At 51.5% G+C, this 115,343-nt stretch carries 97 protein-coding genes and 2 tRNA genes (1 of these 99 running past the window's edge); 42 read left to right on the forward strand and 57 right to left on the reverse strand.

What is annotated here, in order from left to right; genetic code table 11:
* The 4 genes in view from citF to DXU84_RS05395 are tightly spaced (each overlapping or abutting the next) and all read left to right on the forward strand, a layout consistent with a single transcriptional unit that may run on beyond the window.
* On the forward strand, positions 1-1,102 hold the 3' portion of the coding sequence (gene citF / locus DXU84_RS05380; RefSeq protein ID WP_037035955.1) for a citrate lyase subunit alpha. The gene continues 425 nt to the left of window position 1, outside the view; the window shows 1,102 of its 1,527 coding nt (coding positions 426-1,527); its start codon lies beyond the left edge, outside the window; it ends in the stop codon at positions 1,100-1,102.
* Entirely contained in the window at positions 1,102-1,641 is a 540-nt protein-coding gene (gene citX / locus DXU84_RS05385; RefSeq protein WP_013574921.1) for a citrate lyase holo-[acyl-carrier protein] synthase, read from the forward strand. The genes citF and citX overlap by 1 nt, the downstream gene beginning before the upstream one ends.
* Positions 1,619-2,458, forward strand: a complete 840-nt coding sequence (citG, locus tag DXU84_RS05390; protein WP_153375051.1) for a triphosphoribosyl-dephospho-CoA synthase CitG — start codon at positions 1,619-1,621, stop codon at positions 2,456-2,458. The genes citX and citG overlap by 23 nt, the downstream gene beginning before the upstream one ends.
* The gene (locus DXU84_RS05395; protein ID WP_013574919.1) at positions 2,455-3,003 is read left to right on the forward strand and encodes an alpha/beta hydrolase; all 549 of its coding nucleotides are present in this window, start codon (positions 2,455-2,457) and stop codon (positions 3,001-3,003) included. Before citG ends, DXU84_RS05395 begins: the two co-directional genes overlap by 4 nt.
* 27 nt (positions 3,004-3,030) lie before the next feature.
* Here DXU84_RS05395 and DXU84_RS05400 read toward each other — a convergent pair whose 3' ends face one another.
* Complete coding sequence (locus tag DXU84_RS05400) at positions 3,031-3,507, reverse strand: DUF805 domain-containing protein (RefSeq protein WP_013574918.1); 477 nt, start codon at positions 3,505-3,507, stop codon at positions 3,031-3,033.
* 86 nt (positions 3,508-3,593) lie between these two features.
* Positions 3,594-4,664, reverse strand: coding sequence for a LacI family DNA-binding transcriptional regulator (locus tag DXU84_RS05405; RefSeq protein ID WP_013574917.1), 1,071 nt, complete (start codon positions 4,662-4,664; stop codon positions 3,594-3,596).
* A gap of 277 nt (positions 4,665-4,941) precedes the next feature.
* Here DXU84_RS05405 and DXU84_RS05410 point away from each other — a divergent pair, with 277 nt between their 5' ends.
* Entirely contained in the window at positions 4,942-6,198 is a 1,257-nt protein-coding gene (locus DXU84_RS05410; RefSeq protein WP_013574916.1) for a maltoporin, read from the forward strand.
* Between the two features lie 319 nt (positions 6,199-6,517).
* Here DXU84_RS05410 and DXU84_RS05415 read toward each other — a convergent pair whose 3' ends face one another.
* The 6 genes from DXU84_RS05415 to DXU84_RS05440 all read right to left on the reverse strand — a co-directional run bounded on the left by DXU84_RS05415 (position 6,518) and on the right by DXU84_RS05440 (position 13,746).
* Entirely contained in the window at positions 6,518-6,835 is a 318-nt protein-coding gene (locus DXU84_RS05415) for a glucose PTS transporter subunit EIIB (protein WP_013574915.1), read from the reverse strand.
* Positions 6,836-6,915: 80 nt separating this feature from the next.
* Positions 6,916-8,985: a beta-galactosidase gene (locus DXU84_RS05420; protein ID WP_015689636.1), complete on the reverse strand. Its 2,070-nt coding sequence runs from the start codon at positions 8,983-8,985 to the stop codon at positions 6,916-6,918.
* A gap of 65 nt (positions 8,986-9,050) precedes the next feature.
* On the reverse strand, positions 9,051-10,262 hold the full coding sequence (locus DXU84_RS05425; RefSeq protein WP_013574913.1) for an arabinogalactan endo-beta-1,4-galactanase: 1,212 nt from the start codon (positions 10,260-10,262) through the stop codon (positions 9,051-9,053).
* A gap of 4 nt (positions 10,263-10,266) precedes the next feature.
* Positions 10,267-11,118, reverse strand: a complete 852-nt coding sequence (locus DXU84_RS05430) for a sugar ABC transporter permease (protein WP_013574912.1) — start codon at positions 11,116-11,118, stop codon at positions 10,267-10,269.
* A 13-nt stretch (positions 11,119-11,131) separates the two neighbouring features.
* Entirely contained in the window at positions 11,132-12,433 is a 1,302-nt protein-coding gene (locus DXU84_RS05435; protein ID WP_015689635.1) for a carbohydrate ABC transporter permease, read from the reverse strand.
* Positions 12,434-12,519: 86 nt separating this feature from the next.
* On the reverse strand, positions 12,520-13,746 hold the full coding sequence (locus DXU84_RS05440) for an extracellular solute-binding protein (protein WP_153375053.1): 1,227 nt from the start codon (positions 13,744-13,746) through the stop codon (positions 12,520-12,522).
* A gap of 276 nt (positions 13,747-14,022) precedes the next feature.
* On the opposite strand from DXU84_RS05440, the gene DXU84_RS05445 reads away from it, so the two are divergent.
* On the forward strand, positions 14,023-15,126 hold the full coding sequence (locus DXU84_RS05445) for an ABC transporter ATP-binding protein (RefSeq protein WP_037035967.1): 1,104 nt from the start codon (positions 14,023-14,025) through the stop codon (positions 15,124-15,126).
* A gap of 200 nt (positions 15,127-15,326) precedes the next feature.
* Positions 15,327-16,286, forward strand: coding sequence for a D-2-hydroxyacid dehydrogenase family protein (locus tag DXU84_RS05450; RefSeq protein WP_013574908.1), 960 nt, complete (start codon positions 15,327-15,329; stop codon positions 16,284-16,286).
* A 63-nt stretch (positions 16,287-16,349) separates the two neighbouring features.
* Here DXU84_RS05450 and DXU84_RS05455 read toward each other — a convergent pair whose 3' ends face one another.
* Together DXU84_RS05455 and DXU84_RS05460 are read right to left on the reverse strand one after the other, a co-directional pair.
* A complete protein-coding gene (locus DXU84_RS05455) occupies positions 16,350-16,682 on the reverse strand; it encodes a DUF496 family protein (protein ID WP_013574907.1) in 333 nt (110 codons plus the stop codon).
* Positions 16,683-16,849: 167 nt separating this feature from the next.
* Positions 16,850-17,947 carry an FUSC family protein gene (locus DXU84_RS05460; protein ID WP_013574906.1) on the reverse strand — a complete coding sequence of 366 codons (1,098 nt, stop codon included), beginning with the start codon at positions 17,945-17,947 and terminating at the stop codon, positions 16,850-16,852.
* A gap of 236 nt (positions 17,948-18,183) precedes the next feature.
* Here DXU84_RS05460 and sbcB point away from each other — a divergent pair, with 236 nt between their 5' ends.
* The gene (gene sbcB / locus DXU84_RS05465; RefSeq protein WP_015689632.1) at positions 18,184-19,611 is read left to right on the forward strand and encodes an exodeoxyribonuclease I; all 1,428 of its coding nucleotides are present in this window, start codon (positions 18,184-18,186) and stop codon (positions 19,609-19,611) included.
* Positions 19,589-19,969 (forward strand): hypothetical protein, encoded by a 381-nt coding sequence (locus DXU84_RS05470; RefSeq protein WP_153375055.1) that lies wholly within the window; start codon positions 19,589-19,591, stop codon positions 19,967-19,969. The genes sbcB and DXU84_RS05470 overlap by 23 nt, the downstream gene beginning before the upstream one ends.
* 325 nt (positions 19,970-20,294) lie before the next feature.
* Here the strand turns inward: DXU84_RS05470 and DXU84_RS05475 are convergent, their stop codons facing one another.
* A complete protein-coding gene (locus DXU84_RS05475) occupies positions 20,295-21,671 on the reverse strand; it encodes an APC family permease (protein WP_013574904.1) in 1,377 nt (458 codons plus the stop codon).
* A 461-nt stretch (positions 21,672-22,132) separates the two neighbouring features.
* Positions 22,133-23,557, reverse strand: a complete 1,425-nt coding sequence (locus DXU84_RS05480; RefSeq protein ID WP_049804358.1) for a glutamine synthetase family protein — start codon at positions 23,555-23,557, stop codon at positions 22,133-22,135.
* A gap of 373 nt (positions 23,558-23,930) precedes the next feature.
* Here DXU84_RS05480 and puuD point away from each other — a divergent pair, with 373 nt between their 5' ends.
* From puuD to DXU84_RS05495, 3 genes are read left to right on the forward strand one after another with little or no spacing between them, the layout of a single operon-like run.
* Positions 23,931-24,734 (forward strand): gamma-glutamyl-gamma-aminobutyrate hydrolase, encoded by an 804-nt coding sequence (gene puuD / locus DXU84_RS05485; protein ID WP_013574901.1) that lies wholly within the window; start codon positions 23,931-23,933, stop codon positions 24,732-24,734.
* A 4-nt stretch (positions 24,735-24,738) separates the two neighbouring features.
* Entirely contained in the window at positions 24,739-25,296 is a 558-nt protein-coding gene (gene puuR, locus DXU84_RS05490; protein WP_013574900.1) for an HTH-type transcriptional regulator PuuR, read from the forward strand.
* 50 nt (positions 25,297-25,346) lie between these two features.
* Positions 25,347-26,660, forward strand: a complete 1,314-nt coding sequence (locus tag DXU84_RS05495) for an FAD-binding oxidoreductase (RefSeq protein WP_051931096.1) — start codon at positions 25,347-25,349, stop codon at positions 26,658-26,660.
* A 50-nt stretch (positions 26,661-26,710) separates the two neighbouring features.
* On the opposite strand, the gene DXU84_RS05500 is transcribed toward DXU84_RS05495, so the two are convergent.
* Entirely contained in the window at positions 26,711-26,905 is a 195-nt protein-coding gene (locus tag DXU84_RS05500; RefSeq protein WP_037036572.1) for a hypothetical protein, read from the reverse strand.
* A 194-nt stretch (positions 26,906-27,099) separates the two neighbouring features.
* Here DXU84_RS05500 and DXU84_RS05505 point away from each other — a divergent pair, with 194 nt between their 5' ends.
* Positions 27,100-28,827 carry a potassium/proton antiporter gene (locus tag DXU84_RS05505; RefSeq protein ID WP_013574897.1) on the forward strand — a complete coding sequence of 576 codons (1,728 nt, stop codon included), beginning with the start codon at positions 27,100-27,102 and terminating at the stop codon, positions 28,825-28,827.
* A gap of 41 nt (positions 28,828-28,868) precedes the next feature.
* Here DXU84_RS05505 and osmE read toward each other — a convergent pair whose 3' ends face one another.
* On the reverse strand, positions 28,869-29,201 hold the full coding sequence (gene osmE, locus DXU84_RS05510; protein WP_013574896.1) for an osmotically-inducible lipoprotein OsmE: 333 nt from the start codon (positions 29,199-29,201) through the stop codon (positions 28,869-28,871).
* A 241-nt stretch (positions 29,202-29,442) separates the two neighbouring features.
* Between osmE and DXU84_RS05515 the strand changes: the two genes are divergently transcribed.
* Positions 29,443-30,042, forward strand: coding sequence for a hypothetical protein (locus DXU84_RS05515; RefSeq protein ID WP_013574895.1), 600 nt, complete (start codon positions 29,443-29,445; stop codon positions 30,040-30,042).
* Positions 30,043-30,049: 7 nt separating this feature from the next.
* Here the strand turns inward: DXU84_RS05515 and DXU84_RS05520 are convergent, their stop codons facing one another.
* From DXU84_RS05520 to DXU84_RS05540, 5 genes are all read right to left on the reverse strand, one after another.
* Positions 30,050-31,675: a methyl-accepting chemotaxis protein gene (locus DXU84_RS05520; RefSeq protein WP_112151751.1), complete on the reverse strand. Its 1,626-nt coding sequence runs from the start codon at positions 31,673-31,675 to the stop codon at positions 30,050-30,052.
* A gap of 97 nt (positions 31,676-31,772) precedes the next feature.
* A complete protein-coding gene (locus DXU84_RS05525; protein WP_013574893.1) occupies positions 31,773-32,843 on the reverse strand; it encodes an ABC transporter ATP-binding protein in 1,071 nt (356 codons plus the stop codon).
* Positions 32,836-34,605, reverse strand: a complete 1,770-nt coding sequence (locus tag DXU84_RS05530; protein WP_013574892.1) for an iron ABC transporter permease — start codon at positions 34,603-34,605, stop codon at positions 32,836-32,838. Before DXU84_RS05530 ends, DXU84_RS05525 begins: the two co-directional genes overlap by 8 nt.
* A gap of 87 nt (positions 34,606-34,692) precedes the next feature.
* On the reverse strand, positions 34,693-35,781 hold the full coding sequence (locus DXU84_RS05535) for an ABC transporter substrate-binding protein (RefSeq protein WP_013574891.1): 1,089 nt from the start codon (positions 35,779-35,781) through the stop codon (positions 34,693-34,695).
* Positions 35,782-35,979: 198 nt separating this feature from the next.
* Positions 35,980-36,870 (reverse strand): SDR family oxidoreductase, encoded by an 891-nt coding sequence (locus DXU84_RS05540; protein WP_013574890.1) that lies wholly within the window; start codon positions 36,868-36,870, stop codon positions 35,980-35,982.
* A gap of 137 nt (positions 36,871-37,007) precedes the next feature.
* Between DXU84_RS05540 and DXU84_RS05545 the strand changes: the two genes are divergently transcribed.
* Entirely contained in the window at positions 37,008-37,925 is a 918-nt protein-coding gene (locus tag DXU84_RS05545) for an AraC family transcriptional regulator (protein WP_013574889.1), read from the forward strand.
* Positions 37,926-38,005: 80 nt separating this feature from the next.
* On the opposite strand, the gene DXU84_RS05550 is transcribed toward DXU84_RS05545, so the two are convergent.
* Positions 38,006-38,093, reverse strand: a tRNA-Ser gene (locus DXU84_RS05550).
* Between the two features lie 195 nt (positions 38,094-38,288).
* Positions 38,289-38,376: transfer RNA gene (locus DXU84_RS05555), tRNA-Ser, on the reverse strand.
* 389 nt (positions 38,377-38,765) lie between these two features.
* On the opposite strand from DXU84_RS05555, the gene yccA reads away from it, so the two are divergent.
* Together yccA and tusE are read left to right on the forward strand one after the other, a co-directional pair.
* Complete coding sequence (gene yccA / locus DXU84_RS05560; RefSeq protein WP_015689627.1) at positions 38,766-39,431, forward strand: FtsH protease modulator YccA; 666 nt, start codon at positions 38,766-38,768, stop codon at positions 39,429-39,431.
* 107 nt (positions 39,432-39,538) lie between these two features.
* Entirely contained in the window at positions 39,539-39,868 is a 330-nt protein-coding gene (gene tusE, locus DXU84_RS05565) for a sulfurtransferase TusE (protein WP_013574887.1), read from the forward strand.
* 6 nt (positions 39,869-39,874) lie between these two features.
* Here the strand turns inward: tusE and yccX are convergent, their stop codons facing one another.
* Entirely contained in the window at positions 39,875-40,153 is a 279-nt protein-coding gene (yccX, locus tag DXU84_RS05570; RefSeq protein ID WP_121019475.1) for an acylphosphatase, read from the reverse strand.
* 98 nt (positions 40,154-40,251) lie between these two features.
* Here yccX and rlmI point away from each other — a divergent pair, with 98 nt between their 5' ends.
* On the forward strand, positions 40,252-41,445 hold the full coding sequence (gene rlmI, locus DXU84_RS05575; protein ID WP_015689626.1) for a 23S rRNA (cytosine(1962)-C(5))-methyltransferase RlmI: 1,194 nt from the start codon (positions 40,252-40,254) through the stop codon (positions 41,443-41,445).
* 127 nt (positions 41,446-41,572) lie between these two features.
* Positions 41,573-41,890 (forward strand): heat shock protein HspQ, encoded by a 318-nt coding sequence (gene hspQ / locus DXU84_RS05580; protein ID WP_013574884.1) that lies wholly within the window; start codon positions 41,573-41,575, stop codon positions 41,888-41,890.
* A gap of 81 nt (positions 41,891-41,971) precedes the next feature.
* On the opposite strand, the gene DXU84_RS05585 is transcribed toward hspQ, so the two are convergent.
* Positions 41,972-42,385, reverse strand: coding sequence for a CoA-binding protein (locus DXU84_RS05585; protein ID WP_013574883.1), 414 nt, complete (start codon positions 42,383-42,385; stop codon positions 41,972-41,974).
* 188 nt (positions 42,386-42,573) lie between these two features.
* On the opposite strand from DXU84_RS05585, the gene DXU84_RS05590 reads away from it, so the two are divergent.
* Positions 42,574-43,233: a DUF2057 family protein gene (locus tag DXU84_RS05590; protein ID WP_153375057.1), complete on the forward strand. Its 660-nt coding sequence runs from the start codon at positions 42,574-42,576 to the stop codon at positions 43,231-43,233.
* A gap of 119 nt (positions 43,234-43,352) precedes the next feature.
* Positions 43,353-43,814 (forward strand): methylglyoxal synthase, encoded by a 462-nt coding sequence (gene mgsA, locus DXU84_RS05595; protein WP_013574881.1) that lies wholly within the window; start codon positions 43,353-43,355, stop codon positions 43,812-43,814.
* Between the two features lie 66 nt (positions 43,815-43,880).
* Here the strand turns inward: mgsA and helD are convergent, their stop codons facing one another.
* Complete coding sequence (gene helD / locus DXU84_RS05600) at positions 43,881-45,935, reverse strand: DNA helicase IV (protein WP_121019476.1); 2,055 nt, start codon at positions 45,933-45,935, stop codon at positions 43,881-43,883.
* 176 nt (positions 45,936-46,111) lie between these two features.
* Here helD and DXU84_RS05605 point away from each other — a divergent pair, with 176 nt between their 5' ends.
* Complete coding sequence (locus DXU84_RS05605; RefSeq protein ID WP_013574879.1) at positions 46,112-46,573, forward strand: YccF domain-containing protein; 462 nt, start codon at positions 46,112-46,114, stop codon at positions 46,571-46,573.
* A gap of 42 nt (positions 46,574-46,615) precedes the next feature.
* Positions 46,616-48,757: a YccS family putative transporter gene (gene yccS / locus DXU84_RS05610; RefSeq protein WP_013574878.1), complete on the forward strand. Its 2,142-nt coding sequence runs from the start codon at positions 46,616-46,618 to the stop codon at positions 48,755-48,757.
* Positions 48,758-48,778: 21 nt separating this feature from the next.
* Here the strand turns inward: yccS and DXU84_RS05615 are convergent, their stop codons facing one another.
* Positions 48,779-49,411, reverse strand: a complete 633-nt coding sequence (locus DXU84_RS05615) for a TfoX/Sxy family DNA transformation protein (RefSeq protein WP_013574877.1) — start codon at positions 49,409-49,411, stop codon at positions 48,779-48,781.
* 216 nt (positions 49,412-49,627) lie between these two features.
* Between DXU84_RS05615 and sulA the strand changes: the two genes are divergently transcribed.
* Positions 49,628-50,134 carry an SOS-induced cell division inhibitor SulA gene (gene sulA, locus DXU84_RS05620; RefSeq protein WP_013574876.1) on the forward strand — a complete coding sequence of 169 codons (507 nt, stop codon included), beginning with the start codon at positions 49,628-49,630 and terminating at the stop codon, positions 50,132-50,134.
* A gap of 357 nt (positions 50,135-50,491) precedes the next feature.
* Positions 50,492-51,568, forward strand: a complete 1,077-nt coding sequence (ompA, locus tag DXU84_RS05625; RefSeq protein ID WP_013574875.1) for a porin OmpA — start codon at positions 50,492-50,494, stop codon at positions 51,566-51,568.
* A 103-nt stretch (positions 51,569-51,671) separates the two neighbouring features.
* Here ompA and matP read toward each other — a convergent pair whose 3' ends face one another.
* Positions 51,672-52,133: a macrodomain Ter protein MatP gene (gene matP / locus DXU84_RS05630; protein ID WP_037035996.1), complete on the reverse strand. Its 462-nt coding sequence runs from the start codon at positions 52,131-52,133 to the stop codon at positions 51,672-51,674.
* A gap of 210 nt (positions 52,134-52,343) precedes the next feature.
* Between matP and DXU84_RS05635 the strand changes: the two genes are divergently transcribed.
* On the forward strand, positions 52,344-54,110 hold the full coding sequence (locus DXU84_RS05635; protein WP_013574873.1) for a Lon protease family protein: 1,767 nt from the start codon (positions 52,344-52,346) through the stop codon (positions 54,108-54,110).
* Positions 54,111-54,178: 68 nt separating this feature from the next.
* Positions 54,179-54,697 (forward strand): bifunctional 3-hydroxydecanoyl-ACP dehydratase/trans-2-decenoyl-ACP isomerase, encoded by a 519-nt coding sequence (gene fabA / locus DXU84_RS05640; protein ID WP_013574872.1) that lies wholly within the window; start codon positions 54,179-54,181, stop codon positions 54,695-54,697.
* Positions 54,698-54,847: 150 nt separating this feature from the next.
* Here the strand turns inward: fabA and rmf are convergent, their stop codons facing one another.
* The 6 genes from rmf to rlmKL all read right to left on the reverse strand — a co-directional run bounded on the left by rmf (position 54,848) and on the right by rlmKL (position 62,879).
* Positions 54,848-55,015, reverse strand: a complete 168-nt coding sequence (gene rmf / locus DXU84_RS05645) for a ribosome modulation factor (protein ID WP_013574871.1) — start codon at positions 55,013-55,015, stop codon at positions 54,848-54,850.
* A 275-nt stretch (positions 55,016-55,290) separates the two neighbouring features.
* Positions 55,291-55,857: a membrane integrity-associated transporter subunit PqiC gene (gene pqiC, locus DXU84_RS05650; RefSeq protein ID WP_013574870.1), complete on the reverse strand. Its 567-nt coding sequence runs from the start codon at positions 55,855-55,857 to the stop codon at positions 55,291-55,293.
* A complete protein-coding gene (pqiB, locus tag DXU84_RS05655; protein WP_112197638.1) occupies positions 55,857-57,509 on the reverse strand; it encodes an intermembrane transport protein PqiB in 1,653 nt (550 codons plus the stop codon). The genes pqiC and pqiB overlap by 1 nt, the downstream gene beginning before the upstream one ends.
* Complete coding sequence (gene pqiA, locus DXU84_RS05660) at positions 57,496-58,770, reverse strand: membrane integrity-associated transporter subunit PqiA (protein WP_369794817.1); 1,275 nt, start codon at positions 58,768-58,770, stop codon at positions 57,496-57,498. The genes pqiB and pqiA overlap by 14 nt, the downstream gene beginning before the upstream one ends.
* 78 nt (positions 58,771-58,848) lie before the next feature.
* Positions 58,849-60,753, reverse strand: a complete 1,905-nt coding sequence (locus DXU84_RS05665; protein ID WP_013574867.1) for an ABC transporter ATP-binding protein — start codon at positions 60,751-60,753, stop codon at positions 58,849-58,851.
* Between the two features lie 5 nt (positions 60,754-60,758).
* A complete protein-coding gene (rlmKL, locus tag DXU84_RS05670; RefSeq protein ID WP_013574866.1) occupies positions 60,759-62,879 on the reverse strand; it encodes a bifunctional 23S rRNA (guanine(2069)-N(7))-methyltransferase RlmK/23S rRNA (guanine(2445)-N(2))-methyltransferase RlmL in 2,121 nt (706 codons plus the stop codon).
* Positions 62,880-62,989: 110 nt separating this feature from the next.
* Here rlmKL and DXU84_RS05675 point away from each other — a divergent pair, with 110 nt between their 5' ends.
* Positions 62,990-64,093, forward strand: coding sequence for a YcbX family protein (locus tag DXU84_RS05675; RefSeq protein ID WP_013574865.1), 1,104 nt, complete (start codon positions 62,990-62,992; stop codon positions 64,091-64,093).
* 30 nt (positions 64,094-64,123) lie between these two features.
* Here DXU84_RS05675 and DXU84_RS05680 read toward each other — a convergent pair whose 3' ends face one another.
* Positions 64,124-64,672 carry a cell division protein ZapC gene (locus tag DXU84_RS05680; RefSeq protein WP_013574864.1) on the reverse strand — a complete coding sequence of 183 codons (549 nt, stop codon included), beginning with the start codon at positions 64,670-64,672 and terminating at the stop codon, positions 64,124-64,126.
* Between the two features lie 184 nt (positions 64,673-64,856).
* Positions 64,857-65,867 (reverse strand): quinone-dependent dihydroorotate dehydrogenase, encoded by a 1,011-nt coding sequence (gene pyrD, locus DXU84_RS05685; protein WP_013574863.1) that lies wholly within the window; start codon positions 65,865-65,867, stop codon positions 64,857-64,859.
* A gap of 315 nt (positions 65,868-66,182) precedes the next feature.
* On the opposite strand from pyrD, the gene ssuE reads away from it, so the two are divergent.
* Genes ssuE through ssuB form a run of 5 tightly spaced genes read left to right on the forward strand, consistent with a single transcriptional unit; the run spans position 66,183 to position 70,553 of the window.
* On the forward strand, positions 66,183-66,764 hold the full coding sequence (gene ssuE / locus DXU84_RS05690; protein ID WP_013574862.1) for an NADPH-dependent FMN reductase: 582 nt from the start codon (positions 66,183-66,185) through the stop codon (positions 66,762-66,764).
* A gap of 18 nt (positions 66,765-66,782) precedes the next feature.
* Positions 66,783-67,757, forward strand: coding sequence for a sulfonate ABC transporter substrate-binding protein (locus DXU84_RS05695; RefSeq protein WP_112151109.1), 975 nt, complete (start codon positions 66,783-66,785; stop codon positions 67,755-67,757).
* A 59-nt stretch (positions 67,758-67,816) separates the two neighbouring features.
* On the forward strand, positions 67,817-68,971 hold the full coding sequence (gene ssuD / locus DXU84_RS05700; protein ID WP_037036006.1) for an FMNH2-dependent alkanesulfonate monooxygenase: 1,155 nt from the start codon (positions 67,817-67,819) through the stop codon (positions 68,969-68,971).
* A gap of 11 nt (positions 68,972-68,982) precedes the next feature.
* Positions 68,983-69,774, forward strand: a complete 792-nt coding sequence (ssuC, locus tag DXU84_RS05705; RefSeq protein WP_013574859.1) for an aliphatic sulfonate ABC transporter permease SsuC — start codon at positions 68,983-68,985, stop codon at positions 69,772-69,774.
* Entirely contained in the window at positions 69,771-70,553 is a 783-nt protein-coding gene (ssuB, locus tag DXU84_RS05710; RefSeq protein WP_013574858.1) for an aliphatic sulfonates ABC transporter ATP-binding protein, read from the forward strand. Before ssuC ends, ssuB begins: the two co-directional genes overlap by 4 nt.
* A 75-nt stretch (positions 70,554-70,628) precedes the next feature.
* Here the strand turns inward: ssuB and pepN are convergent, their stop codons facing one another.
* The gene (gene pepN, locus DXU84_RS05715) at positions 70,629-73,244 is read right to left on the reverse strand and encodes an aminopeptidase N (protein WP_153375061.1); all 2,616 of its coding nucleotides are present in this window, start codon (positions 73,242-73,244) and stop codon (positions 70,629-70,631) included.
* 694 nt (positions 73,245-73,938) lie between these two features.
* Here pepN and pncB point away from each other — a divergent pair.
* The 4 genes from pncB to DXU84_RS05735 all read left to right on the forward strand — a co-directional run bounded on the left by pncB (position 73,939) and on the right by DXU84_RS05735 (position 79,648).
* On the forward strand, positions 73,939-75,144 hold the full coding sequence (pncB, locus tag DXU84_RS05720; RefSeq protein ID WP_013574856.1) for a nicotinate phosphoribosyltransferase: 1,206 nt from the start codon (positions 73,939-73,941) through the stop codon (positions 75,142-75,144).
* A 259-nt stretch (positions 75,145-75,403) separates the two neighbouring features.
* Positions 75,404-76,804 carry an asparagine--tRNA ligase gene (gene asnS, locus DXU84_RS05725; protein ID WP_013574855.1) on the forward strand — a complete coding sequence of 467 codons (1,401 nt, stop codon included), beginning with the start codon at positions 75,404-75,406 and terminating at the stop codon, positions 76,802-76,804.
* Positions 76,805-77,103: 299 nt separating this feature from the next.
* Positions 77,104-78,216, forward strand: a complete 1,113-nt coding sequence (gene ompC, locus DXU84_RS05730) for a porin OmpC (protein WP_013574854.1) — start codon at positions 77,104-77,106, stop codon at positions 78,214-78,216.
* Positions 78,217-78,457: 241 nt separating this feature from the next.
* Positions 78,458-79,648, forward strand: a complete 1,191-nt coding sequence (locus DXU84_RS05735) for an amino acid aminotransferase (RefSeq protein WP_013574853.1) — start codon at positions 78,458-78,460, stop codon at positions 79,646-79,648.
* Positions 79,649-79,733: 85 nt separating this feature from the next.
* On the opposite strand, the gene DXU84_RS05740 is transcribed toward DXU84_RS05735, so the two are convergent.
* From DXU84_RS05740 to cmoM, 7 genes are all read right to left on the reverse strand, one after another.
* Positions 79,734-80,381 carry an MBL fold metallo-hydrolase gene (locus DXU84_RS05740; protein ID WP_013574852.1) on the reverse strand — a complete coding sequence of 216 codons (648 nt, stop codon included), beginning with the start codon at positions 80,379-80,381 and terminating at the stop codon, positions 79,734-79,736.
* A gap of 51 nt (positions 80,382-80,432) precedes the next feature.
* Positions 80,433-80,984 (reverse strand): YcbK family protein, encoded by a 552-nt coding sequence (locus DXU84_RS05745; RefSeq protein ID WP_013574851.1) that lies wholly within the window; start codon positions 80,982-80,984, stop codon positions 80,433-80,435.
* Positions 80,985-81,163: 179 nt separating this feature from the next.
* Complete coding sequence (gene ldtD / locus DXU84_RS05750) at positions 81,164-83,014, reverse strand: L,D-transpeptidase (RefSeq protein WP_013574850.1); 1,851 nt, start codon at positions 83,012-83,014, stop codon at positions 81,164-81,166.
* Between the two features lie 361 nt (positions 83,015-83,375).
* Positions 83,376-87,824, reverse strand: coding sequence for a chromosome partition protein MukB (mukB, locus tag DXU84_RS05755; protein ID WP_153375063.1), 4,449 nt, complete (start codon positions 87,822-87,824; stop codon positions 83,376-83,378).
* Positions 87,821-88,552 (reverse strand): chromosome partition protein MukE, encoded by a 732-nt coding sequence (mukE, locus tag DXU84_RS05760; RefSeq protein ID WP_013574848.1) that lies wholly within the window; start codon positions 88,550-88,552, stop codon positions 87,821-87,823. Before mukE ends, mukB begins: the two co-directional genes overlap by 4 nt.
* Entirely contained in the window at positions 88,533-89,855 is a 1,323-nt protein-coding gene (mukF, locus tag DXU84_RS05765; protein ID WP_013574847.1) for a chromosome partition protein MukF, read from the reverse strand. Before mukF ends, mukE begins: the two co-directional genes overlap by 20 nt.
* Positions 89,852-90,637 carry a tRNA uridine 5-oxyacetic acid(34) methyltransferase CmoM gene (cmoM, locus tag DXU84_RS05770; RefSeq protein WP_153375065.1) on the reverse strand — a complete coding sequence of 262 codons (786 nt, stop codon included), beginning with the start codon at positions 90,635-90,637 and terminating at the stop codon, positions 89,852-89,854. Before cmoM ends, mukF begins: the two co-directional genes overlap by 4 nt.
* A 155-nt stretch (positions 90,638-90,792) precedes the next feature.
* On the opposite strand from cmoM, the gene elyC reads away from it, so the two are divergent.
* Positions 90,793-91,572: an envelope biogenesis factor ElyC gene (gene elyC, locus DXU84_RS05775; RefSeq protein ID WP_013574845.1), complete on the forward strand. Its 780-nt coding sequence runs from the start codon at positions 90,793-90,795 to the stop codon at positions 91,570-91,572.
* 1 nt (position 91,573) lies between these two features.
* On the opposite strand, the gene DXU84_RS05780 is transcribed toward elyC, so the two are convergent.
* The 14 genes from DXU84_RS05780 to serC all read right to left on the reverse strand — a co-directional run bounded on the left by DXU84_RS05780 (position 91,574) and on the right by serC (position 107,167).
* Positions 91,574-92,467, reverse strand: a complete 894-nt coding sequence (locus tag DXU84_RS05780; RefSeq protein WP_121019482.1) for a YcbJ family phosphotransferase — start codon at positions 92,465-92,467, stop codon at positions 91,574-91,576.
* 195 nt (positions 92,468-92,662) lie between these two features.
* Complete coding sequence (gene kdsB / locus DXU84_RS05785) at positions 92,663-93,421, reverse strand: 3-deoxy-manno-octulosonate cytidylyltransferase (protein ID WP_013574843.1); 759 nt, start codon at positions 93,419-93,421, stop codon at positions 92,663-92,665.
* Entirely contained in the window at positions 93,418-93,600 is a 183-nt protein-coding gene (locus DXU84_RS05790) for a Trm112 family protein (RefSeq protein WP_013574842.1), read from the reverse strand. The genes kdsB and DXU84_RS05790 overlap by 4 nt, the downstream gene beginning before the upstream one ends.
* A gap of 381 nt (positions 93,601-93,981) precedes the next feature.
* The gene (locus DXU84_RS05795) at positions 93,982-95,205 is read right to left on the reverse strand and encodes a winged helix-turn-helix domain-containing protein (RefSeq protein ID WP_153375067.1); all 1,224 of its coding nucleotides are present in this window, start codon (positions 95,203-95,205) and stop codon (positions 93,982-93,984) included.
* A 95-nt stretch (positions 95,206-95,300) separates the two neighbouring features.
* Positions 95,301-95,513, reverse strand: a complete 213-nt coding sequence (locus DXU84_RS05800; protein WP_013574840.1) for a cold-shock protein — start codon at positions 95,511-95,513, stop codon at positions 95,301-95,303.
* Between the two features lie 261 nt (positions 95,514-95,774).
* Positions 95,775-95,984 (reverse strand): cold shock domain-containing protein, encoded by a 210-nt coding sequence (locus tag DXU84_RS05805; protein ID WP_013574839.1) that lies wholly within the window; start codon positions 95,982-95,984, stop codon positions 95,775-95,777.
* Positions 95,985-96,332: 348 nt separating this feature from the next.
* Positions 96,333-97,322: a tetraacyldisaccharide 4'-kinase gene (gene lpxK, locus DXU84_RS05810; protein WP_153375069.1), complete on the reverse strand. Its 990-nt coding sequence runs from the start codon at positions 97,320-97,322 to the stop codon at positions 96,333-96,335.
* Entirely contained in the window at positions 97,319-99,067 is a 1,749-nt protein-coding gene (gene msbA / locus DXU84_RS05815; RefSeq protein WP_013574837.1) for a lipid A ABC transporter ATP-binding protein/permease MsbA, read from the reverse strand. Before msbA ends, lpxK begins: the two co-directional genes overlap by 4 nt.
* A gap of 38 nt (positions 99,068-99,105) precedes the next feature.
* Positions 99,106-101,385 (reverse strand): ComEC family protein, encoded by a 2,280-nt coding sequence (locus DXU84_RS05820; protein ID WP_228388951.1) that lies wholly within the window; start codon positions 101,383-101,385, stop codon positions 99,106-99,108.
* A gap of 238 nt (positions 101,386-101,623) precedes the next feature.
* A complete protein-coding gene (ihfB, locus tag DXU84_RS05825) occupies positions 101,624-101,908 on the reverse strand; it encodes an integration host factor subunit beta (RefSeq protein ID WP_013574835.1) in 285 nt (94 codons plus the stop codon).
* A gap of 60 nt (positions 101,909-101,968) precedes the next feature.
* Positions 101,969-103,642, reverse strand: a complete 1,674-nt coding sequence (rpsA, locus tag DXU84_RS05830) for a 30S ribosomal protein S1 (RefSeq protein WP_015689619.1) — start codon at positions 103,640-103,642, stop codon at positions 101,969-101,971.
* A gap of 156 nt (positions 103,643-103,798) precedes the next feature.
* Positions 103,799-104,497, reverse strand: coding sequence for a (d)CMP kinase (cmk, locus tag DXU84_RS05835; RefSeq protein ID WP_153375073.1), 699 nt, complete (start codon positions 104,495-104,497; stop codon positions 103,799-103,801).
* Positions 104,498-104,693: 196 nt separating this feature from the next.
* Positions 104,694-105,977 carry a 3-phosphoshikimate 1-carboxyvinyltransferase gene (gene aroA / locus DXU84_RS05840; protein WP_217244307.1) on the reverse strand — a complete coding sequence of 428 codons (1,284 nt, stop codon included), beginning with the start codon at positions 105,975-105,977 and terminating at the stop codon, positions 104,694-104,696.
* Between the two features lie 104 nt (positions 105,978-106,081).
* Positions 106,082-107,167: a 3-phosphoserine/phosphohydroxythreonine transaminase gene (gene serC, locus DXU84_RS05845; protein WP_153375077.1), complete on the reverse strand. Its 1,086-nt coding sequence runs from the start codon at positions 107,165-107,167 to the stop codon at positions 106,082-106,084.
* 325 nt (positions 107,168-107,492) lie between these two features.
* On the opposite strand from serC, the gene ycaO reads away from it, so the two are divergent.
* From ycaO to pflA, 4 genes are all read left to right on the forward strand, one after another.
* Positions 107,493-109,256, forward strand: coding sequence for a 30S ribosomal protein S12 methylthiotransferase accessory factor YcaO (gene ycaO, locus DXU84_RS05850; RefSeq protein ID WP_131638771.1), 1,764 nt, complete (start codon positions 107,493-107,495; stop codon positions 109,254-109,256).
* Positions 109,257-109,754: 498 nt separating this feature from the next.
* On the forward strand, positions 109,755-110,612 hold the full coding sequence (gene focA, locus DXU84_RS05855) for a formate transporter FocA (RefSeq protein ID WP_013574829.1): 858 nt from the start codon (positions 109,755-109,757) through the stop codon (positions 110,610-110,612).
* A 75-nt stretch (positions 110,613-110,687) separates the two neighbouring features.
* On the forward strand, positions 110,688-112,970 hold the full coding sequence (gene pflB / locus DXU84_RS05860; RefSeq protein WP_013574828.1) for a formate C-acetyltransferase: 2,283 nt from the start codon (positions 110,688-110,690) through the stop codon (positions 112,968-112,970).
* 271 nt (positions 112,971-113,241) lie between these two features.
* Entirely contained in the window at positions 113,242-113,982 is a 741-nt protein-coding gene (pflA, locus tag DXU84_RS05865; RefSeq protein WP_015689580.1) for a pyruvate formate lyase 1-activating protein, read from the forward strand.
* Between the two features lie 105 nt (positions 113,983-114,087).
* On the opposite strand, the gene DXU84_RS05870 is transcribed toward pflA, so the two are convergent.
* A complete protein-coding gene (locus tag DXU84_RS05870; protein ID WP_013574786.1) occupies positions 114,088-115,233 on the reverse strand; it encodes an MFS transporter in 1,146 nt (381 codons plus the stop codon).
* Positions 115,234-115,343: the final 110 nt, after the last annotated feature.

Genomic DNA, 115,343 nt, shown 5'->3' on the forward strand with positions numbered 1-115,343 from the left:
CGGCGGGCGGGTTAAATTGTTGCAGGACGGCGAGCTGAAGATTGATGTCGCGTTTCTCGGCGTGCCATGCAGCGATGAATTCGGCAATGCCAACGGCACGCACGGTAAATCCTGCTGCGGTTCGCTGGGCTACGCGATGGTGGATGCACAGTTCGCCAGAACCGTGGTGCTGCTGACCGAAGAACTGGTGCCCTTCCCTAATATGCCCGCCAGCCTGGTACAGGATCAGGTGGATTACATCGTTAAAGTCGATCAGGTCGGCGATCCGGCAAAAATCAGCGTCGGCGCAGCGCGGGTGACCAGTAATCCGCGCGAACTGATGATCGCCCGCACGGCGGCTGAAGTCATCGAATACTCCGGCTATTTCAAGCCGGGCTTTTCAATGCAAACCGGTTCCGGCGCAGCGGCTACGGCCTGCACCCGTTTCATGGAAGAGAAAATGGAACGCAACCAGATCACCGCCCGTTTTGCCCTCGGGGGCATCACCGGCAGTCTGGTGGATTTACATGAAAAAGGCCTGATTGAAACGTTGCTGGATACGCAATGTTTCGACGGTCAGGCTGCGGCGTCACTTAGCCGTAACCCGCAGCATATCGAGATTTCTACCAACGTTTATGCCAATCCGGGAGCCAAAGCCGCGAGCTGCGATCAACTGGATATTGTCATTCTGAGTGCGCTGGAAATTGACACCGGCTTTAACGTTAACGTGATCACGGGTTCCGACGGCGTTATGCGTGGCGCGTCCGGCGGTCATTGCGATGTCGCCAGTGCGGCCAATCTGACCATTGTCGTCGCGCCTTTACTGCGCAGCCGAATTCCGACAGTCGTACGTCGCGTCACCACCCGCGTCACACCGGGGGAAAGCATCGATGTGCTGGTGACTGACCACGGCATCGCCGTCAATCCGGCACGTCCTGAAATCCGTCAGCGGCTGGAAGAGGCTGGCATGAAAATCATGGACATCGAAGCGTTGTATCAGCGGGCGATTTCCCTGACCGGCGAACCGAAACCAATTGAATTCACTGACCGTGTGGTGGGCGTTATCCGCTATCGCGACGGCAGCGTGATCGACGTGGTTCATCAGGTAAAAGAGGACGCATAATGACCATCATGACGCCTGCGGATGCAGGCGTCAGCCTGGAGGATTTGCTGGCAGCAAAGGAACTGCGTGCCAAACGGCAAACCGACTGGCTGACTCAATTCTCACAACCGCTGATTTCACTCACGCTGGTGACGCCGGGGCCGGTGAAAGACTCCGTGGCCTGGCGTCAGGTGATGCGCGAGGCGTTGCAACGTGCCGAAGTTATGCTGCTGCAACACGGCTGGCCGGTGCTGAAACATCAGGTTTTCTGGCTGCCGACCGGCGCCGAAGCATTCTGGTGCGTGGCACATCCTGCGCCGGAAGTGAAAGCGGCCACGGTTGAACTGGAACAATCGCATGCCCTCGGGCGTTTATGGGATTTCGATGTGATCTGCCCGCAGGCGGGTGTTGTTGGCCGCCGTTCGCTGGACAATGCCAGCCGCCGCTGCCTGATTTGCGACGGTCCTGCGCATGCCTGCGCCCGTTCACGTCAGCACCCGCTCGTGGACGTTATCGCTAAAGTGGAGGCACTGATTGATGGCTGGCACCGCACGCGCTGAACACCCCGCCTGCACGGACATCGCTACGCTGGCGGCAGAGGCACTGCGCCGTGAAGTGTGGCTGACGCCCAAACCGGGACTGGTCGACAGCGCCAATAACGGCTCGCACCGCGACATGGATTTACCTCTGTTTCTGCGCAGCATTGACGCCATCACGCCCTGGCTGCATCAGTTTTTCGCCCTTGGTCAGCAGGATTTCCTGCAACCGGCGCAGGCGATGCTGGCGCGCATCCGCCCGACCGGAATAGCCTGCGAACAGGCGATGTTCGGTGCCACACAAGGCGTTAATACGCATAAAGGCGGCATCTTTTCACTGGGATTATTGTGCACCGCCGCAGGCAGGCTGACCGGCCAGAGCCAGCCACTGACCCGCCACCGCTTATGCGCTGAAGTGGCTGCCATGACGCAAGGGCTGGTTGAACGTGAATTGCAAAGCTGCCGCCAGCCGGTGACTGCCGGTGAACGGCTGTTTATGGCGCACGGCATGACCGGTGCCCGTGGCGAAGTGCAGAGCGGGTTCCTCACTTTACGCCGTCACGTTTTTCCGTACTGGTATCAGGAAAGCCATTCCGGGCGCCGCAGTCTTAATGCTTTGCTGCGCCTGATGGCCTATAACCCCGATACCAATCTGGTAGCACGCGGCGGGCTGGACGGATTACATTTCGTGCAGGACTACGCCCGCCGGTTGCTGATAACGGGCTGGAAGACAGAGGATTTGCAGCAGATGGACCGCGCCCTGATCGCCCGCAATCTCAGCCCTGGCGGCAGTGCTGATTTGCTGGCGATTGCCACCGTGCTGATGGTTTTCCCGCAATGAATTCGTCCCCTGAATTCACCCGCATGCTGGTGCCCGGATTACGTGACAGCGAGGCCGGACACTGGCAAAGCCGCTGGCATGAGCAGCATCCGCACTGGCTGCGTATAAAACAGCGCAACTGGGCGCAGGTTGATCTCGAGGGCTGGATCACCGCCATCGATCGCGAGCAAAAACAGGCGACATCCCCGCTGCTGCTGATCGGCCACAGTTTTGGCGCGCTTGCCAGTCTGGTGTGGGCGAACCGTCATCCGCAACGCGTGGCGGGTGTCATGCTGGTCGCCCCCGCCGAGCCTGTGCGGTTCGGACTGGGTGATGACATTCTCCCTGCACCGCTGGCCGTGCCGGGGCTGCTGGTCGCCAGCCATACCGATCCGCTGCTGACCTTTACCCGCGCGGAATTTTGGGCACAGGCGTGGCGCTGCGAGCTGGCAGATATCGGCGAAGCCGGACATATCAATGTGGAATCAGGATTCGGCGACTGGTCGTGGGGGCTGGCAAAACTGGAGGTGTTTGCCGCGCAACTGGCGGCAAACTTGTCGGATTAAATGCGCAATAATGCTTTCAGCGTGACGTTACTCAACAATGCGGGTTTGTGTGGTCGGCGCAGGCTGTGATTTCTGGCAGCACAGGAAAACCATCACCAGCAGCGGGATCCAGCCCAGCACGATGCCCAGCGTGATTTTCATCCAGACATAGGTTTCCGGTGAAGCGTATTGCATCAGGATCGTATTCAGCAGGCGCGAGACAATACCAGCCAGATAAACGCCACCAAACCACCAGCCGGAACGGTTGATGTCGTGCATACGCCGGACACCGACCGCCAGCAACGGTAATGCCGTCGCCAGCGCAAACAGGGTGTAAGCGACACCCGCGTAGAAAATGCTGTAAGGATTACCCGCCAGCGCGAACAGGAATGACACGCCCATCGTCAGCAAAATAATAATCAGCAAATTACCCAGCGCAAAGGTCCAGAACGCCTTGCGGCTCGCCCGACCACGGAAATCCACATACTTTTTCCAGCCCTGCACATAACACTGCCATAGCGTCATTTCATCACGTCCTTTTGCCTGTTCATCTGATGTTTCAATGGAAATTTCATTCTGCTTTTCAATAAGCCGGGAATTAAAGCGTTTTCTTACTGGCCCCGCAACTGCCGCGCCAGAAGATCGAGCTGATCGGCTATCTGATTGAGATCTTTATCCTGCTGCCCGGGCGCACGGGTCGAATTACGCACCACCAGTTTCGCAGGCAGAATTTTGGATGACATCACCTCCGCACTTTCGGCCAGTAAATGTTCAACCGCCTCTTTGCTCTGCAAATCGAGATCCAGTGACACGGTGGTCAGTGACGGATGGAAGAATGCGCTGTCGTACGTGTCATCGTAGCCAATGATCGACGCCTGCTGCGGAATGGCCACATTGTGCTGATGCAGCGCACTGATGACGCCCAGCGCCATCTGGTCATTGCCCACCAGCATGGCGGTGAATTGCGGAGTTTCACGCAAAATCTGCAACGCGCAGTAATAACCGCTTTTCGCACTCCAGTCGCCGTGGATGACGGTCACCGGCTGAATGCCCTTCTCTGCCAGCGTTTCCTGCCAGCTTTTCAGACGCAAACGGGAAGACACAGAATCTTCCGGCCCCGCCAGCAAGGCAAATTCCCGATGCCCTAAATCATGCAGATATTCCACGCTGGCACGCGACCCGTCAGCCGGATTAAAGCAGACGTTAAACACCGGACTGGTCGGGTCGACATCGAGAAACAGACACAGAATGTCGCGGTTGTTTTCATAAATCCGCTCAGCCTCGGCACTTTCCAGCGGGATGTTAATGATCATGCGGTCAACGCGTTGTGATTTCAGCTCGTTAATGGAGTCCTGAATGCTCTGATTGACGTCCTCATCAATCATTGAAATCAACACCTGATACCCGGCCTGATGGGCATATTTTTTCACTGACGCCGCAATTTGCGACGGCGCGTGTAAGGCCAGTGATGTGGTGACCAGTCCGATGGTAAAACTCTGCTTTCCAACCAGTTGCTGCGCCAGCCGGTTCGGAACATAGCGCAGAACTTCAATGGCCTGTTCGACCTTCAGACGCGTGGCATCTGAAACATTGGCCGATTTGTTTAACACCCGCGAAACCGTCTGGTACGAAACACCGGCATAGCGGGCAACATCTTCTAATGTCGAACTTTTTGATTTCATTCTTTCCCCACACAGCAGCCCGTGATTTTGCTCAATCTTATGATAATCGAGCCAACGTACGGGATCTCATTTAAAAGTTCAATCCGGGCGTTCGTTGCTGCATAAGTTATACGTTAACATTGCATATAATCGTGATTTACATCACTCCTGATTTATCATTAATTCATAAGTTGTAGACATATCTCACATTTCACAATATGTAAAATTGATCATTATTGTTTCTGGGTATCTTATAGATTTCGTAAATGTGAACGTCATACAATCATAAGGAAAAAAAATGAAACACAACTTACGCACTCTGGCTGTGGCGGTTTCCCTCGCCATCACAGCGGGCCCTGCTGTGGCAAATGATATTGATTTCCATGGATATCTGCGTTCGGGGCTGGGGGTTTCTGGCGGTGGCGGTCTGGAACAGTTCCAGAAAAACAAAGTCGGGCGTCTGGGTAACGAAGATGACACCTACGGCGAAGTCGAACTGGGCAGCGAAGTTTACAAGAAAGACGACGTGAGTTTTTACGTCGACTCGATGGTCAGTATGGTGTCTGACGGCTCCAATGATGATGAAAACACCCTGAATGATGATGCACAGTTCGGCCTGCGTCAGCTGAATCTGCAAATCAAAGGACTGGTGCCGTGGGATAAAGATGCGGTGATCTGGGGCGGTAAACGTTATTACCAGCGCCACGACTTACACATCATCGATACCAAATACTGGAACATTTCCGGTGCCGGTGCCGGTATTGAGAACCTGAAAATGGGTGAAGGTGCGCTTTCTCTGGCGTGGATCCGTGGCGATGCCAATGACGTGGATTACCGCGTGGATGGCAATAACGATGTGAACATTAACTACATCGACGTGCGTTATGCCGGGATCAAACCGTGGAGCGGTGCCTGGATGGAAATCGGTGCCGACTACGCCATGCCAAACCTGTCGCATGACCAGAAAGAGTACGGCGGCCTGTACGATGCGGATAACGGCGTGATGCTGACCGGTGAAATCAGTCAGGATATGTGGGGCGGCTATAACAAACTGGTGTTGCAGTACGCGGATAAGGGCCTGGCGCAGAACATGATTTCGCAGGGCGGTGGCTGGTACGATATGTGGAACTACACCAATGACGCTACCGGTTATCGTGGCATCATCACCGGTCTGATTCCGATCACCAGTAAGTTCAGCCTCAACCATGTGCTGACCTACGGCCATGCAGAAAACATCACGGATTACACCGACACGACTGAGCTGGTTTCTCTGGTAGGCCGCGCGCAATACCAGTGGACAGAGTATGTGCGTACCATCGGTGAAGTCGGTACCTTCTATCAGAAAGATGATTACAAGAACGGCTCGAACTACAAGCAAGGCGGTCAGAAATATACACTGGCGATGGGTCTGGCAGCCGGTCCGGAGTTTATGTCACGCCCTGAATTGCGTGTGTTCGCGTCTTATCTGAATGATTCTGAGCATGGCGATACGTTTGACGACCATACCAAAGCGGATACGTGGAACTTTGGGGTACAGGTAGAAGCCTGGTGGTAAATTTCCTTCATTCTTGAAGCTGTTGCTGCGTTGGCTACGTTTACTCACCCGAATCACTGACTTCAGTCAGCTCATCGGGATTCGTTCACTTGCCGCCTGGCTACAACTCCAATAATTTTGGAAATGTGAAGTCATATTGTACAAAAAGAAATATCCTCATTGTTATAAAGCGACAGATAAAAACTTAATTTCTCTTGTAGGGGATCGTTACGTTTTTTCTCCGCACAGCAGCATCATTATTATTTATAAAAAGCAGAAACAATAAAGGCAGCCTTGTGTCGGGCTGCCTTTATTTTTGGGATTATTTCAGCAACAGCGTTTAATTACTTTTCAGTCCAAACTTCTCAGTCATTAATTTCTTCAGGCTGTCGGATTGCTTACCGAATATCGCATGTACTTCCTGACCGATGATCACCACGCCAATCGCACCGGTCTGCTGGATAGCACCGGAGTTCACGCGCTTAAGTTCTTTTACCGTCACGCGCAGGCGGGTAATACAGGCATCGACATTCACAATATTATCGCGCCCGCCGAGTGCATCAATTAATAACGCCACGTCAGTCGATGGCGGCACTTCATTGTCAGGCGTTTTATTTTTCGCAGAGAATACATGCATAAAGTCTTTAATATTTACCATGATGAACACTCTCTTTCAGGAATGAAAAAAAACGTGCAACCGGGAAATCCTGATTGCACGTCGCTGTTAAAAATAATGGGTTAAGAAATAACAGATAAACGCCGCGACAGGATCTGACAACCGAATGCCGGAAGCGTCAGTGTGCGCGGTAATATACCGCCGTGAACCATGTCGCGGTAATCATCCGGCAATGTCACCGTCTGGCTGTCGGCGGCATAGTTTTGCAGGAAGATAAATTCACTTTCACCGTCGGTGCGTCGTGCGGCAGTGACACCTTCAGGCAGATCGGTGGCTATCGCCCGTGGCAGCTTCATTTCTTTCGCCAGCGCGGTATAAAAATCGGCGTGGAATTGCTGATCGTTTCGGGAAGCCAGATAATACGCCTGCCCTTTGCCAAACAGATTCACGGTCACGGCGGGCGTGCCGGCGTAGAAATCGTCACCGTACGTCGCCAGTGCGGCCGCACCTTCCAGGTGGATCACTTCACACAATTCGCTGGCACGATACGGGCCGTTTAACCCCAGCGCATTGCCTTCAGTGCCGCTGACGCTGTTGTGCTGATCGTCGGTCAGGCTGTCGATTTCTTCCGCCCAGATACCCAGTACCGGACGCAACGGTCCAGGGAATCCGTTGAGGAAACACAAATCGCTTTCGTTAACGATACCGCTCCAGTAAGTCGCGACGAACCGCCCGCCGGCCTGCACGAACGCGGTGATCCGCTCGCCGACGCCTGCCCTCACCATATACAGCATCGGCGCAATCACCAGGTCGTAACCGGTTAAATCGCAATCGGCATTGATCACATCGACCGCAATGCCCTGCGACCACAGTGCGCGGTAATGTCCGGCAACCGTGTTTTCATATTCCAGTCCCTGATTGCGCGGTCCGAGGGAATCGTCCATCGCCCAGCGGCTTTCCCAGTCGAAGATAATTGCCACTCTGGCTTCTACGCGGCTGCCCGCCACCGGAGCCAGCGCCGATAGAATCCCGCCCAGTTCGGCCACTTCGCGCCCGACACGGGTATCGATATGCCCGACGTGATCGACGACCGCGCCGTGGAATTTTTCTGACGAACCGCGGCTTTTACGCCACTGGAAATACTGCACAGAATCCGAACCATGAGCGACCGCCTGCAAAGAAGACAGAATATGCATGCCCGGCTTTTTCAGTTTGCTGACCGGCTGCCAGTTGGTGAAACTCGGTGTCGATTCCATCAGCACAAACGGCTGGCCCTGTTTCAGCGTACGCATTAAATCGTGATACATCGCAGTGTACGCCGCCAGACCGATATCATCTTTGCGGGTATGCCACATCGGATAGCTGTCCCACGAGATGAAATCCAGCACGCTGGCGAGTTTCCAGTAATCGTAATCGTAGAAATATTCCATGAAATTGGTGGTCGCCGGTAACGCCGGATTCTCCGCTTTGAGCGGGCGGATTTCCTCGCTGCAAAAACGGGTGACCTGATCGGTGTTAAAACGACGCCAGTCGAGATTCAGGCCGTGAATGCCGCTTTCGCCCTGCGGCGACGGCGATTCGATCTGCGCCCAGTCGGTATAGGTGTGGCTCCAGAAAGTGCTCCACCAGGCTTGATTCAGCGCATCGAGCGTGACGTAACGGGCTTTCAGCCAGTCGCGGAAACGGGTCTGGCAGTAATGGCAATGGCACTCGCCACCGTATTCGTTGGAAATATGCCAGCCAATCACCGCCGGATGATGGGCGTAACGCTTCGCCAGCGCACTGTTCATCAGTTGCACTTTTTCGGCATACACCGGCGAACTCATACAGTGATTGTGACGCCCGCCGTGCAGTGCTTTTACGCGGTCACGCCCGACGCGCAGGACTTCAGGATACTTTTGCGACATCCACGCCGGACGTGCGCCGCTTGGTGTGGCAAGAAATACCGAGATGCCATTTTCATGCAATTTGTCCAGCACCTGATCCAGCCAGCCAAAGGTAAAATGACCTTCTTCAGGCTCCAGCGCTGACCAGCTAAAAATCCCGACTGACATGACATTACAGCGCGCCTCTTTCATCATTTCGACATCGCGAATCAGCACATCGGGGCTTTCCAGCCACTGTTCCGGGTTGTAATCCGCACCATGTAATAGCCCGGAAATCTTACTGCTCAGAAGAGGAAATTTCGTCATGCTTGGGTCCTTAGGAACTTTAAGAAATATCAACTCCCCGGCCAATCAAGCCGGGGAAAAAGGGATTAATTGAAGACTTTGATGGAAGGAAGAACCTGACCGTCACAGCTGAACAACGCCTGATTTTCGCGGGCATTGCCCTCTTTCCAGTGGTCGTTGATGTAGGTCATCCCGGCCGGTGTCGCCCAGCCTGCGCCGTCAACGGCGATCCAGGTCGGTTCCCAGTAGAACAGACCCTTGCCGCGATGATCCGGCACCGCGACCAGGCTTTTGATCATGTCGCTGAGGAAATCAGCCTGCCCCTGCACCGTGCCCGGATAGCCGCCGTCTTTGGCTTCTTTTTCGGTAAAGCTGTTTTCAGCCGCATCACAGTTTTTGGTGGTATAGCCGTAAGCCACTTCCACCACGATCACGTCTTTGTTGTAGCGCTTGCTGATGTCGTCCATGTTGGTCTGCAACGCGGAAACCGGACCGTTCCAGTAGGTATAAAATGACAGGCCAATCACGTCGTAAGGCACCTTGCGCTGATTAATTTCATCGAACCACCAGCGGAAGGTGTCGTTCTTAGTGCCTTCGGCCAGATGCAGCATGATTTTGATATCAGAAGGATTTTTTTCATCAGCACGCACACCGGCAATCGCCGCATTCAGCAGCCCGGCCAGACGGTCAAACTCCCCGCCGCCTGCGCCCCAGCTTTTGCCTTCAGGCCATAAAATGCCGCCGTTCATTTCGTTGCCGACCTGCACCATATCCGGCACGGTGCCTTGTGCACGGAATCTGGCGATCACCTCGCGGCTGTAATCATGAATGGCAGTTTTCAGTTGCGGATAATCCATTTTCTCCCAGCTTTTTGGCTTGAACTGTTTACCCGGATCAGTCCAGAAATCGCTGTAATGGAAATCGAGCAGGATTTTAAAACCCTGCGCTTTGGCGCGCTTCGCCAGCTCCAGCGTGGTGGCCAGATCGTTATTACCGCCACCGTACGGATGCCCCTGCGCATCTTTCGGATCCACCCACAAGCGCAGACGCACGTAGTTGAAACCGTTTTGTCTGAGGATCACCATCGCGTCGGTCTGCTTGTGGTTTTGATCAAAGAACTTGCCGCCGTGTTTTTCGACGTCAATCAGCGTCGAGATATCCGCACCTTTGATGAAATCCGCCGGGACGTTGGCGACTTTTTTAATCACCACCTCCTGCGCCACCCCGGAAAATGACACCGCCAGCAGCACGCAGGCCATTGCGCTTTTGTTGAAAATCTTCTTAGAAAAGAAAGTCATCGGATTATCCTTTTGTACTGCCAGCCGTCAGGCCGGAAACGAAGTATTTTTGTAAAGCCAGATAGAAAATGGCGACAGGCACGGCGATCAGTACCGCGCCAGCGGCGTACATGGTGTAGTTGGCACCCATTTTTTGCGCGACCAGGTTGTACAGGCCAATCGGTAGGGTGTACTTATCTGGCGTGCGTAAAATGGTGCTGGAAAGAATGAAATCACCCAGCGGTCCGGTGAAGGAAAACAGCGCGATCACGGCCAGAATCGGCTTGGACAAAGGCATGATGATTTCGATGAAAATGCGGAAATTGCCCGCGCCGTCCATCCGCGCTGATTCATCCAGATCTTTCGGAATGGCGTCGAGATAGCCTTTCATCAGATAGGTGTTCATCGGGATCATGCCGCCGACGTAAATCAGCACCAGTGCCAGATGACTGTTGATAAGCCCGAGTAACTGCGCCAGCACAAAGATGGCGATCAGCGCGGAAAACTGGGGGATCATCTGCAATAACAGAAACAACATCAGCCCGTCTTTGCGGCCTTTAAAGCGAAAACGCGAGAAAGAATAGGCGGTGAAACTGACACAAATCAGGGTCAGGATCATGGTCAGGAAACTGATTTTCATCGAGTTCCAGTACCAGCCGACATAATTCACTTCGCCGTTAAACAGGTCTTTGTAATGCTGGAACGAGACGTTCTCCGGAATAATCGACGTGCTGAGCAGGCTGTTACCGGCATTCAGTGATGCGCCGACGGTCCAGATCAGCGGATAAATAATGATCACCGCCACAATCAGCAACAGGAAATAACTCAGCCCGAGGCGGATAAACCGGTTTCTTTTAATACTGCTGTTCTTACTCATGCCCTTCCCCCGGTTACGCCATATCATCTTGTTTAAATGAATTGGTTGAGCGGAATTGCCACAGAGCAATACCGACCACAAATATCGACAGCAAAATCGTAATGGTCGCGGCAATGGCATATTGTGAAGATGACATGGTGAGTTTATATATCCACGACACCAGAATATCCGTTCCGCCTGCATTCGAACCGGCCACTGCCGGGCCGCCGTTATTAAACAGATAGATAATATTGAAGTTATTAAAGTTGAAGGTGTATTGCGTGATAATAATCGGCGCAATGGAATATAAGACCAGCGGCAATGTAATGGTTTTAAGTTTCTTCCAGGTACTGGCACCATCCATTGTCGCGGCTTCATATAAATCGTTCGGAATGGCCTGCAATACGCCGGTAGTCATGGCAAACACAAACGGGAAGCCCAGCCAGGTCTGCATCAGGATCAGCGCCGTTTTGGTCCAGAACGGATCGGTCAGCCAGGCTTTAGGCTCAATGCCTAAGGCAGCCAGAATGCCGTTATTGATGACACCGAATGAGTCATTGAACATGCCCGCAAACACCAGAATGGTGACAAAACCCGGCACCGCCCACGGCAAAATAAGCACGGTGCGGATCAGCGCCTTGAAGCGCAAATCTTTCTGGTTCACCAGAATTGCCAGCATCACGCCAACCGTACATTGCAGCGTGGTCGCCAGCACGGTCCAGACCACCGTCCATTGCAATACATCCAGCAAGGTCGAACGCCAGATATTGAGCGTGAAGATATTAATAAAGTTTTTGAACCCCACCCAGTCGACTAATTTAGCCGGCGGCGTGTGGTATAAATTATAATTGGTAAAAGCAATGGAGAAGCCGAATATAATCGGGAAGACCACCACAAACACCAGCAAAATAAAGCCCGGCGTAATCATCAGATAAGGGAAACCTTCACGCAGCAGCAAATGATATTGCTTGCGCACGCTGGGTAATTCCATCCCCTGGTCGCGGCGTTTACCATTTGCCCACGCATCGCGCAGACTCCAGTAATAAAAGGCCACGCCGAACGCGCCAATCAGCAGGCTGATAATGCCTTTGGCGAGCAGAAATATCGAATTATCACGCGGCACTTCTTCGCCCAGTGTATATAAACCCCATAATCCCTGACGCAGGAAATCATAGAAGACGCCGGCGAAACAAATAAGAATGATAAAAAACAGTATTCCCTTGGCCCATTGCCGGTTATAAAACTGCCCAAAACCGGGGATCAGCGCCACAGCCAGCGCCACCGGTGCATGGTGGCTGGCAGAGAGTGGCGCCTGGTTTTCCTCATGAAGACGCATAGACACAAAGATGTTCCTTTCACTGGTGAGGGAGTGAAATCACTCCCTCCGGTCAGACATACGTGGGTTTCAGCAGGCGTTGCCGGTTATTCGTTGCTGGCTTTCGCCGCTTCGATTTGCATCTGGATATTTTTCACCGCGTCGTTCAGCGCGGCATCAACCGGCTGTTTGCCAGTCACACCCAACTGGATGCCGTTGTTCGCAGGCCCCCAGACTTCCTGCATTTCCGGTACACCCGGCATCGCCGTGGCGCGGGTGGATTGTTCGGCCACCGCGTTGGCTTTCTCATCATTTTTGATCATCGGATCATTAACCAGCGCCGTCAGTGCCGGGATTTCCTTGGTCACTTCGTAGCGCAATTTGGCGTACTTCGGCTGGTTGATGAAGGTGATGAATTTTTCCGCCAGCGGTTTTTGCTTGCTGTAGGTTGAAACCGCATAACCTTTTACGCCAAGGAAAGAACTCATCGGTTTGCCGTTTGGCAACAGCGGCAGCGCTTTCACGCCATAGTTAATGCCAGCAGCTTCATACGGCTGGAAGGCCCAGGGACCGGTGATCACCGCAGCCGCTTTCTTTTCAGTAAACAGCGAGTCGATGGCGTTCAGGCCGTTATCGCCGACAATCCCTGCCGGGAATAACCCGTCGGCATAGAATTTCTTCAGGTAAGTAATGGCTTCAATGCTGCCCGGTTTATTCAGGCCGATATCTTCGACGTTGATTTCGCCTTTAGCATCCTTACCGAATATATAGCCGCCCATCGAAGCCATCGCGCCGTAGGCGTAATACACTTCGTCAAACTTGGCTAACAGACCATATTTACCTTTCGCCCTTTCGGCTTTGGAGAAGGTGTAATACTCGTCGAGCGTTGCCGGTGCCTGTGGCAGTAAATCTTTGTTGTAAATCAGCACCAGCGTTTCCACCGCTTTCGGCACCCCATAGGTCTGGCCTTTAAGCTGGAAGGCGTTCAATGCTGGCGGCGTAAAGCTCGCAAGAAACGCTTTGTCGAGATTCAGTGGCGCCAGTAAACCCTGTACCACTGCCGTGCCCAGCTGATCATTGGGGATCACGACGACGTCGGGGCCGATACCTGCCGGACCATCCAGACGTAATTTCTCCGTTTGTTGTGCATAAGGCGTTTCCTGCACCACGACTTTGACGTTGTTCTCTTTTTCAAAATCTTTCACCGCGTCGGAAATACCGGAAGATTTCTTAATATCTTCCCAGACAAGTAACTGTCCCTCTGCTGCCCGGACGGCCTGGCTGCTGAGACTTAATGACATCAGTACCAGGGCAGTAAGGTGGGTAATTTTCATTGTCGCTCCTGAATGTGAAGGTATAACATTTTTGTAGGGTACGTAACGACAGTCAGTCAACACTTTATACAAAAAACCCTTTAAAATCTGATTTAGTAATGATGAATGTCGCCTTAAAAACTATGTTATACGTTAAACTTACACACCATAAATCACTACAAAAAGATGCGCATTGTGTGATCTTCTCTCCAAAATTCAAACCCGCCTGTGCAAACGCTTACACAAGGTGGTTATAGTCCGAAACATCAGCGGTATGAATTCTTCATGAGGTCAAACATGTCCAGCATCAGACTTAAAAATGTGGTCAAGCGTTTCGATAAAACAGTGACGTTGCATGGCATCAATATTGATATTGAAGACGGCGAGTTCACCGTTTTCGTCGGGCCGTCCGGGTGCGGGAAATCCACCCTTCTGCGCATGATTGCCGGGCTGGAAGATATTACGGAAGGAGACGTTTACATTGGCGAGCAACGGGTGAATGACGTCGACCCTTCACGCCGTGGCGTGGCGATGGTGTTTCAGTCTTACGCGCTGTATCCGCACATGACCATTGCGGAAAACATGGGGTACGGGCTAAAAGTCAACGGCGTACCGAAAGAGGAAATTCGTCATCAGGTGGAGATGGTTGCCAAAACCTTGCAGCTTTCTCATTTGCTGGACAGAAAACCGAAACAGCTTTCCGGCGGTCAGCGCCAGCGCACCGCGATTGGTCGTGCGATTGTGCGAAATCCGCAAGTGTTTATGTTTGATGAACCGCTGTCTAACCTGGATGCCGAGCTGCGGGTGGATATGCGTTTACACATTTCCAAGCTGCATCAGGAACTGAAAACCACCATGGTGTACGTGACGCACGATCAGACCGAAGCCATGACGCTGGCCGATAAAATCGTGGTGATGAATTACGGCAAAGTCGAGCAGACAGGCGCGCCGATGGATCTGTACTACAACCCGGTGAATCAGTTTGTGGCCGGATTTATCGGCTCGCCGAAGATGAATTTTCTGCCTGCAGAGGTGCTGAGCTGGCAGCCGGAGCGGCTCGAAGTGCGCCTGACGCCGGAGAAGACGCTGACGCTGGCGCTGAACACCAGCGAACTGGCAGCAGGCGATAAAGTGACGCTCGGCATCCGACCTGAACATCTGCTGTCGCAGGAAACTGAAAACGTGCTGGAATTTAACTGCGAAGTGGTTGAACGGCTGGGCAACAGCACCTATCTGTTTGGTCAGTGTTATGGCACCGACGGTTTCAAAATGCTGCTGCCGGGCGATATGGCGTTCAATCCTTATCAGAGCCTGACCACCTGGTTCGATGCTAAACGTTGCATGGTATTCAGCGAAGACGGTCTGCGCATCAGCGCGCCGAGCCTTTCACATCTGCATTAATGTTGTCAGACCGCCCGCTGCGGCGGTCTCCTCCCGCACTTTCCCCGCTAAAAGGCTTTCCCCCATCAGATTCATTTACACCCTTTCCTTTATGCAGGGCTTTTGCGCCGCATAAAGGAAAGGGGCTTACCGGGACACTTCACCTCCCGGCAGTTTCAGTGCTATATCTCTTTATCATGATTTTCAGATAAGGGATCCCCATGCCATTGCAATGCCGCATTCTTGATGATTACCAGAACGTTTCCCTTTCGCTGGCTGACTGGCGCTCACTGGCACCGCAGGTGGAATGCCAGGCGCTGACGGAACATATTGCTGATGAAAATACCCTCGCTGAAACCCTGAAAGACGCCGATATCGTCGTGATTATGCGTGAACGCACACCGTTCACCGCCGCGCTGTTTACCCGTTTGCCCAAACTGAAACTGCTGATCACCTCCGGTATGCGCAATGCCTCAATAGATCTCGCGGCGGCGAAAAAGCATGGCGTGACGGTCTGTGGCACCGGCAGCGGGCAGTCTGCGCCGGTTGAGCTGACATGGGCACTGATCCTCGGGCTGGCGCGGCATCTGATGACTGAAAATAATGCGTTTCGCCACAACGGCTCGTGGCAGAGCACGCTGGGTTTTGGCCTGAGCGGCAAACGTCTTGGTCTGCTGGGACTGGGAAAAATTGGTCAGAAGATGGCACATATCGCGCAGGCGTTCGGTATGGATGTGTGTGCGTGGAGCCAGAACCTGACCGCAGAACGCGCGGCGGAACAGGGTGTGACACTTTGCGCATCGAAAGAAGAATTACTGCAAACCAGCGATGTGGTGTCCATTCATCTGGTGCTCGGCGAACGCACGCGCGGCTTGCTGGGTGTGCAGGAACTGGCGCAGATGAAGCCCTCCGCCCTGCTGATTAATACCTCGCGCGCCGCGATTGTCGATCAGCCCGCCCTGCTCAGTGCGTTGCAAAAGGGTGTGATTGCCGGTGCCGGACTGGATGTGTTTGATGTCGAGCCGCTGCCGGCAGATCATCCTTTCAGAACGCAACCCAACGTACTGGCGACGCCGCATCTGGGCTACGTTTCAGACGGCAATTATCAGGTGTATTTCACCGAAGCCGTCGAAGACATTCAGGCGTTTCTGGCCGGAAAACCGGTACGCGTTTTGGAATAAGGTAAACAACAGGCGTAAAAAAACCGGGCATCAACCCGGTTTTTGTATTCGGTCGCGACGAAACTACTTGGTTTCGTTGGCTTTGATTTCGCCCATTGCTTTCAGCTTTTTGGACATTTCACGACGTTCTTTCGACAGGTCCGCATTGCGGATGATGTAATCATCAACGCGATCTTCATAGTCGCCGCGCATGCTGGCAATGATCGCCTGAATTTCGTCGATGCTCATACCTGGTTTGATGTAATCACTCAGGTTGTCGAGCAGCAGAACACGTTTCTGGTTGTCACGGATTTTCTTTTCGTTGTCAGCAATTTCGCGTTGTAATTTGTTTTTACGACGGAAAATGCGCACAAACTCCAGAACGTCCTGGAAACTCGGCTTATTGATATTGTCCATTTTAACACCTTCGATTAAGTTACACAGATTCAGTGACTGACTTGTCGCAACCGCTTGTCCTGCCTTAACTGTCAGCTAGCAGAAGAGTAGCAAAGATCGGGCTGCGCGCTCAGATAATCGTCCAATAACGCCATCTTACCCGTTTTAGGCCACAGACAAAAATCCCTTCATGCTTTCGGCGTTTTACCGCTGATTATTTGAGCGTCTTCTTTTTGCATCGTCATGGTGATCAGGTCGCCCATAGCCCGCAGTTGTTCCGCCACCTGTGAGCTCAGCCACACGTAGCCATACACCTGCGCTTCCAGATGATTTGCTGCATTCATTTCCGCCATCAGCGCTTTCAGCTCTTCCGCAGATTCGTTGAGCTGATGATTGATCGTCAGTTCGTCGCCTCGCGTGCCGTTCATCAGCATCAGACTGAGCTTTTCCAGCGTATTGAGCATCAGCAGTTGCGCACTGCGCAGCGTGCGGGCATTGAGCATCAGGAAATGGCTTTCGCGCGAACTCCAGTAGGCATCGGCCAGCAGTTCCAGCGTGCACAACAGATTACGGCTCAGGGTCTGGATCGCATCAAACACTTCACGCGGAATATGCGATTCCTTACTGGCGGGAGCGAACAGAGCGCGCATCTTGACCATCTGCCCCATTGTCGTTTTCATTTTACCGTGCAGATGCGGGCGTTCGAGCATATTCGGCGATAACCACGCGCTGTAGAGTTTGTTCAGCGACATCAGGTAATCGGCCATCTGCATGCGCCAGTGAATAAACGCGCGCTGCGGATAAATACTGGCGAAAAGCAGCGCCAGCAGGGAACCGAAAATTACATCGCCGGAACGCCACAGCGCGGTATTCATATCGCCCGGCCCTGCGCCACACACCACCGCCAGCGTAATGCCGATCAGCAGCGCCATATACGGACGCTTGCCAAGGGTCAGATAGCCGCTGACAAACATCACAATTCCGCACCACACCAGCATCAGCGGAAAAGAGTACAGCTCGAGCCATAAGGCAATCAGCCCGGAAACGGAACCCAATACCGTGCCGGTAATGCGCTCCAGCACCCGCTGAAGCACGTTTCCCCAAAACGACATCGGTCCCATCACCACGACCAGGGTGATCAGCGGCCAGGTACCTTCGGGGATTTTCGTCAGACGGACAATCAGGAATGTCAGAATAAATGCCACCGCGATCCGCAGGGCGTGAGTCATTCTGTAATTACGATAAATGACGTTATCCAGCGCAGAAATTTTCTTGTCGAGACGCACGTTGAGCCTGCCGTAAGGCGTAAATTCAAAGAAGGCGGTAGTTTAGCCGAGTTACCAGAGGGGATCACCCTGGTTTTGTCAGGGATTTGGGGGATCGGTGCGGTATTGCGGAATAACGGGCCGATTTTGATGATGTGTTCCATGCCTGCGCATTTTGTCATGACTTCATTGTGGCGGATGGTATCCTAGTCGCCGTCAAGTTCATTCATTCCGCACTGATTAAGGTTATTTCCGTCATGTCAGACAAGCCGCAAAAAACTTTTTATTTTCATGATTACGAGACATTCGGTAAAAACCCGGCGCTGGATCGCCCGGCACAATTTGCCGGGGTGAGAACTGACGAAGATTTCAATATCATCGAAGAACCGCTGGTGATTTATTGCCGCCCTTCTGACGATTATCTGCCTGAACCTGAAGCGGTGATGATCACCGGTATTACGCCACAAGTAGCGCTGGAACGCGGCCTGATCGAAGCCGAGTTTACCGCGCAAATCCATAAAGCTTTCAGCGTGCCGGGCACCTGCATTGTCGGATATAACAATATCCGTTTCGACGATGAAGTCAGCCGTAATATCCTTTATCGCAACTTTTACGATCCGTATGCCTACAGCTGGCAGAACGGCAATTCCCGCTGGGATCTGCTGGATGTGATGCGCGCCTGTTATGCGCTGCGTCCGGAAGGCATCAACTGGCCGGAAAATGATGACGGTTTTCCGAGCTTCCGTCTGGAACATCTGACCAAAGCCAACGGCATTGAACACGAAAATGCCCATGACGCGATGGCCGACGTCTACGCCACTATCGCTATGGCAAAGCTGGTGAAACAGGCGCAACCACGTTTGTTCAGCTTCCTGCTCGAGCATCGCAGCAAACATAAACTCAATACCCTGATCGACATTCCTGCCATGGCCCCGCTGGTGCATGTTTCCGGTATGTTCGGCGCGGCACGCGGGAATACCGCGTGGGTCGCACCACTGGCGTGGCATCCTGAAAACAAGAACGCCGTGATCATGTGCGATCTGGCCGGTGATATGTCGACGCTGTTAGATCTCAATCCTGATGAGATGCGCGAACGTCTGTACAGCCGCCGCGAGGCGTTGCAGGCCGGGCAATCTCCGTTGCCGGTCAAGCTGGTGCACATCAACAAATGTCCGGTGCTGGCACCGGCCAAAACACTGTTGCCGGAAAATGCCGAACGGCTGGGTATTGACCGTCAGCGTTGTCTTGAGAATTTGCAGTTACTGCGTCAGAACCCGCAGGTGCGCGAGAAAGTGGTCACGATGTTTGCTGAAGCAGAGCCGTTTACGCCTTCCGATGACGTAGACGCCCGCCTTTACGACGGCTTTTTCAGCGATGCCGATCGCGCGGCCATGCGCATCATTGTGGAAACCCGTCCGGAGAACCTTCCCGCGCTGGATCTGACCTTTAATGATTCCCGCATCGAACCGCTGTTGTTTCGTTTCCGCGCCCGCAACTACCCTGCCACGCTGACCGATGCCGAACAGAAACGCTGGATGTTGCATCGCCAGGAGAAACTCACAGACGAGCGTGTGCAGGCGTACATTTTAGAGCTTGAATCGCTCTATAACTTGCATGAGGGGGATGTTGAGAAGATGGCGCTTCTCAAGGCGCTGTTTGAATATGGGAAGAAGCTGGTGGGTTAATTTTTGGGGATTCCCGAACAACCCCTTCCGGAATAGTGAGAATTTCGGTTTTTCAAAAGCAGTTCCCATGCGGCTTTTTGTGCCGAAACCGACGAGAGAGGAAAGTGCTTTTCCTCTCTCGACTCTCCTCGCTTTTTTCACTGCGCGCTTCGCTGGTCACAATGTTTCAGGTAGCACAGCGACAGGCTGGAAATCTTGCCGCTGCGCGGTTCCTTCTCTCGGTCTTCGAGCCACAGGTCTCGAAGCCGCTCCGTTCAGCAAGATTTCTGAACCGCCCGCACGATCTCAAATTCAAAGTCGGATTGTTTTTCATCTTTTAGAAAAGTGTATTGGCGTGATCAAAAATGGCACCGAATGAACGGTTCGAGACCCAAGGCTCGACACCTGAAATGAGGGAATCGCGAAGCGATGACATTTTACGCCACTCACTGTTGCCGGGAAATATGTCCGTCGTGCCTGCGGTAGCGCGTGTTGAAAAAAGCGGGGGGAATGCAAAGGGGGAAAGCACTTCCCCCTTTGTTCGGTTTCGGCGCGACACATTCAATAATCACCGTTCGTGAGAAACCGAAATATTCTCGATCAGATTTGAAAAGTCGCAATCACAGCAACCTCTGCAAAGTAGAGCCGCCATTGCAGCGGCCTTTCTGCAAAGAAAGTTTCCTGCCCTTTTCAAAGGGCAAAAATTACGCTTCCGGCGCTATCTCCCCGCTCATCTGCGGAGGCTGCTTACGAAACGCATTGGTGATGAACGCCAGATACCCGAGGCCAATCGCGCCCCAGACTAAGCCCAGAGTCATCGAACTCGATTCCAGATTCAGCCACAACGCACCGACGGTCAGCGCACCAATCACCGGCAGGATCAGGTAACTGATGTGATCTTTCAGCGTGCGGTTACGTTTTTCACGGATGTAGAACTGTGAAATTACCGACAGGTTCACGAAGGTGAACGCCACCAGCGCACCGAAGTTAATCAGCGCGGTCGCTGTCACCAGATCAAAGGTTATCGCAGACATCGCCACAACACCGACCAGCAATACGTTGAACGTCGGGGTACGCCATTTCGGATGCACATAACCGAACAGTTTTTCCGGGAACACGCCATCACGGCCCATCACGTACAGCAGACGGGAAACACCCGCATGTGCGGCCATGCCTGATGCCAGAACGGTTACACAACTGAAGCACAGAATGACGGACTGGAAGAACTTACCTGCCACGTACAGCATGATTTCAGGCTGAGACGCGTCCGGATCTTTAAAGCGCGAGATGTCCGGGAAATACAGTTGCAGGAAGTAAGACACCACCACGAAGATGATGCCGCCAATCAGCGCGGTCAGGAAAATCGCTTTCGGAATGACTTTGCCCGCGTTTGGCGTTTCTTCAGACAGTGAACTGATACCGTCAAAGCCCAGGAATGAGAAGCACAGAATGGTCGCACCGGTAATCATCGGCACTACATGCGCATTTTCACTGAAGAACGGCTTAGTGGTTGCCAGCGTACCCATGCCCTCGCCCATATAAACGCCACGGACTAACAGACCCAGGAACACCACCATGATCGCCACCTGCACCACAACGATAATGCTGTTCAGGTTCGCCACAATCTTGATGCCGCGCAGGTTGAAGGCGGTCATCATGCCGACCAGCGCCACCACAAATATCCATGACGGCACGCCAGGGAAAATGGCTTCCAGATAGATTTTCGCCAGCAGGATGTTGATCATCGGCATGAACAGGTAGTCCAGCAGTGATGACCAGCCGACCATAAAGCCGACGTGCGGGCTGATAGCTTTTTGCGCGTAAGTGTAAGCAGAACCGGCAGACGGGAAACGCTGCACCAGTTTGCCGTAGCTCACGGCAGTAAACAGAACGGCGATCAGCGCGAAGATGTACGCTGTCGCGACGTGACCATCGGTCAGGCCGGAAACAATGCCGAACGTATCGAAAATGGTCATCGGTTGCAGATAGGCAAGCCCCATCATGACAACCTGAACCAGTGTCAGGGTTTTACGCAGTTGTACACGCTGAGTGGCCGGAGCGGCAGATGCATTAGCAGACATGGTTCAGCCCTCCCTGAATTGCAGACACCGGGCGCTTAAACGCCTCTGAAAGCAACGTACAGGGAAAACTTCGGGAGTTATTACCAGTAAACGGGGGGTAGATCTTCACGTCGCTGAACGCGGAGGTGAAGGCTGTGCGAATGTGACCGCAGCTGACAGAAGCACCGGCAGGCACCGGTACAGGTTTGAAGTATTGCCCCATATTACATTTCCTCATAGTGGCGACCGTTTTTAATTTGGGATCGCACACGAACCTTGTTATCTATCCGGATCTGGGTCCGGCCTCTGTTGAATTAGTTTGGGTACTGCATATACAAAAAAAATAACCGGCGCCTTTAAGCGTCGGTTATCTGCAGTGCGGCGTATTTTGCACAAATCACGCATGAATGACAACATTCACAGGCGTTGCGTTACAAATTCTTTTCCAGTATTGAACATAATGCGCGTATTCGTTAACCGTGCTACGCGTTGCGGAGCATCCAGTCTATCTCCGTTTCCGTCACCCTTCTCTCGAACTGCAACAGTTCATCGGATTTACAGGTGTGATAGACGTGTGAGAAACGTTCGCCGAGGATTTTCTTCAGCGCGGGCTGATCGTCAAAATCATACAGCGCATCGCTCTGGCGGATAGGCAGCGGAATACCTTCCTGTTCCAGACCGTTACCGGTGACCGGTTCGGGTAACGGCAAATCGTTGTCCAGACCATACAGCATGCCCGCCAGTACGGTGGCGACCACTAAATACGGGTTAGCATCGGCACCGGCCACGCGATATTCCACGCGGTGATCGGCGGTTCCGCTGCAAGGAACACGCAGGGCAACGGTACGATTATTGTGCCCCCACGACGCCTGCGTCGGCACATACATGCCCGGCTGGAAGCGGCGGAAGGAATTGACGTTTGGCGCCAGCACCGCCATAGAGGCCGGCATCAGTGCAATCATGCCGGCGAGCGCGCGTTTCATCAGTTCAGAATCTTCGCCACTGGCATTGGCAAACAGGTTTTTACCGTTGTCGTCGAGCACGCTGAGATGGATGTGCATCCCGCTGCCCGCATATTCATCGTAAGGTTTCGCCATAAAGGTGGCGTCCATATCGTGATTTTCAGCTACCAGCCGCACCAGACGTTTGAGCATCAGGGCGTAATCACAGGCGCGCAGAATATTTTCGCTGTGGTGCAGATTGATTTCGAACTGGCCCGGTGAGGATTCCGCCACCGCGCCATCCGCAGGTAACCCCTGAATGTGCGCCAGACGATCAATGTCACTGAGCACATCCGCAAAGTGATCGAGATTATCGACGGAGTAAACCTGAGTATGCATGCTGCGTTCCTGCGTCCCCGGGGTGCAGGGTGGCTGAATATAGCCTTCCGCATCACGCTGTCTGTCGAGCAGATAGAACTCCAGCTCTACCGCTACCACCGGGAACAGGCCCCGCTGGCGCAATGTTTGCCAGATATGATTAAGCACATTGCGTGGTTCAACGTTAAAGGGAGTGCCATCTTCGTCAAGCATGGTCAGAAGCAACTGGCCGGTATGTTCAGGGTCGGAAGCCGATGGCGTTAAGGTTCCGGGAACCGGCACACAGGTGCGGTCGGGTTCGCCCAGTTCCTGGCCTAGTCCGGCTTCTTCCACAACATTACCGAGAATGTCCATGGCGAAGACCGATGCCGGGAAATAACAACCTTTTTCGAGTTTACGGAGTGCTGAGACGGGAACGCGTTTGCCGCGGAAGGAGCCATTGAGATCGGTGAGCAGGACGTCGACGTGAAGGGTTTGCGGGTGACGCTCCAGGTATTGGGATACTTCATCCTGGAACGCGCTACTTCGCTCTTCAACGTGCTTAGCGAGGGGCTCGGTCCCGCTAATCTCTTTCTTAATTTCATTCATCAGTTCAGTCGCTTGCATAGGTTTTCCGCCATTTGCTGGTTTCCGGCATATCAGGCTCCAACAGGGTGCCAGCCGGTTATCTTTACCGGGTCATCACTTTGTTCAACGCTGTGCTCTCATGGAGTGGGGATCCTCTCAGTTTTTTACTCAAAGCTCTTTTATGCTCAAACCGTTTATTGCTCAAAATAACGGCCATATCATTAACCCTAGCCTTAACATTAATTATTTGCAACATGTACATTATCGCAACATATCAGTTTGAAAAGCGACCTGAGCGCTGCTAAATTGGTCAATATAAGGTCAATATTCTGAGCAGTAACGTGCGGGGAGGCACGTACTGTCAGCCAATTCATCTACTCAACGAGGCGGTATTATGGGCAATATATTTTCCACGACATCTGCGGGAAAAGAGACGCGCTACAGACCGGTCATTGGGGTAGTCATGTGTAAAAACATCGTTGATGAAAATCCTGCCCTGACTGTCCACGAAAAGTATCTGGACGCCATTTTCAACGCCGATGCCCTTCCCGTTTGTCTGCCACATGAACTGGCAGCGCGCGAAGGCGCGATAGACCAGATTCTGCGCGGTCTCGACGGCATCTTCCTCACCGGCAGCCCCAGCAATATTGAGCCTCATCAGTACGGTGAAGAAGGTGTCGAGGAGCAGGCCGATCCCGGCCGTGACCGCCTGAGTTTGCAGTTGATCCGCGCGACGCTGGATAAAAAAATCCCGTTGTTCGCCGCCTGTCGCGGATTGCAGGAACTGGTGGTTGCCACCGGCGGCAGTTTGCACCGTAAAGTGCAGGACGTGCCGGGCTATATGGATCACCGCGAAGACACCACCTTGCCGCACGACAATCAGTATGATCTCGTGCATCCGGTACATATCGAACCGGGCGGCTTACTTTCGGAATTATTACCCGATTATCAGCAGTTTCAGGTGAACTCCCTTCACGGTCAGGGAGCCAACCGTCTGGGTGACATACTGACCGTGGAAGCACGCGCACCGGACAATCTGGTGGAAGCCGTGAGTGTCCGCAATCATCCGTTTGCCCTTGGTGTGCAGTGGCATCCGGAATGGCACAGTCTGACCGACCCGGTGTCGCGTCAGCTGTTTAACGCTTTTATCGCTGCCTGTCGCAAGGGCCATCAGGCCCGGAGCGCACGAGAGGAATAAACGGATGAGCGAAGTCAGTCTGGCGCCTGGTCGCCGGCTTTCTGAAATTCGCCAGCAACTCGGGATGTCACAGCGCAAAGCCGCCGAGTTGTCTGGCCTGACACACAGCGCCATCAGCACCATCGAACAGGATAAAGTCAGCCCCGCCGTCAGTACGTTGCAAAAGTTATTGCGGGTTTACGGGCTGTCACTTTCGGAGTTTTTCGCCGAAGAACATAAAAGTAACGCGCCGCGTATCGTGATTAATGCGGCGGATTTAATTGAAATCGGCAGCCGCGGCGTGTCCATGCGCATGGTCCACAACGGCACGCCAAACCATACCGTTGCCATGTTGCTGGAAACCTATCAGCCCGGCAGCACCACGGGTGACAAAATCAAACATCAGGGCGAGGAAGTCGGCACCCTGTTAGAAGGAGAAATCATCTTAACCGTCAACGGTCAGAGTTACCCGCTGCGTGCGGGGCAAAGTTATGCCATTAACACCGCGAACCCTCATAGTTTCAGTAATATTTCGACGCGGATTTGCAGGATTGTCAGCGCGCATACCCCTAATACCTTCTAGTTGTCATCGGCTCCGGGCGTGGCAACGGGAACCCGAAGAAGGATGTCATCATGACTGCTCAAACAGGAAGTCCCCGCGCTGCCGGTGTGCCGCACACCGACAGCTATTACGCCGGTTCTGTCAACGACCACGCGCCGTGGCCGGAACTGACAGACAATATTGAGTGCGATGTCTGCATTGTCGGTGCCGGTTTTACCGGCATTTCTTCTGCTTTATATCTGTGTGAGGCCGGTTACGATGTGGTGGTACTTGAGGCCGCACGGGTCGGCTGGGGCGCCAGCGGGCGTAACGGCGGGCAGGTGGTCAATTCTTACAGCCGCGATATTGATGTGATTGAAGACCGCTACGGACGGCAGACCGCTGATATGCTCGGCAGCATGATGTTTGAAGGGGCGAACATCATCCGTCAGCGCATCGATCAGTATGCCATCGACTGTGACTATCGCCCCGGCTGTATTTTTGCCGCGCTGAGTGCACGCCAGCTTTCGAAACTGCGCGACCAGCAAAAGCTGTGGAACCGTTACGGCCATACTGAACTGACCCTGCTGGATGAAACCGCCGTGCGGCGCGAAATCGCCACCGACCGTTACGTCGGCGGGCTGCTGGATAAAAATGGCGGCCACCTTCATCCGCTGAATCTGGTGCTGGGCGAAGCCGAAGCGGTGCGGCGTCATGGCGGGCGTATATTTGAAGGATCGGCAGTCACGCGCATTGACCACGGCGAACCGGCGTTAGTGCACACGGCCAAAGGTCAGGTCAGCGCCAAATATGTGATTCTGGCGGGCAACGCCTATCTGAGTCAGCAGCTTGCGCCGCGCCTCACGCGTCTCAGCATGCCGTGTGGCTCGCAGATTGTCGCCACAGAACCGCTGTCGGATGACATGGCACTCTCACTGTTGCCCAACAATTACTGCGTGGAAGACTGCAATTATCTGCTCGATTATTTCCGTCTCACCGCTGACAACCGGATGCTGTACGGCGGCGGTGTGACCTACGGCGGTAAAAATCCGCCGAATATCGATTCGGTGATCCTGCCCAAACTTAACCGCACCTTTCCGCAGCTTAAAGGCGTCAAGATTGATTACCGCTGGGGCGGCAATTTCCTGCTGACGTTATCGCGCCTGCCGCAATTTGGCCGGCTGGAAAATAACATCTATTACATGCAGGGTGACAGCGGGCATGGCGTGACGCTGACGCATCTGGCCGGGAAGCTCATCACCGAAATGCTGCGCGGAGACGCCGAACGTTTTGATGCGTTCGCCCGTTTACCGCATATGCCGTTCTTCGGTGGCCGCAATTTCCAGGTGCCATTTACCATGCTGGGCGCGGCGTATTATTCCCTGCGCGACCGCCTGGGCGTGTAATCCTTTCATCCTGCAAAGCCCCGCAGTTTAACTGCGGGGAAATCCCTGTGTCAGCCTTTGCCCGCCACCGGAAATTCGCTGTCAGTGCCGACTTCGGGCAACTCATTCAGATCTGGCTCGATCCCTTGCGAAATGTAATCTTTTGCCGCAATCGACTGTTCATTGCCTTGTGCGTCGCGGATAAGCACATGTTTGATCGCGCCATCTTTCATCACCTCACGGTGTACACCGGTAAATTCACTCATTGTGGTTTCCTTTTTGATGAACTGCACGTAGACATCGCTCATCTTTAAGCATAGTTTTTTATTCTTAAGTGCAACTAATAAAAATCCTAAATGACCTCAGCAACGCGCTCATTTTCCTGATAAATTAGAGGTATTGTCACTGATGACGACACCGCACGCCCCCGCACCACTCATGCCTTACAAGGAGAACGCTCTTGGACGCCAGCACGATTAATACTCTTTTCTTTATTGGCGCCCTGTTAGTCGCAGCGAGCATTTTGCTCAGTTCGTTCTCTTCTAAGCTTGGCATCCCTATTTTAGTCATTTTCCTGGCGATCGGCATGCTGGCAGGCATCGACGGAATTGGCGGCATTGCGTTTGATAATTACCCCGCCGCCTATCTGGTCAGCAACCTGGCGCTGGCGGTGATTTTGCTCGACGGCGGCATGCGTACCCGCGCCTCTTCCTTTCGTGTTGCCCTGTGGCCCGCGCTGTCGCTGGCGACGGTCGGCGTTCTGATTACCGCCGGTCTGACCGGGCTGGCCGCCGCGTGGTTATTCAATATCAACCTGATGCAGGGTTTACTGATTGGCGCGATTATCGGTTCAACCGATGCGGCAGCCGTCTTCTCGCTGATTGGCGGTAAAGGTCTGAACGAACGTGTCAGCGCCACGCTGGAAATTGAATCCGGCAGCAACGACCCGATGGCGGTATTCCTGACCATCACCCTGATCGACATGATTTCCAAAGGTGAACACGGCCTGAGCCTGATGTTTGTGGTGGATGTGGTGCGCCAGTTTGGCCTCGGCATTGTGTTTGGTGTCGGCGGCGGCTGGCTGCTGCACAAGCTGATTAATAAGATTACGCTGGCGGCCGGGCTGTATCCGCTGCTGGCGTTCAGCGGTGGTTTGCTGGTGTACGCGGCAACCATGTCACTGGAAGGCAGCGGCATTCTGGCGGTGTATCTGTGCGGCCTGATGCTCGGCAATATGCCCATCCGCAACCGTCACGGTATTTTGCAAACCTTCGACGGGCTGGCATGGCTCAGCCAGATTGGTATGTTCCTGGTGCTCGGTTTGCTGCTGACGCCCAGCGATCTGTTGCCGATTGCCATCGCGGCGCTGGCGCTGTCATTGTGGATGATCCTGCTGGCACGTCCGCTGTCGGTGTTTGTCAGCCTGATCCCGTTCAAAAACTTTACCCTGCGCGAACGCTTCTTTATCTCGTGGGTTGGCCTGCGCGGTGCGGTACCGATCATTCTGGCGGTATTCCCGATGATGGCCGGACTGCCTAATGCCACGCTGTATTTTAATGTCGCCTTCTTTATCGTGCTGGTCTCCTTGCTGCTTCAGGGGACGTCATTAGGCTTTGCGGCCAAAAAAGCCAAAGTGCTGGTGCCGCCGCAACCGACGCCGATTTCCCGCGTCGGTCTGGATATCGATGTATATAACGACTGGGAACAGTTCGTGTATCAGCTCGGCTCCGATAAATGGTGCGTCGGCGCGGCACTGCGTGATCTGCAAATGCCGCAGGCGACACGGATTGCAGCGCTGTTCCGTGGCAAAGAGATGCTGCATCCGACCGGCAGTACACGGCTGAAGGAAGGCGATATTCTGTGTGTCATCGGACAGGAAAAAGATTTACCGGAGCTGGGTAAATTGTTCAGCGACAGCAATAAAGTGGTGCTTGATGATCGTTTCTTCGGTGATTTCATTCTGCAGGCCGATGCCCCGCTGGATGCGATTTCTCAGTTATATGGTCTGAATCTGGAAGACACCGTGGATCAGTCGCAAACCCTGGGACATTTCGTCATTAAGCTGCTCGGAGGCGAACCGGTGATCGGTGACCATATCGAATGGGACGGACTGACGTGGACGATTGCGGAAATGGAAGGAAATCGGGTGAGTAAAGTCGGCGTGAGGATTGTGACGCAGAAGGCTTAAATTCCGGCTCCTTCCCCTCTCACGAGGGGAAGGAAAACGTATTACTGAGCAGCCTGCGGGTCTTTGTCGTAGTCTGAACAGGACTGATAACCTTTGTTCATGACATGACCGGTGTCGTTAAAGCTGACGAAGTAGGTCTGAGCTTTACCATCACGCGGGGCGACCGCATAAGTCTGACAAGTCCCTTTGGCGTGGATCAGCGTCGCTTCCGTTGACGGTGGTCCTGCAATGGCACGAACCTGCGATTTCGTCATCCCGACTTTGACATCACTGACTACCGGTTCTTTAACGTAACTCGCCGCACGGTCATAAGTCTGACACCCTGCCAGTACCGAAACTGCTGTAGCAACCACAAGTAACATTTTCTTGTTCATAACTTCTCCTCCTGAGTATTTTTGTATTGTTAAGCATAGAAGACATAAGGGATTTAGCCAGCCGATATGACTTCTATTTATTAATTGCACCATATTTTAAGTTTTTTCTGATAACCGGAATGGAGATTTTTAGCGCTGCCTGACATGCATTTTTATGTGTGCAAAAAGAAGATATTCAGGGCTTTTTGATCTATACATGAAAGAGGTAAGCCATTGATTGCTCGACAAGGAGCTATTACTGATGCATTTGGATCGACGCCGGTTTGTGACTTTGCTGGGTGTTATAGCCCTGATGCCGATACCCCAAACGGGCTTCGCGACTCCCCGGGAGGTTGCCATGGATACTCTGCGGATTGATAAACCCGACGGCGGTGTGCCGAATAATACGTTACCGGTGCTGATTTATCACCGCGTCATTCCGCCTGATACCGCCGATAATGCCGACTATCTCGAACACCTTTTCCGCGCCAACGGCTGGCCGCCGCAGTGGCGTTATCCCGTCTATACCTTTACGCATTTTCATTCCAACACACCTGAAGTGCTGGGTGTTTTTGCCGGTACGGCGAAGCTGCAACTGGGCGGCGAGCACGGCAATATTATCGAAGTGAAAGTCGGCGATGTGTTACTGCTTCCGGCCGGAATCGGCCATAAACAGATTTCTGCCGATGACGATTTTATGCTGGTCGGCGCGTATCCGCCGGGCATCAAAGCCGATTTATGCCATGACGAATTGCCGCAACTGGCGGCTCGCACCAAAGCGGTGAACGCCGTCCCGCTGCCCGCGACGGATCCGGTGACCGGACACAGCGAAGGCAGCATGCTGGTGTGGCATCAGAAATAACCGGGCATCACGCGGCGGTCAGGGCAAACCGCGCCACGGCTTTTTCCAGACGCTGCGACTGGTCCAGCAACTGCTGGGAAGATGCCGCCGCATGATCCGCCAGTTTGCCGTTTTGCAGCGTCACATGATTAAGCGCGGTAATGCGTTCGGAGACATCGTGAACACTTTGCCCCTGATACAACGTCGCTGCCGAAATCTCACTGACTAACGTGCTCAGGCCGTTGAAGATATGAATTATCTCTTCCAGACTTTGCCCCAGCACCGTAACGGATGCCGAACCGCGATCAATTTGCTGCACGGAATCATCAATCAGCTGGTGAATGCCACGCGTCGAATGGCTGCTCTTTTGCGCCAGCAGACCGATTTCTTTCGCCACCACCGCAAACCCGCGTCCGTGCTGTCCGGCATGCGCCGCTTCAATCGCCGCATTCAGCGCCAGAATATTGGTCTGAAACGCCACGCTGTCGATCATTGAGACAATACTGCTCATTTCTGAAGACTGGCTGACAATCTCTTTCATCGCGGTATCCACCTGTCCCATCACTTCCCCGCCGCGCGTCGCCACGCCTTTCGCCTGCTCGGCGCGTTGACTGGCCTGCAACGCATAGGCGGCGTTTTCTTTCACACGTTCATTAAGATGGGTGATGTGTTCAGTGGCAGCGCTGAGTTCTTCGCTCTGAATGGCGGCCTGTGCCGATAATTCCTCGTTACCCTTTGCCATCTGATTGATATTGATCATGATATGCGAGGAGGCATCGCGCACTTCACTGACCAGTTTTTGCAGGCCGTGCTGCATGTTGCGCAGGCTGACACCCAGCTCGCGGACTTCAATCACCCGCGCGTGGTCATCTTCGACATCGCGCGATAAATCCCCGGCAGCCAGCACGCTGATGTGCCCGATCATGCGTTGCAACGGACGGATAATCCACGCAGACACACCGCGCCAGACCAGCACCGCAATCACCGCCAGAATGACCAGCGCGCCCATAAACAGCGTTTTCGCCTGCGTCAGCGCATTGAGTAAGCGGTCGCTCAGGGACACCGCTGTGTGCTCATTAACCGCCAGATAAGCATAATATTTCTGGCTGAAGTCATCCTGAAACGCCTGGACCGGCACTTCAAAGAAGGAATCAATATTGTTGTTCTTTTGCAGACCGTTCGCCTGTTCCCGCAAGCCGTCGTAGAACATCTGATAGCTGGATTTCAGCTCGGTGGCAGCCGTATCGGCGTTTTTCGTCATACCTTCGAATTGTGCAAACGCTTTTTGCGACGCGGCAAGCGAACCCAGCGATTCTTCCATCAGGCTGTTCCAGCTCCCGACCGAGCCGGTTTCTTTATCCTGCATGTAATAAATACCGGCACGGTTCAGTTTGTCGCTGGCCATCAGCAGTTCCATACGGGCTTTATCCATGACGGCTTGCTGCTGACGCAGACTTTCGGTGGCAATAACGTTGTTATGTGCATCCTGCAGGATTTTGGTGAGCACCACGGTGGAGAAGATTTGCAAAGCAGAAAACAGGGCGATAACGCAAATTACCCCGAAAAGGATCCCCCGCGGACGTTTGATGAAACCCGATCGAAACAATCTGTTGAATGGCATTTTACCAATAAGTGAACGAGAAGTTAAATTCATGATTATTCTGCATTATTTAGAGAAGAAACAGAATTTTACTCGCGGGAAATGACAGAAGTATTTCAGGGAGCGGCGCTGAACCGCTCCCTGCGATTACTTATTGTTTCGGGAAGATCCACACATGGTTTTCGGGAAGTGCCAGACGGCAATGCTGCGGGTCGCGCACGTCGGTGCCGTAAGCACGGATCACAAAATCATCACCGGTTGTGCGGAACAGATATTCCCAGCGGTCACCGAGATACATGCTGGTCAGAAGCGGTAATTCCAGCTGATTCTCGCCCGGCCCGTCGGCCAGCACCACGCGTTCGACGCGGATCACCGCCGTCCCTTCCTGCCCGGCCTGCACCCCCTCACCCGCCAGCCCCCACAGCACCCAGTCGCTGCCTTCGATACGCGCTTTACCCTCACGCACTTCGGTGACTTTGCCGTGCAGACGATTGTTGCTGCCCATAAATTCTGCGGTAAACAGGGTTTTCGGCGAACCGTACATTTCCTGCGGCGTACCCTGCTGTTCAATTTTGCCGTTGTTGAGCAAAAGAATACGGTCAGAAATCGCCATCGCTTCATTCTGGTCATGCGTCACCATCAGCGCCGACAGTCCGAGTTTAATGATCAGTTCGCGCAGGAACACCCGCGCCTCTTCACGCAGTTTGGCATCCAGGTTTGACAGCGGCTCATCGAGCAAAATCACCGGCGGGTTGTAGACCAGCGCACGGCCAATCGCCACGCGCTGCTGCTGGCCGCCGGAAAGCTGATGCGGGTGGCGCTTGCCCAGATGCCCGAGGCCCAGCTGATTCAGCACATCCTGTACGCGCCGGGTGATTTCACCCGCCGAAACCTTACGTAATTTCAGCGGATACGCCACGTTCTCAAACACGGTTTTATGCGGCCACAGGGCGTAAGACTGAAACACCAGCCCGAGATTGCGCTCTTCGGCCGGAATTTCGCTGCGCGGTGTGCCGTCATAAACTTTGTTTTTGCCAATGACGATAGTGCCTTTCACCGGCTTTTCCAGCCCGGCGACGGCACGCAGCAAGGTGGTTTTTCCGCTGCCGGAAGGCCCGAGCAATGACACCACTTCGCCGCGTTTCAGATCCATGGAAACGCCCTTCAGCACCGGATTATCACCATAAGTCAGGTGCAGATTGTCGACAGATAATTCAATCATGTAATTTCACTCCGAAACGAAGGGCAATACCCAGACCTAACACCACCAGCAGGATGTTAATAAAGGAGAGCGCGGCAACAATATCAATGGCGCCCGCCGCCCACAGGGAAACCAGCATCGAGCCGATGGTTTCCGTACCCGGCGAAAGAAGATAGACACCGGTGGAATATTCACGCTCGAAAATCAGGAACATCAGCAGCCACGAGCCAATCAGGCCGTAACGCGACAGCGGAATGGTAACGTGACGGGTGATCTGCCCGCGGGTCGCCCCGGTACTGCGCGCCGCCTCTTCCAGCTCCGGCCCGACCTGCAACAGTGTCGAGGAAATCAGCCGCAGACCATACGCCATCCACACCACGGTATACGCCAGCCAGACGCTGAAAATCGTACTGCGCAAGGATCGCAACCAGACCACCAGGTTATCGCGCAACCACTGTGACCACGGCATGCCGGAAAGCCAGCCGGATTTGAGCGCGTTATCGAGCCACATCGGCAGGAACAGGAACACCCACAGGAAAGCCAGACCGGCCAGCAGCCCCGGCACCGCACGCGGCACCAGTACGCTGTAATCAAGGAAACGGGTGACGCCGTCGGGTTTACGGTGCATCGCAATACCGATAAACAGATAACAGGCCACCGCCAGCGCGCCACCAATGACGCCAATGGCCATCGAGTTGACGATAGCGCGCAGCAGGTTGGGCTGTTCCCAGATCGTGCGGAACGTGTTGAGCGAGAGTTCATCCCAGATGGAAACCCCGACGCCCCAGTTAGAGATAAATGCACGCAGCATCACACCAATCAGCGGAACGCCGATGGTCACCGTCAGCCAGAACGCCACCACAGCCCCGGCCACCCAGCGCCATTTTCCAAGCGGTAAAGCACGCGCCTGCGACGCTTTACCTTTCACCGTCACGAAACGGTTGGCGGTACGCATCAGGCGGCGCTGCAACATCACCAGCGGAATAGTGATACAAATCAGCACCACGGCAACCGCAGCCATCAGATGATAAGACGGCGTACCAAGTTTGTTGGTCAGCTGATAAAGATAGGTCGCCAGCACCATGTTGCCTTCCGGGTCGCCGAGCACCAGCATCAGGCCGAACACTTCCAGCCCGAGGAAGAACAGCAGAACGGTGGCGTAAAGAATCGACGGACGCACCATCGGCAGACTGACCGCCGTCATCACCTGTAACGGCGAGGCGCCTGCAGTTCGCGCGGCTTCCTCAACATCCGACCCGACGCTGCGCAACGCCGAGGAGATATACAGATAGGCGTGAGGAACATGCGTCAGACCGGCAATCACCACGATGCTCGACATGTCGTAGATGTTCCACGGCACGAAACCGAGGATCGCCTGTGCCCACAGTGAAAAGAACCCGACCGGTCCGGCGGCCACCACGTAACCGAAACCTAATACCATCGGCGACACAAAAATCGGCACCAGGATCAGCGGCTCAATCACGCGTCTGCCCGGCAAATCCGTACGCACCATCAGGAACGCCAGAATACCGCCAAGCGGGATGGCGATGACCACCAGCCCGAAGGCCAGAATAAAGCCGCTTTTCAGCGCCTTGTAGAAATCCGGATCAGTAAAGATGAATCCAAAGGATTCGAGGCTCCATTCTTTCGACGGCGAAAAGAACGGCGCGGAGAGGAAACTCTGTATCACGATGAACGACAACGGAATGTAGATAACCAGCGCCGTTATCAACACCACAATGCCGCGCGGCAGGCTCTGCCACTTTCTGCGCAATGCATTCATGTTACTTCCCTTCGGTTAGAAACAAGGAGAGCGAAATCAGGCAGGAAAAAGGAAGCGCGGCGGAAAATGACGCGCTTCAATATGTCACTACTTGGCAGCAGCGGTACGCCACTGTTTGATGTAATCCAGGCGTTTTTTCTGTTGCAGGTATTCCAGCAGGGTTTCATCCACCGGGATGGGTTTGAGCGCGTTGCCCAGCATTTTGGTCATACCATCGATATCATTTTTGCCTTCGATATCGTTACGGATGGAGGGAATGTCAGCCTGATTGGCCAGAATGCTCTGCCCCTTCTCGGACAAGACATAGTCCAGCCACAGTTTGGCCGCGTTGCTGTTTTTCGATTCCTGACTGATGAAGGAAACGCGGGAAAGCACCAGGGTGTAATCCTTCGGATAGGAAATCCCCAGTGACGGGTCAGTTTTAGCGCGGGCTTCGGCGTAGGAACCCAGGATGTTAAAGCCGATCAGGTTTTCGCCGGAAGAGACACGTTCCATCATGGTGCCGGTAGAGGATTGCACTGCTAAGCCGCCTTTGGCCACATCAGCCAGCGTTTTGAAATAATTCGGATCGGCTTTGAAATCCTGTACGGACAGCATGAAGCCGAGACCGGATTTCTCAATATCGTAAGTCGTGACTTTTTTGTTGAACTTTTCGGTCTGGCTGGCGATCAGTTTTGCCAGTGCCGCATGGGAATCAGGCACATCACCGGCCGGGATCAGGCGTTTGTTATAGATAAACACTACCGGTTCATACGTCGTGCCGTAGGCTTTGTCTTTCCACACTGCCCATTTTGGCAGTTGCCCCTGTTCAGGGGATTTATATTCCTGCGCGTAGTCGGTCGCCAGTTTCAGCGCGGTATCCATCGAGGAACTCCAGACCACGTCGCCGCTGGTGCCGCCCGCCGCCTGTTCGCTGATATAACGGTTGTACAGCTCGGTGCTGTTCATGTCGTTGTATTCGACTTTAATGCCCGGATACGTCGCCTCGAAGCCCTGGATCAGCGGGCCAGCGGCTTTGGTGTCAGTCGTGGAATAGACCACGACTTTGCCTTCTTTAGTCGCCGCATCGACGATTTTTTGATAGTCAGCCGGGTAGCCTTGAGGTAATGCAGACATTGCAGAGGAAGACATCATTACAGCCAGAGCAATCAGAGAGATACGTAATTTATTCGACATTATTGTTAACCTCTAGTTACATTTGGGAAACTAAAAATCAACATAACGCATAACATCGGACAGGCAATAGGGTAACGTTTTTATCTTCCCGATTTGTGATTCGTGGCGTTTTTTAAGCAATTAACACCATAAAAACCACGGTGGAAAACGCAAAACAGGCCCTCTGAATGGCCTGTTTTTAAGGACAGAAAACGGGGATTATTTAAAATATCCGGCGGTATCAATATCGGTCAGTAAATCCTGATGTACGGGTTTCCAGCCCAAAATATCGCGGGTGATCTGACTTGAGGTCGGATTATTTAATGAGGCAAAATGGGTAAACCAGCCAAAATGTGCCGCCAGATCTGGCCCGTTTTTACTCACCACTGGCAGGTTCAGGTGCTTACCGATGAGGGTGGCAATCTCACGGAATGGCACACCTTCTTCTGCATTCGCGTGATAAATCGCATTCTGCGCGCCCTTCTCCAGTGCCAGCACAAACACTTGCGCGGCATCAAAACGGTTCACCGCCGGCCAGCGGTTTTCGCCATCCCCCGGATACGCTGATTCCCCCTTTTCCCGCGCCAGCGCAATGAGCAGCGGCACAAATCCATGATCGCCCGCGCCATGCACCGATGGCGGGAGACGCACCAGTGACACCCGCACGCCCTGCTCTGCCAGTTTAGCGACGGCAAGATCGGACGCCACGCGAGGATTTTGCCCGTACGGATCGGGTAAATCATTTTCCGTAGCCAGACGGCCATTGTTCACCAGCGCCGTGCCGGAGGTGACGATCAGCGGTTTATGGGTGCCCTTCAGCGCAGCGCCTAATGCGCCAATCGCCAGCCGGTCTTTTTCACAATTTTCCAGAAACTTCGAAAAGTCATGGATAAACGCGGTGTGGATCACCCCGTCGGCCTGCGCGGCGCCGGATGCGAGGCTCTCAAGATCTTCAATACTGCCGCGATGAACACCGGCACCCGCGTCGGTCAGCGCCTGCGCCGAGGCATCCGAACGGGCCAGCCCCAGCACCTGATGACCGGCCCGCAGCAATTCCTGAACCACCGCAGAACCGACAAAACCTGTTGCACCTGTCACAAATACACGCATTGCGAATTTCCCCGTTGTTGGCTAAACCTGTCGTGGCTACAAAAGCCCAGAACTTACGTCATAAAATATAGGGGCTGGAGGAAAGACGATCTATGCGCTAATGTCCGCATTATCTTTGCAATCGTCCGGAGTCGCTGATGGACCCTCTTTCTGATGTGTTATCACTGCTGAAGCCGCGCAGTTATATGTCCAAAGGTTTTGAAGCCGGAGGCGCCTGGTCGGTGCAATTTCCCGACCATTATCAGTCGATTAAATGTAACGCGATTATTCGCGGTGAATGCTGGCTGGCAGTCGATTCCGTGCCAGGCGCAGTGCATCTGAAAGCCGGAGACTGCTTTGTGTTACCCAGCGGACGCCCGTTCCGGCTGGCCAGCGATCTTAGCCTTCCGTCCGTCGATGCCGGGCCCATTTTCCAGCAGGCGCAGGATGGCGGAACGGTTTCCTGTAACGGCGGCCAGGATTTCTTCCTCACCGGCAGCCGGTTTGCGGTCAGCGGCGCAAACGCCTCTACCCTGCTGGCGATGCTGCCGCCGGTGGTGCATATCTCAAAAGAATCCGACAGAGCCAGCCTGCGCTGGGCGGTTGAACGGATGATGCAGGAACTGCGTGACCAGCGTCCCGGCGGGTTGCTTATTGCGCAGCATATGGCGCACATGATGCTGGTACAGGCGCTGCGGATGCACGTCGATAACGCGCCGGAAGGTGAAACCAGCGGCTGGTTTGCCGCACTGGCCGATAAGCAGTTATCCAAAGCGCTGAATGCAATGCATGAAAACCCGGCGCAGCGCTGGACGGTGCAAACGCTGGCAGAACGGGCGGGTATGTCGCGTTCTGTATTTTCTCAAAAATTCAAACAGGCTGTGGGCAGTGCGCCGCTGGAATACCTGACACGCTGGCGGATGTTGCTGGCTGGCGACCGGCTGGCGAATACTAAAGAACCGGTATCAGCCGTGGCACTTTCACTTGGGTACGAATCAGAAAGTGCTTTCAGTACGGCGTTCAAACGCACACTGGGATGTTCGCCAAGGCAATACGGGCAGAAAGAAGCCGTCTGAAGAATAAGTGGAGGGGCACAGGGGGAATTTCAGATACAAAAAAAGCCGCTAATCACTTAGCAGCTTTATTGTGTTGTTTATGGCGGAGGAGGAGAGATTCGAACTCTCGAATGGTTTCCCATCGCCGGTTTTCAAGACCGGTGCCTTCAGCCGCTCGGCCACCCCTCCGTAAACAACAAGTACCTTACGACCTCAGTCGTTCAGTACGGGGCGTAGTATACAAGACCGGAAAAAAGATGCAAATATTATTTTCAGTCTAGTTTGTTGATTTTATGAGCATTTAAACCGCGTACACAAAGTCGGGCATAAATGACAGAGACAAAAAAAGCCGCTAATTGCTTAGCAGCTTTCTTGTGTTGTTTATGGCGGAGGAGGAGAGATTCGAACTCTCGAATGGTTTCCCATCGCCGGTTTTCAAGACCGGTGCCTTCAGCCGCTCGGCCACCCCTCCGCAACGAAGCGAACTATAAACAGTGCCGATCCGCTTGTAAAGCCTGATTCTGTTCTGATTGCCTGAAAAACAGGCATTCGGTTCGCAAGCGGCGATTTAAGCATCATTTCGGTGATTTTGACGTCAGGATACCGCGCAGTGCCCCGCTCCGGGCAGGTAAAGAAGGGTAAAACGTCTTTAATGACGCACCGCAACTACTTACACTGCAACCTGTTTGTATTTTCACCGACTCCAATTAGATACCCAAAATAATTTGGGTCGCAGGAAGGCGGCAAGAGAGGGAGTCCCGATGAGCTTACGCAGGTAAGTGATTCGGGTGACCGGGCGAAGCCAACGCATCTGCGACACAAAGTATGAAGGGCTTAAGTGAGAATTTTATTATGAACCGCATGGATCGTATCGTTGCATCTTCGTCATCATCACGCGCTGGCTCGTTGCTAAGCACGCACCGGGTGCTGCGTAATACTTATTTCCTGTTAGCACTGACTTTGGGCGTATCCGCGATTACTGCGACAGCAAGTACGGTTCTGAGATTGCCGTCCCCCGGTTTTCTGCTGACCATCGTTGGCTTCTATGGCCTGATGTTCCTGACCTACCGCACAGCCAACAGCCCGGCGGGTATTTTATCTGCCTTCGCGCTGACCGGTTTTATGGGGTATACGCTGGGGCCACTGCTGAGTTCGCTGCTTTCCGTCGGTGCCGGTGACATTATTATGCTGGCACTGGGCGGCACTGCGCTGGTGTTCTTCTGCTGTTCAGCCTATGTGCTGACCACGCGCAAAGATATGTCGTTCCTGTCCGGCATGATGATGGCAGGTTTTGTGGTGCTGCTGGTGGCGGTTATCGCTAACCTGTTCCTGCAAATTCCTGCGCTGTCACTGGCGATCAGTTGCCTGTTTATTTTGTTCTCCGCAGGCGCAATCCTGTGGGAAACCAGCAATATTATTCATGGCGGCGAAACCAACTATATTCGGGCGACCGTCAGCCTGTATGTCTCGCTGTACAACATTTTTGTCAGCCTGCTGAGCATTCTGGGCCTGTCATCACGTAACTGATAAAGCCTGAAGTGGATCGAAGCCCCGCCTGCGTGCGGGGCTTTTTATTTTGTCTGACCGGCGTTTTTGCTAAACTAACTGCCGCATTTTTACAGGTTTGAGGTTGTATGCTGGAGTTTGAAGGTCAGGTTATTGAAACCGACGCTCAGGGTTACCTGAAAAACAGTCAGGAGTGGCAGGAAGGCATGGCGCCGCTGCTGGCGGAAGAAGAAGGGATCGTTCTGACTGACGCCCACTGGGAAGTCGTGCGGTTTGTGCGCGAGTTTTACCTCGAATTCAATACTTCTCCCGCCGTACGCATGCTGGTGAAAGCAATGGCGCAGAAATATGGCGAAGAGAAAGGCAACAGCCGCTATCTGTTCCGGCTGTTCCCGAAAGGTCCGGCCAAACAGGCAACCAAAATTGCGGGCCTGCCGAAACCGGTGAAGTGCTTGTGAAAGATTTCAGTATTTGATTTTAAAATCGCTGTAATTGCCAGGCGCGGTCGGTTCACTCAGTACGCGATCAACACGTGCATGTTTCGGCCCGCCCTGCTTTAGCCAGGCTAGCAACTGATCTACTTTCTCCTGCTCTCCGCACGCCACCACTTCGACGCTGCCATCCTCAAGATTTTTCGCGTAACCGCTCAGACCGAGACCGGTGGCCTGATGCTGGGTCGCAAAACGAAAACCGACGCCCTGCACCATGCCGTACACATAGGCGGCTATACTGACTGTTGCCATAATATTCTCTCCGTTAGCGGTATGGTTCGTTGCAATTTGACCTGCATGACCGGACAATGTCGCTCTTTTTTGTCTCCGAACCGACAGAACCTAATTTTATGACTGCACGTTTAATTCTGGCCAAAGGCCGTGAAAAATCACTTCTTCGTCGCCACCCGTGGGTGTTTTCCGGCGCGGTTTCGCGCATCGAAGGTAAAGCCAATTCCGGCGAGACTATAGATATTGTAGACAGTCAGGGAAAATGGCTGGCGCGCGGCGCCTATTCGCCGTCCTCGCAGATCCGTGCGCGCGTCTGGACATTCAAACAAGATGAAGACATTGATATCGCGTTCTTCATCCGCCGTTTACAACAGGCGCAGAGCTGGCGCGATTATATCGCTAAGCGCGACGGACTGGACGGTTACCGCCTGATTGCTGGGGAATCCGACTGCCTGCCAGGTATCACTATCGACCGCTTCCAGAATTTCCTGGTGCTGCAATTGCTGTCAGCCGGTGCGGAATATCAGCGTGCCCCGCTGATTGCTGCACTGCAACATTGCTATCCGGAATGTGCAATCTGGGATCGTTCCGACGTGGCCGTGCGTAAAAAAGAAGGGCTGGAACTGGCTCAGGGACACGTATTTGGCGACGAGCCTCCAGCCTTGTTGCCGATTCAGGAACACGGAATGAGCCTGCTGGTGGATATTAAAGAAGGTCACAAAACCGGTTTCTATCTTGACCAGCGTGACAGCCGCCTTGCCGCACGTAATTATGCCGCAGGCCGCAACGTTCTGAACTGTTTCTCTTATACCGGCGCTTTCGCGGTGTCTGCGCTGATGGGCGGCTGTACAAAAGTCACCAACGTGGATACCTCCCAGGCAGCGCTCGACGTGGCCCGTCAGAACGTTGAACTGAATAAACTGGATCTGTCGAAAGCAGAATTCGTGCGTGAAGACGTGTTCCAGTTGCTGCGCAAATACCGCACCGAAGGCCAGCAGTTCGATATGATCGTGATGGATCCGCCGAAATTCGTTGAGAACAAAAACCAGCTGGCAAGCGCCTGCCGTGGTTACAAAGACATTAATATGCTGGCGTTGCAACTGTTACGTCCGGGGGGGATTCTGCTGAGTTTCTCCTGCTCCGGATTGTTGCCAACGGATTTATTCCAGAAAATTCTGGCTGATGCGGCGCTGGATGCCGGTCGTGAGATCCAGTTCGTCGAGCAGTTCCGTCAGGCAGCCGACCATCCGGTGACCGGCGCTTACCCTGAAGGCCTATATCTGAAAGGGTTCGCCTGCCTGGTAATGAACTGACAAAATAAGCACGGTGTGCTGTTGCGGCGGCACGCCCGCGAATTTTAAGCAGATTACGTGGTCAAAACTTGAAATAGCCCGTTTTATCTCCATATAGAGATTAATGAATTATTTTTGGGAGGTGACTATGATTGCCAGTAAATACGGTATCGGACAGCAGGTCCGCCACAGAATGTTAGGTTATCTGGGTGTGGTTATTGATGTTGATGCACAATATTCGCTCGATAAGCCTGACGTCAATGATGTCGTTGCTGATGATTCAATGCGTACCGCTCCCTGGTACCATGTCGTGATGGAAGATGAAGAAGGTCAGCCGGTTCACACTTACCTGGCTGAAATTCAGATCGATCATGAAGCGGCACGTTCGCATCCTGAACAAGCCTCGCTGGATGACCTGGCAGCCTCAATCCGTAACCAGTTACAGGCACCGCGACTGCGTAACTGAGCATGATGGCTTTTTCCTGACAAGATGAAAGATAAAAACCGGCGCAGTAGCCGGTTTTTTACGGGCAGGATCCGCAGACGTTTACTTTTCCATGCCCAGTCGCGGAATTTCAATTTTCGGGCAGCGATCCATCACCACCTTCAGCCCAGCCTCTTTTGCCAGCACAGCAGCCTGTTCATTAATGACGCCCAGTTGCAGCCACAGCACGTTCGCCTTAATCGCAATCGCTTCCTGCGCCACGCCATAAGCGGCATCCGCATTACGAAACACGTCCACCATATCTACCGGATGGGGAATTTCTGCCAGAGAACCATAAGCTTTCTGGCCGAGCAGTTCCTGCCCCGCCAGCTTCGGACTGACCGGGATCACCTCAAAGCCCTGAGAAAGTAAATACGCCATGACGCCGTAACTTGGTCGGCCGGGATTATCACTGGCCCCCACCAGCGCGATGGTTTTCACTTCTTCAAGAATCTTGCGGATATCATTGTCTTGCACGGGTTTATCTCCTTTGGCCTGTATGCATTAAGTGTAACGCAGCCTGACCATTTCGACAGTCTGTACGTGAAAAAGAGCCGCTGCAGGATCACGTCGGTGGGAAATTAAAACATTTTGTAAAACTTTGACACACAATCGTCATTCCTGAATAATAGAGGATGAGCAACGTTGTATCTGAGGAGAGAGGAATGAAAATCTGTCATGCGCTGGTCGCATTAGCGAGTCTCAGCCTGATGGTGTCAGCTTCAGCGACCTCACTTAAATTGTCCCCCGATGTCGATGTTCTGGTAATCGATGGCAAACAGATGTCTGGCGCAATCCTTAAAGGCGCAGACAGCCTTGAACTCGATGGCGGTCAGCACCAGATTCTGTTTCAGGTCAGCAAAAATGTCCGTTCCGTCGCTCAACAGGCACCGATAATCTACCATTCGCCTGCCCTTATCGTGACCTTCAATGCTAAAAGTAATCGTTCCGTTTCTTTCGTTCTGCCAAAACTGAGCAACGACAATGAAACGACACAATTTAGCCAGCAGATGAATTATCAGCTCATTGATGAACAAGGCCGTCAGATACCGACACAACGTGACGTCCTGAATATGTTTAATCCCGGGCATACTGCCGACGCTGAAAAATTAATGATGACTTACAATTTGTCGGGCGCACGTGCGGCGGTTCCTTCATTCGCCAAAGGCAGCACGGATAAAAAATCTGCGTTAGCCATCGACGCAACATCTCAAATTTCTATCGTTTATCTTCACCCGTTGTGGACACGTCTGGCCGCGAATGCTGGCTTTGAGCGGTTGTTACTCTGGTTAAAACTGCCGGATAATCAGGAACGCGCGTCATAACTTAATCTGCATCACGCATTCCTCCTTCTTAACGGCGAATTATTCCCCCTGAGCTATGCAGTAAAACGGAGTTTCAGTATTCTGTGTTCCACTTTTACTTTCGCGTTGAAGGGAATTAGATGGAATACACGACCCGCACGATCGCAAAACAAAAACATATAGCCCTGGTCGCGCATGACCACTGCAAAAGTACCCTGCTGAAATGGGTTGATAAAAACGTTGCTGAGCTTTCGCAGCATATCCTGTATGCCACCGGCACGACGGGTAACCTGGTTCAGCGTAATACCGGGATTAATGTCAAAAGCATGCTAAGCGGGCCGATGGGCGGCGACCAGCAAGTGGGCGCACTGATTGCCGAAGGCAAAATCGATATGCTGATTTTCCTCTGGGATCCGCTCAATGCCGTTCCGCATGATCCGGATGTGAAAGCCCTGCTGCGCCTGGCGACCGTATGGAACATCCCGGTGGCAACCAATCTGTCTACTGCTGACTTCCTGATCCAGTCTCCGTTGTTCCAGTCTGAAGTCGAAATCACTATTCCTGACTACCAGCGCTATCTGTGGTCACGCCTGAAAGAATAATGATTCAATAGGCTGATTTTTAAAAGTAAAAAGCCCGGCGATTGCCGGGCTTTTTATTGATCTTATCTATGGTTTTCGCTGGACCGGTACACCGATATCTTCAAGCTGTTCTACGAAGACGGAAGGACGTTCTTTATCCTGCAGCAACCAGACCTGATGCTTCGCACGCGTCATCGCCACATACAATAAACGCCGCTCTTCGGCATCCAGAAAGTTTTCCGGTTCAGGCAATAACACTTCCTCCAGCAAAGATTCCCGCGCGGGCGCAGGGAAACCGTCATTGCCATCATGCAATCCGACGATAATCACGTATTCAGCCTGTTGTCCTTTACTGGCATGAATCGTCATGAAATCAAGATTAAGCTTTGGCCAGCGGGTCGCGGCTTTCTCCAGAATTTGCGGTCGAAGATGGTGATAACGCGCCAGCACCAGAATATGTTCATCAACGGTGACATAGCCGCTAAGTTTATCCAGCAATTTTTCCATCTGGTCCTCAGGCAGTATCACGACATTTTTCTTGTTGCCTTTGGTCAGACTGTTCAGCGGCTTCTTCAACTGATAAGGGTTTTGCTGCACAAACTTATTGGCAATTTCACCGATGCGGTCATTGAACCGGTAAGTCGTATCCAGTGCGCATTGCGCTCCTTCGCCAAAATTGTCAGCAAACGCCGTGGTCAGGGACAACTCCGCACCGCTGAAACGGTAAATCGCCTGCCAGTCGTCCCCCACAGCAAACAAACTGGTATGTTTGTTAAGTTTACGCAAGGCAGAAAGCAGCAGTGCACGCTGGGGGGAAATGTCCTGGAATTCATCCACCAGAATATGCTTCCACGGGCTGACAAAACGCCCTTTTTCCAGAATATTGACTGCCTGATGGATAAGCCCGGAAAAGTCCACTGCGCCCTCTTCTTTCAGTGCCGTTTTCCAGGCTTTCATCAGCGGTGCCATCAGACGAATACGCTTTGTAAACAGATCTTTGACGTCTTCCGGCGCGCTTTCGATCATCTCCGCCTGACTGCCACCGTGCATACGCATCAGGCTGAGCCAGCGTTCAAGGCGGCTTCCGAGGCGCTCCGCCAGCGATTTATTTTTCCAGTAATCACCCTCAGGAACGGTCCATTCCAGTTCGTCTGTCATCCATTGCCGCCAGCCGCTGGCCTGCACTTTTTTCTCTGCACACTGCTGCTGCCATGTCTTAATCAGTAAGCTGCGCCGGGCTTTCGAATCGGTTTCAAGTTTGCTGATTTTGGGGGCTTTTTTGCTGCCTTCCTGGATAATCTGCAAAGCGAGCGCATGAAATGTCTTGGCCTTGATGCCTTCAGTATGCAAACGCTCTTTGATACGCCCGTTCATTTCATCCGCTGCCTGACGACCAAAGGCCAGCAACAGAATTTGTTCAGGATGCGCTTCCTGACGGCGCAACAGCCAGCCCGCGCGCGCCACCAGCACCGACGTTTTACCACTGCCCGCGCCAGCCAGCACCAGCACCGCGTCTTCACCGTTCACGACAGCGCGGCATTGGCTGTCATTGAGCGGCGACACTTCAACGGTATCAAAAAAGTCACGGTTATCAGCAATCACCCTGTCAGTCCAAGCCAGATTGCGCCGGTCGACACTGCGTTTACCCTGCTCAAGCCAGCGCAGACAGGTCTGATAATCTTCCCGACAATTATCAAATTCAGTAAGACGTTCAACAGGCACCGGGATCGCAGAAAATGCCTCAGTAATGTCTTTCTGCACATCCGCCAGATCAATGCGTTTGAACCATTTGTCTTGCTGTTCAATCTGGGTAATTTTTTCAACCTGCCCGCGCAATACTCCGGCGCTGACCTCGCTCATCTCGAGACTCCAGGTCTGCCAGATATTGAGCAGGTATTGATAAAAACGCTGTGTTTCCTGCCATTCGGTGCCGTGCAGCCGGACCACTTTTTGCTCCGGCAATTCAAATTCAAGCTCCCCCCAGACGATGCCACGTTTGCAGCGAATCTGAATAAGCTGATTAAAAGGGATCAGATAGTGATGTTTATCGCCGCTGACTTCCACGCCGGCATTAAGCAGACGCACCCGGTTATAAGGGTGCTGCGCCAGATGTTTCCCGAATGAGGTCGATTTCAGTTCCATATCATCACACCGTGTTTTTCTTTAATTCCTGACATTTTACATGCAAGAGCATTTAAGAGTTTACCTTTGATAAGCGCAGGCGATCCACGCTCCAAAACAGAGTAGAATAAGAGGTATGTTTGCGTTATGTGAACACGAAATTTATCAACTTTTTAACCTCTTCGGGAAGAGCTGCCATGCGTACCGTACTCAATATTCTTAACTTTGTTTTAGGTGGTTTTTTCACCACGCTTGCCTGGCTGCTTGCTACGCTGGTCAGTATCGTGCTGATCTTTACTCTGCCACTCACCCGTTCTTGCTGGGAAATCACCCGTCTTTCACTGCTGCCATTTGGCAATGAAGCCGTACATGTCGATGACCTGTATCCGGAAAAACGCAGCGCGTTGCTGTCCGGCGGAGGTACTCTGTTGAATATCTTCTGGTTTATTTTTTTCGGCTGGTGGTTATGCTTGTCGCATATCGTTGCCGGTATCGCGCAATGTATCAGCATAATCGGTATTCCGGTGGGCATTGCGAACTTTAAAATTGCTGCCATTGCACTCTGGCCGGTAGGACGCAGGGTCGTTTCCGTCGAGCTGGCAAAGCAAGTTCGTGAAGCTAATGCAAGCCGTCAGAGAGAAAACGGACGCATTCGCTGATTGCGATGTTTCAACATTTTTGAATTTTAAGGTGGGTTTTTCGTGCTTTCTATTGCACCCGGTTTACGGCGCTATGCCTATAACAGCAATATTCTTTATCACATCAGGATTTTCATTGCGCTGACAGGGGCTGCGGCATTGCCATGGTGGTTGGGTCAGTTCACGCTGACAATCCCCCTTACACTCGGTGTGGTTGCTGCGGCTCTTGCCGATCTTGATGATCGTCTCGCTGGCCGTCTGCGCAATTTGCTGATTACTCTGGTCTGTTTTTTTATTGCTTCAGCATCCATAGAATTACTCTTCCCCTATCCGTGGCTTTTTGCGCCCGGGCTGATGATTTCAACCTGCGGATTCATCCTGCTGGGGGCCCTGGGGCAGCGTTATGCCACGATTGCCTTCGGCGCGTTGCTGATCGCCATATATACGATGCTTGGCACCAGCATGTATCACATCTGGTATCAGCAACCGCTGATCCTGCTTGCGGGTGCTATCTGGTATAACCTGCTGACGCTGGCTGGCCATATTATTTTCCCCATCCGTCCGTTACAGGATCAGATCTCACGCTGTTTCACGCAACTGGCGGCTTATCTTGAAGCCAAAGCAACGTTGTTTGATCCCGATCAGGAAGATAACAACCAGCAACTGGTCGAGCTGGCCATGGCCAACGGTCAACTGGTCTCCACACTGAACCAAACAAAAAATACGCTACAGACCCGGCTGAAAGGAGATCGTGGCCAGAAAGGGACCCGCCGGACATTACATTATTATTTTGTGGTGCAGGATATTCATGAGCGCGCCAGCTCGTCCCACGTGCAGTACCTCAAACTCAGTGAACAATTTCATCACAGTGATATTCTGTTCCGCTTTCAGCGCCTGATGAGCATGCAGGCGCGGGCCTGTTTACAGCTGTCACAATGCATTCTTTATCGCCAGCAATATACCCACAACAGCCAGTTCGAACGGGCGTTTTCCCGGCTGGAAGAAGCCCTCAAACGTCTGGAATCTCATCACGAACACCGTGAGACATTACAGGCGTTACGCCATCTTTTACGCAATCTGCATGCGATTGACGCGCAACTGGCAAATATCGAGTCGGAGCAGTCTCTGCCGGAAAACCAGACCGGCAAAAGCCCGTTTGCGGAAGACCGTCTGACTGGCCTTGATGATATCTGGCTGCGCATTTCCCGCCATTTTACGCCGCAATCGGTGTTGTTCCGTCATGCAATTCGTATGTCTGTCGTGCTCTTTGTAGGCTACGTTTTCATTCAGGTCAGCGGCTTAAATCACGGCTACTGGATCTTGCTCACCAGTCTTTTTGTCTGTCAACCAAACTACAGTGCGACCCGCCGGAGGTTAGCTCTGAGGATAATCGGAACACTCGCCGGTATTGCTCTCGGGATCCCTATCTTGTATTTCGTTCCGTCCGTTGACGGGCAAATGATTCTGATCGTCATCAGCGGGTTATTGTTCTTTGCGTTCCGCACAGTGCAATACGCGCAGGCCACAATGTTCATCACCCTTCTGGTGTTGTTATGCTTCAATTTGTTAGGCGAAGGATTTGAAGTCGCTATCCCGAGAGTAATCGATACGCTGATTGGTTGTGGTATCGCCTGGGCGGCAGTGACCTTTATATGGCCCGACTGGAAATTCAGGCAACTTGATAAGGTGGTCAGAAAAACGTTCGATGCTAATTGCCGTTATCTTGATGCTATTCTGGTGCAGTACCATCAGGGGAAAGACAACAGTCTCGAGTACCGTCTGGCCCGCCGTGATGCGCATAATTGCGATGCCGAACTGGCGTCCGTGGTGTCGAACATGAGCTCTGAGAGAAATAACGAACCGGCGACACTCGAAGCGGCGTTTCGCCTGTTATGCCTCAATCATACTATGCTGAGCTACATTTCAGCGCTGGGTGCCCATCGCGAAAAACTCAATGATGCCGAAACCCTGAGGTTGCTGGATGATGCAGCATGCTGCGTTGACGGCGCTTTGCATCATCTGCCTTCTGAAGCAGAACGCATCCAACACGCGCTCGGTGAACTCACTGCACGTATTCAGATGCGTACAACGGATATCGACAGTAAAGAGCAGCTCGTGCTTCAGCAAATTGGATTACTGGTGGCTCATTTGCCTGAGCTCACCAGTCTTAATACTAAGATCCTGCCGGCACAAAATCGGCTCTAATTGCAGATAACTTACGCAAATTTAGTGCACAACCGTTGATAGCTGCTCTTGGTGATGGTTAAACCAGTGAGTTAATGACTCTCTGGATTCCATCGGCAAAGCGGCTTCATGGAAGCCCAAAATTGCCCCTTCGAGTGCCATCAGTAAATTAATCCCTAAATTCTTTTTTTTAATGGCACACAGTTTGAGGTAGGTATGGCAGGCCCCCTGTAACCGCAAGTCCCCCGAGTTCTCAATGCCGACTTGCCAGAGCATCCTTTCTAGCGCCAGCGAGAGATTGGGTAAATCTTTCAATCGGACCGCTTCGTTGTTTTTTTTCAGCTCTATATCCCGCAACATCCCTTGCAACGATAATCTGCCCAGCTCGCACAGTGCCTGGTGATCACTCCATTGCCGGGCACTCACTTTGAAATAACGCAACTGCACATCCATGCCTCGCTTGCGATAGGTCAGCCTCTCCATCTTTTTGCGGCGAAAATGAGTTTCGGTTTCTCCGGTCGCTCGCAGATAGAGTTCACCATCAGAAACCAGGGCGAACATGACGCGGTCAGCGGACAAGCTCATCCCCCCAAATTGGGTGCGGGAACGAATATTGCCCAACGGGGCAAAAATCTCCAGACACTCAAGCACTCGTTTTTTTGATTTGTTTATCATTGCGTTATCCTTTTCACGTTAATCCCTTGCTTCCATTTTGAGTTACCAAAACAGCTAAAAGCAAAATACGCAATCTTATGAACTCCAACAAACATAAAATGCCGTTACAGCCTGTTGCCTTCAAAATTTGCGAGATATCTTGGAAAAATTGGGTTGATCTTTGCTCACCGCCAGAGTACTGTACATACATACAGTAACTCACTGGAGTACATCATTATGCGAACTCAACACCATACAAATCATCATTTTAGTCAGCTTGCTTTGCCCGTCACTCCGTCACAGGTAAATACGTCTGCATCCTTGAATAATGGTCTGATCACTGAGTTCGTCTATAGTGCGAGCCAACCTGCTTTTGCGCAGTTATTACTGCCCTTACTGCAACACCTGGGTATGCAGTCTCGCTGGTTGTTGTGGCTCACACCTCAACAAAAACTGAGCCGTCATTGGTTATCTCAGTCAGGTCTGCCGGTGGATAAGATGGTGCAAGTTAATCAAATTACGGCGATGTCGACGGTAGATGCGATGGAGAAAGCCTTGCAGACGGGTAACTACAGTGTCGTGTTGGGATGGCTTCCGGATTTGAGTGATACTGAGAGGGAAAGATTGCAAATTGCAGCACGCCAGGGTGGTGCTTACGGCTTCATAATGAGACCGACAAATGAACAGAATTCAGCTTGTGGACATCATTCCACAGTAAAAATTCACTCTTCCGTATACCATTAGTTCAAAATAGGAATCTTCCTATGAAAATAATGCGGAACTTAGTGATTTGTGCTGAATAATGCCTGCAAGCCAGTAAAAACGGGCTTCCGGAATGCAGATTAGTGCCAGATTTTGTCAGCAAATTGCCAAAGCCGTTAAGAAATGTGTCCGTTTTTCCCTTTTTTTCCACGGTGTTAACACATCAAGCTTGTAAGTTTCGCGCCACGTTGTAGACTTTACAACGCCAAGGTTGCTCGATAATGCCAACGTAAAGTGGCAAGTTCTGAAATGAAGCAATAATCTTGGCGTAAGGATTTTAACCAAGGGCTTAAAAAGCTTAAAGCTCAATTGCCTATTTGGATGATAACGAGGCGCAAAATGAAAAAGACAGCTATCGCATTAGCAGTGGCACTGGCAGGTTTCGCTACCGTAGCGCAAGCCGCCCCTAAAGATAACACCTGGTATACCGGTGGTAAATTGGGCTGGTCCCAATACCATGACACTGGTTTCGCAAACGCTTACAACGGTATCGGCAACGGCCCTACCCACGAAAGCCAACTGGGTGCAGGTGCGTTCTTGGGTTACCAAGCGAACCAATACCTGGGCTTTGAAATGGGATATGACTGGCTTGGCCGTATGCCTTACAAAGGCAGCGTAAATAACGGCGCGTTCAAAGCACAAGGCGTTCAGCTGGCTGCTAAACTGAGCTACCCGCTGACTGACGATCTGGACCTGTACACCCGTCTGGGTGGTATGGTTTGGCGTGCAGATGCTAAAGGTAACTTCAACAACGGTGCTAATGGTCGCGTAAGTGATCATGACACTGGTGTTTCTCCACTGGCAGCAGTTGGTGTTGAATACGCAGTAACCAAAAACTGGGCTACCCGTCTGGATTACCAGTGGGTTAACAACATTGGTGACGCGGCTACCGTTGGTGCACGTCCTGATAACGCAATGCTGTCTGTAGGTGTTTCTTACCGTTTCGGTCAAGATGAAGCAGCTGCTCCAGTTGTTGCTCCAGCACCAGCTCCAGCTCCAGTTGTAGAGACTAAGAAATTCACTCTGAAATCTGACGTTCTCTTCAACTTCAACAAAGCGACTCTGAAACCAGAAGGCCAACAGGCTCTGGATCAGCTGTACAGCCAGTTGAGCTCTATCGATCCTAAAGACGGTTCTGTTATCGTTCTGGGTTACACCGACCGTATCGGTTCAGAACAATACAACCAAAAACTGTCTGAGCAACGTGCTCAGAGCGTAGTAGATTACCTGGTATCTAAAGGTATCCCTGCTAACAAGATCTCTGCACAAGGCCAGGGTAAATCTAACCCAGTTACCGGTTCTACCTGTGACTCCGTTAAAGGCCGTGCTGCTCTGATCGACTGCCTGGCACCAGACCGTCGTGTAGAAATCGAAGTTAAAGGCTACAAAGATACTGTTACTCAGCCACAGGCTTAATAACACGCTTTAGCTACAGATACTAAAAACCCCGCCATGGCGGGGTTTTTTTTATGCCTTCGGTCAGAGCAAATAGCTGACTCCCTGAGACGCGAAAGCAAATCTATCCAATATCTTTCTTGCCGAGTATTTGTTCTAAATCTTCTTTCAATGAAGACATCTGATTCGCGTATTTCTCTTTACGCTCGGCATCTTCAAGCAGCTGAATGATTGTGTCAGAAAGCGTGACACCACGCCTTTGTGCCAATCCCGCTAAACGCTGCCAGACCAGAAATTCTAAATCGATAGATTTTTTGCGAGTGTGCTGATGCTCTGCATTGAAATGACGCTTACGGCGTGCACGAATCGTTTGCTTAAGACGATTTTCCAGCGCCGGATTCATATTATTAACAATCCAGTCTGACACTTTGACCGGCTCGTTTTCCAGGTTGAGAAGTTGATTCACGGATTCCTGGGCAGCGCTGTTTTCCAAATGGCGGGTGATCCGCTCACCTTCCCGGTGTTTTTTCACCAGATACTTCCATTTCCAACCACTTTCGAGATTTTCCAGTTGCTGATATTTCATCGTGAACTCTTCGGTGACCACGTAACTTTACTAAGCATAACAGCTTTAATTCAATTTTCACCCCAAATAAAACCGCTTATTTTGGTTGTTTTTTGCCCACCTGTACAGCAATGTGCACTAAGACCAATTCCGCTACGACTCTCATTGTATGCAGCCGGATTTATTCTTGTATAATCGCACTTTCCCTTTTTATAGAAAACAGCTAACACATTGACCAATAACCGACTTGACTGGCAGCTTTTACTGCCCGACTCCGCGCCTTACGAGGCAATCTTTGCAACGGCTGCCCAGTTAGCCCCTGTCGATTTTGCAGGAATTCAGCCCCGGCTGGAAAATGGTTTAACGCTGTTTTGTCATCCCCGCTCACGTGTGCGTTTTATGACGCTCAAGGCGCAGGAAAATCGCGAATACTTGTCACGCATTACGCAGGTGGTCAGCGACTTACTACCTGAACCGGCGGAAGTCACGGGTAACCGTTACCATATTGAAGGCAATAAGGTAACGCTGCTGGCGGCGAAGACAGCGGAAGATGCATTCGCGGCGAAATCGACCTGCCAGTATCGTGAATGGGTTGAACCTGAACAGCTGTTCGGGTGCGTGCGCATTTACAAAGACCAGATCCAGCTGGAGCCGGGATTGGTACACCAGGTGAATGGCGGTGTGCTGGTACTTTCCATCCGTACCCTCATCGCGCAGCCTCTGATGTGGTTGCGTCTGAAACAGATGATCACCGAAGGTCAATATCATTGGGTCTCACCAGATGAGACGACACCTTTACCTGTGACAGTCCCTCCGATGCCTTTGGATATTCGCCTGATTCTGGTCGGTGACCGCTTATCGCTTGGTGACCTCAGTGATATGGAGCCAGAGTTGGTGGATTCTTCCATTTATGGTGAATTTGAAGCCGACCTGCCGCTGACGGAAGAAAGCGATATGGAAACCTGGTGTGGTTATGTCAATACGCTGGCTGATGAGCTTGAGATCCCACGCCTGGCCGCTGATGCATGGCCCGAGTTTCTGAAAATGGCCATTCGTCACAGCACCGATCAGGGCAGTCTGACACTCGACCCAGTATGGCTGAACACCCAGCTTAGCGAAGCTGCACTCTATAATGAAGACGAGTTGCTGAGCGTTAAGTCTCTTGAAGCGGCATCCGGTGCACGTGCATGGCGTGAGAGTTATCTCCAGGAGCGTATGCAGGATGAAATCGAACTTGGACAAATTCGCATTGAAACAGAAGGCGAAGTTGTCGGGCAGATTAATGGCCTGTCTGTACTGGAATATCCGGGGCATCCGCGAGCGTTGGGTGAACCTTCCCGAATTAGTTGTGTCGTACATGCCGGCGACGGCGAATTTACAGACGTCGAACGTAAAGCCGAGTTAGGTGGTAATCTGCATGCCAAAGGCATGATGATTATGCAGGCCTTTCTGATTTCCGAGTTAGAACTCGACCAGCCTCTGCCCTTTTCCGCCTCGATTGTATTTGAGCAGTCTTACGGAGAAGTGGACGGCGACAGCGCTTCACTTGCTGAACTCTGCGCACTGATCAGTGCGTTGTCGATGCAGCCGATCAACCAGCAAATTGCGGTCACCGGCTCTGTCGATCAGTTTGGGAATGTGCAACCTATTGGTGGCGTAAACGAGAAAATCGAAGGTTTCTTCGAAGTTTGTCAACGTCGCGGTTTGACCGGTAAACAAGGGGTCATTCTGCCAACCAGCAACGTGCGCAACCTGTGCCTGCATCCGCAGGTTCTGGACGCCGTTCGCGAAGGCCAGTTTCATTTATGGGCAGTTGATAACGCAGCCGAAGCGCTACCTATCCTGACCGGATTGATTTACACAAACGAAGAAGAAGCTGAAGAAGAGCGTCCGAGTCTGCTGGGATTAATTCAGCAGCGTATTGCGCTGGCGACATCGCAAGGCAGCCCGCGTTATCCGTGGCCTCTTCGCTGGTTGAACTGGTTCAATCGCAGCTGATCGGAGTTGTTCAGCTTACAGCTGTTCGCTAAACTTCGCCCTTCATTAAAATAAGGCTTACATAGAACATGGTAGATAAACGCGATTCCTATACGAAAGAAGACCTCGTAGCTTCTGGCCGCAGTGAACTGTTCGGCGCTGGTGGCCCTCCGTTACCATCAGGCAATATGCTGATGATGGATCGTATCGTAAAGATGCAAGAAGACGGCGGCACCCATGGCAAAGGCTATGTTGAAGCTGAATTAGATATCAACCCTGATCTGTGGTTCTTTGGTTGTCACTTTATTGGCGATCCGGTAATGCCTGGTTGTCTGGGTCTGGACGCCATGTGGCAGTTAGTGGGCTTCTATCTGGGCTGGCTCGGTGGCGAAGGCAAAGGCCGCGCACTGGGTGTGGGTGAAGTTAAATTCACCGGTCAGGTTCTGCCAACCGCAAAACTGGTCACCTACCGCCTGAATTTCAAACGTGTTATCAACCGTAAACTGATCATGGGCGTAGCTGATGGTGAAGTGCTGGTTGATGGTGTGGTGATTTACACCGCAACTGATCTGAAAGTGGGTTTGTTCAAAGACGCGGCTGCTTTCTAAGAGAGCCTGTTGCTGAGTCTGATAAAACGGTGAGTCTGATGGGCTCGCCGTTTTTTATGCGTGTTTTTCAGCGAACAGGGATGGTATTTGCCACAAACAAAAACCTCCGCGCACAGCGGAGGTTGTTCCTTATTCTGACAGGGTAGCCGCTTAAGCGGTAACAGCCCTGTCCTCCATGGCTTGTCGCCAACCCCCGAGCCAGTGTGATCGGGCATCTAATGATTGGTACGGACAAATCTCTTTTGAGCGTCCGCCAATACCTGCTTGATATCCACGTGATTGTGCCCGTTCCAGGCGATCGCGTTTTTGTCTCTTCATGCCTTGTATCCCTCATTATTCAGGTCAGGTGGAAAGAAAACAGTGGCCCGCTTCTGCGTCCACATCTAACAAATAGCTGCAATATGAGGAGAGGTCAATGCGCAAAATTCACGCCAATGTCACATTTGTGAGCTATATTATTGGATTGCGCACAAAATAATCGCGCCAGTTAATCTCTCATCTGGCTGATCCCCATAAAAAAATCCCGGTGTCTGTCAGGTCAGAAACCGGGATTTTTTATCTTTAACTTAAAAAATATTAAGCTTAAAAAAACGTCATCTTATCTGCGCAGCAATCTGGCCCGCTTCTTGCTGCCAGCCGGTAGCCAACGTTCTGACCAGCGCGTCATAACCATCTTCGTTTTGCTTGAGATTCAGGGTGAAATCACGCTGAATCATCTGCCCGTTGCGTGTCAGGCTCCAGCTGCCACTGACGATCACAATACCGTCATAGCGGCCATGGAAACCGGTGACATTAACGTTCAGCACATCCTGATCGTCGGTATTCGCCGCCTGAGTGGAAACCAGCGAGCCCGGCAAGTCCCGGCGTAAATAGGTGACCAGTGCTTGCTGTAGTTGCTGATCCAACGGACTGGCCCAGAGATTATTCTGGGTCAGCGTGTACTGCACATCATTGGTCTGATATACCAGCCCTGACCCTGCCAGATAATCAGCAACACTCACCCGCTCAACCCACAGATGCCGCTGTACGGCACCTGCAGACATCACGCTACCTGTTGTTACGGTGCTGCTCAGCACAGGCAACTGGTAGTAGGTTTTCTGATCACTGCTGCTACAGGCAGTCAGGAATAATGCTAAGACGACAGGTATCCATTTCATCATTATTTGGCCTTCTTCGGCTGAGGATCATCTTGCCCTGGGGCAGCGAAAATCAGTGCGTTACTTTTCTGATTCAGCGTTTTCAATACCGGTTGCAGCTCACGCAGGGTTTTATCCAGACTCTGCATATCGCCGACCAGATTGCCGTACGCTGGCGAACCAGGCTGGAAGCCTTTCAGGCTGCGGTTCAACTGAATCAGCGTCTGCTGCATATCCTGAGGCAGATTTTTCATCTCTTTACTGCTGACAATCGCGTTCAGAGACTCAATCGTTTTCTGCGTTGACTTCATCGTCCTCTGACTTTCAGCCAGCGTACTTGTCGCTTCGCGCATCATCGGTTCGATTGGCAGATTGTTGATCTTATCGAGGGTTGTCATCAGTTTTTGCTGAATCTGTGCAAAGCCTCCGCTCACCGTCGGCAACAATTTATGCCCGCCGATTTCCAGCGGCCCTTTCCACGGTTTTTCATTCGGATAGAAATCCAGATCGATATACATCGCCCCTGTTAACAGGTTGGCGGATTTCATCGAAGCACGCAGACCCTGAGCAATACCGTCACGGATATGATCTTCAATATTGAAATTACTGCCCAGCAGTTGAACGAAGCGATCGGGTTCAATGCGGATCAGCACAGGAATGCGATAATCGTCCGACATCTGCTGTTTCACCACATTCATCGGATAAGGCACTTCGGCCACAGTACCCAGACGAATACCACGGAATTCAACAGGTGCGCCAGGTTGCAGACCGCGAATAGAATCCGAGAAGAACATCACGTAATCCGTGTGACGGGTATACAGCGATTCCTGAATGCTTTTCTGATCATCAAAGAGCTTATAACTGTCACCATTTTTGGCTTCGTTGCCCTGCGTCCAGCCATTCGGAATATCAAAGCTGACACCACCACTAAATAACGTGGTCAGTGACCCCATTTCGACACGCATACCGGCGGCAGACATATCGAAGTTCACGCCGCTGTCTTTCCAGAAACGCACGTTATCAGTCACCAGTGTGTCGTAAGGCGCACGGATGAAAAGCTGGTATTTGATGTTACGTGCTTTCGGATCAAAGTGACTGGTTTCCACCGTACCGACCTGGAAACCCCGGAACAACACCGGGTCGCCTGGACTCAGCTGACCGGAACGCTCACTTTCCAGACTCACGCGGATCCCTTTCGCATCAGGTGAAGCCAGCGGGGGGGAGTCATCCAGTTTATATTCTGATTTTTCTCCCCCCTTGTTACCCGGCTGCAGCTGAATATAAGCGCCGGACAATAATGTGCCCAGACCGGAGATGCCTTCACGTCCGATTTGCGGTTTCACTACCCAAAAAACAGAGTCCCCGCGCAGCATTTTTTCCATGCCGGTGTTCAGTCGTGCTTTGATGATAACTTGTTGTAAATCATCGCTAAGCGTAACGGACTCTACTTTACCGACATCGACGTTACGGCTTTTGATGGTGGTTTTGCCACCTTCGATGCCCTCAGCGGTGGTAGTGATCAGCGTGACTTCCGGGCCCTGATGGCTGTAGTGATAAAACAGGATCCACGCGCCAATCAGCGCAGTGACGATCGGTACGATCCACACTGGCGACCAGCGTTTAATTTTCTCTACTTTGGCAGTTCCGTCATGCTCTGCCATGTTATTTCCCGCCATCTTGTGGCTCCTTTGTAGACTTCATTCCAGCACGATCCCAAATGAGCCTTGGGTCAAATGTCGTTGCGGCAAACATGGTGAGGATAACTACGCCGGCGAACAGCAGCGCGCCAATATCCGGATAAATACTCATCAGTTGCCCCATTCTCACCAGCGCCGCCAGTACCGCAATAACAAACACGTCGATCATTGACCAGCGGCCAACGAACTCAACCACCTCGTAAATGACATGTAATCGTTCCCTATCGATCTCTTTATTACTGTTCGCATCCCAGCATAGCCAGCCAATAGCGATCATTTTGAGCGTCGGTACCATAATACTGGCGATCAAAATAACCAGAGCCACGGGATAGGAACCTTCGCTCCATAACAGCGCCACCCCGGCCATAATCGTAGACGGTATCGGATTACCCAGTACCTGAGTGATCATGATAGGCAACAGATTTGCCGGGATATACAGCAGAACGGAGGTCACCAGCAGAGCCATTGTCCATTGCAGACTATTTTTACGCCGTGCATGACCATGGGTTTTGCAACGGCCGCATTCTTTTTGATCAACCGGTAAAATTGCCATGCAGCAATGACAGGATCGCAGACCCTGACGCAGACCGCTTTCTCCCATGCGCAGTGGCTGATCTACCGCCGGAGCAGGTTCGATGTGCTGCCATATCCAAAGACGGTCAGTGCATTGAAAGGCACGCAATTGCAGAAGGCAAAACAGGACATAGGGATAAAAACTGCTGCCCACGCCCACGTCGCCATAAGCCATGAGTTTCACGAAGCTGACCAGTACCCCGGCAAGGAAAATCTCGACCATACACCAGGCTTTCAGTTGGAATAAGGTCCGGGCAATGACAACTTTCCAGCGAACGGGAATATTGAAACTCTGGCAGAGGATGATAATGGACAGCATGCAGATGGCCGGGAGCAGTTGCACCACGATCATGAATAACGACGCCATGCTGGCATAGTCTTCTGAAACCAGAACCTGAGGGATTTGCACCAGCGTGACTTCGCTGCTCAGCCCGGCAACATTCATATTGACGAAAGGAAAGAGATTGGCCAGCAACAGCATGAACAACGCACTGATGGCATAACCGACAGGACGTCTTCGAGGCTCATTCCAGCGGGAGGTTAGCGTAGTGTGGCAACGGGGACACACCGCTTTTTGCCCGATGTGCAGGCCGGGTATTGCCACCAGCATATCGCATTGGGGACATAATATGTGCGGGTCATGATCATGGGCGTCAGAACACACTATCGACTCCTCAACAGCGGAAAGACTACGAATATCGGCAACCGGCCTTCCCTTTATCCGGTTGCCAATCATGAGGCAGTGTTAAGCGTTCTTCTGCGCTTCCAGCGCTTCCCAACGTTCAAACGCCTGCTCTAACTCAAGCTCTGCGGCAGCGAAAGCGGTGAGCACCTGCTGCGTTTCTTCATGAGGAAGGGTGAAGAAATTCGCATCGCTCATTTGCTGTTGCAAGGCACTGATTTTTTCTTCCAGAGTGCTGATTTGCGAAGGCAATTGTTCCAGCTCACGTTGCTGATTATAGCTGAGCTTATTCGCGGTGCGTTTGGCCGGTTCTGCTTTAGGTTGTGCAGCGGGTTTATTTTCCGTGGTCACCGCCTGACGGATTGGCTTCTGGTTGCGGCGCTGATGCTGTGCATCATGGTAACCACCGACATAGCTGTTGATCACGCCATCGCCTTCATAAATCCAGCATTCGGTTGCCGAGTTATCAACGAATTCACGATCATGACTCACCAGCAGTACCGTGCCCTGATAGCTGTCGATCATCTCTTCCAGGAGTTCAAGAGTTTCCACATCCAGGTCGTTGGTCGGTTCATCGAGGATCAGCAGGTTGCTTGGGCGCAGGAATAATTTTGCCAGCAGAAGGCGGTTACGTTCGCCACCTGACAGCGCTTTCACCGGTGTCATGGCACGTTTCGGGTGGAACAGGAAATCCTGCAGGTAGCCCAGTACATGGCGTGCACGGCCATTGACCATCACTTCCTGCTTACCTTCGGCCAGGTTATCCATCACCGTACGCTCAGGATCCAGCTCAGCACGGTGCTGGTCGAAGTACGCCACTTCCAGTTTAGTACCGCAGTGAACACGGCCGCTGTCTGCCTGAATCTTACTTAACATCAGTTTCAGCAACGTCGTTTTACCACAACCGTTCGGGCCAATCAGCGCAATTTTATCACCACGCATGACTTGCGCAGAGAAGTTGCTCACCAGTTGTTTTCCGGCAATGCTGTAATAAACGTCTTCCATTTCAAAGACAATCTTGCCTGAACTCGCGGCTTCGACCACCTGCATTTTGGCGGTGCCCATCACTTCCCGGCGATCGGAACGCTCTTTACGCAGGGCTTTCAGAGCGCGTACGCGGCCTTCGTTGCGGGTACGGCGGGCTTTGATACCCTGACGGATCCACACTTCTTCCTGCGCCAGTTTTTTATCAAACTCGGCGTTCTGCAGTTCTTCAACGCGTAAGGCTTCTTCTTTTGCCAGCAGATAGGCTTCGTAATTACCTGGATAAGACACCAGTTTGCCGCGATCAAGATCGACAATGCGCGTCGCCATATTGCGGATGAAAGAACGGTCATGGGAAATGAAGATAATGCTGCCCTGGAATTCCTTCAGGAAATCTTCCAGCCACGCGATACTTTCGATATCCAGATGGTTCGTCGGTTCATCGAGCAGCAGAATATGAGGCGCGCTGACCAGAGCACGGCCCAGCGCCGCTTTACGCAGCCAGCCGCCGGACAGGGATTTCAGCTCTGTATCTGCATCCAGACCCAGTTTCAGCAATACTTCGTTGATACGGCTGTCGAGCTGCCACAGGCCCTGATGATCGAGGATCTCCATCACCTGAGCCAGTTTGTTCATGTTCTTTTCGCTCGGGTCGGTTTCAACCAGATGCGAAATCGCGTGATACGCCTTCAGATGTTCAGCCTGCTCGAACACACCTTCGGAGACGAAATCAAACACCGTACCTTCGACATTGCGCGGCGGATCCTGTTGCAGACGCGCAACAATCAAATCCTGCTCATACACGATACGCCCGTCATCGAGCGGCACTTCGCGGTTCAGGATCTTCATCAGCGTCGATTTACCGGCACCGTTACGGCCAACCAGACAGACACGCTCATTCGGCTCGATGTGTAATTCGGTGTTATCCAACAGCGGCGAGTCACTGAATGACAGCCAGGCACCTGACATACTAATTAACGACATAAACTTTATTTTTCCTCGCCGGCATGGGACAGCAGCCAGCAGTTATGAATCTGACGATTACGGGCGAAATCCTGTGACAGGGTTTGGCTGGTGATTTCTTTCGCGCTCAGCCCCAGTTTACTCAGTCCGTCGAGATCCATCTGGAAACCGCGCTTGTTGTTGGAGAACATAATGGTGCCGTTGCGACGTAAAATGCGTTTCAGATCTTTCATCAGAGCCAGATGATCACGCTGTACGTCAAAACTTTCGGCCATACGTTTCGAGTTGGAGAACGTCGGTGGATCGATAAAGATCACATCAAACTGTTCGTCACACATGCCCAGATAAGACAGGCAATCCGCCTGGATAAGTCGATGCTGGCGGCCGGTCAGATCGTTGGCACGCAGGTTCTTTTCCGCCCATTCCAGATATGTGCGGGACATATCTACCGTGGTCGTGCTGCGCGCGCCGCCCAGGCCAGCATGAACACTGGCGGTACCGGTGTAAGCAAACAGGTTAAGGAAGTCTTTACCTTTGCTCATTTCACCCAGCATTTTGCGGGCGATGCGGTGATCAAGGAACAAGCCGGTATCGAGATAATCCGTCAGGTTAACCCACAGTTTAGCGTTGAATTCCTCAACCAGCAGGAACTCACCTTTCTGCGCCAGTTTCTCGTACTGACTGGTGCCTTTCTGGCGCTCACGGGTTTTCAGGATCAACTGGCTGGATGAAATATCCAGTACAGACAGGGTGGCGTTTATCACGTCAAACAAGCGCTGACGGGCTTTTTGTGCATCAACCGTTTTTGGCGGCGCATATTCCTGCACCACCACTTTGCTGCCATAGCGGTCAACCGCAACGTTATAATCCGGCAAATCGGCATCATACAGGCGATAGCATTCAATGCCCTGCTGTTTGGCCCATTTTTCCAGTTTTTTGACGTTTTTACGCAGGCGGTTAGCGTAATCTTCCGCCATTTGCGTACCGGCCGCACCCGTCGGGTTTTCTGCCAGCTGATAGTTTTTCTGCACACATTCCAGCGGGCCGTTTTTAGCTTTGAACTGGCGCTCAGCACGCAGTTGCAGGCAGCTCAGCAATTCCGGTGACGCACTGAACAGCGACAACTGCCAGCCACCAAATTTGGTCTTCATGATGCGGCCGAGCATGTTATGCAGCGCAATCAATGCCGGTTCGCTTTCCAGACGCTCGCCGTATGGCGGGTTGCTGATGACCGTACCCACCGGGCCTTCCGGCAGCGGATTCACCAGTTTCCCAACTTCTGAGGCTTCAAAGCTGATCAGTTCCGCAACACCAGCGCGACGGGCGTTCGCACGCGCCATCTCAATCACGCGACGGTCGATATCAGAACCGAAGAAACGGGACGTGGTTTCCTGCACCGCACGGCGGGTACGAACCTGCGCTTCTGCGGTCAGTTCGCGCCACAGTTCAGCGTCAAATTTATTCCAGCCGGTAAAGCCCCAGTGCTGACGATGTAAGCCAGGCGCGCGATCGGCAGCGATCATTGCCGCTTCAATCAGCAATGTCCCGGAACCACACATCGGATCGACCATCGGTGTGCCCGCCTGCCAGCCGGAGCGCATTACAATCGCTGCTGCCAGGTTTTCTTTCAGCGGCGCCTGACCGGTCAGATCGCGGTAGCCGCGCTGATGCAGGCCTTCGCCGCTGAGATCCAGCGCGACGCTGGCGGTATCACGTTGCAGGAAGACGTTTACGCGGATGTCGGGCTGCTGTTTCGCCACATTCGGGCGTTCGTCCATTTTGCGGGTAAAGCTGTCGACGATGGCGTCCTTCACTTTCAGTGCACCGTACTGGCTGTTACGGATTTCGTCATTCAGGCCGCTGAAATGCACAGCGAAGGTTTTTTCCACGCCAAAAACGGCCGGCCAGTCGATCGCCATCACGCCAAGATAAAGATCCAGATCGCTGTGAACTTTGAATTCGTTCAGCGGCAACAGGATGCGCGAAGCCAGACGGCTCCACAATAAGCTGCGGTACAGCAGGCGATCGTCACCTTCAAAATGCACCCCTCCCTGCACAACTTTACAGGCTTGCGCACCCAGCGTTTCCAGTTCGCTTTTTAACAGTTCTTCCAGTCCACGCGCCGTGCTGGCAAACAAAGAGTTCATATCGACATATCACCAAAAATAAAATTGTTGCGCATTATAGCTAATCCCCGCCTCTTGTCATAAAGTCTCTGGTTCTTCTTAAGACTTTACACTCTGAGAGGCAGTCTTCAGTGCCCATTCTTTCACGTTTATTTGTTCACCCGGTCAAATCCATGCGCGGCCTGCAGGTTTCATACTCGCTGGTGACAGCAACCGGCCTGGCGTTCGATCGCCAGTTTATGATTACCGATCCGCAAGGCATGTTCATTACAGCCCGCCAGTATCCGAACCTCGTTCTGTTCACGCCGGTTTTGTTGCCCGATGGTCTGATGATCTCCGCGCCCGAAGGCGAAAGCATCACAGTCAAATTTCGTGATTTCGCAGGCGTTCACTCGCCGACGGAAGTCTGGGGCAATCAGTTTACCTCACTCATCGCGCCGGAACCCGTAAATCGCTGGTTAAGTGGCTATTTAAAGCGTGACGTTCAACTGCGCTGGGTTGGCGATGAACCGACGCGCCGGGTAAAAAAACATCCGGAAGTGCCGCTGTCGTTTGCTGACGGATTCCCGTATCTGCTGATCAATGAAGCCTCAATGCAGGATTTACAGCGCCGCTGTCCGGGCGGTGTCAGGATTGAGCAATTCAGGCCGAACATCGTGGTCAGCGGCGCACAAGCCTATGCCGAAGACAGTTGGCAGACGATCCGCATCGGGGAAGTGATTTTCGATCTGGTGAAACCTTGCAGCCGCTGTATTTTTACCACAGTCAGTATCGAAAAAGGTCGCAAACATCCGCGTGGCGAACCGTTGAAAACATTGCAGGGCTATCGTACCGCCAGCGACGGCGATGTCGATTTCGGTCAGAACATGATTGCCCGCAACAGCGGCGTGATCCGCGCAGGCGACAGCGTTCAGGTGCTGGCAACCAGGCCACCACGGCCTTACTGCGCGGGCGATATCATTGAAAATGTGGAAGCGCCAAAAAGCACCGCGCAGGACGTCCGCATTAATTATCAGGGAACGCAGTTTACCGGCAACAATCAGCAGATTTTGCTCGAGCAGCTGGAATTGCAGGGATTACGTATCCCCTATTCCTGTCGTGCAGGAATTTGTGGCGCGTGCAGGATGATATTGAAAGAAGGAAAAGTGGCACCGCTGAAAGAGAGTGCAGTGGGAAAAGATGGAACGATATTAGCGTGTAGTTGTATTCCGGCTACGGATATCGTGCTCGGCTAGAGGTGTATTTAATGAGGATCAGGCAGGAAACTAAACTGCCTGATCGTAAACATCATCCCTGTCAACGCGGAATGCTGCTGGCATTAGCCGGTCATGCATCACTTTAATAGCATCCCCCAGCACCATGCCGCGCCCTGCGACCGTCAGCCGTTCCTGCGCCAGCAGGCACAGACTGGCATTATCACCGGATTCCACCACCAGTAATGTCGCCTGTTCACCGCTTTCCATCACCTGCACCTGAGCAAGCTGACCATTAGCAGGCTGGAAAGGACGCATCTGCTGACTGAAATGCCAGCTCTTCGGCATCAGCGGTTTTAAAAAACGATAAGCGACTAAGGCATTCAGAACTAATTCAGCGCGTTGTTCAGCTGCGAGACGAATATGTTTGCACTGTTCTTCAAAATCAAAATACAGCGCCGCATCATCGACACAAAATGACATATTTCCGAAAGCATCAGGAGTTAACATTTTGGCGGGAAAACGGGAACGGAAAATCATGCCATTGGCGAGGTCCAGCATAAGCCGGTCATGTTCTGTATCAAAATACCAACGCCAATTATCATCTGGTTTAATTTTCATTTCGTCATCCTGTTTACCCTCATGCCCTCTGCCTGACTTCATTACCGGCTAATCTGTAAGAATAGATTTTTCAGTAACGAAACGATATCAGACAAATCCTGAGCCTGAATTACGGCCAGTGGACAAAATATAGACGAGCCGGGTTAATAAATAAACCCCTGACTCGTCTTCAGGATGAAAAATATTAGATATGGGTAACAATATCTTTGATCAGACCCGGACCTTTAAAGATAAAGCCGGAATAGATTTGAATTAAGGAAGCGCCTGCGGCCATTTTCTCACGGGCCGCCGTTAATGAATCAATACCGCCAACACCAATAACCGGCAGACGCCCTTGTAATTCATGAGAGAGCATGCGGATAATTTCTGTGCTGCGCAGCTGCAACGGGCGCCCGCTCAGACCACCAACCTGTTCGCAATAATTTAGCCCCTGAACCAGTTTACGATCGAGTGTGGTATTGGTCGCAATCACGCCATCCATATTATGGCGCACTAAACTGTCGGCTATTTGGATCAATTCTTCCTCAGAAAGATCCGGTGCGATCTTCACCGCAACAGGCACATATTTCTGATGGCGTTGCTGTAACTCAAGCTGCTTATTCTTAATCGCTGCCAGCAAATCATCCAGCGCTTCACCGTATTGCAGTGAACGTAATCCCGGCGTGTTAGGTGATGAAATATTCACCGCGATATAACCGGCGTACGGATATACTTTTTCCATACAGGTCAGATAATCGTCTGCGCCGTGCTCAACAGGCGTATCTTTATTCTTGCCAATATTAATCCCCAGAATGCCGCCAAAATGTGATTTTTTGACATTATTCACCAGATTATCCACGCCATGGTTATTGAAACCCATGCGGTTAATCAGGCCTTCAGCTTCCACAATACGGAATAAACGCGGCTTATCATTACCGGCCTGCGCACGCGGGGTCACAGTACCGACTTCAATAAATCCAAAGCCCATTGCGCCCAGCGCATCAATACATTCGCCGTCTTTATCCAGGCCTGCGGCCAGTCCCAAAGGGTTCTTAAAGGATAATCCCATGCAGTTTACCGGTTTGGTGGGCACTGACTGGCGGATCAAGAATTCAAACGGGGTGCCGGAAATGCGGCTCAACTGACGAAAGGTTAACTCGTGGGCGCGCTCTGGATCGAGCTGAAACAGTGCTTTCCTGACAAGAGGATAATACATGGAGACTCCTGGATTCCCGGTGGCTAGACGGGGCGGTATTATCGACTAAGCGCCGCTTAATTGGAAACGATAACCGGTATATTGGCCGAATAATTGCTTCGCTGCGCAAACGATTACTTTTTTGTTACCTTTAATTCACTTTTATTTCCTTTCCCCCCATCGCCCCGCAGCACACCCGACACGTGCTTTATCTGTTTTGAAACTTTCCATAGCCAAAATTGAGATTTCCGCTGCGCCGCCTCTGCCTGCTAGGTTTACCTCACTTCGTTAAGAAAAATGATAGTTCTATAACAGATTGTTATAAGGAATAAGCAAATGCGTGTAGTGACTCTGGCAGGCAGTCCGCGACAACCCTCCCGCTCCTCTTCCCTGCTGGCACTCAGCCACCAGTGGCTGGCGAGCCGTGGCGTTGAAGTCTTTACCTACAATATTCAGGATTTTTCAGCAGACGATCTGCTTTTCGCTAATTTTGGCAGCCCGCAACTCAAGCAACTGAATGCTGAACTGGCGAGTGCGGATGGCCTGATCGTCGCCACACCAGTGTATAAGGCGTCTTTTTCCGGCGCACTGAAAACCCTGCTCGATTTACTGCCAGAACGCGCGCTCGACCATAAAGTGGTGTTGCCACTGGCTACAGCCGGATCTATCGGCCATATGCTGGCCGTCGATTACGCCCTAAAACCGGTACTCGCCTCGCTGAAAGCACAGGAAGTTTTGCAGGGCGTTTTCGCAGATGACAGCCTGATCACCGATTATCAGACGTTCCCTGCGAAGCTGGCCCCCGCACTGGAAGAGCGTTTGATCGAATCTCTGGAAAACTTCTACCTGGCGCTGAGCCGCCGCCGTCCGCAGCTTCCGTCTGTTGCATCCCTTTCTGCGCAAGCACTGCGTGTCTGACTTTAAAAGGAATTAATCATGCCTGCTTCTTTCTCTTTATTACGCCGTATCCCGGTTGTGGCCAGCCTGCTGACCAGCCTTTTCCTGAGCGGCACCGCAACGGCTCAGGAAAAGGATCCGGCGCAATTACGTATTGCCTATCAGAAAGGATCTGTCGGACTGGTGCTGGCGAAATCACACCAGTTACTGGAAAAACGTTTCCCGGACACAAAAATAAGCTGGGTAGAATTCCCTGCCGGGCCGCAAATTCTTGAAGCGCTGAACGTCGGAAGTATTGATCTGGGCGGTACCGGTGATTTGCCGCCGTTGTTCGCGCAGGCAGCGGGGGCAGATTTGTTGTATATCGGCTCTGAACCCCCGAAACCGAAAGCAGAAGTGATTCTGGTCGACAGTAACAGTCCGATCAAAACCGTCGCAGATCTCAAAGGTCATAAAGTCGCTTTCCAGAAAGGCTCCAGTTCGCACAACCTGCTGTTGCGTGCCCTGCAACAGGCGGGCCTGAAATTCAGCGATATCCAGCCGGTCTATCTGACCCCTGCCGATGCACGGGCCGCATTCCAGCAACATGATGTGGATGCCTGGGCTATCTGGGATCCGTATTATTCGGCCGCGCAAGTTCAGGGTGATGTGCGCGTTCTGACCGACGGCTCGACGCTCCACCAGACGGGCTCCTTCTATCTGGCACCGAAAAAATACACCGAGGCCAATCCTCAGTTCATCAGTCAGGTTCTGGAAGTGTTAACGCAGGCGAATGCGCTGACCAAAACTGACCGTGAACAAAGTATCAAACTGCTTTCTCAGTCGATGGGGTTACCGGAAAAAGTGGTCGCCTCTTATCTGGATCATCTGCCGGATATGCCTATCACGCCGGTCAGTGCGGAAACAGAAAAGCGCCAGCAGCAAACCGCCGATTTGTTCTATCAGAACCATATTTTGCCAAAGCCGGTTGAAATTAAAGACCGCATCTGGAAACCAGCCGTACAAGCTAACTGAACATCCATTTAGCCGCCGCTGAGCGGTAACGAATCGCACACTTTGAGAGGAACACAACGATGAGTCTGAACGTATTCTGGTTTTTACCTACCCACGGCGACGGCCGCTATTTAGGCACAGAAGAAGGTGCCCGCGTGGTCGATCACGGCTACCTTCAGCAGATCGCGCAAGCGGCTGACCGTTTAGGTTTTGGCGGCGTGCTACTGCCAACGGGTCGTTCATGCGAGGACTCATGGCTGGTAGCGGCTTCCCTGATTTCTGTCACACAACGTCTGAAATTCCTGGTGGCGCTGCGTCCCGGCATTATTTCTCCGACACTGGCAGCCCGTCAGGCAGCAACACTCGACCGGCTTTCCGGCGGTCGTGCACTGTTTAATCTGGTGACCGGTGGCGATCCGGCTGAACTGGCGGCTGAAGGTTTACACCTCAATCATAAAGAACGTTATGAAGCGTCGGCGGAATTTACGCGTATCTGGCGTCGTGTTCTGGAAGGCGAAACCGTCGATTACGAAGGCAAACACATTCAGGTCAAAGGCGCGAGCCTGATGCATCCACCGGTTCAATACCCCCGCCCGCCGCTGTATTTCGGTGGTTCTTCCGACGAAGCGCAGGATCTCGCCGCCGAGCAGGTGGAACTTTATCTGACCTGGGGCGAACCTCCGGCGTTAGTGAAAGAGAAAATTGAACAGGTGCGTGCCAAAGCTGCCGCACAAGGCCGCACCGTGCGTTTCGGCATTCGTCTGCACGTGATTGTGCGTGAAACCAACGAGGAAGCCTGGCGTGCTGCCGACAAACTTATCGCCAACGTGGATGATGAAACTATTCAACGCGCGCAGGCGGCTTTCGCTAAAACCGACTCTGTCGGCCAGCATCGTATGGCGGCATTGCACGGCGGCGACCGCAACAAGCTGGAAATCAGCCCGAATCTCTGGGCCGGCATTGGTCTGGTACGCACCGGAGCCGGGACAGCGCTGGTGGGCGATGGCCCGACCGTCGCCGCGCGTATGCAGGAATATGCTGATCTGGGCATTGATACCTTTATTTTCTCCGGCTATCCGCATCTGGAAGAAGCGTACCGCGTCAGCGAACTGCTGTTCCCGCATCTGGAACTGGCGAAACCGGAAGATGACAATACTGTGAAGAAAGCCATTTTGCCACGTGGCGAGCTGGTCGCTCATGACTTTGCGACCAAACGCACCGCCAGTCAGCACTGAGGAGAATACCGATGACAACGACACAACGCTGGCTGAACCGCGCTGCTCCCTGGGTAGTGCCGGTGGTTCTGATCGGTGGCTGGCAGCTGGCTGTCGAAGCGGGCTGGTTATCCAACCGCATTCTGCCCGCTCCCAGCGCAGTGGTGGAAGCCTTCTGGACACTGGCGAAGAGTGGCGAGCTGTGGCAGAACCTGAAAATCAGTACCTTCCGCGCTCTGATTGGTTTCGCTATCGGCGGCAGTCTCGGCTTGCTTCTCGGCTTTATTACCGGGCTTTCCCGCTGGGGCGAACGTCTGCTCGACAGTTCTCTGCAAATGCTACGAAACATTCCGCATCTGGCGCTGATCCCGCTGGTGATCCTGTGGTTCGGCATTGATGAATCCGCCAAGATCTTCCTGGTGGCGCTGGGAACGTTGTTCCCGATTTATCTCAACACTTACCACGGCATCCGCAATATCGACCGCGGTCTGCTTGAAATGTCACGCAGTTACGGGCTTTCCGGTTTCCCGCTGTTTATTCAGGTGGTATTACCGGGCGCGTTGCCATCAATTATGGTCGGCGTACGATTTGCGCTGGGGTTCATGTGGCTGACGTTGATTGTGGCCGAAACCATTTCCGCCAACTCCGGGATTGGTTATCTGGCGATGAATGCCCGCGAGTTTTTACAAACTGACGTCGTGGTTGTCGCCATCGTGCTTTACGCCATTCTTGGCAAACTGGCCGATGTCCTTGCCCGCCTGCTGGAAAGTGTCTGGCTGCGCTGGCACCCTGCATATCAGAAAAAACAAGGAGATGCCGCATGAACGCCCCCGCACGTATTCCGCAAGGCACGCCGGTGACATTGTCCGGCATCACCAAAAAATACGGTAACCGCGCCGTGCTGAACGATATCAATCTGCGCATTCCGCCCGGCCAGTTTGTAGCCGTCGTCGGGCGCAGCGGTTGTGGCAAAAGTACCCTGCTGCGTTTGCTGGCCGGGCTGGAAAAAACCACTCAGGGCGAACTGCTCAGCGCCAGCGCACCGCTGAGTCAGGTGCGCGAAGATACGCGTCTCATGTTTCAGGATGACCGCCTGCTGCCGTGGAAAAAGGTGATTGATAACGTGGGATTGGGCCTGAAAGGCCAGTGGCGTGAAGCCGCACAAGCTGCACTGGAAGAAGTCGGGCTGGCAGATCGTGCCGACGACTGGCCGTCAGCATTATCCGGCGGACAGAAACAACGCGTGGCACTGGCGCGTGCATTAATCCACCGCCCTCGCCTGCTGTTACTGGATGAACCGCTGGGCGCACTGGATGCCCTGACGCGCATCGAGATGCAAAGCCTGATCGAGCGTTTGTGGCAGCAGCATGATTTCACCGTGCTGCTGGTGACGCACGATGTCAGTGAAGCGGTGACCGTCGCTGACCGTGTGATCCTTATCGATCAGGGGCAGATTGGCATGGATTTAACGGTTGATTTGCCACGTCCGCGTCGTAAAGGTTCTGCGCGACTGGCGGAGCTGGAAGCCGAAGTGCTGGAACGCGTGCTGACGCCACAGCCTCCACACACGGTGGCGCAGGAAGCAAAACGCGCGCAAAACTGATCTCTCTGTTCAGCGAATACAAAACGAAAAAAGGGCGATGTTTCCATCGCCCTTTTGCTTTGCGGTTAATTGCGATTACGCATCTAACGCTTTGGTAATTTTCTCGAACAAATCACCGGACAGATTTTCCAGCCCTTTCAGCTGTTGCAGCGCCTGACGCATCAGCGCCTGACGGTTCTGGTCATAGCGTTTCAGGCGGATCAACGGCTCGATCATACGCGCCGCTACCTGCGGGTTACGGGTGTTAAGATCGGTGAGCATTTCAGTCAGGAACTGATAACCGCTGCCATCTGCGGCATGGAATGCAGAAGGATTGGCAGACGCAAAAGCACCGATTAATGAACGGACCCGGTTCGGGTTGCCCATGCTGAATGAACGGTGGTTCAGCAGTGAACGGACTTTCTGCAATACATCGGCTGCCGGGCTGGTCGCCTGCTGGATAAACCATTTATCCATCACCAGACCGTCGTGATGCCAGCGCTCATCGTAAGCCGCCATCAGGGATTCACGGCAAGGCAGTTGCGCGGAAACCGCCGCAGACATCGCCGCCAGAGAATCCGTCATGTTATCAGCCTGCTCAAACTGCGCTCTGACAAGTTGATCTGCCAGCGTCACATCGGCAAAGGCCAGATAATGCAGGCAGGTGTTACGCAGCGAACGTTTACCGATATCTTCATGCACGACACGGTATGCAGGCAGACGGTTAGCGTTGTAAACCGCCAGGAATTCATCCGCCATTTCGGTTGCCAGACAACGGGTGATCGCATCGTGAACAGCGCTGATCGCTTCAGGATCGATAATATCGAACAGTTCAGCAATTTCATTTTCAGACGGCAGAGTCAGAATCTGCGCCGCCAGCGCCGGATCAATATTCTCATCCAGCAATACCGCGCGGAACGCATCTGCCACATGCAACGGCAGGGACAATGGCAGTTTCTGCTGATGACGAGCTACGTTCAGTTTGATGTAAATTGCCAGCAGGCTTTGTGCCGCATCCCAGCGGGCGAAATCATTACGCGCGTACTTCATCAGGAAAGTCAGCTGATGATCGCCCCATTTGTAATCGAGTTTCACCGGTGCGGAGAATTCACGTAGTAAGGAAGGCACCGGCGGATATTCCACGTCGTCAAACACAAACGTCTGCTCAGCTTCAGTCACGTTCAGCACGTTACTGACCGTCTTACCCTGTTGTTTCAGCGCAATCACATTGCCCTGCGGGTCATACAGTTCAATATCCAGCGGGATATGCAGTGGCAGCTTTTCAGTCTGATCAGGCGTCGGCGGGGTTTTCTGGCTGACAGTCAGGGTGTATTGCTGTTTTTCCACGTCATAGTCGTCGCGCACGGTCAGCACTGGTGTACCAGACTGGCTGTACCAGCGACGGAACAGAGAAAGATCGACGTTTGAGGCATCTTCCATCGCCTGTACAAAATCGTCACAGGTTGCCGCGCTGCCATCATGACGCTCGAAATACAGCTGCATGCCAGCCTGGAATTTCTCTTCCCCCAGCAAAGTGTGCAGCATGCGAATAACTTCTGAACCTTTCTCGTACACCGTCAGGGTGTAGAAGTTATTCATTTCAATGACTTTTTCCGGACGGATCGGGTGCGCCATCGGGCTGGCATCTTCAGAGAACTGCGCACCACGCATGACACGTACGTTATCGATGCGGTTAACTGAACGCGAGCCCAGATCAGAGCTGAATTCCTGATCGCGGAATACGGTCAGGCCTTCTTTCAGGCTCAGCTGGAACCAGTCGCGGCAGGTCACGCGGTTGCCGGTCCAGTTATGGAAGTATTCATGGCCGATCACCGCTTCGATACCGAGGTAATCTTTATCGGTGGCGGTTTCGGCTTTCGCCAGCACGTATTTGGAGTTAAAGACATTCAGGCCTTTGTTCTCCATCGCGCCCATGTTGAAGAAATCAACGGCGACAATCATAAAGATGTCGAGGTCGTATTCCAGATTAAAACGGGTTTCGTCCCATTTCATGGACTGCTTCAGGGATTCCATCGCCCAGCCTGCACGATCCAGATTGCCACGATCGACAAACAGTTCGAGCGCTACATCCCGGCCGGAACGGGTTTTGAAGGAATCGCGCAACACATCAAAATCACCCGCGACCAGCGCAAACAGGTAGCAAGGTTTCGGGAACGGGTCCTGCCATTTGATCCAGTGTTTGCCGCCTTCCAGCTCACCCTGATCAATACGGTTACCGTTTGACAGCAAATAAGGATAGCGGGCTTTATCCGCCACAATGCGGGTCGTGAAACGCGCCAGCACATCCGGACGATCCAGATAATACGTAATATGGCGGAAACCCTCGGCTTCACACTGCGTACAAAGCGCTTCACCGGAAAGATACAATCCTTCGAGCGCAGTGTTTTTTGCCGGATGAATTTCATTAACAATCGCCAGTTCAAAGGCTTCCGGCACACCGGTAATTTCCAGTGCGCCTTCTTTTAACTGATATTTTGGCCAGTCCTGGCCGTTAACCTTCAGGCTAATAAGGGTCAGGTCTTCGCCGTTGAGCACCAGCGGCGCGCCCTCTGCGCCCTGTCGTTTAATCTGACTGACCGCAGTCACAAGGGTCTTCTGTGCATCAAGCTCGAAATTAAGGTCAATGTCCGTGATGGTATAGTCCGGCGCACGATAATCGTGGCGGAACTTGGCTTGTGGCAGTTGAGTCATAAAAAACCTTTTGACGTGTTGGTGGTTAGTAGTGATGGCGATATTGATTGATGAAGCAGGTTTTGCAAGTCAGCGAATCGCTGCACAGCACACCGGACGACCTTCATACTTTTTATCTTTAAACTCTACCACAGGCATCAGGAAATCCCAGATTGTTGCCAGTTTGTGAGTGCGTATGCGCACCTTTCAACCAAAACACAGAAATTTCTGTAAAACAGCGGGTTTGGCGCATCCGGCAAAAACACAACCGTCACGGACAGCTTGTCGTATGGCTTCATGGTATTCACATACTGGTCGTGATGCGGGTGATCGGTATTTGGGGCAAAAAAAACCTGAATCACTCTCGAAAACATCAGTTCGTTTACTATCGTGAACAAACGTAGCGAAATGAACATAAGAAAACCGGGGTTTAATCGCCCCCAATTTTTTCTTCCTTAATGTCAGATTGATTAAATTTATGTAATCAATTCGTGCTTTTTTTACGCCGGAAAATCGCCAGCTTGCCCATATTTCCTACATTTAAGCACATTTAGACCTCGACCATTCCCCGACAATTATGATGTGATGAGGGTTCTTTGACGGGATAATACGGTATACTTCACAGACTTTGCTGTTTTATCCAGAACGTTTTTTTTACGGAACGGTTGTTTGTGTTCAAACACTCAGTTTCTGACGAGGATGCTGTAAACGCGCTATGACTCCATACGCCTCCCCGATTTTGACTTCGCTGTTAGATACCGATGCCTACAAGCTTCATATGCAGCAAGCAGTCTACCATCGCTACCACAACATCAGCGTCGTGGCAGAGTTCCGTTGCCGTGGTGATGAACTGCTGGGCGAATACGCCAGCGAGGTCCGCCAGCAAATCCAGATGATGAGTCAACTGGCGCTGACGGACGACGAGTTCACCTACCTTTCCGGGCTGCCGTTCTTCACGCAAGATTACCTGAACTGGCTAAAAACCTTCCGCTACAATCCTGAACATGTAATGGTTTCCGATCGCAACGGACATTTGCATGTGCGCATCGAGGGCCCGTGGCGTGAAGTGATTATGTGGGAAGTGCCGCTGCTCGCGGTCATCAGTGAAGTTGTCCATCGCCAGCGTTCTCCACAAGTGACGGCGCAAATGGCAGTGGAGCACCTGCGTAAAAATCTCGCCAGTTTTAAAGAACAGGCCGCAGATATCGATCTCGGTGCCTTCCGTCTGATGGATTTCGGTACCCGTCGTCGTTTCTCCGGTGAAGTTCAGGAAGCCATCGTCAGCACACTGAAAAATGAATTCCCTTATCTGGTCGGCACCAGTAACTACGATTTAGCGCATAAATTGCAGCTGGCACCGGTCGGCACGCAAGCCCACGAATGGTTCCAGGCACATCAGCAAATCAGCCCGGTTCTGGCTAACAGCCAGCGCGCGGCGTTGCAGGCCTGGCTGGACGAATATCCGGATCAGCTGGGGATCGCTCTCACTGACTGCATTACGATGGATGCTTTCCTGCGTGATTTCGGCAGCAAATTCGCCAATGCCTATCAGGGACTGCGCCATGATTCCGGGGATCCGTTTGAATGGGGTGAGAAAGCGATAACGCATTATCATGCGCTGGATATCGACCCGATGACCAAAACGCTGGTCTTTTCCGACAATCTGGATCTGGACAAAGCGTTACACCTGTATCGCCATTTCCATCAACGGGTGAATCTGATATTCGGGATTGGTACGCGTCTGACATGTAATATTCCGGGCGTGAAGCCGCTGAATATTGTCATTAAATTGGTACAGTGCAATGGCAAACCTGTCGCGAAACTCTCTGACAGCCCAGGCAAAACGATTTGCCAGGACAAAGCTTTTGTTAAAGCCCTGCGCAAAGCTTTCGATCTGCCGCTGGTGAAAAAAGCGTCCTGACTCTCCCTAAAGTGCCGGAAATCAATCCGGCGCTTTATTCAGATTTTCTTTCCTTTATATAGTTGCGATCTAATTCTGCTCGGCTTTTATTCACTCTCTCAATATTTCCCCACAACTCTCTTCATTCGCGCCACAATTCTTGTCCGCTGACGACGATTTCTGCTTGTGTCCTGAGAAAGCCTAAGTAACATAGCAAAATCCCTATTTACAGGGTGTCCAATATTTCTTAGTCAACATATATAAAGAAAGAGAGAAATCTATGAGCGTTGTGCCTGTAGTCGACGTACTGCAAGGCCGTGCTGCGGTTGACAGTGAAGTCACCGTACGCGGTTGGGTACGTACCCGGAGAGATTCTAAAGCTGGTATCTCATTCGTCGCCGTTTATGACGGCTCCTGCTTTAATCCTTTACAGGCCGTCATCAATAATTCTCTGCCCAATTATCAGGAAGACGTATTGCGTCTGACGACGGGTTGTTCAGTAGAAGTGACCGGTATTGTTGTCGCCTCACCTGGCGAAGGCCAGAGTTTTGAGCTGCAGGCAACGACCGTCAACGTTGTTGGCTGGGTGGATGACCCTGATACTTATCCGATGGCGGCAAAACGCCACAGCATCGAATACCTGCGTGAAGTGGCTCACCTTCGCCCGCGCACCAATCTGATTGGTGCTGTCGCCCGTGTGCGCAACACCCTCTCTCAGGCCATTCACCGTTTCTATCATGAAAACGGGTATTTCTGGGTGTCCACACCGCTGATCACTGCCTCCGATACTGAAGGCGCGGGTGAGATGTTCCGCGTATCGACACTGGATCTGCAAAATCTGCCGCGTACAGACAAAGGCGAAATCGACTTCAGCGAAGATTTCTTCGGCAAAGAAGCGTTCCTGACGGTTTCCGGCCAGCTGAACGGCGAAACGTATGCCTGTGCGCTGTCTAAGGTTTACACCTTCGGTCCGACTTTCCGTGCAGAGAATTCCAACACCAGCCGTCACCTTGCGGAATTCTGGATGGTAGAACCGGAAGTCGCATTTGCGACACTGGATGACATCGCAGCACTGGCTGAAAACATGCTTAAATATGTTTTCAAAGCCGTTTTAGACGAACGCGCAGACGATATGGCCTTTTTTGCTGACCGTGTAGACAAAGATGCTGTTGCACGCCTTGAGCGATTTGTAACATCCGATTTCGCCCAGGTAGACTACACCGATGCAGTAGAAATATTAATGAATTGTGATCAGAAATTCGAAAACCCGGTTTCATGGGGTGTCGACCTTTCTTCTGAGCATGAACGTTATCTCGCGGAACAGCATTTCAAAGCGCCGGTGGTGGTTAAAAACTATCCGAAAGATATCAAAGCCTTCTACATGCGTATGAATGACGATGGTAAAACCGTCGCGGCAATGGATGTTCTGGCACCGGGCATTGGTGAGATTATCGGTGGCTCTCAGCGTGAGGAACGTCTGGACGTACTGGACGCCCGTATGGCTGAAATGGGGCTAAATAAAGAAGATTATTGGTGGTATCGCGATCTTCGTCGTTACGGCACAGTCCCGCATTCAGGCTTCGGCCTTGGCTTTGAACGTTTAGTCGCCTATGTGACCGGTGTTCAAAACGTTCGTGACGTGATCCCGTTCCCACGTACACCACGTAGTGCAACCTTCTAATTAATTAAACTATTTTTAATTAACATAATAGTTACAAAACTAAGGCCAGCTTTGCTGGCCTTAGTCATTTTCAAAGATAGATCCCTGTCACAAAGTTCCGTAAAATACACATTTTGAAATACATTCTTTCCTGCTGAAACATATTTAGTAATTTAGTAGCATTTTCGCTGTGGATTAAGCTCACCACGGATGGAATAGTGCGTTCAGACACAGGAGACACCAAACTTTCGTGAATAGTTCCGTAAAGAATTATTTAGGCAGTGGCAGGTGTCCAAATAAAACCAATGAGGGTAATAATAATGATGAAGCGCAATATTCTTGCAGTGGTAATCCCTGCTCTGTTAGTTGCTGGTGCAGCTAATGCAGCTGAGATCTATAACAAAGATGGCAACAAACTGGATCTGTACGGTAAAGTTGACGCACGTCACACCTTCTCTGACAATGCTGGCGACGATGGCGACCAGACCTATGTCCGTTTCGGCTTCAAAGGCGAAACTCAAATTACTGACCAACTGACCGGTTACGGCCAGTGGGAATACAACGTTCAGGCTAACCATGCAGAAAGTGCTGGCGATGAAGGCAACAAAACTCGTCTGGGCTTCGCAGGTCTGAAATTTGGTGATGCAGGTTCTTTCGACTACGGTCGTAACTACGGCGTAATCTACGACGTAATGTCCTACACCGACCAATTGCCAATCTATGGCGATGACACCATGTACCAGAACAACGACAACTTCATGGTTGGTCGTGCTAACGGTGTGGCAACTTACCGTAACAGCAACTTCTTCGGTCTGGTTGATGGCCTGAGCTTCGCTGTACAGTACCAGGGCAAAAACGACGAAGGTCGTGATGGTCGTGGCGCAGTTGATTCCAATGGCGACGGCTGGGGTACTTCTGCCGCTTACGCTATCGGCAACTCAGGTGTTAGCATTACTGGTGCTTACTTCTCTTCTAACCGTACTGTTACTCAGAAACAAGACGGCACTGGCGACAAAGCTGACGCATACGCATTCGGCGCTAAATACGACGCTAACAACCTGTACCTGGCAACCTTCTACGGTGAATCACGTAACACCACCGATTACGGTAACCCGGATGCAATTGCTAACAAAACTCAGAACTTCGAAGTTGTTGCTCAGTACCAGTTCGATTTCGGTCTGCGCCCATCTATCGCATACCTGCAGTCTAAAGGTAAGAGCCTGAACGGTTTCACCAACAACGGTTCTACCTACGCTGGCGGCGATGCTGACCTGGTTAAATATGTAGAAGTTGGTACTTACTACTACTTCAACAAAAACATGTCTACCTATGTTGACTACAAAATCAACCTGCTGGACGACAACAGCTACACCAAAGCAGCGGGTCGCAGCACTGACGACATCGTGGGTGTTGGTCTGCAATACCAGTTCTAATATCACTTAACGATGCGCTTACGGGCGCATCAAAGTGGATATCAAGGCAGAGCTTCGGCTCTGCCTTTTGCATTTCTGAGTCTTGAAAATACCGCTTTTCCACCCTCGCCTATAAAATATTTTAATCTCCCACGCCTTCTCACAACTCTGTTTTCTTTTTGCCGCAAACGGTTGGCAAAAGGGGGCGCTGGCGTTACCCTGATGACCTCTTTCGTAATATCAGGCTATGGAATTTTCCGACATGTTTGAAAAAATCACTGCAGCACCTGCTGACCCTATCCTGGGTCTTACCGATCTTTTCCGCGCTGACGACCGCTCTAATAAAATCAATCTGGGGATTGGTGTTTATAAAGACGAAACAGGTAAAACGCCGGTTCTGGCCAGCGTGAAAAAAGCCGAACAGTTCCTGTTGGAAAATGAAACCACTAAAACCTATCTGAGTATCGACGGGTTGCCTGATTTTGCCCGTTGTACACAGGAACTGCTGTTTGGCAAAGACAGCACGGTTATTGCTGATAAACGGGCACGCACCGCACAGACTCCGGGCGGCACCGGCGCTTTGCGTATCGCAGCGGATTTCATCGCTACACAAACCAGCGCCAGACGCGTGTGGGTCAGTAATCCGAGCTGGCCGAACCATAAAGGTGTGTTCTCTGCTTCCGGTCTGGAAGTTGTGGAATACAATTACTATGACGCTGCAAATCACAGCCTTGATTTCGATGGCATGCTGAAAAGCCTGAGCGAAGCGAAAGCAGGCGACGTGGTGCTGTTCCATGGCTGCTGTCACAATCCAACCGGTATCGATCCTACAGAAGAACAATGGGCACAGCTGGCAGAATTGTCGGTGAGCAACGGCTGGTTACCGTTGTTCGACTTCGCCTATCAGGGCTTTGCAAAAGGTCTGGAAGAAGATGCGGCGGGTCTGCGCCTGTTCGTGGCAAAACATAAGGAATTGCTGGTCGCCAGTTCTTACTCGAAGAACTTCGGCTTATACAATGAACGCGTAGGTGCTTGTACGTTAGTCGCAGCCGATGAAGAAACTGCCGGTCGCGCTTTCAGCCAAATGAAATCGGTTATCCGTGCAAACTACTCCAACCCGCCGTCACACGGTGCTGCGGTTGTAGCCACCATACTGGGTAACGAAGCTTTGCGCACGCTGTGGGAGCAGGAACTAAGCGATATGCGCCTGCGTATCCATCGTATGCGCCAGCTATTCGTCAGCACCTTGCAGGAAAAAGGCGCTCAACAGGATTTCAGCTTTATTATTAACCAGAACGGGATGTTCTCTTTCAGCGGCCTGACTAAAGATCAGGTATTGCGTTTACGTGATGAATTCGGCGTGTACGCGGTGAACTCCGGCCGTATCAACGTTGCCGGCATCACGCTCGAAAATATGGCACCGCTGTGTGAAGCCATCGTCGCCGTACTGTAAAAGATAAGCAGTGTTGCTCAATTAAAAAAGCCCGTCAGGTATCCTGACGGGCTTTTTGTTTTTTGCTGATAAACATCAAACATAATTACCAGACCGGCATTTCATCCTGCAGGAACGGGTTCGTTTTACGCTCATAACCAAAGTCTGACATCGGGCCATGACCGGGAATAAAGACCATGTCATCGCCGAGCGGTAATAATTTCGTTTTGATGGAATGAATCAGCGCCTGATGGTCACCACGCGGGAAATCACTGCGGCCTACGCCACCCTTGAAAATCACATCACCAGAAACGGCAATTCGCGCTTTATCATTGATGAAGACAATATGCCCCGGCGTATGGCCTGGACAATGCAACACGGATAAGATTTCTTCACCAACACTCACTGAATCCCCTTCTTCCAGCCAGGTATCCGGCGTCAGCGGGTCACAATGGTCGAGGCCAAACATCTGGCTTTGGGTCGGTAACGCATCCAGCAGGAATTCATCTTCTTTTTGTGGTCCGATAACCGGTACCTGATAGTGCGCAGCCAGTTCTGCTGCGGCACCAACGTGATCAAGATGTCCGTGAGTCAGCAAAATTTGCGTAACCAATACACCTTTGGCAGAAACTTCCTGGATGATCCTGGCGGCTTCACCGCCCGGATCAACAATGGCGGCCTGATTGGTTTTAGCACACCAAATCAGTGAGCAGTTTTGGCTGAACGCCGTGACGGTAATAAGATGGGTTTTCATAGAGCTCCACAAAATGGCCTGTACATTCCGGCAGGCCATTAATTACACACATCACCAGGTCCGTGCGGGACCGGTATCGATGTGCACAAAGTTACTTCGTGGATAATATCCTACACCACCCATCCGCATTTTTAATGCTGCTTTGCGGATATTGCTCAGTTCAATGCCCTGAATGTGGAAATCCATTGCCTGCCCAAGCGTGTGATAGCTGTGCTTCGCTACCCCGCTTCCGGGTTCACGCATGCTGTTGTTTGTCGCCAGTGAGCGGTAACCCGAAATCAGCTGGACTGGTTTATTCGTTCCGCCAAGCATCACCTGCAAACGATAGAGGTGATCGAACAACGCGGGATCGATAGATTTTACTTTTTCCGCACGATAGTCCCTGAACAGATGATTCAACCGGGCCAACTCATCCTTGTTGTAACGCTTTCCATCAAAAAACTCGGTTTTGAGGGTTTCGCCGGTATTGATATTGTTAACGACTAAAATACGCGGGCGAGGTGTGGAAAGAGTGGCGAATGCACGACCTGGAAGTAATGCAATCCCCATAGCGGCACTGCCTAATGCCAGCCATTTACGGCGATGTTTGTCGATTTCATTCATGAACAGTTTACTATCCGGTAAGAGAGTCAAAAATAAGCTCTGATCTGAGCCGTTTTGAACCTTAACTGCCAATTTTCTGCGAGTCAAGGGAACCCATATAAGCAAAACGAGCGTGCCAGTGGCTCACGCTCGTTCGATGGCCAAATACTCTGACCCTTATCAGATTAGTTTTACTGCATTTATTGAAGCAAAATTTCCGCCTGAGGCAGAATTTGTGCACCGGATCTCACCGTTGAATCATAATTGTAAATATCTGTTCTGAATTGCGGCTTACCGTCATCCGCGACCCATGCCGTCAGATAAAACAGTTTTACCGGTATATGATGGCGTATTGCCACATACGTGGTATTGCCGCCCTGCAATGCAGAAGATATTCGCGTGTCATTCCAGCCTGCATCCTGTAACAGCATATTGGCTAATTCAGAAGCCTTATTCACCCTCACACAGCCAGAACTCAGCGCACGAATGTCTTTGCTGAACAAGTTATGGTTTGGCGTGTCATGCAGATAAATAGCATCAGAACTCGGCATATTAAATTTATACCGCCCCAGAGAGTTGCTTACGCCCGGCGCCTGACGGATGCGATAGGGGAAATGGTTGGGTGATATCATTGCCCAGTCGATCATTGAAGGATCGATGACTTCAGCATCGTTACTCCAGCCAGACAATACCTGATAGCCATGTTGCTGGAAGTAACCGGGATTGTTCATGGCTTTAGGCACGATATCTTCACGCACTAACGTTGTGGGCACATTCCACGGTGGATTGACCACCACATTATTCAACGCACTGCTCATTAACGGCGTTTTACGGCTTGGACGACCGACAATTACCCGTGACGACAACACTTCATTGCCATTGAGATAATAGGTGAGCTGATAGTTTGGAATGTTCACCATGATTCCGGTGTTCACATTGCCTGGAAGAATGCGCAGACGCTGAATATTCAGCGCCAGCAAGGTAGCACGCAATTGCGGAGAGGCATTCAGCCACTGACGGGTACGTCCGCCAATAATACCGTCCGCTTCCAGCCCCTGCCATTTTTGAAAACGCTTAACAGCTTCCACTAAATCCGGTGTGTACTGATTATCAGCGACAGCCACTGGCGCGGGTGTCGCTGGCACTTCTGTCGACTGAACCGTTGGCAGGACATCTTGTACTGATGTTGCGGAAGGGCTGACAGCCGGGGTCGATTGCTGGGCCTTATCAGCGGTTTCATCAACAGACAGATCGTCATTTGCCGCGCTTCCCGGCGTGTTCGGAGCGATAGTTTCATCTGTCGGTTTAGCCACCTTATTCTCTTCAGGCGAGGCGACCATCATACCAGTTCGGGTCAGGATCTCCCGCAAGGCCGGGACATCGTCACTGATCTGGTCCGGACGCAAACTGGCTGATCCTGTCATCACGGGCCATGGTCGATTGTCCGTCAGCATGATTTTCAATGCATCATGCATTTTGGTGTAATAAGGGTGCTGTGGTGCGAGAGTCGACAAATAGTGTGACGTATTGCCCTGACGCACAGCCAGTTGCCACTGATTAATCACAGTCAGCGACGGCGTCGTCATTTTGTACGGTGTGGCGCTGTATAACCACTTATCTCCATTGGCTTCCACGCTGCTCGTAAACTGCAAATAGCCCAGCATTGCATCTGACAACACCACATCACGGGCCATGCCGGTAACTTGCGGATCCGTCAGCCATTTCACCCATTGCGTGAACTGAGGCTGGATCCCCGATATGGCCAGCTCGGCGAGTTGCTGCTGGAATAACTGAACTGTTTCACGATCGTTCCACATGGGCTGCATATGATTTGCAGCATAAAGCGATGACAGAGATGACAGATACAACGGCCTGATGCCCCTTGGCAATAACTCTGCCTGCAACTGGCTCATGCTCTGTACGCTTGATAGCGTGGTTTTTCCTAATGGCAGCGCGGGCACGGTAGCCCATGCAGCAAACCACGGCGAGAGACCGCTCGCCAGCAGACAGCTGGCGACTAAAAACCTGAGAGACCTTTGATTCATTAACATCTTCCCTTGCCTCCCGATAAGGTGCTCAATCTCATCCCCAAAATTGAGCCAACAGCTCTTGGAATAAGTATATAAAGAGAATTCTTTTTTTGCGTAGGAACTCAATGAAATAGAGCCCGCGTGTAACGTAAAGACTCTAAGCCAGCTGTCAGTTTAAATAAAGTCTTCCCTTACGTGTTTATGTGCTGTTTTCAGGCATTCGTCTATAAATTGCGCAGCACCTTAGCGTTGGCTTACAAACTATTTAGTTCACCACAACTTTTTAAAGAAATATAAGTGAAATGGATGCAATTTCAATAAAAAGCCCCGGCGCTCAGGCCGGGGCTTTTAAAAATCAGACATCTTATTTATCTGAAAACACTCAGGAAACGTCAGCTTCCGTATTGACCAGTGCCGGAAGTTCAGGTGCGAATCCACGCAAACCGACCACGTGTACATGTTCATTATTGCCGAACACTTTACGTACCAGTTTATAGGTCGTGCCTTTTTCAGGGCTGATGTTTTCCGGTGCCGCAATAATCAGCTGCATTTCCAGACGGTCGCAAAGCTCGAACAGCGTGGCGATAGATTTAGCATCCAGACGTGCGGCTTCATCAAGGAACAGCAGACGACAAGGCGAAATATCCTTCCCGCGCATACGGCTCGATTCGTCTTCCCAGCTCTGAACCACCATCACCAGAATCGACATACCGGTACCGATCGCTTCACCCGTTGACAGCGCCCCGCTTTCTGCGCGTAACCAGCCGTCAGAACCACGGTTCACTTCCACTTCCATTTCGAGATAGTTGCGGTAATCCAGCAGTTCTTCACCAATAGTTTGCGGTGTGCGCTGACCCATATCAATTTGCGGGTTCAGACGCTGATAGAGTTTCGCCAGCGCTTCCGAGAAGGTCAGACGCTTACTGCTGAAGAGATCCTGATGCTGTTCCTGCTGTTCAGACAACACATCCAGCAGTCCCGCGTGCGCTTCGCGTACATTCACGTTCAAACGCACACTTTTCACCTGACCAAAGGCCACAGCCTGCAGGCCCTGGTTCAGCTGGCGGATACGGTTCTGTTCGCGCTGAATGGTTTTACGGATGATATTCGCCACACTTTTCGAACTGATGGCCAGTTGCTGCTCGCGGGCTGTCAGTTCTTCGGTCAGACGGCCCAGTTCGATTTCCATCTGTTCAATCGCTTCAACCGGATCATCGGTACGAATAATATCCTGACGGATACGTTCGCGCAGATGCTGGTATACAGCAATGTAGAACTGGATTTTACGTTCAGGGCGTTTTGGATCTTCGGACAGACGCAGTACATCGCGCAGATGTTCGTTATCAGAGACCGCCAGACGCAGCGCGCCAAGGGATTTATCCGACATGGAACGCAGTTCGTCGCCATCCATATACGCCAGCTCACGACGGTGCAAACGACGTTCAACGCCATTGTCTTTCACCAGACGCATCACCGCACACCAGCCCGCTTTCGAGGTCACTACCTGTTCGCGGCTCTGATGATAATCACGCTCAAGTTTGCGCAATTTCTTCTGCAGGTTATCCATTTCTGCTTCGCAGAAGGTGATTTGTTTTTCGAGCTGATTACAGCGTGCCCGGTTGGTGCTGAGCGCGGTGTGCAGTTCGTCACGGCGGGTTTTAGCACGTGCTTCAGCATTTGCATCAGCCTGAACACCGATATCCTGCAATTCCTGGCTAAGTTCTTTGAGCATATCGCGTTTGGCATCGAACGAACTTTTCAGCGAGGCCAGAACCTGACTGTACTGCGTCAGTTGTGTCTGATGCTGACGCATTTGTTCACGGGCACGCGTACGTTCCGCTTCCGCATGTTCCAGACGCTGACGCAGTTTGTCATTCAGATCACTGTTTTCATTCAGCATGCCGGCGGAGTCGGTATAGCTGAAGTGAGCACGGCGCTGAACCACTTCCGTCAGAGCGAATGCCTGTTGCTTCGCCAGACGCTGTGCATGCTGCGCCTGTGCGTAATCTTCTTTCAGTTGCTCATGCTGTTCCGGGTCGCTTTGCAGCACCGATACCAGCGGTTCCAGCTTGCTCAGTGAAACACCGTGTTGCTGAATGAAACGGGCGGAATCCTGTGCCTCTTCCATTTCTTCGCGGATTTCTTCAACGCGATCAATCAGCGTTTCGTCACACAGCAAGCCGACACGTGGCTGCAATTTATTGAGCATGCCGATAGCGTCTTTCGCCTGCTCGTATTGCTGACGCTGTTGCTGATTCTGGCCTTCATGCGCATTGATAGCGCGTTCCAGTTCGCCACGACGCCCGCTCAGAGTGCGGATTTCAGCTTCCGGGTCGGCGTCAAACGCCACGGCTAAATGACTGCCGATGAAACGACTAAATGCCTGATGTGCACGCTGAATTTTCTGCACGTCAAACGACAATGTCGCGTAACGCTCTGACAGGTTTTCGCGTTCTTTATGCAAGGTTTCCAGACGGTTCTCACGCGCCGCACGGCCAAACAATGGCACCTGTGGGAAGTGAGAATAACGCCACTGGCGATCACCCGTTTTGACCAGTACCGCGCCCTGCATTTCTTCTACTTCAAAGACATTGTCATCAAATGACTGTGGATCCCCTTCGATAAGATAGAGGTCTTCCGGGCAATCATCCACCCCATCCAGCTGATCGCGGATCAGGGATAAATCAGGCACCACAATCGCGTGGCGTGACGGACCATACAATGCAGAGAAGTAAGGCGCATCGTCGATGGTGACGTCATCATAAATTTCCGACAACAACACGCCACCGAAGCGTTCTGCAAGCGCGATCATGCGGGAATCTTCCGCACCACTTGGCTGGCTGAGGCGGGTTATCTGCCCTTCAATACGACGCTTGCGGGCAGCCACTTCGTCACGCTCAACCGTCGTTTCGCGTTCCGTTTCCAGCAACTGCTGCATGTATTCGGTCACCTGCTGGCTGCTTTCCAGCGGTTCCTTACTTTGCTCGCTTAACTGGCTAAGTGCTTCCTGCGCGGCCAGCCAGACGGGTGCACGGGCGGTCAGTTCGCGAATGCGAGACTGAACACGTTCAAGTTCCTGACGCATTTCCATGCGACGCTCACCTGCCTGCGACACAACACCCTGTAATTCTTCGATCTGTACTTCCAGCTCACGCTGCATTTCGTCCAGATCTTCGGGATGCACATCCTGACCCGTACGCTTGCAGAATTCCTGCAACTGACGTTCGGCATCCTGCTGTTCACGCAGGCGGCCTTCAAGTTCGGACAAGCGCATGCGCAGCGGTTCGACACGTTCGGCCTGATGCTGTTGTGAAGACCAGTCGCGCAGTAATTCACGCGCCGTTTGCCAGGCGTCACTGCGGCTCACTTCACCGGCGATTTTTACCACCAGCTGATAAGCCGTTTCAAACTGATTATGGGCGGCAGAAGCGACGCTCATCTTCTGTTCCAGCATCAGCAGGATTTCAGTCGCTTCCTGCTCTTTACTCTGGAAAGTTTCCAGCCATGCTTCACTGTTCTGAATGCTCAGATCGGGGATCTGGCACAAATCGCGCGCACGCTCAATGGCCTGCAACGCCTGCTGATACTGAATCGCACGGGTCTGCTGAACATCCAGCGCCTGCTGGTAATCGGCCAGCTGGCTTTTCAGCTCATCCACTTCCAGTTCAGCGGCTTCAGCGCGCGCTTCATGTTCAGCGTGCAGCTCGCTGGCTTCAGCCACCACTTCGTTCTGTTCTTCGAGACGATACGTCAGCTCTTCGAGATCACTTTCATAACGCTCGATTTTTTCCTGTTGACGCATTGCCGTCTGAACCAGACTCAGATGATCGCTGGCAGCCTGATAATCGGTTTCTAAATCGCTTTGCGCACCACTTTGCTCAGCCAGTTCACGTGCCATTTCGACATGACGGTATTGCTCGCCGGACAACTGTTTGCGGCTGGTGAACAAATCATTACGCAGTACCAGCGCACCATCGAGATGAATACGGCGTTCATTGGCGTGACGCATATAGTCTGCAGCCACGTAAGACGTCGCTTCAGAAATCAGGTGTTTAAACAGGTCGCGGTCAGACTGAGTAACGCGGATAGCTTCCAGCGTCATACGGTTTTCACGCAGCGCCGCTTCCATATCCTGGAAGGCTTTCCGCACACCACTGTTTTCCGGCAACAAATAGTCGCGCAGGGAACGGGTGATGGCACTGGAAATACCGCCATAAAGCGAGGCTTCAATCAGACGATAGAACTTGCTACGGTCGGATGCCGATCGCAAACGACGTGGAATAACACCCAGATCAAACATCAGGGCATGGTAATCGGTAATCGAGTTGAACTGCTTGAACTGCACGCCTTCCATCGCTTCCACGCGATCTTTCAGTTCCTGCAAAGACAGCACACGAGCCTGACGCTCGCCGACCGTTTCAGTCAACATTTCCGTCGGATTGACCGCAACCGGCAAGCCCTGAATCGTGAAAGGTTTAATGTCGACTTTACGGTCACGACCAGCGACCTGCTGCAGACGAACCCCCACGACAATACGCTGGTGACGGGAGTTCACCACATCCAGAACCGAGTAACAGACACCCGCGCGCAATTTACCGTGCAGGCCTTTATCACGCGAACCGGAAGTTGCGCCCGCTTCGGTGGTGTTACGGAAATGCAGCAACGTCAGATCGGGGATCAGCGCCGTAACGAAAGCCGCCATCGTGGTGGATTTACCGGCCCCGTTACCGCCGGAAAGCGTGGTGACCAGTGAGTCGAGGTCAAAAGTACGGGCAAAGAACCCGTTCCAGTTAACCAGCGTCAGTGAGCGAAATTTACCGCGTTCAATCATTCCTGTTCATCCTCTGCGCTCTCATGCCCTTGCTGCACTGCCAGCGATTCGCCGTCCTCACTTTCGTCATTCAGTGACAGCGCGCTGTCGACCGGCATTGCTTCACCGTCGCGGATCATCCGCAGTTGTGCTTCGCGCGCGTCATCGCCGCTGCGGACATCCGCACCAAACCGGAATACCGCTTCAGTGATACGGAATTTGCTGCTATCAACCCCCATGAAATACACCATGCCCAGCCGGCGTAGTCGGTTCAGGGACGTGCGGACTTTGTCCTGCAATTTCTGGCGATCCAAATCTGAGCCGGTTGAACGTTGGTTGACGTATTTAAGTAATTTGCTTTCATCCGCCAGGCTCAGTAATTCGTCATACAGTTCCTGCTGGGTAAAAATCCCCTCATGCGCCAGACGTTCCGGGCTGAGATACAGATAGCAAAGGATTTTACCCACCATCATATCCAGCTCAGAAAGTACGGAGCGCGGGATAAGCGTGGTGGAGCGCGGGCGCAGGTAGAAGAAACCTTCTGGTGCCCGGATTAACTCCACGTTGTAGCGGCTGTAAAAGAGTTCCATTTCTTCCTGATAGTCCATCAGGAAAGCGTGGTTATCCAGCTCATCAATACCGATATGACGGCCAGAACGCAGCTGGCTGTCGAGAGCAGGAAACACTGAGTTCGCCAGTGCCTGCGCCAGCTTAGCTGGCATTATGTGTTCAATATTTGTCGATGACATGGGCCTGCACCTTGGCTCCGTAATCATTGATTGCCTGCCATTCGGCATGCAATCCTGAAAAATCTGCTTCAGCCACACCAAGGCGCACAGCCTGGTCGACCACAATTCGCGCGACATCAAAATGTCGGGCACGCGGATACTGTTTAAGATATTCGCGCATTACCATGCCCAGATTGAGCGGCGTTTTTTGTTGCTGATAAACCTGTAATGCCTGTTCAATCAATGCCGCAAGTTGTTCGCGGATTTCGTTAAATTCTTCAAACTCAAGATCTGGCGGAAGTTCGCCGGTCACTTCCTCGCTGCGCAAGGCCAGTTCTTCATCGCGCATATCCAGCAGACGGTCAGCATTGGCGAAGGTCAGCGTCCATGGCTGATCAAAATAGTTCTGAACCGACTGGCGCAGACGCTGGGCGAACACCCGGTTTTTATCCATGTCGATGGCGGTACGGATAAATTTATGCACATGCCGGTCATAGCCAATCCACAGGTCAATAGCCTGCTGGCCCCAACTGGTAATGCGGTCGAGTTTGTTCTGCAGGTCGAAAACCAGTTTGTCGACAAAGCTCAAATCGAGTTCGACCATCGTGGCATCCTGAATACGCATAAGATGCGCCTGCAACAGGTTACCGGCCGCCTCGAGCGTATCCTGCAATTCACGCAGCGTGCCGGAAGTTTCTGACAGGAGGATTTCACAACTGGAAATTGCCGCACGCCAGTCTTTATTGAGCAACGCGGCAATGTCGTCTTTCACGCCCTGCTGCTGCTCGTCCATGATCCGCTGGGTCATGTCGATACTGTCAAAAATTTCAGCTACGGAGTATTTAAGTGGCGCGTAAACATTGCGATGCCAGTGAAAATCATCACCGCCCTCTTCGGCTGCATCGGCTGCACGCTTGAGTTCCTGAGCAACGATCGACAACTGCATAGACAACCGCAACGTTGAGAACTCACGCTGGCGGATGTAATAATCTGAAATGCCGATCGCCAAAGGCGTCAGGCGATAAATGGCATTACCGTCGGCCAGTTCACTGACAAAACGGTTGAGCAAACGCTGACGCACCATGTCATTGATGGCGTTATTGGCACGTACGGTGATGGTTTCATTTGTCTGCTCAAATCCCTTGCTGACATGACGAAACGCGTCGACCAGTTCACCCTCACTCATTTCTCCATCAAGGCGCTCGCTGTTTAATGTGGCGATTGCCAGAAGAAAAGCCAGCCGCTCCGTTGGCAGCGAAATTGAGAAATCATTTTTGCGTGCCCAGGCGACCAGTTCGGGTACAGTCTGGGAAAATTCACTCATAATTCGTCCTTCAGAATGGGTTTGTGCGCCATCACGTGGATGTAACGTCCCAAACTAACAAAAGGTTCCTGACGACAATAACGCTGTTCCAGCGCCAGAAGCTCATCAAAATCCTGTTTATGTTGTTGTCTGTTTCGCAAATAATCGTGGAACACTCTAACACCGGTCTTGCCGCTGATCTGCATCCCAAGTTCTTCCAGCCACTGGTAAACCTGTGCGGGCTCCAGCGGGTGATCGGGTAACAGGGAGCTTTTTTTGATTTTTGGCACACCCGCTTCAACATGAGCAAAATTGCCAAGGATCATGTGCCGCATGACCAGACCGTGGATATTGTAAAACATCAGTGATATTGCGCCACCGGGGGTCAGACAATCGACCAGTGCGACCAGAGCCTGTTGAGGTTCGGCCAGCCATTCGATGACCGCATGGAACAATATCAGATCAACCGGCTGTTCCAAATGTTCGGCGATATGCTGAGCCGGACATTGTACAAATTGCATGTTGTCGCTCACACCTTTTTCCAGCGCAGCCGCCTCGGCGCGGCGGATCATCTCACCGGAGAGATCACACAACAAGACCTTATGTCCTAAAGCTGCCAGTTCACAGGCCATTTGTCCTTCACCGCCGCCCGCATCAAGGATGCGCAGTGGCCGCTGAGGCAAAGTCTGTAGTAAATCATGCAGATCCTGACCCAGCACAGCCTGACGGATACGTCCCTTTGTTGTGCCGTAGATATTGCGCGAAAACTTCTCGGCCATATCGTCGAAATTACGATCCTGCATGAAATGAACCCTGTTTCTAAAAACAATTTGTTAATGATGGCTGTGCGGTGATACCGAGTGAAGTGCTATTTTGGCACAGGCTGGCATAGAATAAATCATCCTGACGCGGATTCACGCCCGGATGTCGTTTTTTCACCCAAAAGGATCGGTTTCTGATGTTATTTATCCTAAAAAAGACGCTGGGGGGCCTGCTATTACCTCTGCCATTTATTCTGCTCTTCATGGCGATTGCACTGGTGTTGCTGTGGATGACCCGCTGGCAAAAAACCGGAAAAGTGTTTTTTTCACTGAGTTGGCTGCTTCTGTTGCTGCTCAGCTTGCAACCTGTTGCGGATAACCTGCTGCGTCCTATTGAATCGGTTTACCCCACTTACCAGGCCAGTGGCAATGTGCCGGTAAAATATGTTGTCGTACTGGGCGGCGGTTATACCTATAACCCGGCGTGGGCACCGAGTTCTAATCTCATCAATAACAGCCTTCCTCGCGTGGCCGAAGGGATCCGCATTTACCGGGCAAATCCCGGTTCAAAAATGATCTTCACCGGTGCGCGGGCCATGACCAACCCGATGAGCAGTGCTGCGGTCGCCGGGAAAGTTGCGGAGAGTTTAGGGGTGCCGGAGAGCGATATTATTCTGCTCGACAGGCCACGGGATACACATCAGGAAGCCTTGCAGGTTAAAGAAATGCTGGGAGAGCAGCCGTTTGTGCTGGTGACGTCGGCAAACCATCTGCCGCGGGCAATCATTTTCTTCCGGCAACTGGGACTGAACCCTATTCCGGCACCAGCGAATCAGCTTGCGATAGATTCCCCGCTCAATCCGTGGGAAAAAGCGTTGCCACAGGCACTGTTCTTGTCTCACAGCGAGCGGGCATGGTATGAAACGCTGGGGCGCGCATGGCAATGGATGACGCTGCCGGCACCCGCAGCGAAGTAACTCAGTTAAGCCACGGCAACAATTGCTGCCGTGCATAATCGAATTGCCGGCGATCAAGCTTACCGGTATGAATCAGATGCGCGACTGATTCCCACACCAGATACAACCAGCGCCGTGCGAGGAATGTTTCTGAAACAGGTGCTTTTTGCAGATAACTGAACAGCAATTGCTCGCTCATGCCTTTTTCCCACAACCTGAAAAGATCAAACTCCCTCGGCGCCCATAACACGGTGCCGGGATTAATCATTGCCAGCAGTTGATCGCTGCGAGGATCTTTGAGCATGCTGCGCAACGAGAGATTGCCGTGTACCAGTACCGGTGTATCGTCGAACTCTTCAAATAGCTTAGGAATGCAGGCACGGGAACGGAAAAGCAGCGTGCGGTCGTCAGGTGTGAGTTCGGATGCCTGTAAATTCGATAACGTTGCCCACAACACCTCCACCCGCTGCGGGTACCAGTTTTCCCAGCGATTTTCCTGCGTGCTGTCAACAGAACCGACACAACCGTGGCTGTCAATCCGGTGCCACGCCAGCATCGCCTCGACAATTTGCTCCTGCAAGATTTGCCAGCGTTCAGGGGTGCGTGTTGGCGCTTCCGCCGATACGCCGCGCAGACGTTCAATCAGCAATATTTCCTGATACGGTTTCTGATGCGTGGTGACCATGCCATAAACCGTAGGCACCCTCACCACGCCCTCCCGCGCCAGCATTGATAATTTATAAGCCTCCTGCCCGGCGATTCCCTGACAAGTAAAACTCTTCGCCATCAATGGCATCGCATAACCCTGCTCATCATAAAGGGAAAAAAGATGGGCATAAGGCTGCTCACTGACACATTCGAGGCGGGATAAACGCTCGCCCAGCACAATACTCAATTCGGCTTTTAGCTGTTCCATAACGTGTTCGCAGTGACGAATAAATTAACGTTTATGATGAAAGTTTCAGGAAAGGATTACCCCGTTTCAGATCAAACAAAAACCGGATAGTCGGGGCAGAAACAGGAAGGCAGTGCGCAAAACGAAAAGAGAACAGTGATGACAAAACGGAATGCCGGAACATTCCGCTTTTATGACTTTTTATACTCTGTGTGGTCAGGAATTTTTATGCCCCAAAATCACGCGCACACGTTCCAGATCCTCAGCGGTATCGACACCCACAGAAGGAATGGCCTTCGCTACATCAACGTGGATTTTTTCACCGTACCACAGCACCCGGAGTTGTTCGAGTAATTCGATGTGCTCAAGTTTAGTCGGTTCCCACTTCACATACTGGCGAATGAAACCAGCACGGTATGCATAAATACCGATGTGACGAAGGAAGACATCACCAACCGTTTCTTTCGACACGGCAAAACGTTCACGTTCCCAAGGAATTGTAGCGCGGGAAAAATACATGGCGTAACCTTTGGCATCCCGAACCACTTTGACCGCATTCGGGTTAAACGCTTCTTCCGCTGTTTCAATTGGCACTGCCAGTGTTGCCATTCCTGCTTCACTGTTTGCCAGATTATCAGCCACCTGACGGATGATAACAGGCGGGATCAGCGGCTCGTCGCCCTGAACATTAACGATAATTTCATCATCGGAAAACTGACATAAATCGATGACTTCTGCCAGACGCTCAGTGCCTGACTGATGATCAGGTCGGGTAAGACAAACTTCACCACCCGCAGCTTCAACCGCCGCCACAACGTCAGGATGGTCTGTCGCAACAATTACACGTTTAGCACCCGACTCCCGTGCACGTTCCATCACATGCACAACCATAGGTTTACCGTTGATATCGGCCAACGGCTTCCCCGGCAAACGGCTTGACCCGAAGCGGGCCGGGATAATAGCAACAAAACTCATGGGTGTGTCTCATCAACAGAAAGCGGGCGGGCCTCGTTTTCTAATAAAACAGGGATACCCTCACGCACGGGATAAGCCAGGCTGTCTGCCTTACACACTAATTCCTGCGACTCTTTATTAAAGTAAAGCTTCCCGTTACATACAGGGCACGCAACGATTTCAAGCAAACGGTGGTCCATAAATTCCTCCCGGAGGCGAATACACCGCATTTTCAGCAAGGTGTAACGTAAAAAAGCATTGGAAACACAACATAGCGGTTCAGGAGAATAACATAACGCCGCACCCCGCGTTAATCCTCACTCATCCTCCGATACGACTTCAAAGAAGTTACATTTCTGTAAATAAAAAATATCTCCTGAGGAGCATTGCGCTGCCGATTTCGTGGGAGTACAATTTTTTTGTGATGCACGTCACACTAAACACCTTCAATATGAGCACTAAAAATGAAAACCATTAACAAAATCATCGCAATGTTCGCTAACTTCAGCCACTAAGCTGGATGCCACCTGCAATCATCGTGAAATAACGGCTGCCTGATGCAGCCGTTTCATTTTGTGACATTAAATCTGCCAGTCTCTTTCCCAAAACACCGTTAACGTTTCAGGTACTTTCAAGGTTTTGACTTTTTCAGCTCCCTGCCACTGTGCAAACCGGCTGATTGCTCCGTGTATATCTTTTGCACGTCGTGAAGACATCGTCACATCGGGCTCGAGATGGAGGCTTTTCACTTCCAGTAGTTTTTCTTTGCGATGCATTTTTGCATCCACCCGACCAATCAGTTCACCCCGCTGCAGTATGGGTAGCGTGAAATAGCCGTACTGGCGTTTTGCTTCCGGCGTATAGCATTCGATCCGGTATTCAAAATTAAACAACATTGAGGCGCGTTTACGATCCCATACCACGGGATCAAAAGGTGAAAGCAGCGTGGTGACCGTTGAACCGATCCGTGATTCAGTGGCTTGTTGCAGAAGGGGAAACTGTTTCCGGTGGACATAGTAAATATCTTCAAGCCCGGCCACTTCGACCGGTGTAATTTCCTCATCCATCAGTAATTGTGCAATCACAGCCTTGGTATTCACCCGCCTGAGGCGATAATAGTCCGCCAGCCATTCCGGTCTAAAGATGCCAAGATATTGCGCCGAGCGCCGCAGCATCTGATATTCCGCTGCAGACTGTTCAAGAGTCTGGCTCGCATCGTCCCAGCCAGGCATTACCCGTTCAGCAAGGTCGTAAACCCGGTGGAAATTACGCCGTTCAGACACCATCAGTTTCCCGGAAGTAAACAATGTTTCCAGGTGCTTTTTATGAGGCTTCCAGTCCCACCAGCCGCTGGCAGACTTTTTATCTGTACTGAAATCGGCCGAACGCACAGGGCCATTTTCAGCAATGTGTCCCAGCAGTGCCTCAATATCCGTCTGATGTTCATCAAACCAGGTCTGAGAAAATTTCCACCCCATCCCCTGAGGATTGAGCATCCGGTGGCGCAGGAGTCCGTAATCTTCACTGGGAATAAAACAAGCCTCATGCGCCCAGTACTCGAATATTTTTCCTGCCGGGAGGGCTTGTTCCAGCCATTGAGGGTCGTAATTACCTAAGCGGCTGAACAACACCAGATAAGGACTCCGCGCAACCACGCTTATCGTGTCAATTTGCAGCAATCCCATATCACGGATCGCCTGAACGACATCCGTAGCAACAGGCTTTCGGGTCACAGGTTTAAGAAGATTTTGCGCAGATAGGTGCAGGGTGCGGGCTGAAGCAAGAGATATAACCGGGTGAGACATATCGGTATCCGTGGCAGCAATTTAACTGTGGATACCGATAGCATATTTTTACCGGAGCGTAAAATTCAACTCAACGGTGAACAACAAAACCGGACTCAGAAAGCAATAACATCAGCCGCGGAAGGGCCATGTGTTACGCTGCGGTAAGTGGTGAACTCCACCTTCTGACCGGCACTCAGAGATTTATTCCCTGTATTGGCGATGGAAGTACGCTGAACATAAATTTCAGAAGAACCATCAAGCGGGCAAATAAAACCGTAGCCTTTAGCCTGATTATACCATTTAACTAAACCCATTTTTAACATCATAATTTCTATCCTTTCTTTTGGGCATCCATGAACACACTTTTTTATTATTGTTCGGATGCGTTTGCCCATTGCTAAGTTATTTTTTTATAAAAAACCTCTAATGAGCGAATTAGTTTTAACGACTACTTTTACAACTTTCATGACGTCTTATAAACGCCGTATTTACCTTTTCAGGTATGTAAAACCCGCCATCCGGCGGGTTTTACTCTGCTGACATGATTAGCGATTAACGTTGTTTCATATCATCACGTTTGTCTCTTATCAGAGTGCAATAACGTTAGCAGCAGCAGGACCACGCGGGCTATCCTGAATGGTGTATTCTACACGCTGGCCTTCGGCCAGAGTTTTGAAACCATCGGTTGCGATTGCAGAGAAATGTACGAATACATCCTTACCGCCATCAGCCTGCTCAATAAAACCAAAACCTTTGCTTTCATTGAACCACTTAACCTGACCATTTTTCTTCGACATATTTAAAACCTTTTACAAAATATAAAATCCTGCCATTCGGCAATGCTAGCCAATAGTTCAGACAATTACTTATGGGGAGGACTTAGAAGGTTCGTCTTGGAAGCGGAATCATCGGGAAAGAGATAACGTCTGGGAGGAACTGCTTTACTCTACACTCATACATAAATAGCGCTGCAACACAGGCTGCAAGCATTTACTCATAAGTGCAGAGCAATAGCAAGTCACGTTGCGCAATTATTCTGACGTTAAACATTAACGGTGAATATTAGTCTTTAAAATCAGGGGATTGAAACTTTAGATTTACGTAAATTTTTATCAGACGCACGAAAACGGTCTGTTTTGGCTGTATCAATGCATCTTTTGCAAAATAAGCTCAGCTATTCTTTGGAGCAGTTTCTCAGCCTGGTCACCCTCGATTTTGGCGTCAACCGGTAAATACCACCAGTCTGGCTGAGCAAAAGAACGACATTTTACTGCATCCTTTTCAGTCATCAGAAGGACCTGTCCTGGTGCCTTCACAGCTGACAGTTGTCCGGAGGTGTAAGCCTGATGATCCGAAAAAGCGACTTCCTTTTGTACATTTATCCCTAGCTGTTTCAACGTGGAAAAGAAACGCGGTGGATGCCCGATGCCGGCAATCGCAACCACATTTTTCAATGCAGAAGCATCACACTGTTCACCTGTGACCAAATTTATCGCTTTGCCAGGTTGCAAGAACATCGCTAACTCACCAGGACGGACTGTGCCGCCATTGGTAATAACCGCATCCACTGAACGCAAACGAGATTCTCTTTCACGCATAGGTCCTGCAGGTAACCAGTGACCATTACCAAAACGGCGGACTCCGTCGATCACAACAATTTCGATATCACGCTGAAGTGCATAATGCTGTAATCCGTCATCCGTGATGATAACGTCTAACTCATTTGCACCAAGTAATGCTTTTACCGCATCAGAGCGAACCGGAGACACCGCAACCGGTGCCCCGGTTCTCTGAAATATTAGCACTGGCTCATCACCTGCCTGCGTGGTGGGCGTCGCCTCCGTCAGCAATAAGGGATAGTGCTCAGCCCTGCCACCATAACCGCGCGAAACGACTCCAACACGAAAACCATGCTGCTGGAGTGTTTCAACCAGCCAGATCACCACCGGCGTTTTACCATTACCTCCGGCAGTCAGATTTCCGACCACCACGACAGGCACCGAAGCCCGCCAGCTTTTTTTAAGCCCCGTTTTATAGCTGTAACGGATCAAAGTTGAAACTAACCCGTACAACCATGAAAGAGGCAGGAGTAACAGATATAGCGGTGATTTCCCTGACCAGATGCGCTCAATCATTGGCCAAACTGCATCCGGTACAGCTGTGAGTAAACACCACGCTCTTCGAGCAGGCTCGTATGTGAACCACGTTCCACCACGCAACCATCTTCAATGACCAGAATCTCATCGGCCTTTTCAATAGTGGATAAACGGTGTGCGATCACCAGGGATGTGCGGTTTTTCTGTAGTTCGTCGAGTGCAGCCTGAATAGCACGCTCAGATTCAGTATCAAGGGCAGATGTCGCTTCATCAAGGATCAGAACCGGCGAGTCACGCAGCAAGGCACGCGCAATTGCGATACGCTGACGCTGGCCACCAGAGAGCAGAACGCCATTTTCACCAATGACCGTATCCAGCCCTTGATCCATTTTGCTGATAAAGTCCATCGCGTAAGCCATCGTCGCCGCTTTTTCGATTTCTTCGCGGGAGTACATATCCGTACGGGCGTAAGCGATGTTATTGGCAATGGTATCATTGAACAGGTGGACGTTCTGAGAAACGAGTGCCACCTGATCACGTAATGACGACAGGGTATATTCCCGCAGATCATGACCATCCATCAGGATATTACCTTCCTGAATGTCATAGAAACGGGTCAGCAAATTCGCGATAGTCGATTTACCGGAACCTGAGCGGCCAACCAGTGCAACAGTTTTACCCTCCGGCAGGTTGAAGGAAATATCACGCAAAGCAGGAATATCGCGTCCCGGATAAGTGAAGGTCACGTTTTTGAATTCGACATTTCCGTTAACGCGTTTGACTTCCAGTTTCCCTTCGTCTTTTTCCTGTTCCATATCCAGGATTGAGAACAGCGTCTGACAAGCGGCCATACCGCGCTGGAACTGGGAGTTCACGTTAGTCAGGGACTTCAGCGGACGCATCAGGGCAATCATAGAAGAGAACACAACGGTGATAGTACCCGCGCTGAGCGTTTCCATCACGGACGGGAAGCTTGCCGCATACAACACGAATGCCAATGCCAGAGAGGCGATCAACTGAATAATCGGGTCTGAAATTGAAGAAGCGGAAACCATACGCATACCTTGCTGGCGCATACGGTTACTCACTTTATCAAAACGCGCGGTTTCAACTTTCTGGCCACCGAAGATCAACACTTCTTTATGACCTTTGAGCATCTGTTCCGCGCTGGTCGTCACCTGTCCCATAGTGTTTTGCATTGTTTTACTGATATTACGGAAGCGTTTAGACACCACACGGATAACAACAGAAACAATCGGCGCAATCACCAACAGGATTACAGAAAGCTGCCAGCTGTAATAGAACATCATGACAAACAGACCAATGATTGACGCACCTTCACGTACGACGGTCACGAGCGCACTGGATGATGAAGACGCCACCTGCTCGGAATCATAGGTGATACGGGAAAGTAAGGTACCGGTAGATTGCTGGTCAAAGAATGCTACGGGCATTCTCATCATGTGACCAAACAGACGACGACGCATATGCATCACCACTTTGCCCGAAACCCATGAAATGCAGTAACTCGAAATGTAGCCACTGACCCCACGCACAACCATCAGACCGATAACGACCAAAGGCATCCAGAGTAGGATCGAGCGGTCAGCTTTACCAAAACCGTCATCCAACAGAGGCTTCAGCAAAGACAGCATGAAAGTATCACTGGCAGCGTTTGCGACCAGCGCAATAGCCGCAGCGATCAGCCCGGCTTTAAAAGGTGTGATCATCGGCCAAAGGCGACGAAATGTCTGCCATGTGGAGAGATCTTTATCGTTCATCATGCAATATCAACCAGCATCGAAAGAAATAGCGGTCTATTCTACTCATTATCTGTAGATACTCCAAACTGGCGGTGATACCAACGGGGGATTAATTGCTCACGTAAGCCTTTAATTGTCCAATAATCATCAAAAACGAAGAGGCTGAGTTGACCCGATTCAGACGTTGAATGCCAGTCATAGTGCGCTTTGTTGTATCTGCTAACAACTTTATGTGCCGGCAGATGCCATTTATTAAAACGGGATGCGGACGCCAGTGCGATAACCGGCTTAACTGCCCGCAAAAATGGAGGTGTCGATGACGTATTGCTGCCATGATGAGGAACCTGAAGTACAGTGGCTTGCAGTTCGCTCCGCCACTTCCTGACTAACGCTTTTTCTGTTTCAGTTTCAATATCTCCGGTCAGGAGCAAACTGAATGAACCGTCATCAATGCGGATAACGCAGCTGTCGTTATTCCCTGCATCCTCTGACATTTTATCCGGCCACAAAACGTTAAAATCCAGCCCCTGCCAGCGCCATTGCTCGCCTGCTATGCATTTCAGATGATGCTGATCCGACAAAGCACTTTCACGAACGCTGGCGGCAGGATAACGGTTTTGTAACGGGGCCAAACCGCCCCGGTGATCCATGTCATTATGACTGATAATTATCTGTTCCAGCTGAATATTCTTCCAATTTAAATAAGGGATAATATTTTGTTCAGCGGCTGAGCCCCCTTCCCAACGGTTGCCGGTATCATAAAGAATGCCCCGGCCGTTTTTGCTGATAAGAACAGACAAGCCATGTCCGATATCAAGCATATCAACCCGCCAGCGCTCCGATGGATTTCTGTTCAGCCAGACAGAAGAGATCGCAAAAAGCGACAGCAACAGTGAAAGGCAATATCTCAACGGGCAAATCCGCCAGCACAGAAGCACCAGCCATCCCATCAGGCTCACGGCCAGAAATGACTCACCCAATGGGATCCAACCGTCCGGTAATGCTTTTACCCCCCACAAAGCCAATCTCAATGTGGCATCCGCCAGTTGCCAAAGCAGAGCTTGTGCGTTATCCATCAATGCGCAGGGCGCGGCGTTCGTCAACAAGGCCAGTAATACCAGCGGGACTGTGATCAATGAAACAACCGGAACTGCCCACATATTGGCCGGAAACGAGAAAACGTTTATGCCGTGGAAAATCCAGACCTGTAAGGGCAACAGAAGAAGTGTCATTCCCACCTGCAGATGCCCCCAGCGAAACAATGCCCAATACCATGCCTGCTGAAACATTGCAGGAAGAGGCACCCACTGGAACCAGAAAACCAGAGCCCCCACCGCGAAGCATGACAACCAGAAGCTGTCGGACAATAAATTCATAGGGTCGACCAGCAGAAGCATAGCCACCACCCAAAGCCATATCTGGCACGGATGACAGCGGACACGGAACAGACGCAGCAGGATCCACATCAACACCGCAAACGCTGCACGCAGCGCAGGTGCATTACCTCCGGAAAGCCAGGTATAGAACAGCAGAAAAACGCCGCTCACGAATAACGGAAATCGGTAGTCAATCAGTTTTACCGGCAGCAGATACTGCAATCCACGCGCCAGCCACCATCCAAATAACGCCGCAATTCCAATATGTAGGCCTGATATCGCCACCAGATGCGCGATGCCAGTCTGTTGTAACAGTAGCTTATCTGCAGCCTGTATAAATCCTTTTTCGCCAAAAGCCAGTGCAATCAGTACAGGCGTATTTTCCATCGGTGGCATCTTCTGCTGCAACCGCTGAATAAATTGCTGACGAAGCGAACTTCTGGCATCTAATAGCTGCCTGTTACGGACAGTTGCTGTCAGAGGTGCATGCTGAGCCAACGCCCAACGCTGGGCATCAAATCCGCCTTCATTCAGCAAGCTGTGGACGGGCCGCATACTGACGATCATATCCCAGCGCTGGCCCGCTAACAGTTCTCCCTCTGTCTTGTCCCATTTAGTGCGGAACATGACCGGCGGGAAAATTATTTTTCCTTCTGCTTTTTCTATTTTGAAGAGTACAGAAGATGTACTGGTGCTCCCGAGATTAATACTCTCTACCACGGCGATAACATGACGCTTTGTGCCCTGAAGCGCTGAAATCTGATCGAGCTGAATACCGCCCTGAAACGAGGCCCAACTGAAACTCAGCAGGCCGATCGCTATCAGGCTGAATATTTTGTGATGAAATCTGAAGCAGCATGAGGCGCAAAGACACAGCGTGACCAGATGAATAGCCGAAGGAAGTTGGGAAAAAATAAGCAGTGGCAACATCCCTGCAATAACCGCTAAAGCAGCCTCGTCCAGTGAAATTTTGATGTTTTACTCCCTTCACGTTCATCAGACATGTTTTCGTGCCGGAGTATGATTTTCATGCAAAGAAGGAGCAACCAGGAAAGCAAAACGCTGCGTGACGTTACGCAAAAATTTTATGATCGCAACTGAAAGAGGGGGAACTTATTCGTCATAAAGCAAAAAAAACGGCACCCCGAGAGGTGCCGCTTTACGTTCGCTATAGGCAGACATTTACGTTCAGGCGAAAGCCTCAGCCGTAAATATTCGCGCGATCACGCAACTCTTTCCCTGGCTTAAAGTGAGGAACGTACTTGCCGTCCAGCTCGACTTTATCGCCAGTTTTAGGGTTGCGCCCAACACGCGGAGCACGGTAGTGAAGAGAAAAACTGCCAAACCCACGGATTTCGATGCGTTCACCATCAGCCAAGGTTGCAGCCATATGCTCAAGCATCTCTTTCACTGCATCCTCAACAGCTTTCGCCGGGATATGAGAGTGCTGGCCAGCAAGTCTTTCAATAAGTTCAGACTTGGTCATAGTACCTCCAAGCTTTGCAGCTAAACTACCGTTTCGGGGCGACTGAGCCGCCCCCCGTCATTACTCGCCTTTTGCCGCTTTGAACGCTTCAGCCATAGCACTAGAGAAGTTGCTTTCGTCTGGTTTGTTGTTAACAACAGCGATTGCATCTTTCTCGTCTGCTTCGTCCTTAGCACGGACGGACAGGCTTACTACGCGGTTCTTACGATCAACACCGGTGAATTTAGCTTCTACTTCATCACCAACGCTCAGAACCAGAGTTGCGTCTTCAATACGGTCGCGAGAAGCTTCTGAAGCGCGCAGGTAACCTTCTACGCCGCCAGCTAATTCAACTGTAGCACCTTTGGCGTCAACTGCTGTAACTTTACCAGTAACAATAGTACCTTTCTTGTTAACAGACAGGTAGTTATTGAATGGATCTTCAGCCAGTTGCTTCACGCCCAGGGAGATACGTTCACGTTCTGCATCAACTTGCAGAACCACAGCTGCGATTTCGTCGCCTTTTTTGTATTCACGTACTGCTTCTTCGCCTGCAACGTTCCAGGAGATGTCAGACAGGTGAACCAGGCCGTCGATGCCGCCGTCCAGACCGATGAAGATACCGAAGTCAGTGATTGACTTGATTTTACCTTCAACGCGGTCGTTCTTGTTGTGGGTTTCTGCGAATTGCTGCCATGGGTTGTTTTTGCATTGTTTCAGGCCCAGGGAGATACGACGACGTTCTTCGTCGATATCCAGAACCATAACTTCAACAACATCGCCCACGTTAACAACTTTAGATGGGTGGATGTTTTTGTTAGTCCAATCCATTTCAGAAACGTGAACCAGACCTTCAACGCCTTCTTCGATTTCTACGAAGCAGCCGTAATCAGTCAGGTTGGTAACGCGACCAGTCAGTTTAGTGCCTTCTGGGTAACGTTTAGCGATAGCGACCCAAGGATCTTCGCCCAGTTGTTTCAGACCCAGTGATACACGGGTACGCTCACGGTCAAATTTAAGAACTTTAACAGTGATTTCATCGCCAACATTAACGATTTCGCTTGGGTGTTTAACACGTTTCCAAGCCATGTCAGTGATGTGCAGCAGGCCGTCAACACCGCCCAGATCAACGAATGCACCGTAGTCAGTGAGGTTCTTAACGATACCTTTAACTTCCATGCCTTCCTGCAGGTTTTCCAGCAGTTGATCGCGCTCTGCGCTGTTCTCAGACTCAATTACTGCACGACGGGAAACAACAACGTTGTTGCGTTTCTGGTCCAGTTTGATGACTTTGAACTCAAGATCTTTGCCTTCGAGATGCAGCGTGTCGCGAACAGGACGAACGTCTACCAGTGAGCCTGGCAGGAACGCACGAATACCGTTCAGCTCAACAGTGAAACCGCCTTTAACTTTACCGTTGATAACACCGGTAACAGTTGCAGATTCTTCGTAAGCTTTTTCCAGCGTGATCCAAGCTTCATGACGTTTAGCTTTTTCACGGGACAGCAGAGTTTCACCGAAGCCGTCTTCAACAGCGTCCAGCGCAACATCAACTTCGTCGCCAACCTGGATTTCCAGTTCGCCCTGTGCGTTTTTGAATTGTTCTGCCGGGATTGCAGACTCAGATTTCAGACCGGCGTCAACCAGTACGATATCTTTGTCGATAGACACAACAACACCACGAACGATGGAACCAGGACGGGTTTCGATTGTTTTTAAGGATTCTTCAAAGAGTTGAGCAAAAGATTCAGTCATGTTGATAATCTTTAGGTTCTTAAGTTTAACGTCCATCTGGCTTCCTGCTGGATGGGGTTGTTTCAAATGCCCCGCTACAGATCCTTGCGGCGAGGTTAAAAAAAACTATAGCCAAAACTGGCACTGAATATTCTTCAGCACCAGAGTGAGGCTCGATTACCGGGTTTGTTTTTGCGGCAATCCTAGAATTTCTGTGGCATAAGCCAGTGCTTTTTCGATGACTTCGTCGATGGACATGCTGGTTGAATCCAGCAACAACGCATCGGAAGCAGCCACTAGAGGCGCGACGGGCCTGTTACGATCACGGTCATCGCGCTCTTTGATCTCGGCTAAAAGCCGTTCAAAGTTAACACTAAAGCCTTTTTCCTGCAACTGTAGCATTCTTCTGTTTGCACGTTCTTCCGAACTGGCATCCAGAAATATCTTCACCGGTGCATCAGGGAAAACCACCGTCCCCATGTCACGACCATCGGCAATCAGGCCCGGTGCATCACGGAATGCGCGCTGCCGGCGCAATAATGCTTCACGAACGCGGGGAAATGCCGCCGCCTGAGACGCAGTATTGCCTACCGTTTCGGTGCGGATTTCATGGGTAACATCCTCACCTTCTAAAATAACGTGCAACTGCCCATCCTGAGCCACAAAACGAACGTCGAGATGTGCGGCAAGCGGAACTAGCGCCTCTTCTGAGACAATATCAACCTGGTGATGCAAAGCCGCCAGCGCCAAAACGCGGTAAATCGCGCCGGAATCCAACAGATGCCAGTTAAAGGCTTCGGCCAACGCTTTACACAACGTACCTTTACCTGCACCACTTGGCCCATCAACGGTGATTACCGGGACTAAAGCCGTCATTTTTGTCTCCTTTCGGTGGGGTATGCCCGCTTCATTAGCCTCACAGGACTAATTCAGGAGCGGCATTATACGCTGCCTTCACTGCAACTGTTACCCCACATTTTTCAGTTGGCTAAAAAGCGGACGGTTCTGAGCCTGAAAACAAAAAAACGGACATCAGGGATGTCCGTTCATACACGGGCAACCAAGTGAAAAACTATGCCAGTGTGCTGATTGCCGCCAGACGGTCAAAATAGTCCGGGAACGTTTTTGCGGTACACTTCGGATCAAGAATGGTCACCGGCGTATCGGATAACGCCACCAGCGAGAAACACATCGCCATGCGGTGATCATTATAGGTGCCAATCTCGGCAAATTTCAGCGATTGAGGCGGATCAATACGAATGTAATCTTCGCCCTCTTCCACTGTTGCGCCGACTTTACGCAGCTCAGTCGCCATCGCCGTCAGGCGATCGGTCTCTTTAACACGCCAGTTGTAAATATTACGCAACGTTGTCGGGCCTTCAGCAAACAAGGCAGCGGTAGCAATGGTCATTGCTGCATCAGGAATATGGTTCATGTCCATGTCAATGCCGTTCAGTTCACCGCGGGTACATTCGATATAATCATCAGCCCAGTGAATAGTAGCACCCATTTTTTCCAGCACGTCTGCAAAACGAATATCACCCTGCATGCTGTTTTTGCCGATTCCGGTCACACGAACCGTACCGCCCTTGATCGCCGCAGCGGCCAGGAAATAGGATGCTGAAGAGGCATCACCTTCGACCAGATATGCCCCCGGAGACACATAATGCTGACGTCCTTTGATGCTAAATCTCTGGTACTTGTGGTTTTCCACTTCAATACCAAAGGTTTTCATCAGGTTCAGCGTGATATCGATATAAGGTTTGGAAACCAGATCACCTTTAATCTGAATGGTTGTATCGTTATCTGCCAGCGGAGCTGTCATCAATAACGCTGTCAGAAACTGGCTGGAAACACTGCCATCAACACTGACGTCACCGCCACTAAATCCACCACGCAGGCGCAAAGGCGGATAGTTTTCCTGCTCCAGATAATCAATCTGCGCACCGCCCTGACGAAGCGCATCAACCAGATGCCCGATCGGGCGCTCTTTCATGCGCGGCTCTCCGGTCAGTACAACATCCTGTTCGCCCAGGCATAATGCTGCCGCCAGCGGACGCATTGCGGTTCCGGCATTCCCAAGAAACAGTTCCAGACCTTTAGCATTGGAAAAAGCCGCGCCCAGACCATCGATTTCACACTCGGTGCGGGATGCAGATAAACGATGCGTGACACCCAGTTGAGTGAGTGCTGTCAACATATGACGCACATCATCGCTGTCGAGCAGGTTAGTCAGGCGGGTAGTACCCTGTGCAAAAGCAGCCAGTAAAAGTGCGCGGTTAGAAACACTTTTTGAGCCAGGTAAATTGATGCTGCCGTTAACCAGCGCAACGGGTTGTAATGTCAGGGATTCCACTCTTTCTCCAATTCTTCTTTTCATAAAATGACCCCGGACATTGCGCCGGGGTCATTTTTAAGGCTTCTCAATGAAGCATTCTGCGAGCCTGAAAGCCAGCACACTTAACCGTGACGTTTTTCGAACTCCGCCATAAAGTCGGTCAGGGCTTTTACGCCTTCAATCGGCATTGCATTATAAATAGATGCGCGCATACCGCCAGCCACGCGGTGGCCTTTTAGTGCATGCAGACCGGCTTCCTGTGCCTGATCAAGGAACAGTTTATCCAGCGAGGCATCTGCCATCTGGAAAGGAACGTTCATCCACGAACGGTTGGCCGCCACCACAGGGTTACGATAGAAGCCGGTGCGATCGATTGCGCCATACAAAAGTTCGGCTTTTGCACGATTGCGCTTTTCCATTTCGCGCAGACCGCCCTGCTCTTTCAGCCACTTGAATACCATACCTGACAGATACCATGCAAAGGTCGGCGGGGTATTGAACATAGAGTCGTTCTCAGCCAGCACGGTATAATCGAGGATAGAAGGCAATTCAGTGCGCGCTTTGCCCAGCAGATCATCACGAACGATAACCAGGGTCAGACCCGCAGGACCGATATTTTTCTGCGCGCCAGCATAAATCACCCCAAAACGGCTGACGTCAATCGGGCGGGAAAGAATGCAGGATGAATAATCTGCTACCACGATTTTGTCGCCAAAATCAGGCATTTCATCAATAGCGATACCATCGATAGTTTCATTCGGGCAATAATGAACGTAGGCAGAATCTGCACTCAGTTTCCATTCGCTCATCGGCAGAATGCCACGCTTACCATCAATCGTAGTGGTGACATCAATCACGTTTGGGGTGCAATATTTTTGGGCTTCTTTAACTGCGCTGTGTGCCCAATAGCCACCATCAATATAATCAGCGGAGGATTCTTCACCCAAAAGGTTCATTGGCACAGCGGCAAATTGCGCACGGGCGCCGCCATGGCAGAACAGCACTTTATAGTTCGAGGGAATATTGAGCAGGTCACGGATATCCTTTTCGGATTCTTCAGCAACCTGGATAAATTCCTTACTACGGTGACTGATTTCCATCACCGATGTACCCAGTCCGTGCCAGTTACAAAGTTCCTGTTCCGCACGACGCAATACTTCAGCCGGGATCATTGCCGGACCTGCACTAAAATTATAAACCTGAGTCATTTCCCCTCACCACTTCTCTGAGACAGTCACATAGTAGTCACTAATTTAACGGTTTTATCATCCGAGACAAGCAGTCTGCAACGGTTATTGATGACGACCTGATAAACAGCGATGAGATGTTGATCACAAGGTTCATTCCTCCTTTTAACCCTGATTTTTCGGAATAATATGTGTAAGTACCGTCAAATTTCACACGGTATAACAGCGTGTTCAAACTCAAGCCTTTGACTTCACACAGCGATTACATTCTTAACACGAATACATGGAGCTAATGTGCAAAACCCCGTATCATTGCACGTTTTTAGCACGCTCAAAAGTGAACTCAATGACCCAAACTTTTATTCCTGGTAAAGACGCGGCGCTGGAAGACTCCATTTCCCGCTTCCAACAAAAACTCACCGATCTCGGCTTTAATATCGAAGAAGCTTCGTGGCTGAATCCGGTTCCCCACGTCTGGTCAGTGCACATTCGCGATCGCGACTGCCCGCTGTGCTTTACCAACGGTAAAGGCGCCAGCAAGAAAGCCGCACTGGCTTCTGCTTTGGGTGAATATTTTGAGCGCCTGTCGACTAACTATTTCTTCGCTGATTTCTATCTGGGCAAAGAAATCGCTAATGGTGATTTCGTTCATTATCCGAATGAGAAGTGGTTCCCGCTTCCGGAAGACGACAGTCTGCCCGCCGGGATCCTGGATGAGCGCCTGCACGCATTTTATGATGCCGATAAAGAACTGGTTGCCCGTGATCTGATCGACCTGCAATCAGGCAATCCTGATCGTGGTATCTGCGCTCTGCCATTTACCCGTCAGTCCGATCTGCAAACCGTCTATATTCCGATGAACATCATCGGCAACTTGTACGTTTCCAACGGGATGTCCGCGGGTAACACCGCCAATGAAGCGCGGGTTCAGGGGCTGTCAGAAGTCTTCGAGCGTTATGTCAAAAACCGCATCATTGCAGAATCCATCAGTCTGCCTGAAATCCCCTCTGACGTTCTGGCACGCTATCCTGGAGTGGTTGAAGCCATTGCCAAACTGGAAGAAGAAGGTTTCCCTATTCTTTCTTATGACGCCTCGCTGGGCGGCAATTATCCGGTCATTTGCGTGGTTCTGTTCAACCCGGCGAATGGCACTTGTTTCGCGTCCTTTGGTGCACACCCTGATTTTGGCGTCGCACTGGAACGTACCGTGACGGAACTGTTGCAAGGCCGCAGCCTGAAAGACCTGGATGTATTCACTGCGCCTACTTTTGACGACGAAGAAGTGGCTGAACACGCTAACCTTGAAACCCATTTCATCGACTCAAGCGGTCTGATTTCATGGGATATGTTCAAACAAGACGCAGACTATCCGTTTGCAGACTGGAGTTTCAGCGGTACCACTGAAGAAGAATTTGCGACACTGATGGCTATCTTTGATAAAGAAGATGCTGAAGTGTATATCGCCGATTACGAACATCTGGATGTATACGCCTGCCGCATTATCGTTCCGGGCATGTCTGACATTTATCCTGCCGAAGATTTATTGCTGGCGAATAACAGCATGGGCGCGCATTTGCGTGATCAACTGCTGGCGTTGCCGGGCAGCGATCTGCCAAAAGAAACCTATCTTGAGATGATCACTCAACTCGACGATGAAGGTCTGGATGACTTTACCCGCGTTCGCGAACTGCTGGGGATCGCCAGCGGCAAAGACAACGGCTGGTACACGCTGCGTGTCGGTGAGCTGAAATCTATGCTGGCTCTTGCTGGTGGTGATTTGGATCAGGCGCTGACCTGGGCTGAATGGGCGCATGAGTTCAATTCCTCGGTGTACAGCGATGAGCGCAACAACTATTACCGTTGCCTGCAAACCCTGCTCCAGTTGTCTCTGGAAGAAGATCGCGAGCCAGCCCAGTACTACAATGCTTTTGTAAAAATGTATGGTCAGAAAGCAGTTGAGGATGCTTCGGCGGCCATCAGTGGAGAAGTCCGTTTCCACAGTCTGTTTGCAGTCGGCCCCGAGCTGAAAGCCTTGCCAGCCCATCAGGCGCTGCTTGGTGCATACGAAAAGCTGCAAGTCGCCAAACGTCGTCACTGGTCGAAAGCCTGATTCACTGACACTTTGAAGCGATTAAAACCGACGGGATTTCCTGTCGGTTTTTTTGTTTATAAATTCGCTATCAGTTCACTATAAATCCTAAGCTTCTGCTGCTGTATTTGTCCGCAAAAGTTTGACTCGGCCATCAAAATGACGTGTAATTCCGCGCGAAATAATACCCGCTTGCCGTTTTTGCGAGAAAAATATAGCACTTATTTTATAAGTTAATTGAAAGTGAAATTTATAAAATCAAAATAACGATATTTATTAACACTGAATCCTTTGTATTAACTGGAATCTGAAAATAAACTCTTGCTTTCTCAACTTTATTTGCAAAAATTAAAATCTTTTTATTCGTTTATTTTCAATTAATTACCCATAAAACCACCCCTTTAGCAGTCCATTAAAAACCACCAAAAACCCCCTCATATGATCCACGTCAATTTTTACGTTATACTGCTTTGCTAGTATCTCGTTGCGCAGTGCATAGCCCTGAATAAGAGAGTTAATGTGAAAGCTGACAACCCCTTCGATCTCATTTTACCCGCCGCGACAGCGAAAATTGCTGAAGATGCTGGCGTTTATAAAGCCACCAAACAGCCGTTAAAAACATTCTTTTTAGCCATTACTGCTGGCGTCTTTATTTCTATAGCCTTTGCTTTTTATATCACCGCCACTACAGGCACCGGTACCGTCCCTTATGGCCTTGCAAAACTGGTTGGGGGCATCTGCTTCTCTCTGGGTCTTATGCTGGTTGTCGTATGTGGTGCGGACCTGTTCACGTCCACTGTACTTATCGTCATTGCGAAAGCCAGCGGTCGAATCACCTGGGGGCAATTGGCGTGCAACTGGGTCAATGTCTATATTGGTAACCTGGTCGGCTGCTTATTCTTTGTGGCTCTGATTTGGTTCTCCGGTGAATACATGGTTGATAACGGTTTGTGGGGACTGAACGTTCTGCAAACTGCTGATCATAAAATGCATCACACATTTATCGAAGCCGTATGTCTGGGGATCCTCGCAAACCTGATGGTTTGCCTGGCGGTATGGATGAGTTACTCCGGCCGCAGTCTGATGGATAAAATGTTCGCTATGATTTTACCGGTCGGCATGTTTGTCGCCAGCGGCTTTGAACACAGCATTGCTAACATGTTCATGATCCCTTTAGGCATCGTAGTGAAAAATTTTGCGACACCAGAATTCTGGCAGGCTGTCGGGGCAACACCGGCACAATTCGCAGAGCTGAATATCCCTAACTTTATCATAGACAATCTCATCCCTGTGACCATCGGTAACATCATTGGGGGTGGTTTGCTGGTAGGGTTAACGTACTGGGTCATATATCTTCGCGATGAGAAACACCACTGAAACAATGTGGCAGTCTTGTTACGACAGTTTTACACGTGATTTTTAAAGAAATCCAAATTAGAAGGTAGGTGCAAAATGTCCAAGCTCAATGAAAAATTGACCAACGCATGGCAGGGTTTTAGTGCTGGTGAATGGCAGAATGGCGTAAACGTCCGTGATTTCATTCAGAAGAACTACACACCGTATGAAGGTGATGAGTCCTTCCTGGCTGGCGCTACCCAAGCGACAACCACCCTGTGGGATAAAGTAATGGATGGTATCAAACTGGAGAACCGTACTAAGGCTCCAGTAGATTTCGATACCGACGTTGCCTCTACCATCACCTCTCACGATGCCGGCTACATCAACAAATCATTGGAAACCATCGTTGGTCTGCAAACTGACGCGCCATTGAAACGTGCCCTGATCCCTTTCGGCGGCATCAAAATGGTGGAAGGTTCATGTAAAGTTTACGGTCGTGAACTGGATCCGGCACTGAAAAAAGTCTTCACTGATTACCGCAAAACCCACAACCAGGGTGTTTTCGATGTTTACACTAAAGACATCCTGAACTGCCGCAAATCTGGTGTGCTGACCGGTCTGCCAGATGCCTATGGTCGTGGCCGTATCATCGGTGACTACCGTCGCGTCGCGCTGTATGGTATCGACTTCCTGATGGCCGACAAATACGCCCAATTCCAGTCTCTGCAAGACGACCTGGAAAATGGCGTAAACCTGGAAATGACCATCCAGTTGCGTGAAGAAATCTCAGAACAACACCGTGCTCTGGGTCAGATTAAAGAAATGGCTGCTAAATATGGCTGCGATATCTCTGGTCCTGCAACAACTGCACAAGAAGCTGTTCAGTGGACTTACTTCGGTTATCTGGCTGCCGTTAAATCTCAGAACGGTGCTGCGATGTCCTTTGGCCGCGTCTCTACTTTCCTTGACGTGTACATCGAACGTGATATCAAAGCAGGCAAACTGAACGAAGAACAAGCTCAGGAACTGATTGACCACCTGGTTATGAAACTGCGTATGGTGCGTTTCCTGCGTACCCCTGAATATGATGAATTGTTCTCCGGTGACCCAATCTGGGCGACAGAATCCCTGGCAGGTATGGGTGTTGATGGTCGTACTCTGGTTACCAAAAACAGCTTCCGCTTCCTGAATACCCTGTACACCATGGGACCTTCACCAGAGCCAAATATGACCATTCTGTGGTCAGAAAAGCTGCCAATGAACTTCAAAAAGTACGCAGCGAAAGTGTCTATCGATACCTCATCTGTACAGTATGAGAACGATGATCTGATGCGTCCTGATTTCAACAACGATGACTATGCTATCGCTTGTTGTGTGAGCCCAATGGTTGTGGGTAAACAAATGCAGTTCTTCGGCGCTCGTGCAAACCTGGCGAAAACCATGTTGTACGCAATCAACGGCGGCGTTGATGAAAAAATGAAAATCCAGGTTGGTCCTAAAGAAGCACCAATGATGGATGAAGTGCTGACCTTTGATAAAGTCATGGATCGCATGGATCACTTCATGGACTGGTTGGCTAAACAGTACGTGACTGCGCTGAACATCATTCACTACATGCATGACAAATACAGCTACGAAGCATCGCTGATGGCTCTGCATGACCGCGATGTTTATCGCACCATGGCATGTGGTATCGCAGGTTTGTCAGTTGCTGCTGACTCCCTCTCTGCTATCAAATATGCAAAAGTTAGCACCATCCGTGACGAAGACGGCCTGGCTGTAGACTTCAAAATTGAAGGCGAATATCCACAGTTCGGTAACAACGATTCTCGCGTAGATGACATCGCTTGTGACCTGGTAGAACGTTTCATGAAGAAAATTCAGAAACTGCGTACCTACCGTGGCGCTGTAGCAACTCAGTCTGTTCTGACCATCACCTCTAACGTGGTTTATGGTAAGAAAACAGGTAACACTCCAGATGGTCGTCGTGCTGGTGCTCCGTTTGGCCCGGGTGCTAACCCAATGCACGGTCGTGACCAGAAAGGTGCGGTTGCCTCTCTGACCTCCGTTGCTAAACTGCCGTTTGCTTACGCGAAAGATGGTATTTCTTATACCTTCTCTATCGTGCCAAATGCGCTGGGTAAAGACGATGATGTGCGTAAAGCCAACCTTGCGGGTCTGATGGATGGTTACTTCCACCACGAAGCGTCCATCGAAGGTGGTCAACACCTGAACGTGAACGTCATGAACCGTGAAATGCTGTTAGATGCGATGGAACATCCTGAAAACTATCCTCAGCTGACCATTCGTGTTTCTGGCTACGCAGTGCGTTTCAACTCACTGACTAAAGAACAGCAACAAGACGTTATTACCCGTACTTTCACCAAGTCCCTGTAATAATTCAACCTTGTAATCTGGTCTGATAAAAAAGGCTCCACAATGTGGAGCCTTTGTTTCATCCCTCCCTGCCCGCACTGTCTGTACGACAGTCTGTTTTGCCAGAGCGCTATACGTTGTGGACTTCTGGCAAAGCAGTACCGCCATTGCTGACAATCAACCTTATTGATTGTCTGGTATCATAAACCTGTGGTTTCCAGTTTATCTCTGCCAGGCCAGCATCCGCACATGTAGACTGCTATTTATTGGTCACTATGGAGAATAACCCGCAATGTCAGTTCAAGGTCGCATCCACTCATATGAATCCTGTGGCACCGTTGACGGCCCAGGTATCCGTTTCATTGTTTTCTTCCAGGGTTGCCTGATGCGTTGCATGTATTGCCACAACCGCGATACCTGGGATACACATGGCGGAAAAGAGATCAATGTTGATGATTTAATGAAAGAAGTCGTGACGTATCGTCACTTCATGAATGCTTCCGGCGGTGGTGTAACAGCCTCTGGTGGCGAAGCCATTCTTCAGGCAGAGTTTGTGCGTGACTGGTTCCGCGCCTGCCAGAAAGAAGGGATCAACACTTGCCTGGATACCAACGGTTTTGTCCGCCGTTATGATCCGGTGATCGACGAATTATTGGATGTCTCTGATCTGGTCATGCTTGATCTCAAGCAGATGAATGATGACATTCACCAGAATCTGGTGGGCGTGTCCAACCACCGCACTCTGGACTTTGCCCGCTATCTGGCAAAACGTAATCAGCGCACCTGGATCCGTTATGTCGTGGTGCCGGGCTGGTCTGATGATGATGACTCCGCGCATAAGCTGGGTGAGTTCACCAAAGATATGACTAACATCGAGAAGATCGAACTGCTGCCATACCATGAGTTGGGCAAACATAAATGGACGGCAATGGGTGAGAAATACGGTCTGGATGGCGTAAATCCGCCCACCAAAGAGATCATGGAAAGAGTGAAAAATATTCTTGCCAGTTACGGGCATAAAGTTATTTATTAACAGCCTGAGATGTTCATAAAAAAGACGCCAAATGGCGTCTTTTTTGCTTTATGGCTCAGAACATACCCAAAATCATTGGGATTGCAGCTTTAATTATGAAAAGGATTAGGCAGTCGCTACAGGATTATGCGTATGATCCGCTTTGCGCATCAGCATCACCAGATACACCAGCGAGACCACTGCAATCATCACGAACAACAGACGATCGGAATAACTCTGCATTAGCATCGCGGTCATTGTCGGCCCGGCGAGGCTGCCGATGGTGTAACTCATCAGTAATGCCTGGTTCATCGCCACCAGTTCCTCTGCGTTGACTTTTTCGCAAGCCCAGGACATGGCGACCGGATACAGCGTGAAACCAGCACAACCCAGAATGAACAGCGTCGGAGCCATCGCATAACCACTGAGCATCGCAATGCAGCCAAGGATAACGGCGAAGATCTGAATGCGCAGAACCATCAGACGGCCATAACGGTCAGCCAAACGCCCTACCGGCCATTGCCCGATAATCCCGGCGCTGACCAGCAATGCCATCCAGTAACCTACATCTGCATCGCTCATTCCCTGATGCGTCAGGAACAAAGGCATCAGGCCGTATAAAGATCCCAGAACGATGCCGGAAATAATACAGCCGTTAATCCCCAGCCGTGCATTACGGCGTCTGAACATCGGCATTACCGCATGACGCGGCTGCCCGCTTTCCTGGTTCTCAATATGCGTTAATAACAATGGCAGCATTGCAATGACAATCAGCGCTGTCACCCACGGCAGTACACTTAAAATTGCCGTCGGCACCGTACCCACCAGAAGCTGCCCAACCACCGTGCCGATGTAATACATGATCATATACGCTGCCAGTAACTGGCCGCGGTTTCTGACGGTTCCGCTGCGTAGCAACGCACTTTCCACCACCACCCAGATCAATGCGCAGCCGATGCCTGCAACGAATCGCGCCGTCACCCAACTCCAGAAACTTATTGAAAGTGCCAGACCTGCGGTCGCGACAGCAAACAGGATGCAGGAAAGGTAGTAACTGCGGTTAAAACCAACACGTTTAATCAGTCCGCCCGCAAGCAAAGTACCCAGCAGATTACCGGTAAAATAAGACGAACTGACGAGTCCGACCTGCCAGGTTGGAAGTTGCTCATGACTGAGCCACAAAGGGACCAATGTGTTTAAAACGGCGATAGAAATCGTCAACAACAGAAGTCCGCACAGGAGCAGAGAAACAGGACGGGAATAGGCGGACATAGGGCGGTGATGACCACAAAGAGGAAGAAATTGCGCGCATCATGCCACCGGCGGTTTAAAAGTCAATCTGGCAAAAATTGACCTGAGCACAAAGTGGAGAAGAATGATTG

The sequence above is a fragment of the Rahnella sp. RcJ3 genome (assembly GCF_009498575.1).
GTDB classification, from domain to species: domain Bacteria; phylum Pseudomonadota; class Gammaproteobacteria; order Enterobacterales; family Enterobacteriaceae; genus Rahnella; species Rahnella aceris.

Excerpts from the sequence above, each read along its gene's own strand:
- citX (WP_013574921.1), top strand. The coding sequence starts at position 1,102 with ATGACCATCATGACGCCTGCGGATGCAGGCGTCAGCCTGGAGGATTTG.
- citG (WP_153375051.1), top strand. The coding sequence starts at position 1,619 with ATGGCTGGCACCGCACGCGCTGAACACCCCGCCTGCACGGACATCGCT.
- DXU84_RS05395 (WP_013574919.1), top strand. The coding sequence starts at position 2,455 with ATGAATTCGTCCCCTGAATTCACCCGCATGCTGGTGCCCGGATTACGT.
- DXU84_RS05400 (WP_013574918.1), bottom strand. The coding sequence starts at position 3,507 with ATGACGCTATGGCAGTGTTATGTGCAGGGCTGGAAAAAGTATGTGGAT.
- DXU84_RS05405 (WP_013574917.1), bottom strand. The coding sequence starts at position 4,664 with ATGAAATCAAAAAGTTCGACATTAGAAGATGTTGCCCGCTATGCCGGT.
- DXU84_RS05410 (WP_013574916.1), top strand. The coding sequence starts at position 4,942 with ATGAAACACAACTTACGCACTCTGGCTGTGGCGGTTTCCCTCGCCATC.
- DXU84_RS05415 (WP_013574915.1), bottom strand. The coding sequence starts at position 6,835 with ATGGTAAATATTAAAGACTTTATGCATGTATTCTCTGCGAAAAATAAA.
- DXU84_RS05420 (WP_015689636.1), bottom strand. The coding sequence starts at position 8,985 with ATGACGAAATTTCCTCTTCTGAGCAGTAAGATTTCCGGGCTATTACAT.
- DXU84_RS05425 (WP_013574913.1), bottom strand. The coding sequence starts at position 10,262 with ATGACTTTCTTTTCTAAGAAGATTTTCAACAAAAGCGCAATGGCCTGC.
- DXU84_RS05430 (WP_013574912.1), bottom strand. The coding sequence starts at position 11,118 with ATGAGTAAGAACAGCAGTATTAAAAGAAACCGGTTTATCCGCCTCGGG.
- DXU84_RS05435 (WP_015689635.1), bottom strand. The coding sequence starts at position 12,433 with ATGCGTCTTCATGAGGAAAACCAGGCGCCACTCTCTGCCAGCCACCAT.
- DXU84_RS05440 (WP_153375053.1), bottom strand. The coding sequence starts at position 13,746 with ATGAAAATTACCCACCTTACTGCCCTGGTACTGATGTCATTAAGTCTC.
- DXU84_RS05445 (WP_037035967.1), top strand. The coding sequence starts at position 14,023 with ATGTCCAGCATCAGACTTAAAAATGTGGTCAAGCGTTTCGATAAAACA.
- DXU84_RS05450 (WP_013574908.1), top strand. The coding sequence starts at position 15,327 with ATGCCATTGCAATGCCGCATTCTTGATGATTACCAGAACGTTTCCCTT.
- DXU84_RS05455 (WP_013574907.1), bottom strand. The coding sequence starts at position 16,682 with ATGGACAATATCAATAAGCCGAGTTTCCAGGACGTTCTGGAGTTTGTG.
- sbcB (WP_015689632.1), top strand. The coding sequence starts at position 18,184 with ATGTCAGACAAGCCGCAAAAAACTTTTTATTTTCATGATTACGAGACA.
- DXU84_RS05470 (WP_153375055.1), top strand. The coding sequence starts at position 19,589 with ATGGGAAGAAGCTGGTGGGTTAATTTTTGGGGATTCCCGAACAACCCC.
- DXU84_RS05475 (WP_013574904.1), bottom strand. The coding sequence starts at position 21,671 with ATGTCTGCTAATGCATCTGCCGCTCCGGCCACTCAGCGTGTACAACTG.
- DXU84_RS05480 (WP_049804358.1), bottom strand. The coding sequence starts at position 23,557 with ATGAATGAAATTAAGAAAGAGATTAGCGGGACCGAGCCCCTCGCTAAG.
- puuD (WP_013574901.1), top strand. The coding sequence starts at position 23,931 with ATGGGCAATATATTTTCCACGACATCTGCGGGAAAAGAGACGCGCTAC.
- puuR (WP_013574900.1), top strand. The coding sequence starts at position 24,739 with ATGAGCGAAGTCAGTCTGGCGCCTGGTCGCCGGCTTTCTGAAATTCGC.
- DXU84_RS05495 (WP_051931096.1), top strand. The coding sequence starts at position 25,347 with ATGACTGCTCAAACAGGAAGTCCCCGCGCTGCCGGTGTGCCGCACACC.
- DXU84_RS05500 (WP_037036572.1), bottom strand. The coding sequence starts at position 26,905 with ATGAGTGAATTTACCGGTGTACACCGTGAGGTGATGAAAGATGGCGCG.
- osmE (WP_013574896.1), bottom strand. The coding sequence starts at position 29,201 with ATGAACAAGAAAATGTTACTTGTGGTTGCTACAGCAGTTTCGGTACTG.
- DXU84_RS05515 (WP_013574895.1), top strand. The coding sequence starts at position 29,443 with ATGCATTTGGATCGACGCCGGTTTGTGACTTTGCTGGGTGTTATAGCC.
- DXU84_RS05520 (WP_112151751.1), bottom strand. The coding sequence starts at position 31,675 with ATGAATTTAACTTCTCGTTCACTTATTGGTAAAATGCCATTCAACAGA.
- DXU84_RS05525 (WP_013574893.1), bottom strand. The coding sequence starts at position 32,843 with ATGATTGAATTATCTGTCGACAATCTGCACCTGACTTATGGTGATAAT.
- DXU84_RS05530 (WP_013574892.1), bottom strand. The coding sequence starts at position 34,605 with ATGAATGCATTGCGCAGAAAGTGGCAGAGCCTGCCGCGCGGCATTGTG.
- DXU84_RS05535 (WP_013574891.1), bottom strand. The coding sequence starts at position 35,781 with ATGTCGAATAAATTACGTATCTCTCTGATTGCTCTGGCTGTAATGATG.
- DXU84_RS05540 (WP_013574890.1), bottom strand. The coding sequence starts at position 36,870 with ATGCGTGTATTTGTGACAGGTGCAACAGGTTTTGTCGGTTCTGCGGTG.
- DXU84_RS05545 (WP_013574889.1), top strand. The coding sequence starts at position 37,008 with ATGGACCCTCTTTCTGATGTGTTATCACTGCTGAAGCCGCGCAGTTAT.
- yccA (WP_015689627.1), top strand. The coding sequence starts at position 38,766 with ATGGATCGTATCGTTGCATCTTCGTCATCATCACGCGCTGGCTCGTTG.
- tusE (WP_013574887.1), top strand. The coding sequence starts at position 39,539 with ATGCTGGAGTTTGAAGGTCAGGTTATTGAAACCGACGCTCAGGGTTAC.
- yccX (WP_121019475.1), bottom strand. The coding sequence starts at position 40,153 with ATGGCAACAGTCAGTATAGCCGCCTATGTGTACGGCATGGTGCAGGGC.
- rlmI (WP_015689626.1), top strand. The coding sequence starts at position 40,252 with ATGACTGCACGTTTAATTCTGGCCAAAGGCCGTGAAAAATCACTTCTT.
- hspQ (WP_013574884.1), top strand. The coding sequence starts at position 41,573 with ATGATTGCCAGTAAATACGGTATCGGACAGCAGGTCCGCCACAGAATG.
- DXU84_RS05590 (WP_153375057.1), top strand. The coding sequence starts at position 42,574 with ATGAAAATCTGTCATGCGCTGGTCGCATTAGCGAGTCTCAGCCTGATG.
- mgsA (WP_013574881.1), top strand. The coding sequence starts at position 43,353 with ATGGAATACACGACCCGCACGATCGCAAAACAAAAACATATAGCCCTG.
- helD (WP_121019476.1), bottom strand. The coding sequence starts at position 45,935 with ATGGAACTGAAATCGACCTCATTCGGGAAACATCTGGCGCAGCACCCT.
- DXU84_RS05605 (WP_013574879.1), top strand. The coding sequence starts at position 46,112 with ATGCGTACCGTACTCAATATTCTTAACTTTGTTTTAGGTGGTTTTTTC.
- DXU84_RS05615 (WP_013574877.1), bottom strand. The coding sequence starts at position 49,411 with ATGATAAACAAATCAAAAAAACGAGTGCTTGAGTGTCTGGAGATTTTT.
- sulA (WP_013574876.1), top strand. The coding sequence starts at position 49,628 with ATGCGAACTCAACACCATACAAATCATCATTTTAGTCAGCTTGCTTTG.
- ompA (WP_013574875.1), top strand. The coding sequence starts at position 50,492 with ATGAAAAAGACAGCTATCGCATTAGCAGTGGCACTGGCAGGTTTCGCT.
- matP (WP_037035996.1), bottom strand. The coding sequence starts at position 52,133 with ATGAAATATCAGCAACTGGAAAATCTCGAAAGTGGTTGGAAATGGAAG.
- fabA (WP_013574872.1), top strand. The coding sequence starts at position 54,179 with ATGGTAGATAAACGCGATTCCTATACGAAAGAAGACCTCGTAGCTTCT.
- rmf (WP_013574871.1), bottom strand. The coding sequence starts at position 55,015 with ATGAAGAGACAAAAACGCGATCGCCTGGAACGGGCACAATCACGTGGA.
- pqiC (WP_013574870.1), bottom strand. The coding sequence starts at position 55,857 with ATGATGAAATGGATACCTGTCGTCTTAGCATTATTCCTGACTGCCTGT.
- pqiB (WP_112197638.1), bottom strand. The coding sequence starts at position 57,509 with ATGGCGGGAAATAACATGGCAGAGCATGACGGAACTGCCAAAGTAGAG.
- DXU84_RS05665 (WP_013574867.1), bottom strand. The coding sequence starts at position 60,753 with ATGTCGTTAATTAGTATGTCAGGTGCCTGGCTGTCATTCAGTGACTCG.
- rlmKL (WP_013574866.1), bottom strand. The coding sequence starts at position 62,879 with ATGAACTCTTTGTTTGCCAGCACGGCGCGTGGACTGGAAGAACTGTTA.
- DXU84_RS05680 (WP_013574864.1), bottom strand. The coding sequence starts at position 64,672 with ATGAAAATTAAACCAGATGATAATTGGCGTTGGTATTTTGATACAGAA.
- pyrD (WP_013574863.1), bottom strand. The coding sequence starts at position 65,867 with ATGTATTATCCTCTTGTCAGGAAAGCACTGTTTCAGCTCGATCCAGAG.
- ssuE (WP_013574862.1), top strand. The coding sequence starts at position 66,183 with ATGCGTGTAGTGACTCTGGCAGGCAGTCCGCGACAACCCTCCCGCTCC.
- DXU84_RS05695 (WP_112151109.1), top strand. The coding sequence starts at position 66,783 with ATGCCTGCTTCTTTCTCTTTATTACGCCGTATCCCGGTTGTGGCCAGC.
- ssuD (WP_037036006.1), top strand. The coding sequence starts at position 67,817 with ATGAGTCTGAACGTATTCTGGTTTTTACCTACCCACGGCGACGGCCGC.
- ssuC (WP_013574859.1), top strand. The coding sequence starts at position 68,983 with ATGACAACGACACAACGCTGGCTGAACCGCGCTGCTCCCTGGGTAGTG.
- ssuB (WP_013574858.1), top strand. The coding sequence starts at position 69,771 with ATGAACGCCCCCGCACGTATTCCGCAAGGCACGCCGGTGACATTGTCC.
- pepN (WP_153375061.1), bottom strand. The coding sequence starts at position 73,244 with ATGACTCAACTGCCACAAGCCAAGTTCCGCCACGATTATCGTGCGCCG.
- pncB (WP_013574856.1), top strand. The coding sequence starts at position 73,939 with ATGACTCCATACGCCTCCCCGATTTTGACTTCGCTGTTAGATACCGAT.
- asnS (WP_013574855.1), top strand. The coding sequence starts at position 75,404 with ATGAGCGTTGTGCCTGTAGTCGACGTACTGCAAGGCCGTGCTGCGGTT.
- ompC (WP_013574854.1), top strand. The coding sequence starts at position 77,104 with ATGATGAAGCGCAATATTCTTGCAGTGGTAATCCCTGCTCTGTTAGTT.
- DXU84_RS05735 (WP_013574853.1), top strand. The coding sequence starts at position 78,458 with ATGTTTGAAAAAATCACTGCAGCACCTGCTGACCCTATCCTGGGTCTT.
- DXU84_RS05740 (WP_013574852.1), bottom strand. The coding sequence starts at position 80,381 with ATGAAAACCCATCTTATTACCGTCACGGCGTTCAGCCAAAACTGCTCA.
- DXU84_RS05745 (WP_013574851.1), bottom strand. The coding sequence starts at position 80,984 with ATGAATGAAATCGACAAACATCGCCGTAAATGGCTGGCATTAGGCAGT.
- ldtD (WP_013574850.1), bottom strand. The coding sequence starts at position 83,014 with ATGTTAATGAATCAAAGGTCTCTCAGGTTTTTAGTCGCCAGCTGTCTG.
- mukB (WP_153375063.1), bottom strand. The coding sequence starts at position 87,824 with ATGATTGAACGCGGTAAATTTCGCTCACTGACGCTGGTTAACTGGAAC.
- mukE (WP_013574848.1), bottom strand. The coding sequence starts at position 88,552 with ATGTCATCGACAAATATTGAACACATAATGCCAGCTAAGCTGGCGCAG.
- mukF (WP_013574847.1), bottom strand. The coding sequence starts at position 89,855 with ATGAGTGAATTTTCCCAGACTGTACCCGAACTGGTCGCCTGGGCACGC.
- cmoM (WP_153375065.1), bottom strand. The coding sequence starts at position 90,637 with ATGCAGGATCGTAATTTCGACGATATGGCCGAGAAGTTTTCGCGCAAT.
- elyC (WP_013574845.1), top strand. The coding sequence starts at position 90,793 with ATGTTATTTATCCTAAAAAAGACGCTGGGGGGCCTGCTATTACCTCTG.
- DXU84_RS05780 (WP_121019482.1), bottom strand. The coding sequence starts at position 92,467 with ATGGAACAGCTAAAAGCCGAATTGAGTATTGTGCTGGGCGAGCGTTTA.
- kdsB (WP_013574843.1), bottom strand. The coding sequence starts at position 93,421 with ATGAGTTTTGTTGCTATTATCCCGGCCCGCTTCGGGTCAAGCCGTTTG.
- DXU84_RS05790 (WP_013574842.1), bottom strand. The coding sequence starts at position 93,600 with ATGGACCACCGTTTGCTTGAAATCGTTGCGTGCCCTGTATGTAACGGG.
- DXU84_RS05795 (WP_153375067.1), bottom strand. The coding sequence starts at position 95,205 with ATGTCTCACCCGGTTATATCTCTTGCTTCAGCCCGCACCCTGCACCTA.
- DXU84_RS05800 (WP_013574840.1), bottom strand. The coding sequence starts at position 95,513 with ATGATGTTAAAAATGGGTTTAGTTAAATGGTATAATCAGGCTAAAGGC.
- DXU84_RS05805 (WP_013574839.1), bottom strand. The coding sequence starts at position 95,984 with ATGTCGAAGAAAAATGGTCAGGTTAAGTGGTTCAATGAAAGCAAAGGT.
- lpxK (WP_153375069.1), bottom strand. The coding sequence starts at position 97,322 with ATGATTGAGCGCATCTGGTCAGGGAAATCACCGCTATATCTGTTACTC.
- msbA (WP_013574837.1), bottom strand. The coding sequence starts at position 99,067 with ATGATGAACGATAAAGATCTCTCCACATGGCAGACATTTCGTCGCCTT.
- ihfB (WP_013574835.1), bottom strand. The coding sequence starts at position 101,908 with ATGACCAAGTCTGAACTTATTGAAAGACTTGCTGGCCAGCACTCTCAT.
- rpsA (WP_015689619.1), bottom strand. The coding sequence starts at position 103,642 with ATGACTGAATCTTTTGCTCAACTCTTTGAAGAATCCTTAAAAACAATC.
- cmk (WP_153375073.1), bottom strand. The coding sequence starts at position 104,497 with ATGACGGCTTTAGTCCCGGTAATCACCGTTGATGGGCCAAGTGGTGCA.
- serC (WP_153375077.1), bottom strand. The coding sequence starts at position 107,167 with ATGACTCAGGTTTATAATTTTAGTGCAGGTCCGGCAATGATCCCGGCT.
- ycaO (WP_131638771.1), top strand. The coding sequence starts at position 107,493 with ATGACCCAAACTTTTATTCCTGGTAAAGACGCGGCGCTGGAAGACTCC.
- pflB (WP_013574828.1), top strand. The coding sequence starts at position 110,688 with ATGTCCAAGCTCAATGAAAAATTGACCAACGCATGGCAGGGTTTTAGT.
- pflA (WP_015689580.1), top strand. The coding sequence starts at position 113,242 with ATGTCAGTTCAAGGTCGCATCCACTCATATGAATCCTGTGGCACCGTT.
- DXU84_RS05870 (WP_013574786.1), bottom strand. The coding sequence starts at position 115,233 with ATGTCCGCCTATTCCCGTCCTGTTTCTCTGCTCCTGTGCGGACTTCTG.